117 protein-coding genes (2 of these 117 only partly in view) are annotated in these 108,499 nt (G+C 63.6%); 46 read left to right on the plus strand and 71 right to left on the minus strand.

From position 1 onward, the window contains the following. Positions 1-74: the final stretch of a GlxA family transcriptional regulator gene (locus AC07UC_RS11960; protein ID WP_494905856.1), read on the plus strand. The gene continues 946 nt to the left of window position 1, outside the view; only the last 74 of its 1,020 coding nucleotides appear in the window; the start codon falls outside the window, past its left edge; the stop codon is at positions 72-74. Between the two features lie 37 nt (positions 75-111). Here the strand turns inward: AC07UC_RS11960 and AC07UC_RS11965 are convergent, their stop codons facing one another. Next, positions 112-1,488 carry an FAD-containing oxidoreductase gene (locus AC07UC_RS11965; protein WP_494905857.1) on the minus strand — a complete coding sequence of 459 codons (1,377 nt, stop codon included), beginning with the start codon at positions 1,486-1,488 and terminating at the stop codon, positions 112-114. Further along, complete coding sequence (locus AC07UC_RS11970; protein WP_140771520.1) at positions 1,485-1,946, minus strand: DUF4126 domain-containing protein; 462 nt, start codon at positions 1,944-1,946, stop codon at positions 1,485-1,487. The genes AC07UC_RS11965 and AC07UC_RS11970 overlap by 4 nt, the downstream gene beginning before the upstream one ends. Before the next feature lie 140 nt (positions 1,947-2,086). On the opposite strand from AC07UC_RS11970, the gene AC07UC_RS11975 reads away from it, so the two are divergent. After that, positions 2,087-2,644: a sugar O-acetyltransferase gene (locus tag AC07UC_RS11975; RefSeq protein ID WP_494905859.1), complete on the plus strand. Its 558-nt coding sequence runs from the start codon at positions 2,087-2,089 to the stop codon at positions 2,642-2,644. Positions 2,645-2,646: 2 nt separating this feature from the next. On the opposite strand, the gene AC07UC_RS11980 is transcribed toward AC07UC_RS11975, so the two are convergent. Then, the gene (locus AC07UC_RS11980) at positions 2,647-3,978 is read right to left on the minus strand and encodes an ATP-binding protein (protein ID WP_494905861.1); all 1,332 of its coding nucleotides are present in this window, start codon (positions 3,976-3,978) and stop codon (positions 2,647-2,649) included. After that, positions 3,975-4,634: a response regulator gene (locus tag AC07UC_RS11985; RefSeq protein ID WP_494905863.1), complete on the minus strand. Its 660-nt coding sequence runs from the start codon at positions 4,632-4,634 to the stop codon at positions 3,975-3,977. The genes AC07UC_RS11980 and AC07UC_RS11985 overlap by 4 nt, the downstream gene beginning before the upstream one ends. Before the next feature lie 168 nt (positions 4,635-4,802). Here AC07UC_RS11985 and AC07UC_RS11990 point away from each other — a divergent pair, with 168 nt between their 5' ends. Together AC07UC_RS11990 and AC07UC_RS11995 are read left to right on the plus strand one after the other, a co-directional pair. Beyond that, a complete protein-coding gene (locus AC07UC_RS11990) occupies positions 4,803-5,069 on the plus strand; it encodes a PepSY domain-containing protein (RefSeq protein ID WP_140771512.1) in 267 nt (88 codons plus the stop codon). A 5-nt stretch (positions 5,070-5,074) separates the two neighbouring features. After that, the gene (locus AC07UC_RS11995) at positions 5,075-5,635 is read left to right on the plus strand and encodes a cytochrome b/b6 domain-containing protein (protein ID WP_140771510.1); all 561 of its coding nucleotides are present in this window, start codon (positions 5,075-5,077) and stop codon (positions 5,633-5,635) included. Positions 5,636-5,687: 52 nt separating this feature from the next. On the opposite strand, the gene AC07UC_RS12000 is transcribed toward AC07UC_RS11995, so the two are convergent. Then, positions 5,688-6,683, minus strand: a complete 996-nt coding sequence (locus AC07UC_RS12000) for a GlxA family transcriptional regulator (RefSeq protein ID WP_140771508.1) — start codon at positions 6,681-6,683, stop codon at positions 5,688-5,690. Between the two features lie 125 nt (positions 6,684-6,808). Between AC07UC_RS12000 and AC07UC_RS12005 the strand changes: the two genes are divergently transcribed. Continuing rightward, positions 6,809-7,453, plus strand: coding sequence for a cysteine hydrolase family protein (locus AC07UC_RS12005; protein WP_202326101.1), 645 nt, complete (start codon positions 6,809-6,811; stop codon positions 7,451-7,453). 67 nt (positions 7,454-7,520) lie between these two features. Here the strand turns inward: AC07UC_RS12005 and AC07UC_RS12010 are convergent, their stop codons facing one another. The 8 genes from AC07UC_RS12010 to AC07UC_RS12045 all read right to left on the minus strand — a co-directional run bounded on the left by AC07UC_RS12010 (position 7,521) and on the right by AC07UC_RS12045 (position 18,021). Beyond that, positions 7,521-9,200 carry a formate--tetrahydrofolate ligase gene (locus tag AC07UC_RS12010; protein ID WP_140771504.1) on the minus strand — a complete coding sequence of 560 codons (1,680 nt, stop codon included), beginning with the start codon at positions 9,198-9,200 and terminating at the stop codon, positions 7,521-7,523. Positions 9,201-9,593: 393 nt separating this feature from the next. Beyond that, a complete protein-coding gene (locus AC07UC_RS12015; protein WP_140771502.1) occupies positions 9,594-10,718 on the minus strand; it encodes a DUF2333 family protein in 1,125 nt (374 codons plus the stop codon). Between the two features lie 103 nt (positions 10,719-10,821). Beyond that, the gene (locus AC07UC_RS12020; protein WP_494905867.1) at positions 10,822-12,126 is read right to left on the minus strand and encodes a DUF6638 family protein; all 1,305 of its coding nucleotides are present in this window, start codon (positions 12,124-12,126) and stop codon (positions 10,822-10,824) included. A 9-nt stretch (positions 12,127-12,135) separates the two neighbouring features. Further along, positions 12,136-14,046, minus strand: a complete 1,911-nt coding sequence (locus tag AC07UC_RS12025) for an AAA family ATPase (RefSeq protein WP_494905869.1) — start codon at positions 14,044-14,046, stop codon at positions 12,136-12,138. A 24-nt stretch (positions 14,047-14,070) separates the two neighbouring features. After that, positions 14,071-15,216 carry a hypothetical protein gene (locus tag AC07UC_RS12030; protein ID WP_172348911.1) on the minus strand — a complete coding sequence of 382 codons (1,146 nt, stop codon included), beginning with the start codon at positions 15,214-15,216 and terminating at the stop codon, positions 14,071-14,073. Between the two features lie 40 nt (positions 15,217-15,256). Then, positions 15,257-16,345, minus strand: coding sequence for a hypothetical protein (locus AC07UC_RS12035; protein WP_494905871.1), 1,089 nt, complete (start codon positions 16,343-16,345; stop codon positions 15,257-15,259). Between the two features lie 310 nt (positions 16,346-16,655). Next, a complete protein-coding gene (locus AC07UC_RS12040) occupies positions 16,656-17,045 on the minus strand; it encodes a c-type cytochrome (protein ID WP_140771493.1) in 390 nt (129 codons plus the stop codon). A gap of 118 nt (positions 17,046-17,163) precedes the next feature. Beyond that, the gene (locus AC07UC_RS12045; RefSeq protein WP_494905874.1) at positions 17,164-18,021 is read right to left on the minus strand and encodes a LysR substrate-binding domain-containing protein; all 858 of its coding nucleotides are present in this window, start codon (positions 18,019-18,021) and stop codon (positions 17,164-17,166) included. 99 nt (positions 18,022-18,120) lie between these two features. Between AC07UC_RS12045 and AC07UC_RS12050 the strand changes: the two genes are divergently transcribed. After that, positions 18,121-19,017, plus strand: coding sequence for a DMT family transporter (locus tag AC07UC_RS12050; protein ID WP_494905876.1), 897 nt, complete (start codon positions 18,121-18,123; stop codon positions 19,015-19,017). 22 nt (positions 19,018-19,039) lie between these two features. Here AC07UC_RS12050 and AC07UC_RS12055 read toward each other — a convergent pair whose 3' ends face one another. Next, on the minus strand, positions 19,040-19,651 hold the full coding sequence (locus AC07UC_RS12055) for a thymidine kinase (protein WP_140771487.1): 612 nt from the start codon (positions 19,649-19,651) through the stop codon (positions 19,040-19,042). 421 nt (positions 19,652-20,072) lie between these two features. On the opposite strand from AC07UC_RS12055, the gene AC07UC_RS12060 reads away from it, so the two are divergent. The 3 genes from AC07UC_RS12060 (at position 20,073) to choV (ending at position 23,177) form a co-directional block, all read left to right on the plus strand. Beyond that, entirely contained in the window at positions 20,073-21,008 is a 936-nt protein-coding gene (locus AC07UC_RS12060) for a choline ABC transporter substrate-binding protein (protein ID WP_140771485.1), read from the plus strand. Positions 21,009-21,144: 136 nt separating this feature from the next. After that, positions 21,145-21,999 (plus strand): choline ABC transporter permease subunit, encoded by an 855-nt coding sequence (gene choW / locus AC07UC_RS12065; RefSeq protein WP_494905878.1) that lies wholly within the window; start codon positions 21,145-21,147, stop codon positions 21,997-21,999. Next, positions 21,996-23,177 carry a choline ABC transporter ATP-binding protein gene (gene choV / locus AC07UC_RS12070; RefSeq protein WP_140771481.1) on the plus strand — a complete coding sequence of 394 codons (1,182 nt, stop codon included), beginning with the start codon at positions 21,996-21,998 and terminating at the stop codon, positions 23,175-23,177. Before choW ends, choV begins: the two co-directional genes overlap by 4 nt. Before the next feature lie 36 nt (positions 23,178-23,213). Here choV and AC07UC_RS12075 read toward each other — a convergent pair whose 3' ends face one another. Further along, positions 23,214-24,623: an ATP-binding protein gene (locus AC07UC_RS12075; protein WP_140771479.1), complete on the minus strand. Its 1,410-nt coding sequence runs from the start codon at positions 24,621-24,623 to the stop codon at positions 23,214-23,216. Continuing rightward, entirely contained in the window at positions 24,620-25,336 is a 717-nt protein-coding gene (locus AC07UC_RS12080) for a response regulator (protein ID WP_202326109.1), read from the minus strand. The genes AC07UC_RS12075 and AC07UC_RS12080 overlap by 4 nt, the downstream gene beginning before the upstream one ends. Positions 25,337-25,606: 270 nt before the next feature. Here AC07UC_RS12080 and AC07UC_RS12085 point away from each other — a divergent pair, with 270 nt between their 5' ends. The 4 genes from AC07UC_RS12085 to clpS all read left to right on the plus strand — a co-directional run bounded on the left by AC07UC_RS12085 (position 25,607) and on the right by clpS (position 27,119). Continuing rightward, positions 25,607-25,906, plus strand: coding sequence for a hypothetical protein (locus AC07UC_RS12085; protein ID WP_115142115.1), 300 nt, complete (start codon positions 25,607-25,609; stop codon positions 25,904-25,906). Positions 25,907-25,943: 37 nt separating this feature from the next. Next, the gene (locus tag AC07UC_RS12090) at positions 25,944-26,195 is read left to right on the plus strand and encodes a hypothetical protein (protein WP_140771475.1); all 252 of its coding nucleotides are present in this window, start codon (positions 25,944-25,946) and stop codon (positions 26,193-26,195) included. Positions 26,196-26,358: 163 nt separating this feature from the next. Further along, positions 26,359-26,673, plus strand: coding sequence for a hypothetical protein (locus tag AC07UC_RS12095; protein ID WP_056578033.1), 315 nt, complete (start codon positions 26,359-26,361; stop codon positions 26,671-26,673). A 140-nt stretch (positions 26,674-26,813) separates the two neighbouring features. Further along, positions 26,814-27,119 carry an ATP-dependent Clp protease adapter ClpS gene (gene clpS, locus AC07UC_RS12100; protein WP_140772751.1) on the plus strand — a complete coding sequence of 102 codons (306 nt, stop codon included), beginning with the start codon at positions 26,814-26,816 and terminating at the stop codon, positions 27,117-27,119. A 251-nt stretch (positions 27,120-27,370) separates the two neighbouring features. Here clpS and AC07UC_RS12105 read toward each other — a convergent pair whose 3' ends face one another. Genes AC07UC_RS12105 through AC07UC_RS12120 form a run of 4 tightly spaced genes read right to left on the minus strand, consistent with a single transcriptional unit; the run spans position 27,371 to position 34,217 of the window. Then, positions 27,371-29,449, minus strand: a complete 2,079-nt coding sequence (locus AC07UC_RS12105; protein ID WP_494905882.1) for a hypothetical protein — start codon at positions 29,447-29,449, stop codon at positions 27,371-27,373. Between the two features lie 3 nt (positions 29,450-29,452). Then, entirely contained in the window at positions 29,453-32,275 is a 2,823-nt protein-coding gene (locus AC07UC_RS12110) for a DUF4159 domain-containing protein (protein ID WP_494905884.1), read from the minus strand. Continuing rightward, a complete protein-coding gene (locus AC07UC_RS12115; protein WP_140771469.1) occupies positions 32,272-33,213 on the minus strand; it encodes a DUF58 domain-containing protein in 942 nt (313 codons plus the stop codon). The genes AC07UC_RS12110 and AC07UC_RS12115 overlap by 4 nt, the downstream gene beginning before the upstream one ends. After that, positions 33,213-34,217, minus strand: a complete 1,005-nt coding sequence (locus AC07UC_RS12120; RefSeq protein WP_056578023.1) for an AAA family ATPase — start codon at positions 34,215-34,217, stop codon at positions 33,213-33,215. The genes AC07UC_RS12115 and AC07UC_RS12120 overlap by 1 nt, the downstream gene beginning before the upstream one ends. Positions 34,218-34,359: 142 nt before the next feature. On the opposite strand from AC07UC_RS12120, the gene AC07UC_RS12125 reads away from it, so the two are divergent. Genes AC07UC_RS12125 through AC07UC_RS12135 form a run of 3 tightly spaced genes read left to right on the plus strand, consistent with a single transcriptional unit; the run spans position 34,360 to position 36,883 of the window. After that, positions 34,360-34,989: a DUF1285 domain-containing protein gene (locus tag AC07UC_RS12125; RefSeq protein WP_056578021.1), complete on the plus strand. Its 630-nt coding sequence runs from the start codon at positions 34,360-34,362 to the stop codon at positions 34,987-34,989. Continuing rightward, on the plus strand, positions 34,989-35,621 hold the full coding sequence (locus tag AC07UC_RS12130; RefSeq protein WP_140771467.1) for a CoA pyrophosphatase: 633 nt from the start codon (positions 34,989-34,991) through the stop codon (positions 35,619-35,621). The genes AC07UC_RS12125 and AC07UC_RS12130 overlap by 1 nt, the downstream gene beginning before the upstream one ends. Then, entirely contained in the window at positions 35,618-36,883 is a 1,266-nt protein-coding gene (locus AC07UC_RS12135) for a CCA tRNA nucleotidyltransferase (RefSeq protein WP_494905887.1), read from the plus strand. Before AC07UC_RS12130 ends, AC07UC_RS12135 begins: the two co-directional genes overlap by 4 nt. A 161-nt stretch (positions 36,884-37,044) precedes the next feature. Here AC07UC_RS12135 and AC07UC_RS12140 read toward each other — a convergent pair whose 3' ends face one another. Together AC07UC_RS12140 and hemF are read right to left on the minus strand one after the other, a co-directional pair. After that, positions 37,045-37,230 (minus strand): DUF1059 domain-containing protein, encoded by a 186-nt coding sequence (locus AC07UC_RS12140; RefSeq protein WP_056578017.1) that lies wholly within the window; start codon positions 37,228-37,230, stop codon positions 37,045-37,047. Between the two features lie 165 nt (positions 37,231-37,395). Further along, positions 37,396-38,310 carry an oxygen-dependent coproporphyrinogen oxidase gene (hemF, locus tag AC07UC_RS12145; RefSeq protein ID WP_202326114.1) on the minus strand — a complete coding sequence of 305 codons (915 nt, stop codon included), beginning with the start codon at positions 38,308-38,310 and terminating at the stop codon, positions 37,396-37,398. Between the two features lie 209 nt (positions 38,311-38,519). On the opposite strand from hemF, the gene AC07UC_RS12150 reads away from it, so the two are divergent. Then, positions 38,520-38,777, plus strand: a complete 258-nt coding sequence (locus tag AC07UC_RS12150) for a hypothetical protein (RefSeq protein WP_023770299.1) — start codon at positions 38,520-38,522, stop codon at positions 38,775-38,777. A gap of 6 nt (positions 38,778-38,783) precedes the next feature. On the opposite strand, the gene AC07UC_RS12155 is transcribed toward AC07UC_RS12150, so the two are convergent. From AC07UC_RS12155 to AC07UC_RS12165, 3 genes are all read right to left on the minus strand, one after another. Next, entirely contained in the window at positions 38,784-38,984 is a 201-nt protein-coding gene (locus AC07UC_RS12155) for a hypothetical protein (RefSeq protein WP_494905890.1), read from the minus strand. Between the two features lie 32 nt (positions 38,985-39,016). Further along, positions 39,017-39,460 (minus strand): redox-sensitive transcriptional activator SoxR, encoded by a 444-nt coding sequence (gene soxR, locus AC07UC_RS12160; RefSeq protein WP_140771459.1) that lies wholly within the window; start codon positions 39,458-39,460, stop codon positions 39,017-39,019. A gap of 159 nt (positions 39,461-39,619) precedes the next feature. Then, positions 39,620-40,078 (minus strand): tRNA (cytidine(34)-2'-O)-methyltransferase, encoded by a 459-nt coding sequence (locus tag AC07UC_RS12165; RefSeq protein WP_494905892.1) that lies wholly within the window; start codon positions 40,076-40,078, stop codon positions 39,620-39,622. 446 nt (positions 40,079-40,524) lie between these two features. Between AC07UC_RS12165 and AC07UC_RS12170 the strand changes: the two genes are divergently transcribed. Genes AC07UC_RS12170 through AC07UC_RS12190 form a run of 5 tightly spaced genes read left to right on the plus strand, consistent with a single transcriptional unit; the run spans position 40,525 to position 45,528 of the window. Beyond that, positions 40,525-40,920 carry a hypothetical protein gene (locus AC07UC_RS12170; protein ID WP_140772747.1) on the plus strand — a complete coding sequence of 132 codons (396 nt, stop codon included), beginning with the start codon at positions 40,525-40,527 and terminating at the stop codon, positions 40,918-40,920. Positions 40,921-40,949: 29 nt separating this feature from the next. Then, on the plus strand, positions 40,950-42,836 hold the full coding sequence (locus AC07UC_RS12175; protein ID WP_494905894.1) for an ABC transporter ATP-binding protein: 1,887 nt from the start codon (positions 40,950-40,952) through the stop codon (positions 42,834-42,836). Next, a complete protein-coding gene (locus AC07UC_RS12180) occupies positions 42,833-44,716 on the plus strand; it encodes an ABC transporter ATP-binding protein (RefSeq protein ID WP_140771453.1) in 1,884 nt (627 codons plus the stop codon). Before AC07UC_RS12175 ends, AC07UC_RS12180 begins: the two co-directional genes overlap by 4 nt. Positions 44,717-44,720: 4 nt before the next feature. Then, on the plus strand, positions 44,721-45,215 hold the full coding sequence (locus AC07UC_RS12185; RefSeq protein WP_494905896.1) for a GNAT family N-acetyltransferase: 495 nt from the start codon (positions 44,721-44,723) through the stop codon (positions 45,213-45,215). A gap of 1 nt (position 45,216) precedes the next feature. Then, complete coding sequence (locus tag AC07UC_RS12190) at positions 45,217-45,528, plus strand: DUF6665 family protein (protein WP_494905897.1); 312 nt, start codon at positions 45,217-45,219, stop codon at positions 45,526-45,528. Between the two features lie 3 nt (positions 45,529-45,531). Here the strand turns inward: AC07UC_RS12190 and AC07UC_RS12195 are convergent, their stop codons facing one another. Then, positions 45,532-45,876 carry a cupin domain-containing protein gene (locus AC07UC_RS12195; protein WP_140771447.1) on the minus strand — a complete coding sequence of 115 codons (345 nt, stop codon included), beginning with the start codon at positions 45,874-45,876 and terminating at the stop codon, positions 45,532-45,534. Positions 45,877-46,191: 315 nt separating this feature from the next. Here AC07UC_RS12195 and petA point away from each other — a divergent pair, with 315 nt between their 5' ends. From petA to AC07UC_RS12215, 4 genes are all read left to right on the plus strand, one after another. Further along, complete coding sequence (gene petA, locus AC07UC_RS12200; RefSeq protein WP_140771445.1) at positions 46,192-46,752, plus strand: ubiquinol-cytochrome c reductase iron-sulfur subunit; 561 nt, start codon at positions 46,192-46,194, stop codon at positions 46,750-46,752. A gap of 16 nt (positions 46,753-46,768) precedes the next feature. After that, the gene (locus tag AC07UC_RS12205; protein WP_140771444.1) at positions 46,769-48,070 is read left to right on the plus strand and encodes a cytochrome b; all 1,302 of its coding nucleotides are present in this window, start codon (positions 46,769-46,771) and stop codon (positions 48,068-48,070) included. Between the two features lie 27 nt (positions 48,071-48,097). After that, positions 48,098-48,970: a cytochrome c1 gene (locus tag AC07UC_RS12210; protein ID WP_140771442.1), complete on the plus strand. Its 873-nt coding sequence runs from the start codon at positions 48,098-48,100 to the stop codon at positions 48,968-48,970. A gap of 96 nt (positions 48,971-49,066) precedes the next feature. Beyond that, complete coding sequence (locus AC07UC_RS12215; protein WP_140771441.1) at positions 49,067-49,612, plus strand: adenine phosphoribosyltransferase; 546 nt, start codon at positions 49,067-49,069, stop codon at positions 49,610-49,612. 176 nt (positions 49,613-49,788) lie between these two features. On the opposite strand, the gene AC07UC_RS12220 is transcribed toward AC07UC_RS12215, so the two are convergent. The 5 genes from AC07UC_RS12220 to AC07UC_RS12240 form a co-directional block, all read right to left on the minus strand. Beyond that, positions 49,789-50,250, minus strand: a complete 462-nt coding sequence (locus AC07UC_RS12220; protein WP_494905899.1) for a MaoC family dehydratase — start codon at positions 50,248-50,250, stop codon at positions 49,789-49,791. Then, complete coding sequence (locus AC07UC_RS12225; RefSeq protein WP_140771438.1) at positions 50,247-50,717, minus strand: MaoC family dehydratase; 471 nt, start codon at positions 50,715-50,717, stop codon at positions 50,247-50,249. Before AC07UC_RS12225 ends, AC07UC_RS12220 begins: the two co-directional genes overlap by 4 nt. A 124-nt stretch (positions 50,718-50,841) precedes the next feature. Continuing rightward, positions 50,842-51,816, minus strand: coding sequence for a magnesium/cobalt transporter CorA (gene corA / locus AC07UC_RS12230; protein WP_202326121.1), 975 nt, complete (start codon positions 51,814-51,816; stop codon positions 50,842-50,844). A 153-nt stretch (positions 51,817-51,969) separates the two neighbouring features. Beyond that, positions 51,970-52,758 (minus strand): APH(3')-II family aminoglycoside O-phosphotransferase, encoded by a 789-nt coding sequence (locus tag AC07UC_RS12235; RefSeq protein WP_494905900.1) that lies wholly within the window; start codon positions 52,756-52,758, stop codon positions 51,970-51,972. A 65-nt stretch (positions 52,759-52,823) separates the two neighbouring features. Next, the gene (locus tag AC07UC_RS12240) at positions 52,824-54,158 is read right to left on the minus strand and encodes a uracil-xanthine permease family protein (RefSeq protein WP_494905901.1); all 1,335 of its coding nucleotides are present in this window, start codon (positions 54,156-54,158) and stop codon (positions 52,824-52,826) included. Between the two features lie 135 nt (positions 54,159-54,293). Here AC07UC_RS12240 and guaD point away from each other — a divergent pair, with 135 nt between their 5' ends. Then, the gene (gene guaD, locus AC07UC_RS12245) at positions 54,294-55,658 is read left to right on the plus strand and encodes a guanine deaminase (protein WP_494905903.1); all 1,365 of its coding nucleotides are present in this window, start codon (positions 54,294-54,296) and stop codon (positions 55,656-55,658) included. Positions 55,659-55,687: 29 nt separating this feature from the next. Here the strand turns inward: guaD and yddG are convergent, their stop codons facing one another. The 7 genes from yddG to AC07UC_RS12280 all read right to left on the minus strand — a co-directional run bounded on the left by yddG (position 55,688) and on the right by AC07UC_RS12280 (position 62,319). Next, positions 55,688-56,593 (minus strand): aromatic amino acid exporter YddG, encoded by a 906-nt coding sequence (gene yddG / locus AC07UC_RS12250; RefSeq protein ID WP_494905905.1) that lies wholly within the window; start codon positions 56,591-56,593, stop codon positions 55,688-55,690. A 94-nt stretch (positions 56,594-56,687) separates the two neighbouring features. Next, a complete protein-coding gene (gene ychF / locus AC07UC_RS12255) occupies positions 56,688-57,791 on the minus strand; it encodes a redox-regulated ATPase YchF (protein WP_172348948.1) in 1,104 nt (367 codons plus the stop codon). 94 nt (positions 57,792-57,885) lie between these two features. Then, entirely contained in the window at positions 57,886-58,608 is a 723-nt protein-coding gene (gene pth / locus AC07UC_RS12260) for an aminoacyl-tRNA hydrolase (protein ID WP_140777318.1), read from the minus strand. A gap of 23 nt (positions 58,609-58,631) precedes the next feature. Next, the gene (locus tag AC07UC_RS12265) at positions 58,632-59,270 is read right to left on the minus strand and encodes a 50S ribosomal protein L25/general stress protein Ctc (RefSeq protein ID WP_140777316.1); all 639 of its coding nucleotides are present in this window, start codon (positions 59,268-59,270) and stop codon (positions 58,632-58,634) included. Positions 59,271-59,614: 344 nt separating this feature from the next. Continuing rightward, entirely contained in the window at positions 59,615-60,559 is a 945-nt protein-coding gene (locus tag AC07UC_RS12270; protein ID WP_494905908.1) for a hypothetical protein, read from the minus strand. Continuing rightward, positions 60,556-61,587: a glycosyltransferase gene (locus AC07UC_RS12275; protein ID WP_494905910.1), complete on the minus strand. Its 1,032-nt coding sequence runs from the start codon at positions 61,585-61,587 to the stop codon at positions 60,556-60,558. The genes AC07UC_RS12270 and AC07UC_RS12275 overlap by 4 nt, the downstream gene beginning before the upstream one ends. A gap of 291 nt (positions 61,588-61,878) precedes the next feature. Then, the gene (locus AC07UC_RS12280) at positions 61,879-62,319 is read right to left on the minus strand and encodes a MarR family winged helix-turn-helix transcriptional regulator (protein ID WP_140777312.1); all 441 of its coding nucleotides are present in this window, start codon (positions 62,317-62,319) and stop codon (positions 61,879-61,881) included. Positions 62,320-62,468: 149 nt separating this feature from the next. On the opposite strand from AC07UC_RS12280, the gene AC07UC_RS12285 reads away from it, so the two are divergent. Further along, on the plus strand, positions 62,469-63,326 hold the full coding sequence (locus AC07UC_RS12285; protein ID WP_202326127.1) for an alpha/beta fold hydrolase: 858 nt from the start codon (positions 62,469-62,471) through the stop codon (positions 63,324-63,326). Positions 63,327-63,564: 238 nt separating this feature from the next. Continuing rightward, a complete protein-coding gene (locus AC07UC_RS12290; RefSeq protein ID WP_202326128.1) occupies positions 63,565-63,942 on the plus strand; it encodes a nuclear transport factor 2-like protein in 378 nt (125 codons plus the stop codon). A 199-nt stretch (positions 63,943-64,141) separates the two neighbouring features. Here the strand turns inward: AC07UC_RS12290 and AC07UC_RS12295 are convergent, their stop codons facing one another. After that, on the minus strand, positions 64,142-65,371 hold the full coding sequence (locus tag AC07UC_RS12295; RefSeq protein WP_181180172.1) for an MFS transporter: 1,230 nt from the start codon (positions 65,369-65,371) through the stop codon (positions 64,142-64,144). Positions 65,372-65,522: 151 nt separating this feature from the next. Here AC07UC_RS12295 and AC07UC_RS12300 point away from each other — a divergent pair, with 151 nt between their 5' ends. Next, positions 65,523-66,407 (plus strand): AraC family transcriptional regulator, encoded by an 885-nt coding sequence (locus AC07UC_RS12300; protein WP_494905913.1) that lies wholly within the window; start codon positions 65,523-65,525, stop codon positions 66,405-66,407. A gap of 248 nt (positions 66,408-66,655) precedes the next feature. Here the strand turns inward: AC07UC_RS12300 and AC07UC_RS12305 are convergent, their stop codons facing one another. The 7 genes from AC07UC_RS12305 to AC07UC_RS12335 form a co-directional block, all read right to left on the minus strand. Further along, positions 66,656-67,591 (minus strand): ribose-phosphate pyrophosphokinase, encoded by a 936-nt coding sequence (locus AC07UC_RS12305; RefSeq protein ID WP_097572321.1) that lies wholly within the window; start codon positions 67,589-67,591, stop codon positions 66,656-66,658. A gap of 168 nt (positions 67,592-67,759) precedes the next feature. Further along, positions 67,760-68,392, minus strand: coding sequence for a hypothetical protein (locus AC07UC_RS12310; protein WP_494905916.1), 633 nt, complete (start codon positions 68,390-68,392; stop codon positions 67,760-67,762). Between the two features lie 43 nt (positions 68,393-68,435). Then, on the minus strand, positions 68,436-69,587 hold the full coding sequence (locus AC07UC_RS12315) for a M24 family metallopeptidase (RefSeq protein WP_140777284.1): 1,152 nt from the start codon (positions 69,585-69,587) through the stop codon (positions 68,436-68,438). Continuing rightward, complete coding sequence (gene pgeF, locus AC07UC_RS12320; RefSeq protein ID WP_494905918.1) at positions 69,587-70,381, minus strand: peptidoglycan editing factor PgeF; 795 nt, start codon at positions 70,379-70,381, stop codon at positions 69,587-69,589. The genes AC07UC_RS12315 and pgeF overlap by 1 nt, the downstream gene beginning before the upstream one ends. A gap of 114 nt (positions 70,382-70,495) precedes the next feature. After that, positions 70,496-71,584, minus strand: a complete 1,089-nt coding sequence (locus tag AC07UC_RS12325) for a class I SAM-dependent methyltransferase (protein ID WP_494905920.1) — start codon at positions 71,582-71,584, stop codon at positions 70,496-70,498. Next, positions 71,581-72,441, minus strand: a complete 861-nt coding sequence (lgt, locus tag AC07UC_RS12330) for a prolipoprotein diacylglyceryl transferase (protein WP_202326133.1) — start codon at positions 72,439-72,441, stop codon at positions 71,581-71,583. The genes AC07UC_RS12325 and lgt overlap by 4 nt, the downstream gene beginning before the upstream one ends. A 134-nt stretch (positions 72,442-72,575) precedes the next feature. Next, positions 72,576-72,809: a BrnA antitoxin family protein gene (locus AC07UC_RS12335; protein ID WP_019860643.1), complete on the minus strand. Its 234-nt coding sequence runs from the start codon at positions 72,807-72,809 to the stop codon at positions 72,576-72,578. A 215-nt stretch (positions 72,810-73,024) separates the two neighbouring features. Here AC07UC_RS12335 and AC07UC_RS12340 point away from each other — a divergent pair, with 215 nt between their 5' ends. From AC07UC_RS12340 to AC07UC_RS12350, 3 genes are all read left to right on the plus strand, one after another. Beyond that, positions 73,025-73,327 (plus strand): accessory factor UbiK family protein, encoded by a 303-nt coding sequence (locus tag AC07UC_RS12340; protein ID WP_494908924.1) that lies wholly within the window; start codon positions 73,025-73,027, stop codon positions 73,325-73,327. A gap of 344 nt (positions 73,328-73,671) precedes the next feature. Next, positions 73,672-74,172 carry a type III secretion system chaperone family protein gene (locus tag AC07UC_RS12345; RefSeq protein ID WP_013893499.1) on the plus strand — a complete coding sequence of 167 codons (501 nt, stop codon included), beginning with the start codon at positions 73,672-73,674 and terminating at the stop codon, positions 74,170-74,172. A 17-nt stretch (positions 74,173-74,189) separates the two neighbouring features. Next, positions 74,190-74,549, plus strand: coding sequence for a tRNA-binding protein (locus tag AC07UC_RS12350; RefSeq protein ID WP_494905923.1), 360 nt, complete (start codon positions 74,190-74,192; stop codon positions 74,547-74,549). Between the two features lie 181 nt (positions 74,550-74,730). Here AC07UC_RS12350 and AC07UC_RS12355 read toward each other — a convergent pair whose 3' ends face one another. From AC07UC_RS12355 to AC07UC_RS12370, 4 genes are all read right to left on the minus strand, one after another. Next, the gene (locus tag AC07UC_RS12355; protein WP_202326137.1) at positions 74,731-75,753 is read right to left on the minus strand and encodes a glycosyltransferase family 4 protein; all 1,023 of its coding nucleotides are present in this window, start codon (positions 75,751-75,753) and stop codon (positions 74,731-74,733) included. Positions 75,754-75,974: 221 nt separating this feature from the next. Next, positions 75,975-77,390: an ATP-binding protein gene (locus AC07UC_RS12360; RefSeq protein ID WP_140777271.1), complete on the minus strand. Its 1,416-nt coding sequence runs from the start codon at positions 77,388-77,390 to the stop codon at positions 75,975-75,977. 147 nt (positions 77,391-77,537) lie between these two features. Further along, positions 77,538-78,257, minus strand: a complete 720-nt coding sequence (locus tag AC07UC_RS12365; protein ID WP_115142172.1) for a response regulator — start codon at positions 78,255-78,257, stop codon at positions 77,538-77,540. After that, a complete protein-coding gene (locus AC07UC_RS12370; RefSeq protein ID WP_494905925.1) occupies positions 78,244-78,777 on the minus strand; it encodes a MarR family winged helix-turn-helix transcriptional regulator in 534 nt (177 codons plus the stop codon). Before AC07UC_RS12370 ends, AC07UC_RS12365 begins: the two co-directional genes overlap by 14 nt. A gap of 260 nt (positions 78,778-79,037) precedes the next feature. On the opposite strand from AC07UC_RS12370, the gene AC07UC_RS12375 reads away from it, so the two are divergent. From AC07UC_RS12375 to AC07UC_RS12385, 3 genes are all read left to right on the plus strand, one after another. Beyond that, positions 79,038-79,931 carry a branched-chain amino acid aminotransferase gene (locus tag AC07UC_RS12375; RefSeq protein WP_140777267.1) on the plus strand — a complete coding sequence of 298 codons (894 nt, stop codon included), beginning with the start codon at positions 79,038-79,040 and terminating at the stop codon, positions 79,929-79,931. Positions 79,932-80,076: 145 nt separating this feature from the next. Continuing rightward, a complete protein-coding gene (locus AC07UC_RS12380) occupies positions 80,077-80,391 on the plus strand; it encodes a hypothetical protein (protein ID WP_140777265.1) in 315 nt (104 codons plus the stop codon). Between the two features lie 141 nt (positions 80,392-80,532). Then, positions 80,533-81,171: an MBL fold metallo-hydrolase gene (locus AC07UC_RS12385; RefSeq protein ID WP_494905927.1), complete on the plus strand. Its 639-nt coding sequence runs from the start codon at positions 80,533-80,535 to the stop codon at positions 81,169-81,171. A 149-nt stretch (positions 81,172-81,320) separates the two neighbouring features. On the opposite strand, the gene AC07UC_RS12390 is transcribed toward AC07UC_RS12385, so the two are convergent. The 3 genes from AC07UC_RS12390 to AC07UC_RS12400 all read right to left on the minus strand — a co-directional run bounded on the left by AC07UC_RS12390 (position 81,321) and on the right by AC07UC_RS12400 (position 82,686). Further along, positions 81,321-81,749, minus strand: a complete 429-nt coding sequence (locus tag AC07UC_RS12390) for a BA14K family protein (protein WP_140777261.1) — start codon at positions 81,747-81,749, stop codon at positions 81,321-81,323. 187 nt (positions 81,750-81,936) lie between these two features. After that, a complete protein-coding gene (locus AC07UC_RS12395) occupies positions 81,937-82,149 on the minus strand; it encodes a cold-shock protein (RefSeq protein ID WP_008877668.1) in 213 nt (70 codons plus the stop codon). Positions 82,150-82,473: 324 nt separating this feature from the next. Further along, positions 82,474-82,686, minus strand: a complete 213-nt coding sequence (locus AC07UC_RS12400) for a cold-shock protein (protein WP_006202520.1) — start codon at positions 82,684-82,686, stop codon at positions 82,474-82,476. Positions 82,687-83,190: 504 nt separating this feature from the next. Here AC07UC_RS12400 and AC07UC_RS12405 point away from each other — a divergent pair. Continuing rightward, complete coding sequence (locus AC07UC_RS12405) at positions 83,191-83,601, plus strand: Kazal-type serine protease inhibitor family protein (RefSeq protein WP_202326139.1); 411 nt, start codon at positions 83,191-83,193, stop codon at positions 83,599-83,601. Between the two features lie 16 nt (positions 83,602-83,617). On the opposite strand, the gene AC07UC_RS12410 is transcribed toward AC07UC_RS12405, so the two are convergent. The 6 genes from AC07UC_RS12410 to AC07UC_RS12435 form a co-directional block, all read right to left on the minus strand. After that, positions 83,618-84,235 carry a flavodoxin family protein gene (locus tag AC07UC_RS12410; RefSeq protein ID WP_494905928.1) on the minus strand — a complete coding sequence of 206 codons (618 nt, stop codon included), beginning with the start codon at positions 84,233-84,235 and terminating at the stop codon, positions 83,618-83,620. 174 nt (positions 84,236-84,409) lie between these two features. After that, entirely contained in the window at positions 84,410-84,628 is a 219-nt protein-coding gene (locus AC07UC_RS12415; RefSeq protein ID WP_494905930.1) for a hypothetical protein, read from the minus strand. Between the two features lie 92 nt (positions 84,629-84,720). Continuing rightward, positions 84,721-84,858, minus strand: a complete 138-nt coding sequence (locus AC07UC_RS12420) for a hypothetical protein (protein ID WP_171883285.1) — start codon at positions 84,856-84,858, stop codon at positions 84,721-84,723. Between the two features lie 41 nt (positions 84,859-84,899). After that, a complete protein-coding gene (locus AC07UC_RS12425; protein ID WP_494905932.1) occupies positions 84,900-85,166 on the minus strand; it encodes a hypothetical protein in 267 nt (88 codons plus the stop codon). Continuing rightward, complete coding sequence (locus tag AC07UC_RS12430) at positions 85,163-85,432, minus strand: hypothetical protein (RefSeq protein WP_494905934.1); 270 nt, start codon at positions 85,430-85,432, stop codon at positions 85,163-85,165. The genes AC07UC_RS12425 and AC07UC_RS12430 overlap by 4 nt, the downstream gene beginning before the upstream one ends. Positions 85,433-85,601: 169 nt before the next feature. Continuing rightward, a complete protein-coding gene (locus tag AC07UC_RS12435) occupies positions 85,602-85,808 on the minus strand; it encodes a cold-shock protein (protein WP_140777249.1) in 207 nt (68 codons plus the stop codon). A 327-nt stretch (positions 85,809-86,135) separates the two neighbouring features. Between AC07UC_RS12435 and AC07UC_RS12440 the strand changes: the two genes are divergently transcribed. Next, complete coding sequence (locus AC07UC_RS12440) at positions 86,136-86,360, plus strand: hypothetical protein (protein ID WP_140777247.1); 225 nt, start codon at positions 86,136-86,138, stop codon at positions 86,358-86,360. 187 nt (positions 86,361-86,547) lie between these two features. Further along, positions 86,548-88,182 carry a tetratricopeptide repeat-containing sulfotransferase family protein gene (locus tag AC07UC_RS12445; protein WP_494905937.1) on the plus strand — a complete coding sequence of 545 codons (1,635 nt, stop codon included), beginning with the start codon at positions 86,548-86,550 and terminating at the stop codon, positions 88,180-88,182. Between the two features lie 241 nt (positions 88,183-88,423). Here AC07UC_RS12445 and AC07UC_RS12450 read toward each other — a convergent pair whose 3' ends face one another. From AC07UC_RS12450 to AC07UC_RS12495, 10 genes are all read right to left on the minus strand, one after another. Beyond that, positions 88,424-88,777 carry a DUF1428 domain-containing protein gene (locus AC07UC_RS12450; RefSeq protein WP_494905939.1) on the minus strand — a complete coding sequence of 118 codons (354 nt, stop codon included), beginning with the start codon at positions 88,775-88,777 and terminating at the stop codon, positions 88,424-88,426. Positions 88,778-88,879: 102 nt separating this feature from the next. Further along, positions 88,880-89,296, minus strand: a complete 417-nt coding sequence (locus AC07UC_RS12455) for a VOC family protein (RefSeq protein ID WP_494905941.1) — start codon at positions 89,294-89,296, stop codon at positions 88,880-88,882. 160 nt (positions 89,297-89,456) lie between these two features. Then, positions 89,457-89,639 carry a hypothetical protein gene (locus AC07UC_RS12460; protein WP_494905943.1) on the minus strand — a complete coding sequence of 61 codons (183 nt, stop codon included), beginning with the start codon at positions 89,637-89,639 and terminating at the stop codon, positions 89,457-89,459. A 94-nt stretch (positions 89,640-89,733) separates the two neighbouring features. Beyond that, complete coding sequence (locus tag AC07UC_RS12465; protein ID WP_494905944.1) at positions 89,734-90,120, minus strand: nuclear transport factor 2 family protein; 387 nt, start codon at positions 90,118-90,120, stop codon at positions 89,734-89,736. Positions 90,121-90,197: 77 nt separating this feature from the next. After that, positions 90,198-90,497, minus strand: coding sequence for a HigA family addiction module antitoxin (locus AC07UC_RS12470; protein WP_494905946.1), 300 nt, complete (start codon positions 90,495-90,497; stop codon positions 90,198-90,200). A gap of 14 nt (positions 90,498-90,511) precedes the next feature. Then, entirely contained in the window at positions 90,512-90,793 is a 282-nt protein-coding gene (locus tag AC07UC_RS12475; RefSeq protein ID WP_494905947.1) for a type II toxin-antitoxin system RelE/ParE family toxin, read from the minus strand. A 118-nt stretch (positions 90,794-90,911) separates the two neighbouring features. Then, positions 90,912-92,438 carry an ABC-F family ATP-binding cassette domain-containing protein gene (locus AC07UC_RS12480; RefSeq protein WP_494905948.1) on the minus strand — a complete coding sequence of 509 codons (1,527 nt, stop codon included), beginning with the start codon at positions 92,436-92,438 and terminating at the stop codon, positions 90,912-90,914. 452 nt (positions 92,439-92,890) lie between these two features. Then, positions 92,891-96,061 carry an excinuclease ABC subunit UvrB gene (uvrB, locus tag AC07UC_RS12485; protein ID WP_494905949.1) on the minus strand — a complete coding sequence of 1,057 codons (3,171 nt, stop codon included), beginning with the start codon at positions 96,059-96,061 and terminating at the stop codon, positions 92,891-92,893. A 127-nt stretch (positions 96,062-96,188) separates the two neighbouring features. Next, complete coding sequence (locus tag AC07UC_RS12490; RefSeq protein WP_494905950.1) at positions 96,189-97,817, minus strand: DUF2778 domain-containing protein; 1,629 nt, start codon at positions 97,815-97,817, stop codon at positions 96,189-96,191. A 318-nt stretch (positions 97,818-98,135) separates the two neighbouring features. Then, the gene (locus tag AC07UC_RS12495) at positions 98,136-98,336 is read right to left on the minus strand and encodes a hypothetical protein (protein ID WP_494905951.1); all 201 of its coding nucleotides are present in this window, start codon (positions 98,334-98,336) and stop codon (positions 98,136-98,138) included. On the opposite strand from AC07UC_RS12495, the gene AC07UC_RS12500 reads away from it, so the two are divergent. Genes AC07UC_RS12500 through AC07UC_RS12515 form a run of 4 tightly spaced genes read left to right on the plus strand, consistent with a single transcriptional unit; the run spans position 98,335 to position 103,201 of the window. Further along, positions 98,335-99,204: a protein-L-isoaspartate O-methyltransferase family protein gene (locus AC07UC_RS12500; RefSeq protein WP_494905952.1), complete on the plus strand. Its 870-nt coding sequence runs from the start codon at positions 98,335-98,337 to the stop codon at positions 99,202-99,204. The two genes, AC07UC_RS12495 and AC07UC_RS12500, sit on opposite strands and share 2 nt — an antisense overlap. 54 nt (positions 99,205-99,258) lie before the next feature. Beyond that, positions 99,259-101,964, plus strand: coding sequence for a spermidine synthase family protein (locus AC07UC_RS12505; RefSeq protein WP_494905953.1), 2,706 nt, complete (start codon positions 99,259-99,261; stop codon positions 101,962-101,964). Beyond that, positions 101,964-102,899, plus strand: a complete 936-nt coding sequence (locus tag AC07UC_RS12510) for a hypothetical protein (RefSeq protein WP_494905954.1) — start codon at positions 101,964-101,966, stop codon at positions 102,897-102,899. The genes AC07UC_RS12505 and AC07UC_RS12510 overlap by 1 nt, the downstream gene beginning before the upstream one ends. Positions 102,900-102,922: 23 nt before the next feature. Beyond that, positions 102,923-103,201: a hypothetical protein gene (locus tag AC07UC_RS12515; RefSeq protein WP_494905956.1), complete on the plus strand. Its 279-nt coding sequence runs from the start codon at positions 102,923-102,925 to the stop codon at positions 103,199-103,201. 30 nt (positions 103,202-103,231) lie between these two features. Here AC07UC_RS12515 and AC07UC_RS12520 read toward each other — a convergent pair whose 3' ends face one another. Further along, positions 103,232-104,161 (minus strand): LysR family transcriptional regulator, encoded by a 930-nt coding sequence (locus AC07UC_RS12520; RefSeq protein WP_494905957.1) that lies wholly within the window; start codon positions 104,159-104,161, stop codon positions 103,232-103,234. A gap of 100 nt (positions 104,162-104,261) precedes the next feature. Between AC07UC_RS12520 and AC07UC_RS12525 the strand changes: the two genes are divergently transcribed. After that, a complete protein-coding gene (locus AC07UC_RS12525) occupies positions 104,262-105,461 on the plus strand; it encodes a clavaminate synthase family protein (protein ID WP_494905959.1) in 1,200 nt (399 codons plus the stop codon). Positions 105,462-105,638: 177 nt separating this feature from the next. On the opposite strand, the gene AC07UC_RS12530 is transcribed toward AC07UC_RS12525, so the two are convergent. After that, a complete protein-coding gene (locus AC07UC_RS12530) occupies positions 105,639-106,895 on the minus strand; it encodes a hypothetical protein (protein ID WP_494905961.1) in 1,257 nt (418 codons plus the stop codon). Positions 106,896-107,067: 172 nt separating this feature from the next. On the opposite strand from AC07UC_RS12530, the gene AC07UC_RS12535 reads away from it, so the two are divergent. Then, positions 107,068-108,123, plus strand: a complete 1,056-nt coding sequence (locus tag AC07UC_RS12535) for a CapA family protein (RefSeq protein WP_494905963.1) — start codon at positions 107,068-107,070, stop codon at positions 108,121-108,123. A gap of 210 nt (positions 108,124-108,333) precedes the next feature. Next, positions 108,334-108,499 carry the start of a hypothetical protein gene (locus AC07UC_RS12540; RefSeq protein WP_494905965.1) on the plus strand. 785 nt of this gene lie beyond the right edge of the window, so 166 of the gene's 951 nt are visible here — the first part of the coding sequence; it begins with the start codon at positions 108,334-108,336; the stop codon falls past the right edge of the window.

Consider the following 108,499-nt stretch of genomic DNA (forward strand, 5'->3'; position numbering starts at 1 on the left):
GCAATGTGCAAGCGGTTCCAGCCCGGAATTTCAGCAAACGCGTGAGCCTGCACAGGAGTCAGCCGAAAAGATGAGGGCATTCGGGATGCCGGCGCCAGCGGAGACGACTGTTCAGACCAGCGGCTTCAACTCCTGGGCAATCGTGGGCAGCAGCTCCGAGACGGTGGGGTGGATGTGCACCGCGCGCGCCAGAGTGTCGACGGGTGCCTTGGCGTACATCAGGTCGAGCACGCAATGCACCGCCTCGTCGCCGCCGGGGCCGAGCACCGAACAGCCGAGGATTTCGCGCGTGTCGGCATCGACAAGGATCTTCATGAACCCTTGCGTCTCGCCCTTTTCGACGGCGCGGCCGACACGCGTCATCGGTCGCTGGCCGACCAGCGCGCGGCGTCCGGAATTCTTTACGGCTGCCTCGGTCATGCCGCAGCGGCCGAGCGGCGGGTCGATGTAGAGCGCATAGGCCTCGATGCGGTCGCTGACCTTGCGCGGATCATTGTCGAGCAGATTGGCCGCGACGATCTCGTAGTCGTTGTAGGAGGTGTGGGTGAAGGCGCCCTTGCCGTTGCAGTCGCCCATCGCCCAGATACCGGGTACGCTGGTGCGCAGCTGATCGTCGACGATGACGAAGCCGCGCTTGTCGACCGCGACGCCGGCTTTGTCGAGGCCGAGATCGTCGGTGTTAGGGGTGCGTCCCAGCGCCAGCAGCACATGAGAACCGACGGCCGCCGGCTTGCTGGCCGAGAAGGTCACCGCGATGTCGTCGCCTCGCTTGGCGAAGCCGATGTCGTCGGCGCCGACATGGACCGCGATGCCTTCATTCTCGAGGATGGAGAGGATGGTGGCCGAGACATCCTCGTCCTCGCGGCCGGTCAGGCGCGGGCTCTTCTCGATCACGGTGACGTCCGAGCCGAAGCGGCGGAACATCTGCGCGAATTCGAGCGAGATGTAGCTGCCGCCGACCACGATGAGGTGGCGTGGCAGCACGTCGAGATCCATCATCGAGGAATTGGTCAGGTAGTCGATGTCGTGGATGCCGGGCAAATCGGGCACCGAGGCGCGGCCGCCCGTGTTGAGGAAGATCTTTTCGGCGCTCAAAAGGTCGTCGCCGACACGCACCGTGTTGGCGGATTCGAAGCGCGCATGGCCGCGGTAGAGGGTACAGTCCTTCATGCCGGCGATCCATGTCTCCAGATTGCCGCGGGCATCGTTGGTGACCTTGTCCTTGCGCGCCTTGATCCGTTGATAATCCACACCGACCGGGCCGCCGAGCGTGACGCCATAATCGGCGGCGCGCCGCGCCAGATGCGCGGCATAGGCGCTGGCAACCATGGTCTTGGTCGGCATGCAGCCCGTGTTGACGCAGGTGCCGCCGACCAGCTTGCGCTCGATCAGCGCCACGCTCATGCCAGCGGCGGACAGCCGCCCCGCCAATGGCGACCCCGCCTGGCCGGCGCCGATGATGATGGCGTCGAAGGTTTTTGCCGTCATACGACCGCCGCAACGATCAGCAGGCCACCGATGATCGCCACCGCGTCCTCGATGAAGGCGGCGGGCGGATCCTTGCCGAAGGCGGCCGCCAGCCGGCCGCGCGCTTCGGCGCCGCCCAACGTGCCGATGACCGCGCCGATGGCGCCGGCGATCAGGCCGCCTATGGTGGAACCGCCGGTCGCACCGATCACCGCGCCGCTGAAAGCACCAAGCAGGATGCGGGCGCCGAATTGCTGTGGCACCTTGCGGCTTGGCGTCGACGGTAGCTGGTCGGTGACGAGTTCGACGATGGCCAGGATGGTGAAGATGCCGACAGCGGCCCAATGGCTCATGAAGCTGGCCCAGGTGCCGGCAACCGGCAGCCAGCCCAGATAGGCGCCCCAGGCGACCGCGGCCGGCGCTGTCATGGCGCGCAGGCCGGCAATGACACCGATCAGAAGTGCAAGAAGCAAGAGCATGTTGATCCCCCTCGATCACTGGCCAGGACGGCCTTGAGACTACAGGCTACCATAGGTCCGATATTTGACCAGTACTGGGATTGGCGCTTTCCTGCTGGCCGCACTCGTGCTTTTCAAAGACGTCAATGGGAGACCACGCCATGGCTGGAAGCGAGCGCGCGAAGATGGCGGCCGGCGAATGGTACACTTGCCTCGATGACGAGCTGGAGGCGCTGCGCGTCGCGGCGCGCGAAGCCGTGTTCGAGCACAATTGCCTGCCGCCGCGGCAGCGTGGCAATCTCGGGCCGGGCCTGAAGGCATTGCTTGGTAGCGTGGGGGAAGGCGCGCGCATCGAGGCGCCGTTCCACTGCGCCTACGGCTTCAACATCGTTCTCGGCGACGGCGTCTTCCTCAATGCCGGCTGCACCATCCTCGACACGGCAAGCGTGCGCATCGGCAAGGGAACGCTGCTTGGCCCCAATGTGCAGATCTATTGCGCCGAGCACCACAAGGAAGCTGCGGGGCGACAGGCGGGGCTTGAGATCGCCAGGCCGGTCGAGATCGGCGCCCATGCGTGGATCGGCGGCAGCGCCATCATCCTTGGCGGCGTCAGCATCGGCGAGGGCGCCATCGTCGGCGCCGGCGCCGTGGTGACGCGTGATGTGCCCGCGAACGAGACGGTGGTCGGCAATCCGGCGCGACCGGTCAAACGCCGTTGACGTTACACCTTGGGAAACCGGATCGTTGCCTCAAAACCATCCTGCCGGCCGGATGCTGGCGAGTTCAGGACCAGCGTCGCATCGATCTGTTGCAGGATCTTGTTGACGATCGCCAATCCGAGACCTGACCCCTCGGCACGAGTCGCGCCGCGTTCGAACCGTTTGATCAAGCTCTCCGGGGCCGGAACCACCAGACCTTGGTTGATCACACTGAGCCGGGCGTCCTCGTCGATGCGCACGACAACTTCGCCGCCTTCGGCGCCATGCCGCAAGGCATTCTCGATGAGGTTGCGCAGGACGATGGCCAGCGCATCGGTGTCGATCGCGGCGTATGCCTTGGCCTTCGGCGTTTCAAGGCGAAGGCGGCCCTTGTTCTGGCCGCGCTGCTCGAAGTCTTCGACCACCAGTGCCGCGACCTCGGCAAGATCGGCTGGCTTGCCGGCGACCGCCACTCCGGCATCGGCGCGCGCCAGTTGCATCAGCTTTTCCGACAGGTCGGCGAGGTCGGACAGGGCCCGCTTGATCTGGCGTGGGCGTTTTCGCGAGGCCTCGTCGGGAGCTTCGGCAATCAGGCGCTCCGTCTGGGCCAGCGCGCCGGCGATCGGCGTGCGCAATTCATGCGCGGCATTGGCGGTGAATTCTTTTTCGGCGTCGAGTGCCATGTCGAGGCGCCGCATCAGGCTGTTGACCGACTTGGCAATGGCGGCAAGTTCGGAGGGCAGCTCCTCGGCGTGGATGGGCGCCAGATTGTCGCCGTGGCGGGCGCTGATCTCCCCGCGCAGTGTGGCGATTGGCCTGAGCGAGCGCGCCACGGTCAGCCAAGCGACGATTGCACTCAACGGGATGAGGATGATCATCGGCACCAGGAACCCGGTCGCGGCTTCGAATGTTTCCTCGTTGCGCCGCGTGTCGAGTTCGGCGACCTGAACAAAGACCGTGCCGCTGACCGCGGGCTCGGTGTAGATGCGCCAGCCGGCTTCTTCCGAGAACCCTTGCGCCAACCGGGCGGTCAGCGGCTGGGTTGGCGCACCATAGGAATGCATCAGGATGCGGCCGGCGCCATCGCGGACCTGGTAGACCATGCGGCCGCCGTCATCATCCGGAACGGCCTCTGCCAGCCCGCGCGGTGATTGCGACGTGTCGCGCCCGAAGAGATCGTCGATGACGAGCGGCAGCAGGCGGCGGGCTGCTTCCTGCATCGAGCTGTCCATGGCTTCGTTGATCTCCCGATGCAGGGTGATGCTTCCGGTGGCCGCGGCAATCAGGCCAAGGGCCACCGTAACCAGGATCAGCGAGGCAACGACGCGACCGGCAAGGCTGTTGAGGACCCTCATGGCGATGCCAGGCGGTAGCCCAGCCCCCTTACGGTCGTGATCGTCTGGCGCCCGATCTTCTTGCGCAGGCGGCTGACATAGACTTCGACGGTGTTGCTTTCGATCTCCGCGCCGAAGGCATAGAGCGCGTCCTCGATCTGGTTCTTGCCGACCGTCATGCCGGGCCGGCGCAGGAACTGCTCCAGCACCGCCCATTCGCGGGACGTCAGCATGGCCTCCACGCCGTCGACGACAACGCGGCGTGAAGCCTGATCGATCTCGACCGGCCCGAGCCGGAGCAAAGGGTTCGGGTTTCCCGCGTAGCGGCGCGCAACCGCTGCCAGGCGTGCGGATAGCTCGCCCAGATCGAACGGCTTGACCAGATAGTCGTCCGCCCCGGAATTCAGCCCCTCTATGCGGTCCGAGAGCTGGTCGCGCGCGGTCAGGATGATGACCGGCGTATCGGTGCCCCCGCGGCGCAGTGTCTTCAGGAATTCGAGGCCTTTGCCGTCGGGGAGATGGAGGTCGAGCAGGATGAGTTCATAGGAGACGACATGCAGGTGCTCGTTGGCCTCGCCCAGCGTGATGCTCCAGTCCACGGCATGGCCATCGGCGGCAACGTGATCGCGCACCGCCTCGCCCAGCACGGGGTCGTCTTCGATCAGCAGGACGCGCACCTTACCTCCGTGTTCACGGCAACACGCCGCCTTCATGCTGCACAAGGCTGACAGGAAGCTGAACGAAAGCCAATCGCCGCTTTTGCACGAGGCGAGGGGCGTTCAGGTGGCTGTCAGGTTCCACAGCCAAGTTCCGCGACATCGGAATTGGCCGATGGAGAAAACAAGATGAAGACCTTGATCCTGACCGCGCTGGTGATGGCTGTTGCCGGGCCAGCCTTCGCCGCGGACAAATGCGATGTGCCGACCGATCAGTGGCAGCCGCGCGAGGCGCTGCAGAAGAAGCTTGAAAGCGAGGGTTGGAAGGTTCGCAGCATCAAGACGGAGAATGGCTGCTATGAAGCCAAGGCGCTCGACGCCAACGGCAAGAAGCTGGAAGGCGTGTTCAATCCCAAGACGCTCGAGTCGGTCGGCGCCGATTCCGACGACGGTTGATCGCCATGAACGCCACCGTTTCGACACGAGAACAATTGGTCAAGGTCTGGAGCCCTTACGTCCGCCTCTTTCACTGGTCGCTGGTCCTGTGCGTCGCGGTGGCGTGGCTGTCCTCCGGCGAGATCATGAAGGTGCATGAGCTGGCGGGCTACAGCGCGGGCGTTCTGATAGCCTCGCGCTTGATCGCCGGGTTGGCGGGATCGGGATACACGCGCTTCCGTCAGTTCGTTCGCGGGCCGCGCGCGGTGAGCGCTTATCTCGCCGACGTGGCGCAGGGTGATGAGAGGCGCTATCTAGGCCACAATCCTGCCGGCGGCGCCATGGTGCTGGCCCTTCTGGCTTGCGTGGCAGGGATCGCGCTGACCGGCTGGATGCAGACCACCGATGCCTGGTGGGGCGTGGCCTGGGTCGAGGGCACGCACAAGATCCTGGGCAATGGCATCCTGGTGCTGATCGGGCTTCATGTCGGCGGCGTGCTGCTGGCCAGCCTGCGTCACCACGAGAATCTGGTTCGCGCCATGGTCACTGGCCGCAAGCGTGCGCCATCGCCGGAAGACGTTGCCTGATCGCGGCGGTTGGAAATGCAAAGGCGCCGTATCGATACGGCGCCTTCGCCGTTCAGGATGAAAGGACGTGCGCCACGCGCGTGTCCTGATCGGCCCGCCTGGAAAACTCCCGCCGGTATTGAGCCGGCGATGTCCTCAGCCTTGCAGCGAAATGCTGGCGCAGCGATGTGGCGCTGCCGAAGCCGGCCTCGAAGGCCACGATATCCATCGATTTCTCCGTGGCTTCCAGCAACCGTTGCGCCAGTTCGATACGCTGGCTGGTCAGCCAATCGCCAAAACTGGTGCCGATCGATTTCTGGAAGCGGCGGGTGAAGGTGCGCCGGGTGAGGCCGGCCAATTCGGCGACGCTGTCGAGGCTGTGTGTTTCGCCGAGCGTCGTGCGCACCGCGTCAAGCGCCTGGGTGAAGCGGTCGGCATTCGCGCTTCTTGCCACGGGGCGTTCGATGAACTGTGCCTGCCCGCCCTGACGGTGCGGTGAGAGCACGACGTGCCGGGCGAGCCGCAGTGCCGCCTCGGCGCCATAGCGGGCGCGCACGATATGCAGGCAGCAGTCCAGCCCGGCCGCGACCCCGGCGGAGGTGACGATGTCCCCGTCATCGACATAGAGCACATCGGCATCGACTGAAATGTCGGGGTGCAGGGCCTGCAACTGGTCCGTATAGGCCCAATGCGTGGTCGCCTTGCGGCCCGACAGCAGGCCGGCCGCGGCGATGGCAAAGGTGCCGAGGCACAGGCCGACGATCAGCGCCCCGCGCCGGTGCGCGCGGCCGAGTGCTTCGTTGATCGGCCTGGCCAGCGGGGCTTCGAGATCCTTCCAGCTCGGAATGATGACGATGTCGGCGTCATCGAGCGCGGAGAGCCCATGCGGGACAAGGATGCTCAGCCCGGCATCCGTCTCGATCATGCCTGCCTCGGCCCCGCAGACGCGGAAGTCGAAACGCGGCAGGCCGAGCCTCGTGCGGTCGGCGCCGAACACCAGGCAAGGCACGGAGAGATGGAACGGGCTGATGCCGTCGAAGGCAAGCACTGCAATGATCGGGGCGGTCATGGGCGTTTCCAGTATGGAAGTTGAATTGTCCCAATTCTTTCGAATGATGTCAATCGGGCCACTTTTGGCTGCTCGTCGACCGGTCTATTTTCGGCCCATCGCATTCAAGCCCGAAGGAAAACACCATGTCTGACAGAGCCAACACCACACCGCGCCGCGCACTCGTCGTCGTGGATGTCCAGAACGATTACGATGGCGGCAACCTGGCCATCCAGCATCCGCCGTTCCGCGACAGCGTTGTCAATGTGGCGCGCGCCATGGACGCCGCGGCCGCCGCCGGCATCAAGGTGGTTGTTATCAAGCAGATGGCGCCCGAGACGTCACCGATCTTCGCCAAGGGCAGCCATGGCGGCGAACTGCATCCGGAGATCGCCAGGCGCGGCCGCGACCACTATGTCGAGAAGATGCTGCCCTCGGCCTTCACCGGTACCGACCTCGAGGACTGGCTGCGCGCCAATGCCATCGATACGATCACGGTCGTTGGCTACATGACGCATAATTGCGACCTGTCGACCATTATCCATGCCGTGCATATGGGGTTTGCCGTCGAGTTCCTGTCCGACGCGACCGGCTCGGTTCCCTATGCCAACAGCGCCGGCTACGCCTCGGCGGAGGAGATCCACCGCGTGGTCACGATCATCCTGCAGTCTCGCTTCGCCGCGGTGCTGAAGACCGCCGAATGGGCCGAGTGCCTGAAGACCGGTGCCCTCCCGGAACGCGATACGATCTACGCCTCCAATCAGCGGGCGCTGGCGCGCAACGCCGCGTAGGAATATCCGCAAACACAAAGGGCGCCGCATCGCTGCGGCGCCCTTTGCCATTTGGAATTGAAGGATTTTAGAACAGGCCTTCGATCTGGCCGGCCTCGTTGAGGAATATCTTTTCCGAGGACGGCGCCTTGGGCAGGCCGGGCATGGTCATGACCTCGCCGCAGATGATGACGACGAAGCCCGCACCCGCCGAAAGCCTGACCTCGCGGACCGGCACGGTGTGGCCGGTCGGCGCGCCGCGCAGGTTCGGGTCGGTCGAGAACGAGTACTGGGTCTTGGCCATGCAGACCGGCAGATTGCCGTAGCCGGCCTGCTCCCAGGCGTGCAACTGGTCGCGCACCGACTTGTCGGCGATCGCCTCCGAGCCGCGATAGATGCGCTGGACGATGGTGTTGATTTTCTCGAACAGCGGCATGGCGTCGGGATAGAGCGGCGCGAACTGCGAGGCGCCGGATTCGGCCAGCGCCACCACCTTGTTGGCGAGGTCCTCGATGCCGGCCGAGCCGTGGGCCCAATGCTTGCACAGGATGGCTTCCTCGCCCATCGAGGCGACATAGTCCTTCATCGCCTGGATTTCGGCGTCGGTGTCGGAATAGAAGTGGTTGATGGCAACCACCGCCGGCACGCCGAACTGCCTGATATTCTCGATGTGGCGGCCAAGATTGGCGCAGCCCTTCTTCACCGCCTCGATGTTTTCCTTGCCGAGGTCTTCCTTCTTGACGCCGCCATTCATCTTCATGGCGCGCACGGTGGCGACGATGACGGCGGCCGCCGGCTTGAGGCCCGCCTTGCGGCACTTGATGTCGAAGAATTTCTCAGCACCGAGGTCGGCGCCGAAACCGGCTTCTGTGACGACATAGTCGGCGAGCTTCAGCGCCGTCGTGGTGGCGACGACCGAGTTGCAGCCATGGGCGATGTTGGCGAACGGGCCGCCATGGACGAACGCCGGGTTGTTCTCCAGCGTCTGCACCAGATTGGGCTGCATGGCGTCCTTGAGAAGCACGGCCATGGCGCCGTCGGCCTTGAGGTCGCGGGCATAGACCGGTGACTTGTCGCGGCGATAGGCGACGATGATGTCGCCGAGACGCTTTTCCAGATCCTTCAGGTCGGTGGCGAGGCACAGGATCGCCATGACTTCGGAAGCGACGGTGATGTCGAAGCCGGCCTCGCGCGGGAAACCGTTGGCAACGCCGCCGAGCGAGCAGATGATTTCGCGCAGCGCCCGGTCGTTCATGTCCATGACGCGGCGCCACACCACGCGGCGGGTGTCGATGCCGAGCTCATTGCCCCAGTAGATGTGGTTGTCGATCAGCGCCGAAAGCAGATTGTGCGCCGTTGTGATGGCATGGAAGTCGCCGGTGAAATGGAGGTTCATGTCCTCCATCGGCACGACCTGTGCGTAGCCGCCGCCGGCGGCACCGCCCTTGACGCCGAAATTCGGGCCAAGCGAGGCCTCGCGAATGCAGACGATCGCCTTCTTGCCGATGCGGTTGAGGCCGTCGCCGAGGCCGACCGTGGTGGTGGTCTTGCCTTCGCCGGCCGGGGTCGGGTTGATGGCGGTGACCAGGATCAGCTTGCCGTCCTTGTTGCCCTTCACCGACTTTATGAACTCGGCCGATATCTTGGCCTTGTCATGGCCATAGGGCAGCAGATGCTCGGTCGGGATGCCGATCTTCTGGCCGATCTCCTGGATCTGCTTTTTCTTGGCGGCGCGCGCGATCTCGATGTCGGACTTCACTTCGGCCATGACGGCTTTCCTCTGGATTGGACGGTGGAGGGGACGGGGTTGATCTCTATCGCACGCAGGTTGGAACCGGGAGCGCGGGCATGTTCTAACCCTGTCGCTGCCGTGGCGTCAACTTTCATGCAACTATGTTTCCTATAGAGAAAATTCCTCTGCGGTCGGCCGACCTGCTCTCGGTTCTTTCTGGCTCCGCTTGCCGCGCCGTATAGAAGCCAGAGCAGGGGCGCTTCCGCCGTCTCAAAACAGCCGCACAATGCACGGAATGCGACAGAAGCGACGGCGCAAATTCGCCATCGCCAGACTAAAGCGCTGCGCGCTTCAGCCTTTTGTCTTGCGCATGCCGTTCTCCCAAAACCGGGACCACTTTTGGGCGACATGCATTGCGGCTGGCGAACGCTACTGCGTCAGCACGTTGCTGATTTCGACCATGTTGGAGCGCACGCGCAGGATGTAGAAGCCCATCGTCGTCAGATGCGTCGGCAGCAGCCAGCCATCCTCGCGGCCATTGGCGATGATGAAGGGCTGGATGCGCAGGGCCGAGACGAATTGCGCGTCCATCGTGTCCCACAGGCTCTGCAGGTGCTTTTCCTTGAGGACGTCCTCGAAATCGGCCTGGGCGCCCTTCATCAGCCCGTAATAGGCATAGAGCTGGCCGTAGGCGAACCAGTAGCGGTCGTCGGCGCGGGTGTCGAACCAGCCATTGTTGTGGTTCTCGGCGCGCTCCTTCAGGATGGCGGAAGTCGAGCCGATATCCGATGCGATGCGGTCGATATACTGCTTCAGATTGTCGGCGCGGGCATCGAAAGTGGCCTGGCAAGTGGCCAGCCGAGCGTTGAACGAGCGCAGCTTGCGCACGGCGTCACGATAATAGCTCGGCGTCGGCGTCTTCGGACCGAACGGGCTCACGCCGAAATACCAGGTGTATTCGTCGAACTGCAGATTGCCGCGCGCGTCCTGCAGGTCGGCATCGATCTGCGAGGTCGTGCGCACGCGGCCGAGATTGTCGGCAAGCTCGGTCGCCGTGCGCCGCACCGCCTGATTGATGCCACGCTGGAACGAGGCCTTGTTGTCCATCCAGGGCGTGTTGTCCCAGTCGATGCCGAACAGGCCAAGCTTGTAGAGGATCATCGACGAGATCCAGGCATTCTGGTTGACGTTGAAGTCGGTCAGGTCCGCGGCCACCTGGGCAATGCCCGAATTTCCGCAAGTCTTGGCCGTGTCGGTGCCGGTGCCCGCGGTCACCTGCTCACCGGCGGAAACGTTGCGCTTCTCGAAAGTGTAGGTGTCCGGATAGTTGGGGTTGAAATTGTTCCACCACTGGGTGGCGTAGAAGAAGTTGGCGTAGAGGCCGATCAAGACCAGCAGCGCCAGGCCGACCACCGCCTTGAGGATCCAGCCGCGTTGCGTATACCAGCGTCCGGCCCACATGAAAGGCCACAGGATGACGCCGATCAAAAGGCCGATGCCGCGGCCGATCCATTGGAAAATCCGGGTGAAGAAATTGACGATCGGATCGAGCATGGCTGTGTCACCCCCCAGCATGATGCCAAAAAGTTGCAGACTTTTTGGATAACATCATGCGCCAAAACAATAAGTCAGAACGAAATGACGGGTTCATCTCGGTCTAGTCAGTCAGGCCGTAGAGGCGTGTGCGAAACGCCACCTTGTCCTTCAAATATGTGGTTTTCAGAACGTCCACAACATGCGATCGCCAGGCGTCGCTGAAGCCGTCATAGTCCTTGTAGAAGCCCTGCTTGTTGAAAATGTAGCGCGAGACGAAGTCGGTCGGCACGAAATCCGAGATCAGCCGGTTGGTCAGCCAGGCGTCGGGATGATCCGGCTTGGCGCGGATCACCAGGAAGCGCTGCTGCGGGAACACATCCTCGATCTTGAGATGGCCAAGCTGGGCGATTTCGCGCTTGGCGGCGTTTAGGAAGGGAAAGTTGCCGTCCCTGGTGATCAGATCGGCGTGGCTCTGGATCCAGGTCTGCAGCCAGACCTTGTCGACATCGGTCAAATTGCGGTTCGGCTCGGCGTCGCGGATCAGTGCACGCACCACCATCTCTGCCCGATGCTCGAGATAGCCCGACGCCTCGATCCAGGAGGCGCGCGGCAGTTCGATGCGGCCGGTGCTGGCCAGGAACTTGAACACCTTGTCGGCGTCCTTGATCGAGAGATAGCTCACCTGCCACGGCCGCGAGCGGCGGAAGCCGGGGGCGGCAGGATCGCTGATCACCGTCGTCATGTCGGGATCGACGAACACATAGAGCCCGCCGAAATGGCTGGTCCAGTAGGCATTGTGGCGGAAGATCACCTGGTCGGGCACCAGCGCGTTCTCGCGGATATCGCCGCAAACCTTCGCCAGGTCCACCATGCGCGTCAGCATGGCATTGTCGCGCCAGGCGTCCGGCTCCTGCTTCAGCCGGTCGACCAGCTTGCCGAGTTCGGCGGCCTTGCCCAGCACATCCTCCGCCGACAGCACCTTGAACTCGACCTGGTTGATAGACAGCAAGTCCTCGATGTCGTTGACCTTGGGAACGGAGTCCTCGATCTCGCCGTAGATGACGTCCTTGATGGTCAGCGCGTCGATGGCGCGCTGGTTCTTGGACATGAACTCGAACATCAGCTGCGAGGTGTTGGAGAAGGCGGTGTGCACCACCGGCAGTTCGATCTGCGACGGCGTCAGGATGATGAAGCGGCGATTGACCTCGTTGGGGTCGAGATAATCGTAGTCGCCGCATTCCTCGGCCACTTCGGGCGAGAACCCGGTGCGGTCGATCTGGAAACTCTTGAGCTTGGTCGGCTTGAGGCCGAAGGCGGCAAGCGCCTTGTTGTAGCGCTGGATGAGATGCGGCTCGTCGACGGTGAGCAGCCGGCCGTAGATCAGCTCGTTGTCGCGAAGGAGGTCGGGTTTTTTGGCGGGGGTCATTGCGTACCTTTAGGCATTCCAACTGCCCTTCTTCTTCATCTCCTCCATCTCGCGTGCCGCCCTCTCGCGCAGGCGGGCGTCGCGCAGCAGCTTCTCCACGGCTGCGTCGTCGGACTTGTCGGAATAGCGGAACTCCGAGTCGGCGTAGCGGTTGATCTCCTGCATGACCATGTCCATCGAGAACGGACCGCGCAGTTCCTCGATCATCGCCTTCTTCTCGTCGTAGCCCTTGTGCATGAAGGCTTCAGGCTTTTCGAACCAGTCGTCGGGTAGCTCGATGTCCATGGCGCGCATCTTGATGGCGTCGGTGACGTTCTTGATGGCGCGGCCGGTGAAACGGGGCTCGGCATCCTTGATCAGGTGCAGGTAGGTGCCGATGTCTGCCATCGTCTTGGGCGCGCCATTTTCCTCCATATAGCGCTCATAGACCTTCATCAGCCCGTCTTCCTGCGGCTTCTCGTGCTCCTCATAAGCCTCGGTAACGGCGCGCTGGATCTCCTGCGCGGCGTAGAGTTCGTGGTCGCCGAGCGGTATCTTGTGGTTCTTGCCGGCGAGCAGCACGAAGATGTCGATATAGTCGTCGCGGGTCTGGGGTCCGTCGACCAGCCAGCGGGCGCCGGCGCGCTGGCGCAGCGCATCATCGACGTTTTCGGGATAGTTGGAGAACATGCCGAACGAGCAGTTGCCGCGCACAACTGTAGCCGCGCCGGCGAAGGCGTCCATCAGGACGCCGGTGATCTCCTGCTGGCCGGCCGAGGCGCGGTCGTCGGAGCGGCGCGCCGCCACCTGGTCGATGTCGTCGATGGTGCCGAAGCCGATGACGCGCGGGTTCAAGACATTGTTGATGAACTGCCGGCAGTTCTGGCCTGACTTGCCCTGGTAGGACGAAATCTGGTCGACGCCGAAATTCTCATAGGCGAAGGGATAGCCGGCGACCTGGCAGTAGCCGTTGACGAGGCCGGCGATCATCTGGATCAGCGTCGTCTTGCCGGTGCCGGGCGCGCCGTCGCCGATGAAGGTGAAGAGGAAGCCGCCGAGCTCGACGAACGGGTTCAGCTCGCGCTCGAAATCATAGGCCATCAGCATCTTGGCGAGCTTGACCGACTGGTATTTGGCGATGTGGTTGCCGACGACCTCTTCGGGCTTCTTGAAGGTCATGACCAGCGGCTTGGAGCGCTTGCCGGGCGCGACGTCGAAACCGTCGAGGGTGAAGTCGTCGGCGTCGATGCGGATATGGGCGTTCTCGAACGGGCCGATGCCGTCGAAGCGGCTTTTGCGCGCCAGCAACCTATCGATGGCGACGCGGGCGAAGGCGCGTGTCCGCGTCACCAGGTCGGCATCGTCCTTCGAGCCCGCTATCGCCTTGTCGAGGCCGGCCAGGATCGACTTCACCGCATCCTGCGGCGTGTCGAAGAGAAAATCCGGCTCGGGGATGTCGTTGGGCGCCTCGCCGTCGCTATCGATAAGCTGGAACAGATAGGAGGCGAGGCTGAAGGCCGAGATGTAGGCCGAGGCCGAAAGGAGTTTCTTGAAGGCCGACGCCTCGTCGCCCTCGAGCGGGGCGCGGGTGTTTTTCGCCTGCAGGCTTTCGAGGTCCGAGCCTTCGGCGAAAACATCCGATACGGCGAGCGCGATCGCCGTGCCGCGCCGGGCGCGAAACAGAAGCGTGTGCTGCGGGATGGTCAGCAACTGGTCGTCGGGATGGACGGCGCCGACGGTCTTCGACAGTTCGACCTCGCGCGTGCGGCGCACCGAGCCGACCGAGACGGTGGAGACGAAGCGCCGATTGGTGCCGGCCAATGCCGTGCCGAATTCGCGCGAGGGATCCTCCAGCACGACGATGCGGGTGATGAAGCTCTGCGCGGTGGCGCGGTGCTTCTCGATCGCCGCTTCCGGGATGGTGGTCAGGCCGGTGTCCATGAAGGATGCTCCGTGGTGTTACGGTCAGACGTCTGAGATGACCTGTCCGTTGGACAGGATGTGGACCTTGTAGCCGCCGAAGATCTTCTGTGCCTCGCCGGCGGCGTAGAGCGCCTGGTAGGCCTCGTGCGGGATCAGCGCATGGTTCTCGTAACTCGACACGCCCTGGCGCGCGGCTTCCAGGTCGTCGGTGTTGATGAAGAATTCCTGCGTCGTCTTCTCGCTGGAAAACAGCCCTTTGCGGCCGGGCTTCTCACCCTTGGAATAGACCTCCTGGATGGTCCAGGTCAGCAGCCAGGCGTTTTCCGGCTTGCGCACCTTGGCCAGCACTTCCGTCACCGTCGAATTGTTGTCGGTAATCCCCGCGGAATAGAAGGGGCCGAGCACGACACGGCGCAACTGCTTGGGGTGCAGGGGCTCGAAATCCTTGTCGAGATTGACCGCGATCGTCGCCGGCGACAGCGTGTAGGCGGAATTCTTCTCGGTGAAATCGTCGAAACGGTGCGCAAGCTCGGGATTGAGCAGGCCGTCGACCGGCAACGGGATGTCGACCTTTTCGTTGAGCTTGCCGTCCCGGTCGACGAGCTGGCGGATCATGCTTTCAGAAGAATCCTCCACCGTCACCATGTAGACCAGCGGCAGGTTGGCGCTGCCGTCGAAGGTGGCCCAATGGACGAGATAATAGGGCCGTGCCGTCTTCGGATTGACCGAGACCTTGGCGGTCTGCGCCAGCGTGAAGGGACCGAAGGTCTGTTCGCTCTTGACGTCCTCGAGGTAGAGCCGCTCGGCCATCGACTTCTGCAACGCTTCGGGGAATTCCTTGTGGCGCAGGATGAAGTCGGCCATTTCCTCGCGCAGCTCGCCGGCCAGCGGGATGTTGGCAAGGCGTGCATCAGCCTGCCGGCGGTCGTTCTCCAGTTCGAGCAGGTTCTGGAACACCGGGAAACCGCTTTCGGCGCGCGAAATGCGGAACGTGTCCATGAAGCCCAGCCGGTTGCGCCAGCAGGAGAAGGATTTGTCGAGCCGGGCGATATATTCGGCGACGATCTTGGCGACGATGCCGTGCCGGTAGAGCGGCGAGCGGTCGTCGCGCATGAACACTTCAAGGCCGCTGAGCGCGGCCGTTATTGCCGAGAAATACCGCGCCGCCGCGTCGTTTTCGGGGGTCATGCTGTCAGCCCTGGGATTGTCGCACCGGTGCGCGCGGCAATTATGACTGCACGTAATTGGCCGAATTGTGCTTCTTCAGCACTTCATCGAAGCGGCGGGCAAAGGCGTCGTCGGCCAGCTTCTTGCGGCGCTGGATATCGGCGCTGGCGACCATGTTCTTCTCATGCATCTCGAGCAGGTCGCCAATGTGCTTCTGCGAGGCGGCACCGATGCCGGCCATGGTTTCTTCCGCCGTGTTGTCGACCTGGCTGCCCAGCGTGTTGATCTTGTGGGCGACGTCCTGCTGGGCCGCCGTCTTCAGCGAATCTTCCAGCGCCTTGTAGAGCACGATGCGCTGCTCGGTATCGATGGTCAGCTTGTTGATCAGCGTCGACTGCGCGGCGATCTGGTTGTTGAGCGAATCGACGAAGGTCTGGAACATCGAGGTGTAGCGCTCCAGCGTCTGGCTCTCCGCCAGCAGTTCCTGCTCCTTGGCCTGCTTCTCGTTGTATTCGGTGGCGAGCACCGAGCGCTCGCCCTCGAGCTGCGTGCGGTCCTTCTGATTGGTCGAGGCGGAGATCTTGTTTTCGATGTCGAGCAGCATCGGGTTGAGCTCCTCGATGCGCTTCTGCACGGCTTCGAGGTTGGACATGGTGGTCTTGCGGCGCTCGATGACCTGCGCCAGGCTGGCCTCGGAGGTTTTGTAGCGCTGGTCGAGGACCTCTTTCTGCGCCTTCAGGATACCGACGATGGTGTCGGACTTGGCCAGCAATTCCTGCAGATTGCCGGCCAGCGACATGTTGCGGACGCGGTCGGTGCGCAGGCGCTGCTTGCGCTGCGCGGAAAAGATGCCGACGAAATTTTCCCAACCGGAATAGTTCTTCATGCTCTCGAACTCGGCGCCGAAGACGTTGGTGGCATCCTCGAGGCCGATGATCAGGTCGGCGATGTTGCCTTCCATCACCTTCTGCTGCTTCAGCACGTCCTCGATGCGGGCGTTCTCGATGTCGAAATTGGCATCGCCGATCTTCTTGTCGGCGGTGGCGAGTGTATCGAGCACGGTGCCGGACTGCTCGATCTTGGTTCGCATATCCTGGACGACCTGCTTGGTCTTGGCAATTTCGGCGTCGAAATTCTGCAATGTCGCCATAGGGGTCTCCCGCTTCGGCTTCCGGTCGCTGGTTGCGAACAGCGGCGAATATATGTGGGGCTTCCGGGGATTGAAAGACGTGAAGACAAGGGTCGCATGAAAACAAAAGAATCCGCCAAGGCCTTGAAAGACAATGCAGGTGGGGTCATGGCGTGATTAGCCGGTCTGCCGGGGCTGGTTCAACTGTCATTGAACTTTCATGCGGGCAAAACAGTCAGCCCCCGCCGGCGCGGAAATGCTGAATTCGACAGGGAATTTAACCGGTTGCAGGCAAACAGATTGACGCGGCCGCAGCCGCACCGGCGCGCATTCAGGGCTTCGGATCGGCCTTCAGATAGGCAATGACATTGGCGATGTCGTCGTCGTTGGTCAGGCCGCCAAAAGCCATTTTGTTGCCGGGAACCTTGAGCTTGGGAGCCTTGAGATATTCGGCAAGATTTGCCTCGTCCCAGACGAGACCGGCAGCGCCCGCGCTCTTCATCGCTTCGGAATAATGGCCAAGGAAGCTCTCGGCTGTACCGGCGGTGCGGCCGACCACACCCATGAGATGCGGGCCGACCTTGTCGCGGTCGCTGGCCGCTTCATGGCAGGCGATGCACCGGTTGAAGACGTGCTTGCCCTGCGCGGGGTCGCCGCCGGCGTGGGCGGCAATGGAGCTGGCAAGCAGAAGAAGACTGGCTGTGGAAACGGCTCGAAGCATGGCTGACCCCGAAGAGCTTGGCTGACGGCCTTATAGGACCGAGGCCTTAACAAACGCTGCATCGTGGCGGGTTGGCAAGGCGGACCTCTGGCCGATCTCCTGCAACCGAACGATGACCTCAGGCCTGCTGCGCCAGATCGCGGCGCAGGAAATCGTGCAGCCGATCGACCGCCGGCGTCGTCGACAGCGGGTTGCGCAGGATGCCGATTTCGAGATCCGGCAGTACTGGAAGCCCTTCATTGCCGCCGATGATGCGCAGCGACGGCGGCACGCTGCGCTGCGCCAAACCGGCGACCGCCAGGCCGGCCTGCACGACCGCGACCAGGCCCAGCAGCGAGGCGCTGGAATAGGTGCAACGATAGGCGCGATCGGCGTCGCCAAGCGCCTGCAGGACACTCATCCTGGCGGCGCAGCCCGGCTCGAACAAAGCGACGGGCAAGGGATCGGTCTGCCAGGCGACGTGGTTGGGCGAGGCGACCCAGACGAAGCGTTCCAGCCGGATCACGTCAAGCGGCTGCTCCGGCAGCCGGGTGACGATCGCCAGATCGAGCCGCCCTTCCGCCAGGGTTTTCACCAGTGCGGTCGACTGTTCGCAGATCAGTTCCACCGTCACCAGCGGATGATCCTCGGCGAAGCGTGACAGGACGGGTGGCAGCAGGAACGCGGCATAGTCGTCCGGCACGCCAAGGCGCACGCTGCCTGTCTCCCTTGGCCGGGTGACGCTCGCCCATGCCTCATCCGACAATTTCAGCAGCCGGCGCGCATAGATCACGAAATCCTCGCCGATCGCGTTGGGCGTGACGGTTCGGGGACCGCGCACCAGAAGCTGGTTGCCGACCATCTCCTCCAGCCGCTGCATCTGCATGCTGACGGCTGACTGGCTGCGGCCAACCCGCGGTGCCGCGTTGGACAGGCTGCCGCTCTCGACGACAGCGACAAAGGTTTTCAACAGGTTGAGGTCAAGCGGAGCGGCCATGGTGCTATCAGCATATCGAATAGGTTGCTCCAAATCTATTCGCTTGTTTGAAAGCTGTATTGCTGGCCAGATGGGGCTCGCGCGCTTGAGGAAACGTCGATGAAGGACCTGTCAGCTTCTCGTTTTCCGGCCGCGAGCCTCGCCTTTGCGATGACGATCGCCGGCACGGTCGGTGCCTTCGTCACAGAATCGGGATTGCATCCCGTCACCGTCGTCTTCTGGCGCTGCGTGTTCGGCGCCGCGTTCCTCGGCGCTTGGTGCCTTCTGCGTGGCTATCTGCCGGACCGCACCCTGTCCCTGTCCCGCCTTGCGCTGGCAGCGCTTGCCGGGGCCTGCATGGTGCTGAGCTGGACGGCCTTCTTCGCCGGCTTCGCCATGACGTCGATCGCCACGACGACGATCGTCTATCACGTCCAACCCTTCTTCGTGGTCATCATCGGGGTGGTCTTCCTGAAGGAGCGTATCTCGCTCGACCAGATGCTGTGGATGCTCGGCGCGTTCCTTGGCGTGGTGCTGGCCAGCGGGCTGGTGGTTTCCCATGCGCAAGCCAGCACGTCATGGGCGCTGGGCATCGCACTGACACTGGTCGCCGCGCTGCTCTATGCGGTGGCGACGATCCTGGCCAAGGGTCTGGGCCAGCAGCGCGCAGAGGTCACCGTGCTTTGCCAGACGATCGTCGGAATTGTCATGCTCGCGCCCTTCGCCGGGATCGGCCAGCATGTTCCCGCGCATTCATGGGGCTGGCTGGTCAGCATTGGCGTGCTGCACACCGGTATAGCCTATGTGCTGATGAACTCAGCCTTTCCGCGCCTGACGACGCCGGTGATAGGCATCATCACCTTTATCTATCCGGTCGTTGCCATCATCATCGACTGGGCGATCTACGGGCATCCGCTTGGGCCGGCACAGGCCGCCGGCATGGTACTGATCGCAGTGGCGACGCTCGGTGTCCGGTTGGGCTGGCGGTTTCCGCGACGGCGTGTCTCGCCAGCCTGACGCGGATCACAGGGAAGCGTGTTCAGGGTTCCATGAAGCCGATGAAATCGTCGGGCGCGGCGCGTCCCATTTCTTCCTCCCAGTGGCGGCGGCAGAGCGAGACATAGACGTCCTTGCCGATCGCCACCTGGTCGCCCTGGCGCGCAACCTTGCCGTCGGCGCCGAGACGCACGACCATCGTCGCCTTGCGGCCGCAGCGGCAGATGGTGCGCACCTCGCGCAGGTCGTCGGCGATCGCCAGCAGCGCACGCGAGCCGGAAAACAGCTTGCCCTGGAAATCGGTGCGCAGGCCGTAGCACATCACCGGAATGTTCAGCCGGTCGGCTATGCGGGCCAATTGCCAGACCTGCTCCTCCTCGAGGAACTGCGCCTCGTCGACGAAAACGCAATGCACCGTCGTGTGGTCGTGATGCTCGGCGACGCGGGCGAACAGGTCGTCGCCATCGCGAAACATCTCGGCTTCCGTCTCCAGCCCGATGCGCGACGAGATCAGGCCACTGTCGCCCTTGCGGTAGTGGCCGGCGACGAACAGCATCGTGGTCATGCCGCGCTCGCGATAATTGTACGATGCCTGCAGCAACATCGTCGTCTTGCCCGCATTCATCGTTGCGTAGTTGAAGTAGAGTTTGGCCATGCCGCCCTTTAAGGTCTGTTTAGATTCAGGTGATGCCGGCCTGCAAATGGCGGCTCCCTGCGCTTCCGGTGCTCACATACCCAAACGTATGCTCCGCTCCGGTTCTCGGGCACCACCATTTTCGTCTCGGCCTGACCTGAATCTAAACAGACCTTAAGCCGAGTTGCCTCGGTGCGGGGAGGGGCCGCCGCGGCATTCCCCTGAAAAAGCCGGCTCGCTTCCGAAAAAGATGCCAAGCCTCTCAAAAAAACACTTGGCACGATAAAAGCGTCAACCGTGTCGCTGATTGGCCAGTCCGCGCCGTTGATCGTGATTGCCTTGACGCTTGAATCCAAAACAGAATGGTGTTTGGCTGACGAAACAAGGCGGGCAGAGAAACCGTAACTACGCTTCGCCAAAGAATCACAATGGGAGACTGTCTATGTCGCGTATGAATTCCTTCGTCGCCGGCCTCGGGCTGGCGGCTCTGTTGTCCACGAGCGCCGCCTTCGCCGGTGACGCCGAAAGCTGCAAGACCGTGCGTCTTTCCGATGTCGGCTGGACCGACATCCAGGCCACCACCGGGGTTGCCTCGGTGCTGCTCACCGCGCTCGGCTACGAGCCGAAGGTGATCCAGCTGTCGGTGCCGGTGACCATGGCTTCGCTCAAGAACAAGGACCTCGACGTCTTCCTCGGCAACTGGATGCCGTCGATGACCAACGACATCAAGGACTACACCGCCGATGGTTCGGTCGAGACCATCAGCACGAACCTGACCGGTGCCGGCTACGGCATCGTCGTGCCGACCTATGTCGCGGACGCCGGCGTCAAGTCGCTGACCGACCTTGGCAAGTTCAAGGACAAGTTCAACGGCAAGATCTACGGCATCGAGGCCGGCAATGACGGCAACCGCATCATCCTCGACATGATCAAGAACCCGAAGGACAATCTCGACGGCTTCGAGCTGGTCGAGTCCTCGGAGGCCGGCATGCTGACCCAGGCCGAGCAGTCGATGAAGAACAATGAGTGGATCGCCTTCCTCGGCTGGACGCCGCATCCGGTGATGGGCGCCATGAAGATCACCTATCTGGACGGCATGGGCGACAGCGGCTTCGGCGCCGCCACCGTATTCACCAATGTGCGCAAGGGCTACACCACCGAATGCCCGAATGCCGGCAAGTTCATCGCCAACCTCAAGTTCAATCTGGACATGGAAGGCCAGATGATGGACGCGATCCTCAAGGGCGGCGACGCCCAGACGGTCGCCACCGACTGGCTGAAGAAGAATCCCGACGCGATTGCGCCCTGGATCGCCGGCGTGACCACCTTCGACGGCGGCGATGCGGCAGCGGCGATCAAGACCGCCCTCGGAAGCTGAGCCGACTTTGCATCCGGCATGACCGGATGAAGATGGGCAGCCGTTTAACAAAGGGCTGCCCTTTTTCACATCCTGTGACAAGATGACGTTGCGACAGCACGGGGCCGAAAGCAGAGCTCCGGTGGAGAGGGGTGAGATGGATCCGATTTCCAAATTCATGGTCGATCACAAGATCCCGATCGGGGCCTGGGGAAAGTCCTTTTTCGGTTTCCTGACCGACAATTTCGACACCATCTTCAGAGCCTTTTCCAACGGCCTGAATTTCATCCTCGACGGGCTGGTCGACATCCTGCTGATGGTGCCGCCGGTGCTGCTGGCGCTGGTCATCGCTGTCATCGCCTGGCTGCTGCAGCGCTCGCGGCCGCTCGCCATCGGCGTCTTCCTTGGCCTGATCTTCATCATCAACCAGAACCTGTGGAAGCAGACGGTGCAGACGCTGGTGCTGGTCGTCGCCGCCGCCGCCATGGCCATGGCCATCGGCGTGCCGCTCGGCATCTGGGCGGCGCACAAGCCAAAGGTCTACCGCGTCATGCTGCCGGTGCTCGATCTGATGCAGACGCTGCCGACCTTCGTCTACCTGATCCCGGTGTTGACCCTGTTCGGTCTCGGTAACGCGCCCGGCCTCATCGTCACCATCATCTTCGTCATCCCGACCGCGGTCCGGCTCACGCATCTGGGCGTCGTCTCGGTGCCGAAGTCGATCATCGAGGCCGGCGAGGCGTTCGGCGCGACCAAAAGGCAGCTTCTGTGGAAGGTGGAACTGCCCTCGGCGCTGCCCACCATCATGGCGGGATTGACGCAGTCGATCATGCTGTCGCTGTCGATGGTGGTGTTCGCGGCCCTGATCGGCGCCGGCGGCCTGGGCACCGAAATCAACCGCGCGCTCGGCTCGCGTCGCATCGACCTCGGGCTTGAAGCGGGCCTGGCGATCGTCGTGCTCGCCATCGTGCTCGACCGAATGACCCGCATTGGCGTTGGAGGCAAGAAATGACCGTCGCCGTCGATTTCAAGAACGTCGATATCGTCTTCGGCGCCGACCAGGCCGGTTCGCTGGCGATGATCGACAAGGGCGCCACGCGCGCCGAAATCCTCGAAAAGACCGGCAATGTGCTGGGCTGCGCCGACGCCAGCTTGACGGTGCATGAGGGCGAAATCTCGGTGCTGATGGGCCTGTCGGGCTCCGGCAAGTCGACGCTGCTCAGGGCCGTCAACCGGCTCAACGTGGTGTCGCGCGGCCAGGTTCTGGTCAAGGACGGCGACAAGATTGTCGACGTGGTCACCTGCGACGAGCCGACCTTGCGGCGCCTACGCCAGAAGCAGGTGGCGATGGTCTTCCAGCAGTTCGGCCTGCTGCCATGGCGCACGGTCGAGGAAAATGTCGGGCTTGGCCTCGAACTTGCCGGCGTGCCGGAAGCCGAGCGCAAGGAACGCGTGCACAAGCAGCTCAAGCTGGTCAATCTCGACCAGTGGTCGAAGAAATACGCGCATGAACTGTCGGGCGGCATGCAGCAGCGCGTCGGTCTCGCCCGCGCCTTCGCCACCGAGGCGCCGATCCTGCTGATGGACGAGCCGTTCTCGGCGCTCGACCCGCTGATCCGCACCAAGCTGCAGGACGAATTGCTGCAGCTGCAGGCCGAGTTGAAGAAGACCATCATCTTCGTCAGCCATGACCTCGAGGAGGCGCTGAAGATCGGCAGCCACATCACCATCATGGAGGGCGGGCGTATCGTCCAGACAGGCGCGCCGGAGGACATCGTGCTGCGGCCCGCCAACGACTATGTCCGCGACTTCATCGCCAATGTGAACCCGCTCTCGGTGCTTACCGCCTGGAACGTGATGCGCGACCGCCGCGACCTCGAAGAAGGCAAGGACGGCTGGGTGTGGCTCGACCGGCGCAAGACGACGCGCTTCAAGATCGACGAGCACGGGCTGGTGGCGGCGGCCGAGCGCGACGGCAAGCCGGCGGTGTGGGTATCTTGCGCCGATGTCGAGACCCAGTCGGAGGAAGCGGCGCAAGTCTTCTGGGCCACCCCCGGCACGTCGCTGAAAACCGTGATGCTGGCCATGCACCGCTCGCAGACCGCACCGGTAGCGCTGTTCGACGACCAGTCCCGCTTCGTCGGCGCCATTGGTATCAGGGATGTGCTGAGCGCGGTGTTGCGCCGGTAGACGCCCCGCAATCTCCTGTTTGACGCAATTCCCGCGTCAGGCCGCCAGCGGCAGGCGCAGCTCCGTCAGCAATCCACCGTCCGGATGGTTGGACAGGCGGATCTCGCCGCCGGCGGCGCGCGCGATGTTGCGGGCGATGGTGAGGCCCAGCCCAAGGCCGCCGGTCTGGCGGTTGCGGGACTGTTCGAGGCGAACGAAAGAGCCGAACACGGCATCGATCTGGGCCTGCGGTATACCAGGTCCTTCGTCGCGGATGGTCAGCGTGATCGTGCCGTCCGAGCGGTGCAAGCTGAGATGCGCCTTCTTGCCGTAGGTGACGGCGTTCTGCACCAGATTGGTTACACAGCGCCTGAGCGCGACAGGGCGCGCGATGCAGATCAGGCCGCGCGAACGGGTGTCGTCATTGTCGAACGAGACCTCCGGGTAGGGGTCGGCGATCGATTCCACGAGCGACCAGAAGTCGATGCGCTCGGTCTTTTCCTCGTTCACCTCGAAGGTGGCGAAGTCGATCACCGAACTGGCGATGCTCTCGACATCGGCAAGATCATGCGCCAGCGCCTCGCGAACCGCCGATTTGCGCAACAATTCTAGCCGCAGCCGCATGCGCGTCATCGGCGTGCGCAGGTCGTGCGCCAGTGCGGCGGCAAGATGCTCGCGGTCCTCGACATATTCGCGCAGCCTGGCCTGCATGGCGTTGATTGCTCTCGCGGCAGCCTGAACCTCGCGGCTGCCGCTTTCGGCGATCGGCGGGCTCTTCAGGTCCTTGCCGATCCTGTTCACGGCGGTTTCCATCATCCGGTAGGGCGCGGTCAGCCGGCGCAGCGACCAGATCGACATGATCACCACCAGCCCGGCGATAAGCGCATAGAGCGGCAGGCTGTCGAAGCTCAGGATCGGGCCAATCGGCGTGATCGGCTCGGTGAAGTTCAGCCACTGGCCGTCGGCGAAGCGCAAGGAGGCCGTCAGCTTGTCGCTCTGGGCGAAATCGGCGGCGAGCACCAGAAGGTCGCGCTCCACCTGGCCGATATCGGGGCCGGATGCGGTGCCGCTGGCGTCGTCGGCCTCGCGCGTCGCCGGATCGCGTCGCACGCGCGCGTCGGTGACGCCGAACTTCGACAGCCGGCCGACGAGAATGTCCTCGAGTTCGGCCAGCTCGTCGTCGCCGGCGATCGAGGAGGTGACGGCGGGCGTGTCAGAGACGGTAAGGGCGTAAGTCGAGTTGAACAGGCCTGCCGCGGTTGCCTTGCGCTCCTCGGGCGTGGCGCCGCTCATCAGCTGCACCAGCGAGAAGGCGCGGTCGTTGAGGCGGTAGAGGTCGACCACGTCGTTGGCGGCGGCGCGGTCGCGCGACACGATATAGAGGGTCGCAACCTGACTGATCAGAAGGCCGGCAATGACAATAAGCAGCACCCAGGCAGGCAAGGTCCGCGGCAGGAGACGTCTCATTCGGAGGTCGTCTCGGGCAGGAACTGGTAGCCGCCGCTGCGCACCGTCAGGATCAGCTTGGGCGTTTTGGGGTCATCTTCCATCTTGCGCCGCAGCCGGCTGACGAGGATGTCGATGCTGCGGTCGAAGGAATAGTCGCTGTCGCCACCGGACAGCTCGATGAGCTGGTCGCGGGTCAGCACGCGCTGGGCGCTCTTGACGAAGGTCTGCAGCAGGTTGAATTCGGCCATGGTCAGCTCGACCCTGACATCGTCGGGCGCGGTCAGCCGTCGCCGCGAACAGTCCATCGTCCAGCCGGCGAAACGGTAGATCTGCTTGGTCGCGGCGCGTTTCGGCTCGGCGGCGCCATTGCGCCGCAGCACGGCACGGATCCGGGCCAGGAGTTCGCGCGGATCGAAGGGCTTGGGCACATAGTCGTCGGCGCCCATCTCCAGGCCGACCACGCGGTCGGTGGTCTCGGTCACGGCGGTCAGCATGATGATCGGCGTCGTGTACTGAGCGCGCAGGTCGCGGCACAATTCCAGCCCGCTCTTGCCGGGCAGCATCACGTCGAGCACGATGAGGTCCACCTGCGAGCGGCGCAGGATGGTCTCCATCTCGGTGCCGTCGGCGGCAACCGAAGTGTGCAGGCCCCGCTTCTGGAAGAACTCCTGAAGCAGGTCGCGGATGCCCTTGTCGTCGTCGACGATCAGTATGTGTGCGTCGGATTTCACGAGGTACCCTGTCCCGGTTGCCGGCCAAGCCATTCCTGGCAGGTGAGCCACACGATAGAATTCGGGCCATATGTTGGCCAGTGCCTTGGATTTCAAGGGAGAACGAATTCCGCCTTCTCCACATGGAAAGCGGTGGGGTCCCGGCAGACACAATCCAGAAACAAAATTCTACAATCGGGAAAAACTCCTGAAAAGGTAAGGCGGCATAACGGTGCCGTGGCGGTCAGGTTATCGGCTGCGACGCTAATCTCCGGGTTTACGGAAAAACCGATGCCAAGGTTGTCGATCAGTTTGTTGGGTGCGTTGCTGGGTCTTGGCCTGGTCACTGCCGCTGTTGGACAATCGGACGCAAAGGCGCCGCTCACCCGGAGCGAACGGTGCGCCAATCTCAGCCACCAATTTGATGAAGCCCTCGAAACCCACGCCACGGCAACGCAGGTCACCGCGGCAAAGGCACTTCAGAGAAAGGGCAACCGGTACTGCGCCGCCAAGAAACAGGCACAGGGCATCCGGATGCTCGCCAATGCTCTGAAGCTGCTTGGAGTGGCACCGAACGACCCGGTCCAGTGACACTCAGAATCGACCCGCATAAAAAGGAAATGAAGCCATGAAAAAGTCCATCCTGTCCGCCACCGGTCTCGCCGTTGCCCTGGCTTTCGCGATGCCCGCTCTCGGCAACGCCGCTGCCACCACGACCGCTGCTCCGGCTGCCTCGACCACGACGACCACCACCGCTCCGGCTGCTGACGCCACCGCCAAGCCCCCGGTGAAGAAGGTCGTCAAGAAGGTCAAGCACAAGAAGGCTCCTGCCAAGAAGACCGTGAAGAAGGCCAAGGACAAGGCTGCTCCGAAGGCCTGATCCGGGTCCGACGACACTTTCCTATCAAGGCCGCTCCAGCCGCACTGGCTGGGGCGGCCTTCTGTCAGGCACCCGATCGAGCGGCTGAGCACCGGCGGCCCACAGCCAGCAATCTCGATCTGACTTAACCCGTTTTCAACGCCGGCCGTGTAGGACAATCCGCATGAAGAAGCGGCTTTCGTCCATTTTGCGTTCAATGGTGATTGGCGGCCTGGTTGCCACCGGTGTCGCCAGGGCGCTGATTCTGCTCACCGCGAGCCCCGTGCCCGATCCTGCCAGTGGCCGCACCGAGCCCTCGCTGTTCGCGCCGATAATCTCCAGCAACTGGGACTACATCACACCTGTCCAGGCGTGGCTGCTGATCGTGCTTCTTGCCGTGACGCTGGTCTGCGTTGCCGGATGGCCGATCGCGGCCTGGATGGAACGCCGGGCGGACGCTGGCGCAAACCGCCGCGTCTTCGGCCGCCAGGGCCGTTGAACCGCGGTCGACGATCTCCCACATGATTGTGAATGACCGGGCCCGCCCGCCGGCGGTCCCGCACGCCAATCAAAATGGACGATCGCTGCCGCCCGTGGCAAAATACGCGGCGAAGCCAGATCGCGAGACTGTCGGTTCCGATGCCAGAGATCACCACAAAACCGCGCGTCCAGGTCAAGCCGCAAACCGAACGGCCAAAGCTCTACAAGGTCATCCTCATCAATGACGATTTCACACCGCGCGAATTCGTGGTGACGGTGCTGAAGGGCGAATTCAAGCTCAGCGAAGACCAGGCGCACCGAATCATGATCACCGCGCACCGGCGCGGTGTCTGCGTGGTCGCGGTGTTTACCAAGGATGTCGCCGAGACCAAGGCGACGCGGGCCACCGATGCAGGCAAGGCCAAGGGCTATCCCCTGATGTTCACGACGGAGCCGGAGGAGTAGAGGAGGGTTCTTCCCTTCTCCCCTTGTGGGGTGAGAAGCGGTCCGCGCAGCGGACGAAAAGCCAATTGCTTGGCTTTTCGAGTTTCGAACGCCCTGAGCCTGCGAAGGGCCAGGTGGTGGCCGATCCACCTGCCGGGTCCCCGCTGCTTCGCAGCGTCCCGGCGTTCGCCGGGCTTTCATCGTGCCACTGGCACGATGAATTCGCTTCGCGAACCGGCTGCTCACCCCACAAGGGGAGAAGGCAAGAGGCTCTACCGTCCCTCGCGGTACCACATCGAGCCCATCGCCAGGAGCAGCAGGCCGAGGCCGAGGAAGCCGCCGAACAGGGGCACGCGCGAGACGGCCTTCAGGACGCTATCGTCGGTGGTGCGCAGGCCGATCCAGTCGCTGCCGGAGGCATCGCCGGCCGAGCGCACCGGCACGATGGAAGGTAGGGTCACGCCGTCGCCGGGGGCCGTGGACGAGGCCAGCCGGCGCACGCTGCCGCCAGTGGCTTCAGCCGGCGCCTTCAGCCGGTCCTCGGTGGAGATGACGTCAGCGAATTCCGGGGCGTTGACCGGTCCGACATGGGCAAGCGCGGTGAGATCGCCATTGGCGACCTGGAACAGGCCGATCTCATTGGTCTGAACGCTGCCCAGGAAGACACCGGGCTCGGATTTGTCGAGCTTGACGGTCACGGTCTTGCCGGAGGGCGTGATGATCTGCGCGGGGCCGGGATCGTCGGCCATCGTCTGGCGGCGGATCTCCAGCACCATGCCGCGTCCCTCGGCGGTCAGCCGCTCTTCCTCGAGCTCCGGTTCCTTCATCAGCCAGTGGGCGATGCGCCGGTAGAGCTGGACATGCGGGCCGCCGCCCTCGAAGCCGCGCGCCCACAGCCAGCCCTGGTCGGACAACAGCATGCCGACGCGGCCTTCGCCCTTGCGGTCGAGCAGGAGCAGGGGCCGGTTGTCGGCGCCCTTCATCACCACTTCGCCTTGCGGATTCTGTACGCCGATGGTGCGGAACCAGCGGCTCCAATGCGGCGGCTCGGTGGCCGAACCGTCGAGGCCGCGCGTCACCGGATGACGCTGGCCAAGGTCGGTCAGGCGCGGATAGAACGCTTTTTCGACCACCTCGCCGGTCGGCATGGCGGGCAGGGCCGACATCAGCGGGGTGCGCGCGATCGAAGCCTCGCCGGCATATTCGGGGCCGGCGGCGATCAACAGGGCGCCGCCCTTTTCGACATATTCGGAGATGTAGTCGTAATAGAGGATCGGCAGCACGTCGCGGTGCTGGTAGCGGTCGAAGATGATGAGGTCGAAATCCTTGATCTTCTCGACAAACAGCTCGCGGGTCGGGAAGGCGATTAGCGACAATTCGTTGATCGGCGTACCGTCCTGCTTCTCCGGCGGCCGCAGAATGGTGAAGTGGACGAGATCGACAGAGGCGTCGGATTTCAACAGGTTGCGCCAGGTGCGCTCGCCGGCATGCGGCTCGCCGGAAACCAGCAGCACGCGCAAATTCTCGCGGATGCCGTCGACCAGCGCGATGGCGCGGTTGTTGGTGTCGGTGAGTTCGCCCGGTTCGCGGTCGATGGCGAGTTCGATGATGTTGCGGCCGGCGCCCGGAATGGTCACCTGGAGCGGCATGGTCTGGCCGACAGTGGCATGCTCGACGGCGACCTGCTCGCCATTGACGGAAACGCGCACATCGACCGGGCCGGCCTCGTTTTCCGTCGAGATGACGCGGTAGGTCATGTCGAGCGGCTTGCCGACAAGGCCGAAGCGCGGCGCGTTCTCGAAGCGGATGCGGCGGTCCTTTTCGTGGTCGTTGCCGGTGATCAGCGCGTGCAGCGGGGCGTTGAAGTCGGGCGCGCCCGAAGGCGCGTCATGCACCTCGCCATCGGTGATCATGATGGCGCCGCCGATGCGCGAGGGCGGCACGTCGCGGAAGGCGCCTTCCAGCGCACCGAACAGCCGGGTTTCGGTGCGCTCCTCGGCGGCATCGGACTTGCCGGCCTCGACGACGCGGACGTCGAACTGCTTGAAGCGGCCAAGACGTTGCTGCAGCCCGGCCAGCGCCTCATCGGTCTGCCTGGTGCGGTCGCCGATGTCCTGGCTCTGGCTGCGGTCGACGATCAGCGCAACGACGCTCTTCAGCGGCTCGCGCTCCTCATTGAGGAAAACCGGGTTGAACAAAGCGGCAGCCAGCGCCATCAGGGCGACGAAGCGCAGGACGCCGCCGCGCTGGCGAAACCACAGGCCGACGAGCGCAAGCAGTGCCAGAGGCACCAGCACCAAGGCGAGCAGCGGCCAGGAGATCAGCGGTTCGAGGGAGATGGACCAGTTCATCCGCTATTGCCCCAATCGTTCGAGCAATATGGGCACATGCACCTGGTCGGATTTGTAGTTGCCGGTCAGCATGTACATCATGATGTTGACGCCGGCGCGCAGCGCGTAGATGCGCTGCATCGGATCGGCCGGCACGGTCGGCAGCAGAGGGTCGCCGTTCTCGTCGACCGCCCAGGCGCCGGCGAAATCATTGGCGGTGATCATGATCGGCGAGACGCCGTCGCCGGTGCGCACCGGCCGGTTATCGGCGTTGCTGGCGTCGAGCGATGCCTCGACCCAGAGCGGGCTGCCGGCGAAACGGCCGGGAAATTCGGGCAGGATGAAGAAGGACTTGGTCAGCACGTGGTCCGACGGCACCGGCTCCAGCGGCGGCACGTTGAGGTTGCCGAGGATGTCGCGCAGCCGCTCGGTCGCCGGGCTGGTGGAATCGGCGCCGATGCCGTTGGCGAACTGGTCGCGCGTGTCGAACAGCACCGTGCCACCTTGCTGCATATAGGCATCGATGCGGGCGATCGCGGCCTGGCTCGGCATTGGTGCCGCCGGATCGATCGGCCAGTAGATCAGCGGATAGAAGGATAGCTCGTCCTTCGAAATATCGACGCCGGCCGGCGCGCCCGGTTCGAGCGCGGTCTTCTCGATCAGGAAGCGCGTCAGGCCCTCAAGCCCGGCGCGGCTGATCGAATCGACGCCCGGCACGCCAGTCAGCACATAGGCGATGCGGGTCTTGGAGATCGCCGCGATCGCTGCCTCGTCGCCCGGCTTGGCATCGTCGGCGCGGGCGTAGTCGGCATGGCCGAACAGCGTGCCAAGGGCAATCAGGACTGCCGTGGTGGTGGCCACGGCGCCGGCACGGCGCGGCCGGCGTGAAAACAGGCCGCCCATCCAGAATACCGCCAGCGTGTCGAGCAGCATCAGCACCAGTGCGGCTGCGACCAGCGCGCCTTTCAGGTTGCGGGATTCGTCGAAAGCATACTGGATCGTGGTGACCGGAACGGCGACTTGCGGGCGCGCCAATGGCTCGAACGTGGTTGCGGCATCAAGCAGATTGTGGGCGAAGACGCCGGTCTCGGAACCATAGAGGCCAGGCGGGTTCTCGAAGGTGACCGGCAGCGGGCCGGCTCCCGGCACCAGCGGCCGGGCATCCGGCGTCGGCGGCACCAGTGAGCCGTCGGCCGCGATCATGCGGTAGGGGGCCAGCGAGGTGGCGGCGGCTTCGGCATTGGCGATCGCCGCGCCCTGGTTGCGCGACAGCTGGACGATGCGGCGCAGCATCTCGACGAAGCTGCCCGAGATCGGCAGGTTCGACCATGTCGCCTCGGGCGTGACGTGGAACAGCACCAGCGTGCCCTTGCCTTTCTTCAGCCCGGTGACCAGCGGCGTGCCATCGGCGAGCGCCGCCCAGGTGCGCTCGACGATGTCGGGTGTCGGCTCGGCCAGCACCTGCCTGCTCACGGTGACCTCGGTGGGCGGCGCCAGATCGGCGAAGGGGCCGGCCTTGGGGAATTCGGTGACCGGCTGCGGCGACGTCCATGACAGCGCGCCGCCGAGCGAACGCTCGCCGATGCGCAGGCGAACCGGCAGCAAATCGTCGTCATTGCCGGCGGCCGCCAGCCGCGAGCCGGCGAAACGCACGAGCGTACCGCCATTGTCGACCCAGTCGACCAGCCTTTGCCGGACCTGTGCGGGAATGGTGCCGATGTCGGCCATGATGATCATCGCCGGCTTCTGGTCGAGGATCTGCGGAATGGCGTCGGCGAGATCGGCACTGGAGGGTTCGACCAGGTCGGCGAAAGGCTGCAGCGCGCGCCTGATGTAGTAGAGCGGCGACAGAAGCGGCTGCGCCTGGTCTGCCTCGGCCTGCGACAGCAGCCCGACACGGCGGCGCTTGGAGCTTTCGTCGAGCACGCGCACCGCGCCCGCCTGGCGCTCGCCGTCGAGCGCGATCGAGGCGAAGTCATTGCGCAGCTCGAACGGCACCGCCATGGTGCCGGTGGCGGTGGCTTCGCCGGGCGCGAAGGTCAGCGTCGCATCGGCGATGCGGCGGCCCTTGTCGTCGAAGGCGCCGGCGGTGACCTGCGCGGGGGCCGGGTCGCCCGGGGCGCGGATGGCGGTGAGGGCAAAGCCGTCGACCTGGTTGTCGGCGGCGGTCAGGCCGGTCAGCGAAAGCCGGTCGGCGGTTGCCCAGACGATGCGGGCGGCATTTTTCGACAACAGCGTGTTGAAGGCGGCCTCGTCGCCCTTGGCCGCCAGGCCGTCGGCGAGCACGGCGACGCTGGCGCCGGGCAGGCCCTCCAGAACGCCGGCGACGCGGGCATAGACGGCGGGCCGATCGGTCGGGATTGGCCGCGGCTTGGCGGCGCGCAGGCGGTCGAGTGCGGCGGCGGCATCGAAGGGGCCGATCTCCGCATTGGCCTTTTCGGCGGTGAAGGCGATGATGACCGGCACGCCGTTCGAGCCGGCGTCGGCGATCAGCCGTTCGGCGGTGGCGACGCGCTTGTTCCAGTCGGCGGCACTGGCCCAGTCATTGTCGATGACCAGCGCAAGGGCTGCACCCTCGGCCGGCAACTTCTCGCGCGGGTTGAAGACCGGTTCGGCCAATGCCGCGACGATGAGCGCGGCCATCAGCAGCCTGAGCAACGTCAGCCACCATGGGCTCTGCTGCGGCGTCTCCTCGCGCTTCAGCACCCGCGCCAGGATCTTCAGCGGCGGGAAGATCTCGCTCTGCGGCTTGGGCGGCGTCAGCCTGAGCAGCCACCATATCACCGGCAATGCTAGCAGGCCCCACAGCACCATCGGAGCGCCAAAGGAGAGCGGCAGCCAACTCATGCGACAGCCTTCCCCGGCTGACCACTGCCTGCGTTCAGCCCGGTAAAGGAGCCATCGGCGGTCATCGCCATGTGCAGGCGCACCAGTGCGTCGGACGCCAGCCGATCGGTGTGGTTGACGGTGAAACTCCAGCCGAGCCGCTTGCACCAGCCGGCCAATTCCGCGCGGCGGGCGGTGTAGAGCAGGCGATACTCGTCGCCGAGCATTTCGGCACGCCCGGCGGTCAGTTTTTCGCCGGTCTCGGGATCGGTGAACTCGGTGCGGCCGGCATAGGGGAAGGTTTCCTCGGCCGGGTCGGCGACCTCGATCAGATGCGCGCGCACGCCGTGGCGGGCAAGCACGTCGAGCCATTCCATCGTCTCTTCGACCGGATCGAGGAAGTCGCTGGCGATGACGATGTCGCAGAACCGCCTGATGTCCGACAGATCAGGCTTGGCCGGCAGGTCGCCGGCATGCATCAACTGGGCGGCTATGCGCTCGGCGCCGTTGCGGGCCGTGAATGGATCGGTCAGTCCCGGCCAGGCGATGCGCTCGCCGCTGCGCGACAACAACTCGGCCATGGCCAGCGCCAGCACCAACGCGCGCGACTGCTTGGAAACGCTGGCACCGGTCGACTTGTAGAGCATGGACGGCGAGGGATCTGCCCACAGCCACACCGTATGGGCGGCTTCCCATTCGCGGTCGCGCACATAGGTGTGGTCGTCGCGCGCCGAGCGGCGCCAGTCGATGCGCGAGGAATCGCCCTCGACATAGGGCCGGAACTGCCAGAAATTCTCGCCGATGCCGCGCTTGCGGCGGCCATGCCAGCCGGCGATCACGGTGTTGACGATGCGGCGCGCCTCGACCAGCAGGTCGGGCACAAGCGAAGCCCGCAACCGGCCACGGGCGAGCGCGTCGCGCGTCGCTGCCGGAGCCTGGACCTCGCCGATACGCGTCATCAAATCCCTTTCACAAGCTTCGCCACGACATCGCGCACGCTGGTGCCCTCGGCGCGGGCGGCGAAGGTCAGTGCCATACGATGCTGCAGCACCGGCTCGGCCAGGGCTCGCACATCGTCGATCGAAGGCGCCAGCCGCCCATCGTAGAGCGCGCGGGCGCGCGTGCACAACATCAGTGCCTGGCTGGCGCGCGGGCCGGGGCCCCAGGCGACATGCTTGTCGGTCTCGGCATTGCCCTGGCCCGGACGCGCCGAGCGCACCAGGGTCAGGATCGCCTCGACGACGCTTTCGGGCACCGGCATGCGGCGGATCAGCGTCTGGATCTCCTTCAGCCGTGCCGGCTGCAGCACGTTCTGGGCCTTCGCGTCCTCGATGCCGGTGGTTTCCAGGAGGATGCGGCGTTCAGCCTCGATTTCGGGATAGAGGATGTCGACCTGCATCAGGAAGCGGTCGAGCTGGGCTTCGGGCAGCGGATAGGTGCCTTCCTGCTCCAGCGGATTCTGCGTCGCCAGCACGTGAAAGGGCGCGGGCAGATCGTAGCGGGCGCCGGCGATGGTGACGTGATATTCCTGCATGGCCTGCAGCAGCGCCGACTGCGTGCGTGGCGAGGCGCGGTTGATCTCGTCGGCCATCAGCAACTGGGCGAAGATCGGCCCTGAGATGAAGCGGAAGGAGCGCTTGCCGGTCTCGTCCTGCTCCATCACCTCGGAGCCGAGAATGTCCGATGGCATCAGGTCGGGCGTGAACTGGATGCGGCGCGAATCGAGGCCGAGCACGACGCCCAGCGTCTCGACCAGCTTGGTCTTGGCAAGGCCCGGCACGCCGACCAGCAGCGCGTGGCCGCCGGCCAGCAGCGCCACCAGAGTGCGCTCGACGACGTTCTCCTGGCCGAAGATCACCCGGCCGACCCCGTCGCGGATCCTGGAAATGTCAGCCAGCGCCTTCTCGGCCTCAGCGATCATGTCCGTTTCGCTGATCGGGCTTTCCTTGACCATCACGCTCATGTCGTATCGATCCCTTTGGTTGGAAATACCGGCCCGCACCATATCATAGGTTGCCGCGATTCGGCCTCGCGTAGCGCCTATGGTCGAACTTAAATCGCAGACTTAGGCTGACAAGCGGAACAACAGTGACTATTTCGTGACGATGACGGAACACGACGAACATCGCCAACAAAGCCTTACGCAGGCAACCGAGGCACGCGGCCTGGAGGCGCTGATCTCGCGCGCGGCGCGGGCCGGCAAGGGCGCGGCCCCCGTCGAACGCTGGAATCCCGACTTTTGCGGCGATCTCGACATGGAGATCAAGGCCGACGGCACCTGGTTTTACCTGGGAACGCCGATCGGCCGCATGCCGCTGGTGCAGCTTTTCTCCTCGGTGCTGCGCAAGGACGCGGACGGCAGGACCTATCTGGTGACGCCGGTGGAGAAAGTCGGCATCCGGGTGGCCGACGCGCCGTTCATCGCCGTCGAACTGGATGTTTCGGGCAGCGGCGAGGAACAGATCATCACCTTCCGCACCAATGTCGGCGACGTGGTCGAGGCCGGACCGGAGCGGCCGCTGCGCTTCGTCGACGAGAACGAGACCGGCGGCCTGAAGCCCTATGTGCTGGTACGCGGCCGGCTGGAAGCGCTGGTGGCACGGCCTGTCATGTACGAACTGGTCGGGCATGGCGAGGAGATCGAGGTCGGCGGCGAGACCATGTTCGCGGTCCGCTCGAAGGGTGCCGTGTTTCCAATCATGCCGGCTGGCCAGCTGAAGCGGCTGAGCGCATGATGGACCAGGTGTCACCGGCGCCGTTTTCATCGGCGGATTTCCGCGCGCGCTTTGCAGCGCAGCCGCAAGCGCATGCCGGTGACGACTATGGCGACCATCGCTTCAATCCTGGCCATCCGCGCCTCAGCCAGGGCAAGGCGCTGCGCAATGCGGCGGTGCTGATCCCGGTGGTCGATCATGATGGTGAGGCCACGGTTCTCCTGACCAAACGGGCCGAAAAGCTGCGCAGCCATTCGGGACAGGTGGCCTTTCCCGGCGGCACCATCGACCCGACCGACGCAAGCCCGGAAGCGGCGGCGCTGCGCGAGACCTTCGAGGAGATCGGGCTTGGCCGGGACCGCATCGAGATCATCGGCCGCATGCCGGACTATGTCGCCGGCAGCGGCTACAGGATCGCGCCGGTGCTCGGCATCGTCCGGCCCGGTTTCCAGCTGACCTTGAACGCCGACGAGGTCGATGCCGCCTTCGAAGTGCCGTTGCACTTCCTGATGGACCCGTTGAACCACAAGCGCGACAGCCGCATGTGGAACGATCTCGAATGGTTCTTCTATGACATGCCCTATGGCGACCGGCGCATCTGGGGCGTCACCGCCGGCATCATCCGTACGCTCTATGAAAGGCTTTATGCGTGAGTGTTTCGATCGCGGGCAGGGCCGACTGGCTCACCGACAAGCATTTGCAGCGCCTGCTTGCCGCCCTGGCTGAAGGGGGCGAAGAGGCGCGCGTCGCGGGCGGCGCCGTGCGCAACACGCTGATGGGCCAACCGGTCGCCGACGTCGATATCGCCACCACCTGTTTGCCCGAGGAAACCATCCGCCGGGCTGGGGCGGAAGGTTTCAAGCCGGTGCCAACCGGCATCGAGCACGGTACGATCACCGTCGTCGCCGGCGGCAAGCCCTATGAAGTCACCACCTTGCGCGCCGATGTAGAGACCGACGGCCGCCGCGCCAAGGTGTCGTTCGGACGCGACTGGAAGCTGGACGCAGAGCGGCGCGACTTCACCATAAACGCGCTCTATGCCGATGCCGATGGCTCGGTCGTCGACCTGGTCGGCGGCATCGCCGACATCGAGGCGCGCCTTCTTCGCTTCATCGGTGATCCGGAGGCGCGCATCCGTGAGGATTATCTGCGCATCCTGCGTTTCTTCCGCTTTTTCGCCTGGTATGGCGAGGGCCGGCCGGACGCCGAAGGGCTGAAGGCCTGCGCCCGGCTGAAGGAGGGTTTGGTCCAGCTTTCGGCGGAGCGCGTCTGGTCCGAGCTGAAGAAGCTCTTGTCGGCACCTGACCCGTCGCGGGCGCTGCTGTGGATGCGGCAGGCAAGTGTGCTGACCACCGCGCTGCCGGAAAGCGAGAAATGGGGCATCGATGCCATCCATGGGCTGACCAAGGCCGAAAAGGATCTCGGCTGGGCGGCGGATCCGCTGCTGCGGCTGGAGGCGATCGTGCCGCCGGATGCCGCGCGCATGCAAACGCTTGCCGAGCGGCTCCGGTTTTCGACTGATGAAGCACACCGCCTGCGCCATTGGGCACTCACGACCGCCGTCGAGCCGAAGATCACCGAGGGCGAACTGGCCAAGCGGCTCTATCGCGGCGACCGGAAAGGGTTTGTCGATCGCCTGCGGCTGTCGCTTGCGGCGGCGCGGGTGCGCGCTGTCGAGAACAATGACGCGCTGCTGGAGGCCGGCGGCTTTTCGCGCCTGCTGGCCTTCGCGCTCAAATGGGAAAAGCCGGTGTTTCCGCTGAAAGGGGCCGATCTGACGGCGCTCGGCGCGACCCCAGGGCCGAAGCTGGGCGAAATCCTCAAGAACCTCGAGGCGGAATGGATCGACGCCGGATTTGCGCCGGACCGCGGCGCGCTGCTCGAACGCGCCGCGCAAGCCCTGAACGCCGGATAGGGTATTAGAGCATTTCACCGTTTCACGCAAACGGCGAACCGCTCTAACCCCTTGTTTTGACGCAATTCCCAAGGGCAAGCGCTACGCGCTTGTCCCGGGAAAACCGCTCACACTTTTCCTGGAATTGCCTCTAGCAGCGATTCCTCGGGGAATGCTTCAAGTCAGGCTGCGTCGCGGACTTTTTCGATGCGCGAGCGGATCGCCTCGATCATCGTTTCGCGGATAACAGTCTCGCCATGCGTCTCGCGCATATGCTCGACGGCACGGCGCATCACTTCGGCTTCCTCGTCGGCACGGGTGTGCCAGTCACAGCCGGGAACGAGCGACCCGCAGTGGAATTGCTTCATCGGATTTCTCCTTTTCCTCCGTGGAGCCGGTCAAGGCTCCGCCACTCTTTGGCCCACGGTCGATTACAAGTGAGGCCTTTGGACCGTGAGCGGAGCAAAGACGATAACACGTAAGCGGCGGTCTGGTTGCATCAAAGCTCCGTGCGCCTTGCGCTTACCTGACATTTACGGCCAGCGGACTTCCGGCGGCAGGCTGGACAGGATCGAGGCGACATTGCCGCCGGTTTTCAGGCCGAAGATGGTGCCGCGATCGTAAAGCAGGTTGAATTCGACGTAGCGGCCACGGCGGATGAGCTGTTCGTCGCGGTCGCCGTCGGTCCAGTTCTCGTTGAAGTTGGCGCGCACGAGGTGGCCGTAGACGACAAGAAAGGAGCGCCCGACATCCTGGACGAAGTTGAAGTCGGCATTCCAGCCGCCTTTCTCCTCGCCCGAATGCAGCCAGTCGAAGAAGATGCCGCCGGTGCCGCGCGGCTCGTTGCGGTGGGCTAAGAAGAAGTACTCGTCGCACCAGGTCTTGAATTTCGGATGGTCGGCGACGCCGGCGTTCTTCTCGCACGCGAACTGCATGGCGCGGTGGAAGGCGACAGTGTCGGGATCGTCCTGGGTGCGGCGACGGTCGAGCACCGGGGTCAGGTCGGCGCCGCCGCCGAACCATTGGCGCGAGGTCACCACCATGCGCGTGTTCATGTGCACGGCCGGCACGTTGGGATTCCAGGGGTGCGCGATCAGCGAAATGCCGGATGCCCAGAAGCGCGGGTCTTCCTCGGCGCCGGGCATCTGCTTCCTGAATTCAGGCGAGAACTCGCCATAAACGGTCGAGGTGTGGACGCCGACCTTCTCGAAGACGCGGCCATGCATCATCGACATGGTGCCGCCGCCGCCCTTGCCCTGGTCACGCTCCCAGGGCGTCTTCTCGAAACGGCCCGGGGACCATGAGGCCAGTGGACCCTGGAGATCCTGCTCGATCTGCTCGAAGGCGCCGCAGATGCGTTCGCGCAGCGCCTCGAACCACAAGCGGGCCTTCATCTTCTTCTCTTCGATGTCGGCGGGCAGGCCGGCAGGTATTTCGGGTCGTTCCAAGTGCCGTCTCCGATTGCGGGGCGGTGAGTCGACAAAAGACTCGTCTTTTCCGGGCGCGATCCCTAATCTCTTGAGGAACAGGGTCAAGTCCCGCCGCGGCGCCGCGCGTCTATTGGACGCGCAGGGAACGCTGCTGGACTTTGGTTTTGCGCGTGATCCTTCCCGAAACCCGGTTTCGGATCATGCGCTGCGGTGCAAGGAGTTTTTTCGTGCGCACCCCGGCAAGACCGCCGCTGGATGGCTTGAAGAAAAGGCTCGATCAAAGCCGGGCCGAGCGCGCACGCATGCCGCGCGACGGTTTCCTGCGCGAAACCTTCGTCCTGCCGCGCTCCGATGCGCGGCTCAAGGCCAAGGAATGGTTCGAGCGCTTTCCCAAGCAAGCCTACTGGACCGAGATCGAAAGCTGGTTCGAGCGCCCGGGCGACCTGATCGAGTTCACCATCAGGCGGTTGCCGGCGGCGGATTGATTGCTGTCACAACGAGAACAGGTCGCGCAATCCTGGAGAATCCAAGATCAGGTTCTCGCCAAGTAGCCGGCCGAATTTCTCGAACCCCATGTTCCGCGCCTCCTCGAAACTCACTGAGGTGTACAGGGTTGGCATGCCGCCGGAGTCGACCCGGTAGATCGTGATCAGCTGCGTCCCTTCCTCTGCTTGAATCAGATGTCCCAGCACTCACCTGCCTCCTTTGTCGCGCCGCATTCCACTCAGCGTGCCACCAGCCGTCTCGCGCCGGTGCCTTCCCTTGCCAGCCGGTCGCCCTTGTTCCTCAACGGGCATTTGTCGATAGACATGCAGCCGCAGCCGATACAGTCGGTCAGCCCGTCGCGCAGTTTCTTCAACTGAGCGATCTTGTGGTCGAGCCCATCGCGCCAGGCTGTTGAAAGCAGGCTCCAGTCGTCGCGCGTCGGCGTGCGGCCTTCCGGCAGTGATGCCAGTGCCTCGCCGATCTCGGCAAGCGAGATGCCGACCTCCTGGGCGATCCGGATGATCGCCACCCGCCGAAGCACATCGCGGCCGTAGCGCCGCTGGTTGCCCGACGTGCGATGGCTGCGGATCAGCCCGCGCGCTTCATAGAAATGCAGCGCCGATACCGCGACGCCGCTGCGCATGGCCACCTGGCCGACCGTCAATTCCGTTACTGGAGCCATTTCCGACTTTTCCGCTTGACCTCAAGTTAAGTTGAGCTTGTAGCGAAGAAATGCTGATCGGGCAAATGACAGGAGAAGGCGATGTGCGCCTGGGTGAGAATGACCGGAGAAACCACTGTCGTCGGCAACGGCAAGGGCGCTGTCGACGGGCCGCCGATCCTATCCGAGCTGCCGGATGGCTTCGCCCGCCACCATGGCGACGGACAACGCGACGTTTATGCTGCGCGCGGTGCCCTGCATGGGGATGGTCAGCCGCGCATCCGCCGCCTGATGGACAGGATCCGGCACGCCTGCGGATTCGCGGCCAAACAAGAGGATGTCGCCGTCGGCGAAGGTAAAGCCGGTATAGGCGGCCGTGGCTTTAGTCGACAGCAGCACCAGCCGGTGCGCGCCGGCCTTGCGCCAATCCTCGAAGGCCTGCCAGTCGACATGGCGGGTCAGGGCCGCCATTTCGAGATAGTCCATGCCGGCGCGCTTGAGCGCCTTGTCGGAGAGCGGAAAGCCGGCCGGCTCGATGATGTCGACGCCGAGCCCGAGGCAAGCGGCGAAGCGCAGGATTGTCCCGGTATTGCCGGCAATGTCAGGCTGGTAGAGCGCGATGCGGAGACGATTGTTCATTTCCGCGTCCTTCTAATAAGTGGCAGATCGGCCACAGGGGCCTCTCGGTTTTGGAAATTCCTGGACCTGCGGGTGGCCATATTTTGCGAAGTCGGGTATACGGCCAGCATTGTCAACCCGAACCGATGGAGGGGTAATTCATGATGACCATGCACATCCAGCGCCCCTCTCGTGGGCTTGTACGCCTGCCGGCGGTTTCGGTACGACGATTCTCCTGACTCTCTAAGACTTGATCGCACCGATTCCCGCCGAAACACCTTTTCGGCTCTCGAAGGAATCCTGCGATGTTTTTCAAAAAGTCAAAAGGGCTGAACGCCCAATCTGAACATGTCCAGACCGATGCCTGGCGTCGTGTCCGGACCGACGCAACCCACGCCTCCGGCCGAATGCCGGCGGAGGATGTTGCTTCGCCTTTTTATCTCTATTTTCACACGGAGGACGGACCGATGTTCGATCCCTACAGAATACCGGGCTCCAGGAGCCTGCATATCCACCGGCTGCCGACCTGGGCGCTGCTGATAGGCGACACCTACTCGTCGGCGGTCCATGCCGAAGTCCGCCGCCGCCCGCATCGCGGCATGCTGCCGGATGTCGATTTCTCGCGCGCGGTTCCCGATCCGAGCCGGCCGTCGCTGGTGCGCCGGATCATCCGGCTGATCCGACCGGGCGCGAAAATCCGGCTTGTCGATACCGCGCCGTCAGGATCGGCAAACGAGCCTGTCGGCGAAAAGCCCGCGAACCCCTATATAGCGCGAAGCAGGGCCGACGGTCCGGGTGATTCCGGACCGTCGGCCCTCGGCGCCATGCGGGCCGGGGACTTCGTACGTCGCCAAGCCGCGTGAGCGGAAAACAGATTTTACAGGCATGACTTATGTTGTTGTTTAGCTGGTTTGAAAGAAGGCTCGATCCGTTCCCCGCAGCGGAACCGGTCGAGCCGCCCAAGACCCTGGTTGCCTTCTGCCTGCATTATACGCGCGGGGCATGGCCCTATATCCTCATCGATGCGGTGCTGGTGACGGCGATCGCCATCGCGGAAGTGTGGATGTTCGGCTTCCTTGGCCGCATCGTCGACTGGCTGTCGGGGCAGAATCGCGAAACCTTCCTGCAGACGGAGGGCTGGAAGCTCGCCGGCATGGCCTTCATCGTGCTGTTCGCGCTGCCGGGCACGGTGTGGCTGCATTCGCTGCTCAACCAGCAGACGCTGATGGGCAACTATCCCATGCGCATCCGCTGGCAGGTGCACCGCTACCTGCTCAAGCAGTCGATGAGCTTTTACCAGGACGAGTTCGCCGGCCGCATCGCCACCAAGCTGATGCAGACGGCGCTCGCCGTGCGCGAATGCGTCATCAAGGTGATCGACGTCCTGAACTACGTCATCGTCTACTTCCTCGGCATGCTGTTCATCGTCGGTTCGGCGGACTGGCGGCTGGCCGCGCCGCTGGGCGTCTGGCTGGTCGGCTACATACTGCTGCTGCGCTTCTTCATTCCCCGGCTGGGCAAGGTCGGCGAGGAGCAGGCCAATGCGCGCTCGATCATGACCGGCCGCGTTGTCGACAGCTACTCCAACATCCAGACGGTCAAGCTGTTTTCCCATGCGCGCCGTGAGGCCACTTTCGCCAGGGAAGGCATGATGGGCTTCCTCGACACGGTCTACCGGTCGATGCGGCTGGTGACGGTGCTTTTCGGCACACTCTACATACTGAACGCGCTGCTCCTGTTCTCGGTCACCGTCATCTCGTTGTGGCTGTGGATGGGGCAAGTGGTGACGATCGGCGCGGTCGCCGTGGTCATCGGCCTGGTGCTCAGGATGTGGGGCATGTCGCAATGGATCATGTGGGAAATGTCGGGCCTGTTCGAGAACATAGGCACGGTGCATGACGGCATCGCCTCGATCTCGCTGCCGCGCCTTGTCGAGGACAGGCCGGATGCGAAGGAGATCGCCGTTTCCAAGGGTGAGATCCGTTTCGAGGATATCCGCTTCCACTACGGCAAGCAGAAAGGCGTCATCGAAAACCTGTCGCTGGCGGTGAAGTCCGGCGAGAAGGTCGGCATTGTCGGCCGCTCGGGCGCCGGCAAGTCGACGCTGGTCAATCTCTTGCTGCGCTTCTACGACCTGGAGGGCGGCCGGATCCTGATCGACGGCCAGGAGATCGCCGGCGTGAAACAGGATTCGCTGCGGGCCCAGATCGGCATGGTCACGCAGGACACCTCGCTTTTGCATCGTTCGGTGCGCGAGAACATCCTCTATGGCCGCCCCGACGCCACCGACGAGATGCTCGTCGAGGCGGCGCGGCGGGCAGAGGCTCTGGACTTCATCGGCGGACTTTCGGACCACAACGGCCGCAAGGGGTTTGACGCCTATGTCGGCGACCGTGGTGTCAAATTGTCCGGCGGCCAGCGGCAACGCATCGCCATCGCTCGCGTTATGTTGAAGGATGCACCGATACTTATCCTTGACGAGGCGACGTCGGCGCTGGATTCCGAGGCCGAAGCGGCCATCCAGGAGAATCTCTACAAGCTCATGCAGGGCAAGACCGTCATCGCGATCGCGCACCGGCTGTCGACCATCGCGGCGATGGACAGGCTTGTGGTGATGGATCAGGGTCGTGTCATCGAGGAAGGTTCGCACGACGAACTGGTCGCCAAAGGCGGGCTTTACGCGCAGCTCTGGCAACGCCAGTCGGGCGGGTTCCTGCTCGAGGATATACCGGCCGAAGTCGCCAACGACGCAATTGCAAAGGGCCGAGCTGCCGAATGATGACAGCCGTCTATCGCTGGTTCGAGAACTGGGTCTATCCGTTCAGGGAGCCGGCGAATCTTCGGCCACCGGCGAGCGTCGGCGGTTTCCTCTGGCATTATGTCGGCCAGGCGAAATTCGCCTTCTTCGCCATGCTGGTCATCGGCGGCATCGCGCCGCTGGTCGAAGCCGGCCTGTTCTACTTCGTCGGGCGGCTGGTCGATATTCTCGACCAGCTTCCCGGCGAGCGCAGCTGGCATGCGCTGTGGACCGCCGCCGGCCCGGAGCTTGTCTTCATGGTCGTGGTGGTGCTGGTCATCCGCACCATCGTCGTCGGCCTGTCGGCGCTGGTCGACGAGCAGACCATCACGCCCGGTTTCTACAATCTGGTGCGCTGGCAGGCGCATCGCCACGTCTCGCGCCAGTCCTACGCATTCTTCCAGAACGATTTCGCCGGCCGCATCGCCACCAAGGTCTGGCAGGCGGGCCAGGCCACCGGCGACCTGATGGAGAGCTTCATCGAGGTCGTCTGGTTCATGCTCGTCTATACGGTCACGACGCTGGCGCTGGTCGCGGGGCTCGATCTCAGGCTGGCGGCGCTGGTGGTGATCTGGATCGTGGCCTTTGGCTGGCTGGCCAGGCTCTATTTGCCGGCGATCCGCAAGCACGCCGAGGCGACCGCCGAGGCGGGCTCGATGATCAATGGCCGCATCGTCGATTCCTATTCCAACGTGCAGACGCTGAAGCTGTTCGCGGCCGATGGCGACGACCGCTACATCAGGAACGGCTTCGACATCTATCTCGACGCGCTGCGTCCTTTCACCCGCAGGCTGACCGGCGTGCGCATGGCGCTGACGACCTTGTCGGGCATCATGATCACGGCGATCGGCTGTTTTGCCGTCTATCTCTGGGTCGAGGGCTCGATCACAGTCGGCGCGGTCGCCTTCACGCTGTCGCTGGTGCTCAGGCTCAACATGCTGCTCGGGCGGCTGATGATGCAGCTCAACAGCATTCTGCGGAATCTCGGCGTGCTGGAGAATTCCAAGGCGCTGATCTCGCAGCCGCTCGGGCTCACCGACGCACCCGATGCGAAGGAGCTCGTCGTCGCCGGCGGGCGCATCGACGTGAAGAATGTCGAGTTCCACTACGGCAAGGGGTTCGGGGTGCTGAACGGCATCGACCTTGTCGTGCGGCCGGGCGAGAAGGTCGGGCTGGTCGGGCCGTCGGGTGCGGGCAAGACGACGCTCGCCAATCTGATCCTGCGGCTCTACGACCTGGAAAGCGGCTCCATAACCATCGATGGCCAGAATGTTTCCCAGGTGACGCAGAACTCGTTGCGCGCCAATATCGGCGTCGTCAGCCAGGACACCGCCCTGTTCCACCGCTCGCTGCGCGACAACATCAAGCTCGGCATGCCCGACGCGACCGATGCCGAGGTGATCGCGGCGGCCAGGAAGGCCGAGGCGCATGATTTCATCCTGGGTCTGCGGGACAACCGGGACCGTGCCGGCTACGAGGCCTTTGTCGGTGAGCGCGGCGTGAAACTGTCGGGCGGCCAGCGCCAGCGGGTGGCGATCGCGCGTGTCTTCCTCAAGGACGCGCCGATCCTGATCCTCGACGAGGCGACCTCGGCGCTCGATTCCGACATTGAGGCGGCGATCCAGGAGAACCTCACCCGGCTGATGGAGAACAAGACGGTCATCGCCATCGCCCACCGGCTGTCGACGATCGCCGCGCTCGACCGCCTGGTGGTGCTGGATGGCGGCCGGATCGTCGAACAAGGCACGCATGACGAACTGGTGGCGCTCGACGGGCTCTATGCGCGGCTGTGGAAGCGGCAGTCCGGCGGCTTCCTCTATCACGAGGAAAGCGTGCTCGAAGAGACGCGGCCGGCGGAGTAGGCGCATGGGTGGAACGCTCAGGGCCAGCCCAGGGATCGGTTATGAGATCAAGCGGCTGCAGCCGACCACGCCGGCCTTCGACAAGCTGAAGGACGAGAGCCGGCTGGAAGGCTATTGGATGCTGGTGCGGCTGGCGGATGGCTGGACACGGGGGAATAGCTCTGGCGGCCGCAACAAGTTCCTGAAGCGAGGCGAGGCGCTGTTCGGGGCATGGCATGGCGCCGAACTCGCCGGTGTGTGCGGGCTGAACATTGATCCTTATGTCGAGGGCAGGGAGCATGGCCGGGTCCGGCACCTGTTCGTCGGCGCGCCCCACCGTCGCGCCGGCCTTGGCCGCATGCTGGTCGAGACCGTCATCGATCGGGCACGCCGCTATTTCACCGTGTTGAACACCCGCGCGCCGCCGGAAGCCTTCATTTTCTATGAACGGCTTGGCTTTCAGCGCGTGGAAGGCGAAGAATTCGTCACCCACCGCATGGTGTTCGGAAAGGGGAACTGAAATGTCCTTGCGTCCGCCATCTCATCTTGCCGGCACCTCGGCCGCTGAAGCGGCCTTCGACGCGCTTGGCCATGAGGTCCTGGCCGAGAAGGCGGCCGCGCTCGGCCGTGCCGGACGGCGCGTGGAAGAAACCCTGGCCAGACTGCGCGACAATGGCGACGAACAGTTGCGCCCCCTTCTGCTCAAGGAGGCGGCCGCCGCGGTGCATGGCTATTTCATCCAGCGAGAACTGTGCGGCCTGCGAAAGCACGACGCCGTGATCCGCGAATACGACATCCCCAAAGCCGTCCTGGTCAGGCTCGGCGCCATGTAGGGATCACTCCAGCCATTTCGTGATGAAGCTGCCGTTCTCGTGGATGTCGGTGGTCTCCAGCGGCCCCGGACCGAGATTGGTGAATTTGTGCGGCGTGTGAGGTGGCACGATGACAATCTGGCCGGCGGAGGCCTCGATTTCCTTATCGCCGATGGTGAACAGGCCGGTGCCCTGGCGGATGATGAAAATCTCCGCATAGGGATGGGAGTGCAGCCGCGGGCCGCCGCCGACATCGGGCAGGTAGTTGAAGATCAGGCAGGAGTTGGAGCCGTAGGCACCGCATTGCAGCTCGCCCTTCCAGCGGTCGGAACGAACGGCCCATTCCTCGCGGTCGATGACGTGCGCCATGCCAGGGAAGATAGATCACACCGGTGTCCTGTGTCGAGGTAAACAAGGACGCCGGATTTTGCTGATATTTCCCGGTTGTTTAGCCTCCTTTCGCGGCCGTTGCCCGCCTTGCCGCGCAATAGGGGATTTTGTCCCCGCGACAATCTGCCCTTGTGCCTTGACCCGTCTGGACAAAAACGGGCTTCACGCATAAACCGAAGTCCAAATGCCGGAGGAATTCGCTAGCCTGTTCGCCATGCGCTGTCGGGTTGGCGTGATTGAGCGGGGAACAAGGCTCGGCCACCGGCGCGGAAGAGGCGAAAGGATCAGGCACCCGTGAGCGCAACCGACATCCACGATCCCAATCGTCGAGATTTTCTTTACGTCGCCACCGGCATGGCGGCCGTGGTCGGAGCCGGTGCCGTCGCCTGGCCGTTCATCGACCAGATGCGCCCCGATGCCTCGACGCTGGCGCTCGCCTCGGTTGAAGTCGACGTCGCCTCGCTGACGCCGGGCATGTCCTTGATCGTCAAGTGGCGCGGCAAGCCGGTGGTGGTGCGCAACCGCACCGAAAAGGAAATGAAGGACGGCGAGGCCGTCAACCTTTCCGATCTCAAGGATCCGATCGCCCGCAACGCCAATCTGCCCGCGGACGCGCCGGCGACCGACGCCAACCGCACCACGCCCGGCAAGGAAGCCTGGATGGTGATGGTTCAGGTCTGCACGCATCTGGGTTGCATCCCGCTCGGCCAGGAAGGCGATTTCGGCGGCTGGTTCTGCCCATGCCATGGTTCGCAATACGATACCGCCGGCCGCATCCGGAGAGGCCCGGCGCCAGAGAACATGGCTGTGCCGGTATTCAAGTTCATTTCCGATACCAAGATCCTTATCGGTTGAGGCAGGGGATATTTCGATGAGCGAGGGACACTCGACCTATACGCCCAAAACCGGTCTCGGACGCTGGTTCGACGCCCGCATGCCGCTGCCGCGGCTGGTTTATGACAGCTTTGTCGCCTATCCGGTGCCGCGCAACCTCAACTATGCGTGGACCTTCGGCGGCATCCTGTCGATCATGCTGGTGGCTCAGATCCTGACCGGCATCGTGCTGGCCATGCACTACTCGAACGACACCACGCTCGCCTTCGATTCGGTCGAGAAGATCATGCGCGACGTGAATTCCGGCTGGCTGTTGCGCTACATGCATGCCAACGGCGCCTCGTTCTTCTTCGTCGCCGTCTATATCCACATTTTCCGAGGCCTCTATTACGGCTCCTACAAGACACCGCGCGAACTGCTGTGGATCCTGGGCTGCATCATCTACCTCCTGATGATGGCGACCGGCTTCATGGGCTACGTGCTGCCATGGGGGCAGATGAGCTTCTGGGGCGCCACCGTCATCACCGGCTTCTTCAGCGCCATACCGCTGGTCGGCGAGTGGATCCAGCAATTGCTGCTTGGTGGCTTCGCCGTCGACAATCCGACGCTCGGCCGCTTCTTCGCGCTGCACTATCTGCTGCCGTTCATGATCGCAGGCGTTGTCGTGCTGCACGTCTGGGCGCTGCATGTCGTGGGCCAGTCGAACCCGACCGGCATCGAGGTCAAGTCGAAGACCGACACCGTCGCCTTCACGCCTTACGCGACTATCAAGGACGCGTTCGGCATGATCGTGTTCCTGTTCTTCTTCGCCTATTTCGTCTTCTACCTGCCGAACTATCTCGGCCATCCGGACAACTACACGGTCGCCAACCCGCTGAAGACCCCAGCCCACATCGTCCCTGAATGGTACTTCCTGCCGTTCTACGCGATCCTGCGCGCCATCACCTTCAACATCGGGCCGATCAACTCCAAGCTCGGCGGCGTGCTGTGCATGTTCGGCGCCATCGCCATGCTGTTCCTGGTGCCGTGGCTCGACACTTCCAAGGTGCGCTCGGCCGTCTACCGGCCCTGGTACAAGCTGTTCTTCTGGCTGTTCGTGGCCGATGCCATCCTGCTTGGCTGGCTGGGCTCGCAGCCGGCGGAAGGCAGCTATGTGTTCATGGCGCAGATGGCAACGCTGTTCTACTTCGCCTTCTTCCTGATCATCATGCCGGTTCTCGGCCTGATCGAGACGCCGCGCAGGCTGCCGAACTCGATTACCGAGGCGGTGCTGGAGAAGAACAAGGGTGGCAGCGGGCATCCGGCGGGCGCCACGGCCGCACCACAGACCAAGGGCTGAGCGGTAGAGAATCTAAGGGGATTTGGCATGAAAAAGATTCTCACCTCGCTTGCGCTGGTCGGCCTTGTGGCCGCCGGCACTGTGGCTGCAGGTACTTGGGCGTTCGCGGCCGAGGAGGCGCACAATGCGGCGGCTCCGACGCATTTCCCGATCAACGAGCCTAAGGAAATGGACTGGAGCTTCACCGGTCCGTTCGGCACCTATGACAAGGCGCAGCTGCAGCGCGGCCTGAAGGTCTACAAGGAAGTCTGCTCGGCCTGCCATTCGATGAACCTGGTGGCGTTCCGCACGCTGTCGGACCTCGGCTACAACGACGCGCAGATCAAGACGCTGGCGGCCGAATACACCATCCATGACGGCCCCAACGATGCCGGCGACATGTTCGACCGTCCCGGCAAGCCGTCGGACCATTTCCCGGCGCCGTTCGCCAATGAGCAAGCCGCTGCCGCCTCCAATGGCGGCGCTGCCCCGCCAGACATGTCGCTGCTGGCCAAGGCGCGCGGCGTCGAGCGCGGCTTTCCGCAGTTCGTCTTCGACATCTTCACACAGTATGACGCCGGCGGTCCCGACTACATCCATTCGCTGCTGACCGGCTACGACCAGACGCCGCCGGCCGGCATGGTCATCCCGGAAGGCACGCACTACAACCCGTACTTCATGTCGGGCGTGTCGCTGAAGATGCCCAAGCCGCTCTCCGACGGCCAGGTGACCTATGATGACGGCTCGCCGCAGACCGTCGACCAGTATTCCCGCGACGTGGCGGCCTTCCTGACATGGGCAGCCGAGCCGCATATGGAGGCCCGCAAGAAGATGGGCTTCCGTGTGCTGGTGTTCCTGCTTCTGTTCGGCGCGCTCGTCTACATGACCAAGCGCAAGGTGTGGGAAGGCGTGGCGCACTAAGCAGCGCCGGCACCTGAAAATGCAAGGGCGCCGAAAGGCGCCCTTTTCTTTTCGGCCGCTTACCGGCAAAACTGTAAGGCAACGGAACAATTGCCCATGAAATCCTCCCTAGAAGAGACGCTGCTCTCGGCCATCCGCACCATTCCGGATTACCCCAAGCCAGGCATCCTGTTTCGCGACATCACCACGCTGCTCGGCAATGCGCGCGCTTTTCGCCGCGCCATCGACGAGCTGGTGCATCCCTATGCCGGGCAGAAGATCGACAAGATCGCCGGCATCGAGGCCCGCGGCTTCATCCTGGGGGGCGCCGTCGCCCATCAGCTCTCGGCCGGCTTCGTGCCGATCCGCAAGAAGGGCAAGCTGCCCTATGAGACGGTGCGCGTCGCCTACAGCCTGGAATACGGGCTGGACGAGATGGAGATGCACAAGGACGGCGTTTCACCGGGCGAAAAGGTGATCCTGGTCGACGATCTGATCGCCACCGGAGGCACGGCGGAAGCGGCGGTCAGGCTTCTGCGCCAGATCGGCGCCGATATACTGGCGGCATGCTTCGTCATCGACCTGCCGGATCTGGGCGGGCGCGCCAAGCTCGAGGCGCTGGGTGTTCCGGTAAGGACGCTGATCGGGTTCGAGGGACATTAAGGGAGCGGTTCTTCCTTCTCCCCTTGTGGGAGAAGGTGGCCTCGCGAAGCGAGGTCGGATGAGGGGTGTTCCAGAGAACATCAACGTCTCACTCCGCTGGAACACCCCTCATCCGTCTCGGCGCTAACGCGCCGATCCACCTTCTCCCACAGGGGGAGAAGGAAGAAGCGTTGCCACTACTCCACCTTCACCAGCACGGCGCTCTCGAACTCCAGCACCTTGTCGCCGGTCGAATCGAAAGCCTCCGAACGCAGCGACAAAAGCCGCCAGCCTGGACGCGACGAGACCGGACGGTGGGACAGCGCGGTGCGGGTGAAGGTGACGGTCTCGCCGGCGAAGACCGGTTTCAGCCATTTCAGATTCTTGAAGCCGGGCGAAGGGCCGAATTCGGGCGCCGGGCCCGGACCGGTCCACTCGGCGCCCATCCGGCTTTCGAGGTTGAGCTTCATCCAGGTGGCGGCGGTGTGCCAGCCGGAGGCGCAAAGCCCGCCGAGCAGGCTTTTCCTGGCCGCCTCCTCGTCGATGTGGAAGATCTGAGGGTCGTATTTGCGGGCAAACGTCTTGATCGCCTCGGCTTCGAACTTGTGTGAGCCGAGCGTGACGGTGGTGCCGATGCGGAAGAATTCGTCCAGGGTCATGCCATATTCCCCGCCGCGTCACGCGTCAGGAACATGACGGAGTTCTCAAGCTCGAAGACGCTTTCGCCACGCTGGTTGACCAGCTCGCTGCGCAAGGTGATGAAACCGAGATGCGGCTTCGACTTCGACAGGCGCTTGGCAAGCACGACCATGGTGCCGACCAGCCTGTCGCCGGCCAGGACCGGCTTCTTCCACCTGACCTGGTCGACGCCGGGCGCACCCTGGCAGGTGGAGTCCAAAAGGAATGTGTCGCACCACATGCGCATGAACATGGCGCAGGTGTGCCAGCCGGAGGCCGAGAGGCCGCCCAGGATGCTGGCCTTGCCGGCTTCCTCGTCGAGATGCATGGGCTGGGCATCGAATTCGCTGGCGAATTCGATGATCTCGGCGGCGGTTACCTGTTTGGTGCCGAGGTCGAACGAGGCACCCTCGACGAAATCCTCATAGGCCCATGTCTTTCCGGTCATGGTCTGCAATCCCTGCGGAACGCGCGACCCGCATGGATCGGCAAACCCGGATGCAGGCCACGGGCAATTTGGTCAAGTCCTTTCTGGTAAGCCAGCGCCGGGGAAAGGCTGCCGGCGGCAGCGGTCAGAGCCAGCCGCGGCGGCGGAAATACCAGAAGGGCAGGATCGCCGACAGGATCATCAGGCCGATGGCGAAGGGATAGCCAAGCTGCCATTTCAGTTCGGGAATGATATCGAAATTCATGCCGTAGATCGAGGCGACCAGCGTCGGCGGCAGGAAGATGACGGCTGCGACCGAGAAGATCTTGATGATGGCGTTCTGCTCGATCGAGATCATGCCGAGCGTGGCGTCGAGCAGGAAGGAGATCTTCTGCGACAGGAAGGTGGCGTGGTCGGCGAGCGACAGCACGTCGCGCGACAAGGTCTTGATGCGGGCGCGCACGTCCTTGCTCATCTTGGTCTGGGTGGCGACATGGGCGAGGAAGCCGGCAAGGCGCTGCAGCGAGATCAGGCTGTCGCGCACGGAAGAGGCGATATCCTCCTTGCGGCCGATGGCTTTGAGCAATTCCTGAAAGTCGCGGTTGCGCTTCGACACCTTGGTCGAGCGTGCCTGGAATATGTCGCGCGAAACCCCCTCGATGTCGCGGCCGGCGCGCTCGAGGATGTCGGCGAGACGGTCGACGATCGCCTCCAGCAGGCCAATCAGGATGGTGTCGCCGCTGGTGCAGCCGGTTGCCACCTTCTCGGCGCGCTGCGGGAAGGTCTTGAACGCCTTGGGTTCATGATAGCGAATGGTGATCAGCCTGTTGCCGGCGAGCGCGAAGGTGACCGGCGACATCAGGGGATCGTCGACCTCGGTCTGCGCGGGCAAGGTGGCGGTCATGAAGTAGGCGCCGTCCTCGATGTAGAGGCGGCTGGAAATCTCGATCTCCTCCATCTCCTCGCGGCTCGGGATGGCGACGCCGAGCCAGCTTTCGATGGTGGCCTCTTCCTCCTTGGTCGGATTGACCAGATCGGCCCAGACGACCCTGTCACCATCCGCCAGCAGGTCGTCGACGACGCGCAGGCGGTCATTGTCCACGACAAATGCCTTGATCATCGCCAGATCTCCCCTGCGAAGGTGCGTTCGGATTGCGCGTCGTGTCGGATTGCACGGCTCTTCGTCGTGTGCGCGACCGTGTGCCAGCCGCTTAGACCCGTGACATGACAAAATCAAGACAAGCCCCACCAGGGACAGGCTGGTATCGGCCGCTCAGAAAAACTCGTCGAGGAGCCGATACCAGGAGAGCTTCGCCGGCTCCGTTTGCGGCGGTCCGTAGCGTTCGAGAAAAGGCTCTATCCAGGTCTCGCCGATGTTATAGCGGATGCTCGAGCAGGCGAGCGCCAGATCCTGGTGGCGATCGGCGACGCCCAGCCGGCCGCAATCGATGAAACCGCTGAAACGGCCCCGGGCAGCCATGACATTCGGCAGGCAGGCATCGCCATGGGTGACGACGAGATCCTCGGTTGTTGGCCTCAACGCCTCAAGCTCGGCGAAGGCTTTTGCGGCGGTCCAGCCCTGCCTCTCATCGTCGAAATCGCTTTCGTCGACCTCGCCGACCTCCATGCGGGATCGCGCGGCCGCGATCCGCCTGAAGAGGCGATGGTCGAAGGGACAGGAGCCGATATCCACCGCGTGCAGATCGCGAAGCGCGCTGGCCATGATCTCGATGACATCAGCCGGATCGATCGGCGCCGACGCCAAATCCTCGCCGGCGACGGCCGACATCAGCAGCCAGTCGTGACCGGCATGGCTTTCCAGGGCGATCACATCGGGGCAAGCGATGCCCTGCGCGGCAAGCCAGCGCAACCGCGCGGCTTCATCGGCGAGTTCGGCAAAGGGACCGTTCCGCTCGCATTTCAGGAACAAGGCCGGCTTGCCGCCGGCTATCAGTCGGAACACGCCGGCCTGTGATCTGCCGATGGTTTGCCGGTGCCAGCGATAGCCGGAGAGCCTGTTCTTCAGTTCCTGCGGCAGTTCATTTTCGGGGGCGAAGTTCATCGACAAGGATCGGGAGGCCGGGGATTGGGGAGGCCGGGCCTGTGGTGCCCGGCCTCCCGGTCTCTCTATCGGGCGTTCGGCAGGATCTGGTGGAGCACGATGGCCCAGACGGCGCCGAAGGCGATGGATGAACCCAGAATGTACTGCACGATATCCGGAAGCGTCTTGACGAAATCCGGTGGCGCCAGCGTGGCAAACAGTGCCATCAGGATCGGCAGGCCGATGACCAGCATGTTCCTCTCGGTCAGCGGCGTGCCGCGCACCACGCGAAAACCGTTCATGGCGATGACGACGCAGAGAACGCCGAAGACGCCGCCGATGACCGGCCCCGGGATCGAGGCGATGACCGCCGAGAGCTTGCCGATCAGCCCGAACAGCACCAGGAAGATGCCGGCAGCGGCAAAGGCGGCGCGGCTGGCGATGCCGGTGATGGCGATGATGCCGGCATTGGACGAGTAACCGGTGACCGGCGTGCTGCACAGCAGGGCGCTGATCAGGCAGCCGAGGCCTTCGCCGGTGGCGCCCCTGTCGAGCTGGTCATCCGACAGCGGCTTGTCGATGACGGCGCCGACCGCGAACCAGGTGCCGGTGGTCTCGGCAAGGACGACGATGTAGACGATCAGCATCGTCAGCGTCGCCGACAGCGAGAAGGTCACGTCGAGGTTGAGGAATGCAATGCGCGGCATGGAAAACCAGGTCGCGGCGGAAACGCCCGTCATGTCCAGCTGGCCCGTGAAGGCGGCTGCGACGCTGCCGGCCACAAGCGCGATGATGACGGAAAGCAGGCGCAGCCACGCGCCCTTCGCGCCGAGTGCCATGCCGGTCAGCATGCAGCCGACAAGCACCGCCGCGGCGATGAAGGCGAGGATGATGTTGCCGCCGACGGTGGCGGGGCCGTGGACGGCGAAGACGCTTTCCTTGAGTGCCACCGGCATCAAGGCGACGCCGACCACGATGATGATGGCGCCGCCGACGATGGGCGGCACGAAACGGTTGACGAGGCTATGGAAGATCCTTGTCGGCGATCCGAGCAGCATGACCAGTATGGCGCCGGGAATGAGCGCGCCGATCACCGCCGACAGCCCGCCAATGCCGCCGCCGGCGCCGAAAGCGATCGCCAGCACCGCCCCGATCGGGACGAAGGAGGGTCCTTGCACCACAGGCAGCCGCATCAGGAGTTGCGACTGGATCAGCGTCGCGATGCCCGCCGCCACGAAGGCCGACTGGATGAAGGCGCCGGCATCGCCGACGCTGAAGGCGAGCACCGATGCGATGATGAACGGCACGATGTAGACGTCCATCGCCAGCACATGCTGGAGGCCGAGCAGGGCGGCCTTGCCCAGGGGCAACGGATCGTCCGGCTGGGCGATCAAAGTGATTTCTGGCGCAACGCGTTCCATGATGTCCCCTCTGGAAATCTCTACACGATCATGTGATCAGTCGCCGGCAAAGGACAGCGGCACAAAGGTTTGCCAACTGCTTTTTAGTGGGCCACGCAGTGACGGTCTCACGCGCCAGCGCAACCGGAGCGACAGATGACAAGAGAACCTTTCACGCTGCTCGGCACTGCCTTACACACGCCGGAGCGCGGCAGGCTGGAGGTGCTGGAAGATCATCTCTTCAGCATCGATGCGCAGGGGCGGATCGCCGAGATCCTGGCGCCCGGCCATCCGGACCATGCGGCGCGGGAAAGCGATGCCCGCCTGTCCGGTACGCTGGTGCGGCTTGCTGCCGGCCAGTTCCTGCTGCCCGGCCTGGTCGACCTGCACATCCATGCGCCGCAATGGCCGCAGATGGGCAAGGCGCTGGACGTGCCGCTCGAAGTCTGGCTGCAGAAATATACATTTCCGCTCGAGGCCCGCTACGCTGACGTCGACTATGCCCGCGAGGTCTATGCCGATCTGGTGGACAATCTCCTGGCCAACGGCACCACCACCGCGCTCTATTTCGCCACCATCCATGTCGAGGCGAGCCTGGCGCTTGCCGGGATTTGCATGGAAAAGGGCCAGCGCGCCCTGGTTGGCAAGGTGGCGATGGACGATGCCCGGCAGTGCCCGCCCTTCTACCGCGACGCCGATGCGGCGAGTGCCGTTTCGGACACCAGGCGTTTCATCGTGGCGGTCCAGTCACTGGATCCTGGCGAGAGGCCGCTGGTCCAGCCGGTGATCACGCCGCGCTTCATCCCGAGCTGCACGGATGCGGCCTTGCAGGGGCTGGGTGAACTCGCGATCGAATTCGGCTGCCATGTGCAGACGCATTGTTCGGAGAGTGACTGGGCAAAGCAATTCGTGGAGGAGCGCTTCGGTCAGACCGATGCGGCCAGCCTGGACGGTTTCGGCCTGCTCACCCGGCACACCATCCTGGCGCATTCGAATTTCATCGACGGGCAGGACATGGACCTTATCAAGGAGAAGGGTGCCGGCGTCGCCCATTGCCCGCTCTCCAATGTCTACTTCGCCAATGCGGCGTTTCCGCTGCGCGCGGCGCTCGACCGGCAGATGCATGTCGGGTTGGGAACGGATATTTCGGGAGGCTACAGCCCGTCCCTGTTGGACGGCTGCCGGCATGCTCTGTCGGCGTCGAGGACGCTGCAAAGCGGTGTGCATGCCGGCCTGCCGCCGGAGCAGCGCGGCGCGCCCGGCGAGCCGATCACGCATCAGGAGGCGTTCTGGCTGGCAACCGCGGGCGGTGCCGAAGCGCTCGACCTGCCGACAGGCAGTTTTCGCGTCGGGCACGAATTCGACGCGCTGTTGATCGATACCGGGGCGCGCGCCTCGAACATCCACATCAACGCCGCCGACGACACGCTTGACGATGTTTTCCAGAAGATCGTGCTCAACGCGACGCGGGCGAATATCGCCTCGGTCTGGGTGAGCGGCCGGATGGTGGCGGGGCAATAGAAGCGTGGCGTCGCTCGAATCGACCTGGACTAGGCGCGCGCTGCTGTCTCCGCTGCGGCCGCTCTTTTCGGCTTGAGCAACATGTCCTTGGCGGCAATCAGCGCGCCAACGGTGATCAGCGCGCAAGCGAGCGCCACGGACCAGTGGAAGACGCCGAAGCCCGCCAGCAGCAGCACGATCACCGAGAACAGGGGGGCGGCATACGAGATCGCGCCCAGGATCATGATGTCTCCGTGCTTGCAGCCATAGTCCCATGCGTAAAAGCCGGCGCCGAGAGGGATCACGCCCAGAACGGCGATGGCGCTCCATTGCGTCGGTGTTTGCGGCCAGACCGTGGTCTCAAGCGTGAGATGCAGCGTGAGGGCGACCGCCGCGGTGATGAGGCAGTAAACCGCGACCACATCGGTCGGGACCTGGCCAAAGCGGCGCGACAGGACGGAATAACCGGACCAGACGAAGGCACAGAACAGCGCGATGACGTGGCCCGGCTTCACACCGTCGGCAAGCCCGACGCTGCCGCCCTTCGTGATGACGACGATGGCGCCTGCCAGGCCGAGGACCACACCGGCAATGTGGTGAGGTTTAAGCCGTTCTCCCGGCAGGAAGGCAGCGAAGACAACGATCAGCAACGGCCAGAGATAGGCGATCAGGCTCACTTCGACGGGCGGGGCCGACTGGATCGCGAAAAAGTAGGCGCAATGGTAGATGCACAGCCCTGCCGTGCCGATTGCCCAGACCTGCCATGGCTGCCGCAGCGACTTGATCGCCGAGGGCCGAACGATCCAGCTGGCCGCTCCGATGGAGCCGCCGAGCAGAAATGTCATGGCGGCGAGTTGAAAGGGCGGAATCGGTCCGGCCGCGGTCGAAAGCAGCGCGAGGAAGGACCAGGTCAGAATGGCCGAGAAACCGACCAGGGTTGGGATCGTCCTGTTCATGTTCGCCCTTCCGCTTCATTGATTGGATAGCGGAAAGGACCGGCTGATGGCAGCCGCGTACGGACTCACCCTGTCGGGAATGCGACGCGGCTGTTCAGGTGTTGAACTTGAACAGCATGATGTCGCCGTCCTGGACGACATATTCCTTGCCTTCGTCGCGTGCCTTGCCGGCTTCCTTGGCCGCCACTTCGCCGCCCAGCGTGACGAAGTCGTTGTAGGCGATGGTCTGGGCGCGGATGAAGCCGCGTTCGAAGTCGGTGTGGATGACGCCGGCGGCCTGCGGGGCCTTGTCGCCCTTGTGGATGGTCCAGGCGCGCGTCTCCTTCGGCCCGACGGTGAAATAGGTGATGAGATGCAAAAGCTCATAGCCGGCGCGGATCACCTTGTTGAGGCCCGGCTCGTCGAGGCCGAGGGAGGACAGGAATTCCATCTCTTCCTCATCGGAGAGCTGCGCGACTTCGGCCTCGATCGCGGCCGAGATCACCACCGTGCCGGCACCCTGCGCGGCGGCCATCTTCTCCACGGCCCTGGTGTGCTCGTTGCCGGTGGCGGCATCGGCCTCGGCGACGTTGCAGACATAGAGCACGGGGTGCGACGTCAGGAGGTTCAAGCCCTGCAGGATGCGCAAGTCTTCGGCCGAGATGCCTTTGAGCAGCACGCGGGTCGGTTTGCCCGCCTGCAGCAGTTCGAGCGCGGCCTCCATCATCGGCAGCACGGTCACCGCTTCCTTGTCCTTGCTGCCGGCGCGCTTGCGGATCTGGACGATGCGGCGCTCCAGGCTGTCGAGGTCGGCGAGCATCAGCTCGGTCTCGACCGTCTCGGCGTCGGCGACAGGGTCGATGCGGCCCTCGACATGGGTGATGTCGTCATCCTCGAAGCAGCGCAGGACGTGCACGATGGCGTCGACCTCGCGGATGTTGGCGAGGAACTGGTTGCCCAGCCCTTCGCCCTTGGAGGCGCCGCGCACCAGGCCGGCAATGTCGACGAAGGAGATGCGGGTCGGAATGATCTCCTTCGACTTGCCGATGGCCGCGATCTTCTGCAGGCGCGGATCGGGCACCGCCACCTCGCCGGTGTTCGGTTCGATGGTGCAGAACGGATAGTTGGCGGCCTGCGCCGCCGCCGTCCTGGTCAACGCGTTGAAGAGCGTCGACTTGCCGACGTTGGGCAAGCCAACGATGCCGCATTTGAAACCCATTGTGTCCGGTCCTATCGGGAAAACGAAATTTGATGAGGGCTATGGGCGATAGGGGTGATCAACGTCAAGCCCTGTAAGGCTGCATGCGTGGCGCTCAGTCCTTGTTGCCGAAGAGTTTCTTCAGCATGGCGGCCATCGGGCCGGATTCCGGCAATTTGACCGCCGGCTGCTGCGGACGCGCCTGGCGGACGTGACTTTGCTGCTTGGGTTCCTGCTTCCGCGCCGGCTTTTCCGGTTCGGGCGCGGCCTTGCCCTGGACGGCGAGGGCGGCCTTGTTCATGAAGCCGGATTCGTCGCCCTTGACGATCATGGCGGCGTTGTCTGCGATCGCGTCGAGCAAGGGATCGAGCCATTCGCGGTCGGCCTTGGCGAAGTCGCCGAGCACATGGTGCTGGACCATTTCCTTGACACCGGGGTGGCCGACGCCGATGCGCACGCGGCGATAGGCGTTGCCAACATGGCCATCGATCGAGCGGATACCATTATGGCCGCCGGCGCCGCCGCCGGTCTTGATGCGAAGCTTGCCTTCGGCAAGGTCGATCTCGTCATAGAAGACGGTGAGCGCGGAAACGTCGAGCTTGTAGAAGCGCAGTGCTTCGCCGACCGACTGGCCGGACAGGTTCATGAAGGTCTGCGGCTTGATCAGGATGATCTTTTCGCCACCGAGCGTGCCCTCGGCGATCAGCCCCTGGAATTTCTTCGACCAGGGCGAAAAGGAATGGCGGCGGGCGATAGCGTCCGCCGCCATGAAGCCGACATTGTGCCGGTTATCAGCGTATTTCGCGCCCGGATTGCCGAGGCCTGCAAAGACAAGCATCGTCTGCTCCGGGCGGGAAAGAGTTACTTCTCTTCGGCGGCGGGAGCCGCCTCAGGTGCGGCCTCGGCCGTCTCTTCCGTCTCCGGCTTCATCGCCGACGAACCGGCAATGGTCGCGATGGTGAAATCGCGATCGGAGATCACCGGCTTGACGCCGGCCGGCAGCTTGACCGCCGAGATGTGGATCGAGTCGCCGATATTGGTGCCGGTGAGATCGACGGTGATGAATTCCGGGATCGCATTGGCCGGGCAGTGGAACTCGACTTCGTGACGCACGATGTTGAGCACGCCGCCGCGCTTGATGCCGGGCGACTTGTCCTCATTGATGAAGTGGACAGGCACGTCAACATTGACCTCGGTGTCCTTGCCGATGCGCAGGAAGTCGACATGGACAGGGAAATCCTTGACCGGGTCGAGCTGGAAGTCCTTCGGCAGGACCTGGATCTTCTTGCCGTCGACATCGATCGTGGCGACCGTGGTCAGGAACCCGCCGCCATGGATCTTGTAGTAGATGTCCTTGTAGGTGAGAGCGATCGCCAGGGGAGGCTGCTTGTCACCATAGATTACTGCAGGCACTTTACCGTTGCGGCGAACTGCACGGGCGGACCCCTTACCGACCTGTTCGCGCGCTTCGGCCTTGAGCTCGTAAGTATCGTGGCTCATGGCTTTTCCTTTCGCGTGTTATGGAGCGTTCGCGGTGGGCAATGTGCCCTAGCCGTAAACGTCGAAAGCCGCCGGTCCTGGATTTCCGAATGAAGGCTACCGCTTTGAGACGGACCTTTGTTCGGGATCACAAGGGAAGGCAGCCTTCCGCCGCGTTGCCTCCAAGGGTGTCTACGCGGGTGGCGGCTCTATAGCGGAAGGCAGCGAGAGGCGCAAGCGGTTGGGCTGTAAGGCTTGAAAGGCAGTTCCAGGATCGACGATATACCCGGATAGTCTCATCATCCGACAGTCCGCCAAGGAGTCGCCAAGCCTGCGTTGGGAGAGGCAACGACCGATGGCAGGCATCATTGCCGCGACATAGGTTTTGACAACCAGCGGCGAAGCTTTTGGGTCAAAGTGCGTTTGGATCGTGCCCGGAAGGTAATTTGCACGCGCCAATCAGGAATATCATTCGCGGATTCCGTGCTTGCCGTCCGAGCCTTCCGCGCCAGCCATGGCACGTCGACAAGCGCGCATCCATTGGCCCGCAGCCGGTTGGTGAGCATCTGCTCATTGAGAATAGCCCGGGCCTTGCTTTCGAAAAACGGTAGCGTTTCCGCCGTAAGATCGAACCTTGAATGCCAGACTACCTCTTTGCCGGCTCTGTCGCCGGTGAGCCAACGCAGCAAAAACTGCTGATATTCTTGCGAGATCGGTGCGTCATCACGAAAGGGTTGCCGAGGGTTGCCGCTGAAAATCGGTGCGTTCCTCCCGACGCTTACCAAGGATCCCAGGCTGCTGAGTTGCCGCGGATGCATCAGGATGAACGAGCTGCGGAGCCAGGTCTGCGAAGCGATTCCGAAAATCGAGATGGCCTCGCCGTGAAAATCAATGCAGCCCAGCGCCCCTTGCAAGCTAAGTAACGCCCGCAACGAGCCACCATCAATCAACTTGAGATGGTCGGATGTCGATGCTGCGAAAGCCGAAGTGGCCAAGTGAATGAGATCGTAGTGATGAAGTTCGGCGCCGATACGGTTGATGCCGAAGTCCCACGCGGAGAACTCCCAATCTTCGTTCGACGCGCCGATCAGTTCGACCCCGCAATCGAGATCAGAGCCATGACCGACTGGCAGCGAATTGTCGATCACGAGCATGCGATGCGCCACGTCCGGCATCTGGTGGGCGAACATGGCTCGCAAGTCCCGCCATGCGGTCGGATACTTCTCGGTTCCGTGACGCACCAGAAGGGTCAAAACACGAAGCGGCTGGGTGTGCATGGCGAATCCGGACGCGCCGGTTTCCGGCGTCAACGCGTTCTTCCCGTCAAGCGCGAGCGGATTTTTCTCAGGGTCTTCTTGAGACGGGATGGCCGCTTCGGTCGAACTGCCGGTCCGGCGGCCTGGGCGGACGTTTGACGGCGGTCGGACCTCAACGGGTTATGAAATGCTTCCATCTCCTTGCGGACGGCGGCGAATATTGCCTCTCCCTCAGGCCCGCCGCGGGTCTCCCAAAGCTTCGCTCGGTCGGCAATATCGTAGGTTGCCTCCAATTCCGCGCAGACGGCGGCGAATGCAGCGTCGCCATCAAGGCCATCCTGCGCTTCCCATAGCTTTACCCGGTCCACTATGTCGTAGACCGCCCGCAGCAGCGCGGTGGCGACAACGTAGTCCGACCGCGACCTGGATTGAGCCAGCCAGTACGCTATGCGTTCTTGTCCGAAAGTCTCCAAGGGGGTGCTGGCGTCGAAGAACGAGACCCTGTCTCGCTCGCTCGTATAACGATTGGTTTTTTCAATCCATTGATGCGCATCCCGATGCGACAGATTGTGGATGCACACGCCTCCATCATGCGGGACATCGTAGACTTCGCCCGTTATTCGCCCAACCTCTTCATGCAGCGTCGAGACGAATTCCGCCGCGCCGCGGCGAAAGGCGCGCACATTGTAGGACGGCCAGTAATATGCATCATCGTCGTGGCGTCCCATAATGTATTCGCGCTTGGGCATGCGAAACACGCCAGCCGGATGGGAGCCGGCATTTTCCCTTACCCAGCGAATAGCCTCGACGCTGAGGCATTCGTCGTGATCCAGATAGAGTATGAAGTCGTGTGAACATGCATCGTAGGCGACAAACCGCGTCTCGGTGGGCAATGGCGACCAGGGCACGGAGATGACTTTGTCGGCAAAGCCGGCCGCGACGGCAGCCGTGCCGTCAGTGGATGATTTGTCGACAACAATGAGCTCATCGACAAAGCGCAAGGAGCGCAAGCAAGTCTTGAGAATTTCTCCACTGTTATAGGTTATGACGAAGCCACTTATCTTGGGGCTGTTGACACCCATTACCGCACCTTTGCCGCAGAATTTCTCGGGCTATACCCTACAGGAATAGAGGGCCCATAGGTCAATTCCGCGCGAATCATAGCTCCAGTTTCGTTCGCGCGGGTCTGAACACAAGAGGGCGAACGAAGTAAGTATTTCGGTTCCGTTTGATTGCAAGTCCGTGCAACGAGCGCTGCGATTGGCTGGCCCGCACTCATCAAGCCAATCGACGTTGCCATGACGCAAACGCAATCCGCTTTCGCGCCGCATCCGCCGCGAGCGCAGTTCAAGCTGCGCCGAGGCACTCAAGCTTCAGCTGGTGGCGGCCAGATTGCCGCTCAACGCGTCGCGCAGCGCCTGGACCTGGCGGTTCAGGGTATCGAGCTCGGCGAGCGTCATGCCCGAACGCTCGATCAGCGTCTCGTTCAGGCAGTTGCACTGGACGAGCAGCGCGCGCCCGGCCGGTGTCAGGTCGACCTGGACCTGGCGCTCGTCGGTCTGGCTGCGCTGGCGGGTGACAAGGCCAGCCTGTTCCATGCGCTTGACCAGCGGCGTGACGGTGCTTGATTCCAAGGCCAGCCGGTGGGCGATGCCGCCGACCGACATGCCATCGGCCTCGCCCAGTGCGTTCAGCACGAGATACTGCGGATAGGTGATCCCCATCTCGTCCAGCATCGGCTTGTAGGTGCGGTTGATCGCCATGCTGGTGGCATAGAGTGTGAAGCAGAGCTGGTTGTCCAACGGGAGAGGCACGACGCGTTCCTTGTTTGCCGACGTAGGAAATTCGCTACCACGAAAAATGATATCGCGATACATATTTTTGTAGACAGGGGTTCAAGGCTGCGCTAGCCATATAGATATCGCGATATTGTTTATCGCGAAAACAATCAAAGGAGATTGAGATGGCTTCGCAGACAAAATCTGGTTCCGGCAGCGGCACGATCACCACCAAGGACGGCACGCAGATTTTCTACAAGGATTGGGGAACCGGCCAGCCCATCGTCTTCCATCATGGCTGGCCGCTGAGCAGCGATGACTGGGACGCCCAGATGCTGTTCTTTCTGGCACAAGGCTACCGCGTCATCGCCCATGACCGGCGCGGCCATGGCCGCTCGACGCAGACGGATATCGGCAACGAGATGGACACCTACGCCGCCGATGTCGCTGAACTCGCGGCGCATCTCGACCTCAAGAACGCCATCCATGTCGGCCATTCGACCGGCGGCGGCGAAGTGGCACGCTATGTGGCACGGTATGGTTCGGGCGGCCGCGTCGCCAAGGCGGTGCTGATCGGCGCGGTGCCGCCGATCATGCTCAAGACCGCGGCCAACCCCGGCGGCCTGCCGATAGAAGTCTTCGACGGGTTCCGCACTGCCCAGGCGGCCAATCGCGCCCAGTTCTTCCGCGACGTTCCGGCCGGTCCGTTCTATGGCTTCAACCGTCCGGGTGCCGAGGTTTCGCAGGGCGTCGTCGACAATTGGTGGCGTCAGGGCATGATGGGCGGCACCAAGGCGCATTATGATTGCATCAAGGCGTTCTCGGAAACCGACTTCACCGAGGATCTGAAGGCAATCGACGTGCCGGTGCTGGTCATGCATGGCGATGACGACCAGATCGTCCCCATCGCCGACTCGGCGCTGCTGTCGATCAAGCTGCTCAAGAAGGGCGAGCTCAAGGTCTACAAGGGTTTCCCGCACGGCATGGCGACCACCCACGCCGATGTCATCAACGCCGACCTGTTGGCCTTCTTCAAGGCATAGGCCGCACCCGGTATAAAGCGGCACCCGCCATTGCGGCGGGTGCTTCGGTCGGCTTCAGACGGTGCTCATGCCGAATGCGCGCCTGGCAGCGCTGGCGACCTGTCGCAGTTGGACGTCAGCCGGGCGTTGCATTGCGCGCGGCCGTGAACGATAGTTTCTTGACCGGACAGGCGAGAGACATTGGATCGAGCCTTGTGCCGTCCGCCGGCTCCGGCATTCGTGATCCGGAGGATGGAAGATGAACGCGGAATCGATCGACTACAACGGCCTGATGCAGGCTAACCTTACGCGGGTATTCGGCGAACGCGACGCCGACCGGCGCCTTGTGGCGATCCGCGAACTCTATGCCGGCGATGCCGTGCTTTACGAGCCGGATGCTTCGGCAACGGGCCATGCCGCCATTAATCATTCGGTGAGTAAGCTGCTGTCGAGCCTGCCGCCGACCTTTGCCTTCACGGCGACGGGCCCTGCCGTCGGCCATCATGGCGTCGGGCGGTTGCGCTGGCAATCCGGGCCGCTCAACGGCCCCGTCGCCGTCACCGGAATCGATGTCGCGCATTTCCACGGCAACCTCATCCAGTCGCTTTTTGTTTTTCTCGACCCCGCCGGCGGCTGACGCGCCCGTTTACTGAACGAGTTGCCATGCCCAAAACCTGGCTGGAAGCCTTGCTTCGCCGTGTGAAAGGGCGGGCAACGCGGCGTCTCATCTTATCGACGCCTACGTCCCTAGAGCTCTTTGTTTTGACGCAATTCCCAAGGGCAAGCGCTACGCGCTTGTCCCGGGAAAACCGTTTCACACTTTTCCTGGAATTGCTCTAGGCTTTTCTCGCTTCCTTCATGTTCGGCAGGAACACCGTCAGCAGGCCCAGGAACGGCAAATACGAGCAGATCTGGAAGACGAAATCGATGCCTTTCATGTCGGCGACGACGCCGAGCACGGCGGCCGCGATGCCGCCCATGCCGAAGGCGAAGCCGAAGAAGATGCCGGCGATCATGCCGACGCGGCCCGGCACCAGTTCCTGTGCGAAGACGACGATGTTGGAGAAGGCCGACGACAGGATCAGTCCGATCAGCACGGTCAGCACCATCGTCCATTCCAGATTGGCGTAGGGGAGCGCCAGCGTGAAGGGCAGGACACCGACGATCGAGAACCAGATCATCGCCTTCTGTCCGTAGCGGTCGCCGAATGGGCCGCCGAGCAGGATGCCGAGCGCCGAGGCGCCGAGGAACAGGAACAGCATCACCTGGCTCATCTGCACCGACACCCCGAACTTATGGATGGAGTAGAAGGTATAGTAGCTGGCGAGGCTGGCGATATAGGCGTTCTTGCTGAGCACCAGCAGGGTCAGCACGATCAATGCCGACATCACCTTGCGGCGCGGGAAGGGGGAGACGAAGCTTGCCGCCTTGCGGTTGCCTTGCGCGGCGCGCAGACGGCTGTACCAGCCGCCGACCTGCCACAGGATGACGATGCCGATCAGCGAGCCGACGGCGAACCAGGCGATGCTGGTCTGGCCGAACGGCACGACGATGAAGGCGGCCAGCAAGGGGCCCATGGACTGGCCGAAATTGCCGCCGACCTGGAACAGCGACTGTGCCAGGCCAAACCGGCCGCCGGACGCGAAGCGGGCGATGCGCGAGGATTCGGGGTGGAAGATCGCCGAGCCGATGCCGATCAGCGAGGCGCCGATGAGGAGCAGGTAGTAGTGCCCCGCATAGGCCAGTACAACCAGCCCGATCAGCGACGCCGCCATGCCGTAAGGCAGGGAATAGGGCATCGGCCGCTTGTCGGTGATCATGCCGATGATCGGCTGCAGCAGGGATGCCGTGACCTGGAAGGTGAAGGTCAAAAGGCCGATCTGCCAGAAGTCGAGGCCGTAATTGTCTTTCAGAAGCGGGTAGATGGCCGATAGCAGCGACTGCATGATGTCGTTGATGCAGTGGCACAGGCTCACCGCCAGGATGACGGTGAAGGCCGTCGCCTGGGCTGAAGCGTGACTGGCGCTCGTTGATGGCGCGACGCTGGTGGCTGTCGTATCGGTCAAGGGTGGCTCCGTGGTCTTTTTGGCGGGCACGCCCGCAGGTAATCTGGCGGCCGCTCCTGCGGCAGCCTTAGGGACGGTTGCCTTATAAGCTGCTTGCAGGGCGACTTCTTTCGTGGTTTGGTCCAATAGTTTCGCGAGTGGGCCATAGCCGATGCCACATGGCAGAGAAATCTTCCACGCCGGCAACGCCGATCTCGGCAAGTTGCACGAGAGCCGCTGGCAGTGGCTGGAACAAGTGGCCGGGCCGGCGGTGGCCTTGCCGACCGAATATCCTGACGGCTACCACGTGCCGCAACATCGACACAGCCGCAGCCAGCTGCTGCACGCTTTGGTCGGCGTCGTGCTGGTAAAGACGCGGCACGGGCGCTGGATGGTGCCGCCCGACCATGCAATGTGGATTCCGGCCGGCATCGAACATTCCGTCGAGATGCTGGGCGACGTCTCGATGCGCTCGGTCTATGTCATGCCGGGTGCGATCCCCGGGCTACCGGAAGGCTTGCGCGTCGTCGGCGTCACCGAACTGATGCACAGCCTGATCGTGGAGTCGGAGAAATTGCCGCAAGGCGGCGAGTTGGAAGGACGCGGCGGGTTGATCATGAACCTGCTGCTGCATGAGATCCCGACCTTGCCGGAACGGCCGCTCGGGCTTCCATTCCCGTCCGATCCGAGGCTGGCGGCGCTGTGCCGTCGCTTCGTCGCGGCGCCTTCGCCGCATGCAACGATCGACGAATGGGCCGATGCCGTCGGCATGAGCCGGCGCTCCTTCACGCGCGCCTTCCAGCGCCAGACCGGCCTGTCCTTGTCGACATGGCGCCAACAGGCGTGCCTGTTCGCGGCGCTGCCGAGGCTCGCCGATGGCGAGCCCATCACCAGGGTGGCGCTCGACTTGGGCTATGACAGCGTGCCGGCCTTCATCACCATGTTCAAGCGCATGCTGGGCTCCTCGCCGCGCGGCTATATGCGCGGCGCGCGCGACAATGGCGAAAGTGTTCGTCGGCCAAACGTGCCGGCGCGGCTGGAAGGTCCTGCAGCCTAGAGCAATTCCAGGAAAAGTGTGGGCGGTTTTCCCGGGACAAGCGCGTAGCGCTTGCCCTTGGGAATTGCGTAAAAACAAATAGTTAGAGCGGTTCTGCGATTCCGTGAAACGCTCTAGTCTAGAGCAATTCCAGGAAAAGTGTGGGCGGTTTTCCCGGGACAAGCGCGTAGCGCTTGCCCTTGGGAATTGCGTCAGAACGAAGAGTTGGAGCGGTTCGCCGTTTCCATGAAATGGTGAAACGCTCCAGACTAGTCAAACAGGCTCGACACCGATTCCTCGGTCGCCGTGCGCGAGATCGCCTCGCCCATCAGGTCGGCGATCGAGATGACGCGGATGTTGGGGGCGTCGAGCACGCCTTGCGTCGGCTGGATGGAATCGGTGATCACCAGTTCCTGCAGCTTCGAGCCGCTGATACGGGCGACAGCGCCACCCGACAGCACGCCATGGGTGATATAGGCGGTGACGCTGGTGGCGCCGTTGGCCAGGAGCGCATCGGCGGCGTTGCACAGCGTACCGCCGGAATCGACGATATCGTCGATCAGCAGGCAATCCTTGCCGGCCACCGCGCCGATGATGTTCATCACTTCCGATTCGCCCGGGCGCTCACGGCGCTTGTCGACGATGGCCAGTTGCGCGTCGAAGCGCTTGGCCAATGCGCGGGCCCTGACCACGCCGCCAATGTCGGGCGACACCACCACGACGTTGCCGAGCTGCTTGTATTTCGCCTTCACGTCGCGGGCCATCACCGGCACCGAGAACAGATTGTCGGTCGGGATGTCGAAGAAGCCCTGGATCTGGCCGGCATGCAGGTCGAGCGTCAGAACGCGGTCGACACCGGCGCGGGTGATCATGTTGGCGACCAGCTTGGCCGAGATCGGCGTGCGGCCCGAGGCACGGCGATCCTGCCTGGCATAGCCGAAGTAAGGAATCACCGCCGTGATGCGCCGGGCCGAGGAGCGCATGAAGGCATCGATCATGATGAGCAGTTCCATCAGATGATCGTTGGTCGGGAACGAGGTCGACTGCAGGATGAAGACATCCTCGCCGCGCACGTTTTCCTGGATTTCGACGAAGATTTCCTGGTCGGCGAAGCGCCTGACGCTGGCCTTGCCCAGCGGGATGTTGAGATAGCGGGCGACCGCTTCGGCCAGCACCCTGTTGGAATTGCCCGCGAAGAGTTTCATGCACCGTTCCTGGTGGGGGATGGGAAGGCCTGACAGACTCTCCCGCACCTTTTAATCGGGCTTTTAGCGGCCCGCGCTGGTATTGCAAGCGCCGAGATCGGGAATCCGCCGGCTAAGCTGAAGAAAGGTTCGTGCCATCGCCGAGAGGCAACACTCGAGCATGCCTTGTCAGCCTGCCTTGCCGCCCAGAAATGCCGCGAACTGGTCGATGGTCTGGTCGGCGATCGCCTGCATGGTGGCCGGCGAGACGCCCTTCCAGCTGTCGGCGCCAGCGCCGGCGCCGGAATTGACCGAAGGCGCCTTCATCTGGCCGTTGATGCGGTGCAGGCGGTTGCCGGCCGGGTCGTAGACGTCCCAGACATAGATGACGGTGGTGTCCTTGCCCTCCGAAATGGCCGAGAAGTAACCTTTCAGCACATGAGTCGCGGTCTGGTCGGCGCTGCCGGCAAGCGTGATGCCGCGCTGCCTGGCGCGCGTCTGCAGTTCCGCCGTCAGCGGGGTCGCGGCCTCCACCGAAGCGCCGACGATCGGCGCGATCTGCAGCCGGGTCTTCGACAGGATGGCGGCACTTTGGGCTGAGGTAAGCGGCGTGGTGGTGGTCGCGGACGCCCCCGCCGTGGTGGTCGCAGGCGCAGCTGCCGATGGGGCGGGAATGGTGGCCGCCGTGCTGCCCGGCGCCGCCGTCGTCGAGGTCGCCGGCGGGGTGATGGCGGAAGGTTCGAGAACGTCCTTTGCGTTGGTGCAGGCGGCAAGAGCCAATGCCACAAGCAATGACACGGTCGTCACATGCGATCGTCTCATTTGCCTTCTAACTCCTTGGCGAAGAACGCCTCCCATTATGGATTCACTGTACGATCAAGTCGAGATCATGGCGGGACAGCGGCTTCGGCTGGGATTCGGTGGTCAGGTAGGTGCGGCCAAGCGTCATTGCCGTCTCGGTCTCGGAATCCATGATGATCATGTGGGCGAACAGCGTCATGTGCGGCGCGATCGGCTCGGGGTTGCCCTGGTAGAACATCGGCATGTCCATCCAGGACGGCGTGAAGCGGGCGCCGACGGAGTAGCCGCAGGCGTTCAGCCGGTGCTTGGTCAGGCCGTGTGCCTCCATGGTGCGGGCATGCGCGTCGAAGACGTCGCCGAAGCTGTTGCCCGGCGTCATCGCCTTTTCGACGGCGAGAAGAGCCGCGCGCGCTGCGTCGAACAGTTCCTGGTGGCGCTTCGAAACCTTGCCGGTCAGCACCGTACGCATCATCGGCGCATGGTAATGATGGAACACGCCGGCCCATTCGAGCGTCAGCTGGTCGTTCTTGGTCAGCTTGCGCCGGCCCGCCTTGTAGCGGCAGAGCAGCGCATCGACACCGGAGCCGATGATGAATTCATTGGCCGGATAGTCGCCGCCGCCGGCAAAGACCGCGCCCTGCATGGCAGCCAGGATCAGGGCCTCGTCGCCGCCCTGCTTGATCAGGGGCAGCGCCGCGTCCAGCGCATCGTCGGAGAGGTTGGCGGCCTTCTCGGCCTTGGCGATTTCGGCCGGGCTCTTGAACAGGCGCAGCCGCCCGACGATGCCGGACGCGTCGGCGATCTGGCCAAAGGTCTGCAACTGCTCGTCCAGCCGGCGGCCATTGTACGCGGTCAGCCCGTGGGTGTCGTATTCGACGCCGATGCGGGCGCCAAGCAAATTGAGATCGTTGAGCAAATTGCGCAGGTCGACCGCCGGGTTGGCGCCATTACGGTCGGTCCACAGCACGATGTTGTCAATGATGGAGGTGTGGCGCGCCTGGCGCAGGTCGGCCGAGCGGGTCAAGAGCACCATCGAGCCGTCGGCCTTCACCACCAGGCACTGGAAGAAACAGAAGCCGAACGTGTCGTAGCCGGTTAGCCAGTACATGCTTTCCTGCGCGAACAGCAGGATGGCGTCGAGTTTCTTCTCGGCCATCTCGATCATCAGCCGGTCGCGCCGCGCGTCAAATTCCGACCGTTCAAAATGCAGCGCCATTATTCATTCTCCAAAACGATGGCCGAAACCTGCCGGCCGTAATCGGGCTCCTTGCGGTGCGTGGTGCGCCGGTAGGAGTAGAACAGATCTTCCTCGGCATAGGTGCAGCGGCCAAGACCCTCGGCGGTCACGCCGGCCCTTGCCAGCCGGTCGACCGTATAGCTGGCGAGATCGAACATGGCGTGGCCTGATGTGGTGGAGGGCGCGAAGTAGCCGATGTTTTCGGCGTCGGCCTCGACGAAGCGGGCAATGAATTCCGGCCCGACCTCGTAATTGTCAGGGCCGATCGAGGGGCCGAGCACGGCGACGATGTTTTCGCGCCGGGCACCCAGGCCTTCCATGGCTGCGATGGTGTTTTCCAGCACGCCGGTGAAGGCGCCTTTCCAGCCGGCATGCGCCGCGCCGATGATGCGGGCCCCGGCATCCGCGAACAGCACCGGGCCGCAGTCGGCGGTCGAGGCGCCGATGGCGATGCCAGGACGGTCGGTGACGATGGCATCGGCCTTGGGCCGTTGTCCGGCAAAGGGTTCCCTGGCGATGACGACGTCGGGGGAATGGATCTGCCAGGCGGTCAACAGATGGTTCGTCGGCACGCCCATCCAGGCGGCGACACGGGCGCGGTTCTCGGCCACCAGCGTCTGATCGTCATCCGATCCGGTGCCGATGTTGAGGCCCTGGTAGATGCCGGTCGAGACGCCGCCTGCGCGGGTGAAATAGCCGTGGCGGATGCCTTGTGCCTGCGCCTTGTCCAGCAGCGGGGACCGAACGGGATCCGGTTTGGTCTGATTCAGCATGCGGGCGTTGTTGTCCGTATGGGCGGTTTCGTCAAGAAAAAGCAGAAGCGAGGCGGCCGGCGGTTCGGCCGCTCTTTTGCCGAACGGGAGATTGGAAGGGGCAGCGGCGAAAAGTCAATCCGCTGTCGCGAAGGGCCGAACGGCGGCGCCGCGCGGCACGACGGCAAGCACCTTGAACAGTTCGCCCATAGCCTGCGGCCCGGCGAGGCGCTCGACATCCTCGGTGATCTTGTCGCGAGCGGCCTGGCCGGCATCGGCGCCAAGCCGGCCGGCGCGCTCGAGTATGCCCATGCCGAGCAGGAAACCGCCCTGTGTCGACAGATGGGCGTCGAGACCATGCGCGCGCACGATCGCGGCAAGGGCGGAGAAATCGACATGCGAGGTGAGGTCGGCCTCGCCTGGATTGGCCAGCACATCTTCGTGATTGTGTCTACGCAAGGCCTGCAGCGTGTCGCCGACACCCGGCAGCAGGTGGCCATAGTCGAGGAACAGCCCGGCGCCGCCGTTTAGGGCCATGCGTTCGGCAATGGCCGCCATCAGGGCGGTGCGGGCGGGCGCCACCTCGACGATCGCCCCTTGCGGCGCTTCAGCCGCGTCGACGGGCAGCAGCGTCGGGTCGACCGAGCCGGCGCCGGCGAAGAAACAAAGGGTGTTCTCGTCATCCAGGCTCACCATGCGCTCGCGCCAGCCGGTGCCGGCGCGGACGAACTGGCGGATCGGTATGGCGTCGAACAGTTCGTTGCCGACGATAAGCAGCGGCTGATGAGGCAAGGTGTCGATGGTCTCGTGCCAGCGAACCGCAAAAGGTGTGGCGCCGAGCGTCTGTTTCTGGACTTCGGTCAGGCGTGGACTGGTCTCGATCATGGCGAAGGCGGCGCCATTGGCCAGGGTCGGATCAAGCCGCGACAGCGTGCGCAGCATGTCCTTCATCAGCGTGCCGCGACCGGGGCCGATCTCGGCGATGGTGACCGGCATCGGCCGGCCGATCGCTGTCCAAGCCTGGTAAAGCCACACGGCGACGAGTTCGCCGAACATCTGGCTGATCTCCGGCGCGGTGATGAAGTCGCCGGCGGCGCCGAACGGTTCGCGCGTCGTGTAGTAGCCGTCAGCGGGGTCGAACAGGCACAGCGCCATGTATTCGTTGACGGGAAGGGGGCCCAGCGCCTCGATCAGGTCGACGATACGGGTCTTCAGCCGCGTCATGTCGCCTGCGGCTGCGCTTGCGTCACCGGCTTGGCTGTTACCATCGCCCAGATGCCGATCAGCACCATCGGGGTCGACAGGATCATGCCCATGGTCAGCCAGTTGGTGCCAAGGAGGTAGCCGAGCTGCTGGTCGGGTTCGCGGAAGAATTCGACAAAGACGCGCGACAGACCGTAGCCGCAGATGAAGGCGCCGCCGACGAAGCGCGGCGTCTTCAGCTTGAGGCGCGAATGGGTCAGGATGCGCAGGACCAGGAACAACACCAGGCCTTCGAGCAGGGCCTCGTAGAGCTGGCTCGGATGGCGGGTGAACGGCCCGCCATTGGGGAATTCTATCGCCCAGGGCACGTCGGTCGGACGGCCCCAGAGCTCGGAATTGATGAAGTTTGCGACGCGCACCAGGCCGAGCCCGACCGGCACGCCGGCGGCCACGACATCGAACAGCGACCAGGTGCGGATGCCGCGCTTGATGGAAAACAGCGTCATGGCGAGGATGACGCCGAGCAGGCCGCCATGGAAGGACATGCCGCCCTGCCAGACCGCGAAGATGTCGAGCGGATGCTGGATATAGCGCGCCAGGTCGTAGAACAGGACATAGCCGGTGCGGCCTCCGAGCACGACGCCGATCGCCGCCCAGACGATGAAATCATCGAGGTCCTCGGGCTTCATCGGCAGCACGCCGTCGGGCCACAGTTTCGGGTTGGCCGCAAGCCGCTTGGCGTACCACCAGGCAAACAGGATGCCGACAATGTAGCCGACGCCGTACCAGTGCACCGCCAGCGGCCCGATCTGGATGAGGATCGGGTTGATGTTGGGGAAAGGCAACGAGGCCAGCGGCAGCAGGAAATATTCGTTCAACGGGGAGCTCTCGGTTGCGTTCGCATTCGGGCGCGGACCATGCGGCAGGGTTTTGGCAGGGTCAAGGCAAGCCGGTCGCCGTCAAGTGTCGCGACGGATCACCATTGCGAGCCGTCGCGCCGTGCGTGGTCAACTCACCCCTTGGCGGCCACCCATTGCCGCAATGCGTCGTTGATCCTGTCCTGCCAGCCGGGCCCGTCTTCCTGGAAATGGTCGAGCACCGCCCGGTCGATTCGGATCGAGACAAGCTCGCGGACATTCGGGGCGGTCGAGGGTTCGCGAACTGGCGCTGCCGGCTTCTTGACCGGCTTGAAGGCCGCTTCGGCGGCTGCGAACGGATTCGTCGGTCGGCGCGGGGGCGTTGCCATTGGGTGACCCTGATTGGAGCGTTCTGATGCAATAGGAGACGACAACACCATAGGCGATTTGGCGTTCTCAAGTATAGCTTGGGTCGGTTCGAGAGCTTCCCGCCGGCATGGCAGCGCCCATGCGCCATAGCAACGCAGAGGCCGCACCAGCCCTCAACGTTCTTGCATTCCTCGCCCCGCGCCACTACGTCATTTCGAGCAAGCGAGGATTTGCCATGTCGACCGGACCGAACCGCATTCTCGATGAATTCGCCAAGCTGATGACCGACGCAGCCGGGGCCGCGCAAGGCGTTCGGCGCGAGGTGGAGACCGCCTTCAAGGGCCAGGCGGAGCGTATCCTCAATTCGATGGACGTGGTGCAGCGCGAGGAATTCGAGGCCGCGCGCGAGATGGCCGCCAAGGCCCGGGACGAGAATGCCCGCCTTGCCGCCCGCATCGAGGCGCTCGAAGCGAGGCTCGCCGAACTGGCCGGCGATGCCGCACCAGCGGCGGCGGCGAAGCCCCGCGCAAAAAAATAATCGTTAAACTTTTCCACATAGTCCGAGCTTGAAAAGCGCTTTGCCGTGAATCGCTTAACGGCATTGCATGAATCTTTGTGACAGCGCCTTTCCACATGCGAATGACGCAGTGCGAAAAATTGGGCTGTTCACGCGACTCCCGATCAATAGACTGAATTTGTTGCATGATTCGGAGCAGGGTCATGCGGCCGGGCGGTGGGGTCCGGTCTGGGGTCTTTGCGTCGAGAAGTAGTCTTTAGCGCGAAGAAAGTCCTGGCCGTCCGAGTTCTAGATCAGATTGTTCGTTGTGTGTGCCCTCCCGCGGAGCGTGTGGCGGCGCTCCTCAGAACGACAGGAAGCATTCCATGGAACTTCTCGAACTCGAATTCTCCCGCGAAATCCATCCGGTGGATGTTATCGAGCAGGTGGCCCACAACAATGACTGGTCCTTCGAACGGGCCGGCGATGATGAAATTTCGATCTCGGTCGCGGGAAGCTGGACCGACTATCATGTCTCATTCTCCTGGATGGAGGATTTCGAAGCGCTGCATCTGGCCTGCGCCTTCGACATCAAGGTGCCGGAGACCCGCGCGCTGGAAGTGATGCGGCTGTTGTCGCTGATCAACGAACAGATGCTGTTCGGCCATTTCGACCTCTGGGAGCAGGAGGGCGCGATCATGTTCCGCCAGTCGCTGCTGCTGGCCGGCGGGGTCGAACCCTCAAGCCAGCAGGTCGAGGTGCTTTTGTCCTCGGCGCTGGAAGCCTGCGAATGCTATTTCCAGGCTTTCCAGTTCGTCGTCTGGTCGGGAACCTCGGCCAAGGATGCGCTGGCGGGTGTGCTGTTCGAGACCTACGGCAACGCCTGAACCTTGGTAGTATCGAAATGAGTTCAAGCCGCGAGCGTAAGCCCGAGATCAGTTTTGCCGATTTCGATCGTATCGACATCCGCGCCGGCACGATCGTCGAGGCCGAACCGTTTCCGGAAGCGCGCAAACCGGCTATCAAGCTGAAGATCGATTTCGGACCCGACATCGGGGTGAAGAAATCCTCGGCGCAGATCACCAAATATTATGCGCCGGATACGCTGGTCGGCCGACAGGTGTTCGCGGTGGTCAATTTCCCGCCACGCCAGATCGGACCGTTCATGTCGGAAGTGCTGACGCTCGGTTTTCCCGACGAGGAGGGCGCCGTGGTGCTGGGCGCCATCGAGCGCAAGGTGCCGGACGGCGGGCGCCTGTTCTAGGATGTATCGATATTCAGGTGAGGCGGGCTTGCGAGCGGCGGTCTCCTGCGCTTCCCCAGTTCTACTGCGTCGCAGTAGAACTGAGCTTACGTACCCAAAAGTACGCTCCGCTCCGGTTCTCGGAGCCCACCATTCTCGGCTCGGCCTGACCTGAATCTCAATACATCCTGTGCGCCAGGCTTCAGGCCGCCAGCTTGCGCGTTGTACCCAGCGCTTCCTCGACCGTATCCATGAACATCTCCGCGCAGGCTTTCCAACTGTAGCGCATGGCGCGTTCGCGGGCCTGGTCGCGGCTGACGTTGAGCGCTGCAAGCGAGGCTTCGCGCAAATCGTTGGAGACCGCGCCGCCAAAGCCGTCGCCGACAATGTCGATCGGGCCGGTCACCGGATAGGCGGCGACCGGCGTGCCGCTGGCCAGCGCCTCGATGATGACGTTGCCGAACGTGTCGGTGCGGCTGGGGAAGACGAAGACATCGGCCGAGGCGTAGATCTCCGCCAGTTCGTCATTGGGGCGGTGGCCAAGGAAATGCGCGTTGGGGTAGCGCGCCTTGAGCTTGGCAAGCTCCGGCCCCTCGCCGACCACCACCTTGCTGCCGGGCAGGTCGAGGTCGAGGAAGGCAGGCAGGTTCTTTTCGATGGCGACGCGGCCGACGCAGAGAAACACCGGACCGGGGAAGCCGAGATCCTTCCTCTTGTCGGGACGGAAGTGGTCGGTGTCGACGCCGCGCGTCCATGGCCTCAGCTTGTTGAAGCCGCGCGCCGAAAGGTCGTCGGCGAGCGACTGGGTGGCCACCAGCGTGCCCTGGCCGGAATTGTGGAAATCGCGCAGCCAGCGATAGGCCCAGCTCTCCGGCACCGGCAGGCGGGCGCTCAGATACTCGGGGAAGCGGGTGTGATAGCTGGTGGTGAATGGCCGGCCGGCATTGCGGCAATAGCGGCGTGCCATGATGCCGAGCGGCCCCTCGGTGACGATGTGGACGTGGTCGGCCTTGTAGCCGTCGATCAGCTTCGCGACATGGCCGGGCGTGGTCAGCGCTAGGCGGATGTCGGGATAGGTCGGCAGGGGCAGCGTGCGAAAGATGTTGGGCGTCAGGAAATCCACCGCGACGTCGAAGGATTTGAGCGTTTCGGTGAGCCGCTCGAGCGTGTGGACGACGCCGTTGACTTGCGGGCGCCAGGCGTCGGTGACCATCAATATGCGCATGGCGGCCCTTTGCTGGAAAGGTCGACGATTGCCTTGAGACGATGCCGGAACGGCGACCAGCCTGCCGCCCTCGCTTCGCTCCAGCGCACCCGGGTGGGCACGGGGTCGAAGTGAGGCGGTTGGCCCGAATCAAGTGTGGTCGCGCGCTTCATGCGCGCTCTTCACCATGATTTCATGACGGGCGGATGAAGCCTGATGCTTCGCCTGGTACTTGGGCTCGCCTAGGCCGGGACCTTGATGACCGCGCGCAGGCCGCCGAGCGGACTGTCGTCGAGGGTGATGTCGCCGCCATGGCTGCGGGCGATGTCGCGGGCGATCGACAGGCCGAGCCCGGTGCCGCTGGCATCGAGGTTGCGAGCCTCGTCCAGTCGCACGAAGGGCTTGAACACGTGCTCGCGCCTGTCGACTGGAATGCCGGGACCATCGTCGTCGACGGTGACCACAAGCGAGCCACGGCCGTGGTTGGCATTGACCTCCACCGTCTTGGCATAGCGGAATGCGTTCCCGATGACATTGGACAGCAGCCGCGCGAAGGCGTTTGGCCGTACATGCACCGTCGGGTCGCCGGAAAGCGTCGTCGACAGCTTGCATTTGCGCAAGGCGGCTTCCTCGCCGAGCTTCTGGAAATAAGCCTCGAGATCGAAACGTCCCGGGTCCTCGGAGGCTTCGCCGCGGGCAAAGGCGAGATAGCCTTCCAGCATCGACTGCATGTCATCGATGTCCTGGTTGAGCGCCGCCTTGGTCTCGGTCTTGCCGCCTGCCAGTGCCAGCTGCAGCTTGAAGCGGGTGAGGATGGTCCTGAGATCATGGCTGACGCCGGTCAGCATGGCGGTGCGCTGTTCTATCTGGCGCTCGATGCGCTCGCGCATCTGGATGAAGGCAAAGCCGGCACGGCGGACTTCCTCGGCGCCGCGCGGGCGAAAATCGCGCGGCATCGGCCGGCCCTTGCCGAAGCTTTCGGCGGCCTCGGCGAGCGTGAGGATCGGCCGGATCTGGTTGCGCAGGAAGGGGATGGCGATCATCAACAGCACCAGCGAGGTGCCGACCATCCAGATCAGGAAGATATGGGTGTTGGAGGCATAGGCCTGGCTACGGCGCACGAAGACGCGCAGCACCTTGCCTTCGAGCTGGACGCGCACCTCGACGATGTTGGAATTGCCGACCGTGTCGATCCAGAACGGCCGGTTGATCTGGCGGGTGATCTCGGCCGAGAGAACGTCGTCGAGGATCGAGAAGAACGGTTTCGGGCCGGGCGGCGGCAAGGGATCCGGCGGCAGCAAATCGACCTTCAACTGCATGCGGTCCTGCGCGATGCGGATGATGTTGGCGTAATCGGCGTCGTGCGGGTAGGTCTCGATCAGGTCGATGATGGCGGCTATGTCACGCACGGTGGCCTGCGACAGGCGCTGCGTCACCGTTGCCCAGTGGCGTTCCATGAAAACGAAGGCGACCACCGATTGCAAAAGGATCATCGGCGCGATGACGATGATCAGCGAGCGCGCATAGAGGCGCTTGGGCATGTAAAGCGAGACGAGGCGCCAGAACCGGTTCCAGATGCGCGGCACCGCCTTGAGCGCTCGCGTGGCGCGTGCGCTCAAGCCGTCAGGCCCCGGCTCTTCCAGTTCCGTCGTCGCCATTGGCTCTTTTCATTTCGTCCACGGCACTAGATCAGAAGGACGTCTGGTTCAATCGCCTTACTGATCCAACTCTTTGTTGAAGCATGATCTTTTCCGAAAACCGGTTCCCACTTTTCGGGATCATGCTCCAGAGCCGCAGCCGCCATTCTATTCCACGCTGAGCCGATACCCAATACCGCGCACGGTCTGCAGCCAGACGGGGTTGGACGGATCGCGCTCGATCTTGCGGCGCAGCCTGTTGATCTGCACGTCGATGGTGCGCTCGCCGACTTCCGAATCGTCGCCGACCAGTTCGTGGCGCGGGATGGTCTCGCCGGCCCGCGCCGCGAAGATCGCCAGGATCTCCTGCTCGCGGTCGGTCAGCTTCAGCGCCTCGCCGCCTCGCTTCAGTTCGCGCCTGGCGATCTGGAAGGTGTAGGGACCGAAGACCAGCTGTTCGACCTTCGGCGTCGTCGCCGGGCCGCCACGGCGCAGGATGTTGTTGATGCGCAGGATCAGCTCGCGCGGGTCGAAGGGCTTGGGCAGGTAATCGTCGGCGCCGGCCTCCAGTCCGGAGATGCGGCTGTCGGTCTCCGAAAGTGCGGTCAGCATCAGGATCGGCACGTTCTTTTCGGCGCGCAGCGATTTAGTGAGATCGACGCCGCTTTCGCCGGGCATCATGACATCGAGTACAAGCAGGTCGAAATCGAGGCCGGCGAGCTTGCGCCTGGCTTCGCCGGCATTGCCGGCGACGGTCACGCGAAAGCCGTTTTCGGTCAGATACTGCTTGAGAAGATTGCGGATGCGTGTGTCATCGTCGACCACAAGCAGATGCGGCGCGTCGTCGTCCGGTGCGGCCGCCTGATCGACCCTCTCAGTGCTCTCCATGGCTTTTCCCTGACATTTTTGCGGACCCAACGTCGATCTGAGCTCTCAGTTCCGGATTGACCATCGCTTCGAGGAAGCGTTCCACCAAGGTCCGTTCGGCGGCGCCGGAATCTTCCAATGCAGCACGGATGCGGCGCGACTGTGGCCGCGCCAGCGCCAGTGCCAGCGCCCGGCCCTTGGCTGTCGGGTAGAGCTCGCGCTGGCGGCGGTCGCGCGGGCCTTGCAATTGCACGACATGGTCGGTGTCGATCAGTTGCTTGAGCACCCGCGCCAGGCTCTGCTTGGTGATCTTCAGCACCTCGAGCAGTTCGGCGACCGTCAGGCCCGGCCTGCGGTTGACGAAATGCAGCACCCGGTGGTGGGCACGGCCGAAGCCATAGTCGGCCAGGATCTGGTCGGGATCGGAGGTGAAGTCGCGATAGGCGAAGAAAAACAGTTCGATGATGGCGAAGTCGATGCCGTCCTCGACTGACATCGCGGTCCTGATCGGTTTTCCGGCAGAAGGGCTTCGATCCGTCATCATTTCTCCATGGGAACGGGAGATTATGTCAGTACTATTGACGTAATTTCCCTGCAATGATAATTTTTGACAAGCTTTTGGGCGGATTGCGAACGAAAAGGCAAGTCAGGCCGGTTTTTCCGGAATTTCCTGAGTTTGCCAGAGCGCGATTATCCGCCTACGCTTCGAGACACCGGCCGGCGCCTCAAATCGCATGGCGCGGCCAAAAAGAACACGCAACGACACTGAGATATGCGGGCCGTGGCCCGCGGGAGGTTACCATGGCATCCGTTCCCTTCGACCAACTGGACGGCTTCATCTGGATGAATGGCGAGTTCGTCCAATGGGGCGACGCCAAGATCCACGTGCTGACCCACGGCCTGCACTACGCCAGCGCGGTCTTCGAGGGCGAGCGCGCCTATGGCGGCGAGATCTTCAAGCTCAACGAGCACACCGAGCGCCTGCATGAATCGGCGCGACTGCTCGGCTTCAAGATTCCCTATTCGGTCGCCGAGCTCAACGATGCCTCGGCCACGCTGTTGAAGAAGCAGGGCTTCCAGGACGCCTATGTCCGGCCGATCGCCTGGCGCGGCAGCGAGCAGATGGGCGTTTCGGCGCAGAACAACCGCATCAACGTCGCCATCGCCATCTGGCAGTGGCCGAGCTATTTCGATCCGGCGCAGAAGCTGAAGGGCATTCGCCTCGACGTGGCGGAGTGGCGCCGGCCTGACCCGCGCACAGCGCCGTCGCGGTCGAAGGCCGCCGGCCTTTACATGATCTGCACCATGTCCAAGCATGCAGCCGAAGCAAAGGGCTATGCCGACGCCATGATGCTCGACTGGCGCGGGCAAGTGGCGGAGGCAACGGGCGCAAACATCTTCTTCGTCAAGGACGGCAAGATCCATACGCCCAAGCCCGACTGCTTCCTCGACGGCATCACCCGCCGCACGGTCATTGGCCTGGCCAAGGATCGCGGCCTGGAAGTGATCGAACGCGCCATCATGCCGGAAGAACTCGAAGGCTTCGAGCAATGCTTCCTGACTGGAACGGCGGCGGAAGTAACGCCGGTTTCGGAGATCGGCCCCTACCGATTCGAGGTCGGCGAAATCGCCAAGAACCTTATGAACGACTATTCTGCCGCGGTTCAGCCCAAGCACGCGATCGCCGCAGAATAACGATAGTCACAGCTTTTCATGCAAGCAGGGGCGGTTTTCGAGCCGCCCCTTTTATTTCAGCGTTTCTGCATTTGACTTTCATCCAATTCGGCGTCTCATGATGGTGTCGGCCCGGGAGGCTGGCAGCTATGGAGGGACTAATCATATGGACATGAACACGCTTCTTCCGATCATCATCCAGATCATTACGGGCATCATCGGTGGTCAGGCGGTCGGCGCGGCAATCAAGACGGCGGCGCTGGGGCAGCTTCCCAAAATCCTGGGTGGAGCCGTTGGCGGCGTCGGCGGCGCGGCGATCCTGGGCAGCCTGCTCGGCCACGGGATTGATCCCGCTGCGGCCGCGGCGGCGACGAGCGGGCTGGGCAGCTCGCTTAACCTGCAGAACATCGTCGGTGGCGCCGGCGGCGGCGCGATCCTGACCGGCATCATCGGCGCGGTCATGGGAGCCATGAAGAAGTAAGCCTGACGGTCTCAGGTTTGTTCAAATGGGCGGCTTCGGCCGCCCATTTCTGTTTTTCAGACGACTGACTGTTCGTCTTTCGAGGGGTGGACGCGTTTCGCCGGCACCTCTACATCACGCCAGGGATACGAAAGGACGATCATGGGTCAGCTCAATGCCGGCATCGTGCCGGTCACTCAGTTTCAGCAGAACTGCACCATCCTGTTCGACATGGACGAGAAGCGTGGTGTCGTCGTCGATCCGGGTGGCGACATCGACAAGGTGCTGGCGGTGCTGAAGGACAATGCGATCAGGGCCGAGGCAATCTGGATCACGCATGGCCATATCGACCATGCCGGCGGTGCCATGGAATTGAAGGAGGCGCTCGGCATCGACATCATCGGTCCGCACGAAGCCGACAAGCCCTTGCTCGACAATCTGGAGAACCAGGGCAAGCGCTATGGCATTGTCGGCTCACGCGACTGTGTGCCCGACCGGTTCCTCACCGAGGGCGAGACCGTGTCGTTCGGCGGCCACGTCTTCGAGGTGCTGCATTGTCCCGGCCACGCGCCGGGCCACGTCGTCTACTACAACCGCGCGGCCAAGTTCGCCCATGTCGGCGACGTGCTGTTCCGGGGCTCGGTCGGCCGCACCGACCTGCCGGGCGGCGACCATGCGACGCTCATCGCCTCGATCAAGGACAAGCTGTTGCCGCTGGGCGACGATATCGGCTTCATCTGCGGCCACGGTCCCGGTGGCCGCTTTGGCGAGGAGCGCAGGACCAATCCATTCCTGACCTGAATTTCAACACATCCGGGCGCCCAACAAAAAAGCGCTGGCCTTGCGGTCAGCGCTTTTTTTCTGGGGCAGGGAAGCCCTAAGCGCTTTCGCGCTTTGTTTGGTGCAAGTCGTTGTCCCAAAACCGCTGCGCACTTTTGGGCGACATGCACTTAGTTGGCAGTGCAGAAATGCTGCTCGCCGTCATTGCCGGTGAAGGTGCCGGTGCGGGAGTTGAAGGTGCGGTAGCGGTCCGAGCAGTACTCGTACCAGTCACGCGTCCACGGTTCGGCATAGCGATCGGCATAGACCACCCGCGGCTCCGCATAGTAGCGGCGGATCGGAGCCGGGCGGATCCGCACGTCACGATCGTAATAACCGTCATCGTAGTAGCGGTCAGCGTAAGGCGGTGGCTGGTCATTGGCCAGCGCGCCACCGATCAGGGCGCCGGCTGCGAGGCCAAGCACGCCGGCGGCAATGGCGTCGCCGTTTCCGTGGTGGCGGTGATGGCGCCACTCATCGGCATTGGCCGCGGGCAGGGCCACGAGCATGGTCGCGGCCATGGCGGCGGACAGCACGGCTGTCTTGAAAATTCTGTTCATCTTGGTCTCCTTCGTACCGGGCCGTGCAGTTTTTCAGGGGATGCGGTCCGGCTTTACCCAAGACTAATATGCGACCGTGGCTGAACGGAGGCTGAACGGATTTCGCCCCGCCTGTCCGAGAGGGCGTCAAGAACCACGCTCGAAATGAGCTGGGCCGCCCTGCCGGAGCCGACAGCGTGAAGTCGGCTCAGCCCACCGACAGGTTGACGGCCTTGGGCCCCTTGCCGCGCTTGTCCGGCTCGGTGTCGAATGTTACTTTCTGCCCATCTTCGAGACCGGGAAGACCCGACGCCTGCACGGCCGAAATATGGACGAAGACATCCTTCGCGCCATCGTCAGGCGTGATGAAGCCGAAGCCTTTGGCATGGTTGAAGAATTTGACGGTGCCGGTCTGCGGCATGGGAAGCTCCTTTGATCCCATAAACTCCAGTCTCGGGCCGGCAAATGCCCGAGAGGAAATTTGTCCTTTATTTTAGCGTCATCGGCAAGAGAAAGTTTTTTAGGCACTTAAAGCGCGTCACGCTTTAAGCCCTTGTTATGATGCATGTCGTCGATCCAAACCCGGATCCACTTTGGGGCGACATGCATTCATGCTGCATCGCGGGCATGAAAAAGGCGCGACGAAAACCGCCGCGCCTTTCAAAATCTGTCTGCGTGCCCAGAGGCTGGGCAAGCTCTGGAACCTCGTTCGCTCGCCCTCAAGGACGCGCGGCGTGCCGATGGTTCAGGCAGCGCGGAGGTTGACCGCCTTCGGGCCCTTGCCCATGCGATCCGGCTCGACGTCGAAGGTGACCTTCTGGCCGTCGACGAGCGTGCGCAGGCCCGATGCCTCGATCGCGGAAATATGGACGAACACGTCCTTGGCGCCGCCGTCGGGCGTGATGAAACCGAAGCCTTTGGTCGCGTTGAAGAATTTAACGGTGCCGGTCTGGGCCATTGGGGAAACTCCTTCACCCGTTCAGTCTTTGGTGGTCCTGCCCGCCACCTGGCGTCGAGGGCAGTTCCCGGTGGTTGCTTCGGCAGTCATGCATTGGCGCATGGTCAAACCCCCCGCCGAAAACGGGGCCGTCAGAGATTCACAGTATCGGGGAAAGGTCGTCCAAAACGTTCCGCTCTCCGGGTCGCAAATGCCCGAACACGGAATTTATCGCACGGAAACGTGAAGGTTGCAAGATAGCGCCGCGGGCCGCCACACTGGGCGCATCCCGACGCAAGAATCGACCGATCTGAGCGTCGACCGGCCGCAGATAGGCCTGCTTGCCCGGGCGGTCATCGGCCCACGGACGGGGTCACGCATGGGCCAGGGTGGCCAGCGGTGCGATCGAATGCCCGCCATGGCCCAACCGCGCCGATTGCCGTGTGGATAGCCGCGAACGGGGTTGCATTTGAAAAGCGAATGGCGAGGATCGCTATCGGGGATGGGATCGAGGGAGAGATCAGCATGAAATTCCTGGCGTCAGTCTTTTCGCGGCAAGGGTTTGCCGTCCTGTTCCTGTCGGCGCTGCTGGCCGCCTGTACCGTCGTCGTCGATGACGGGCCGGGGCCTCGTCCACGCCCGCCGCGTCCCGAACCGCAATTCTGCACCAGGCAATACGAACCGGTCTGTGCCCGGCGCGGCGGCGATCGCCAGACCTTCGCCAATGCCTGCCTTGCCGACCGCGCCGGTTACCGCATCGTGCGCGACGGTCCTTGCCGCGACGGAGGTGGTGGCGGCGGCGGGGGAGAGCAGACGTTCTGCACCCGCGAATACGCTCCGGTCTGCGCCCGCCGTCACGGCGAGACGCGCAGCTTCCCCAATGCCTGCGAAGCCCGCGCCGCGGACTACCGCATTGTCGGCGATGGGCCATGCTGAGGAGGCGGGAACTCCGTTACTTGTCCACGCCGATATAGGCTTTGCCCTTCAGCAGGGCAGCCAGATGTGCCGCATTTGATGCCGCCATCTCGATCATTCCGGCGACCTTTTCGGGGGTCGCCGGCAGGTCGACATAGTTGACGTCGCCCATGGCTTCGCCCACCCAGTAGACGCCGCCATTGGCCGGTATGGTGAAGCCGACATCGTTGAGCGCCTGGAAGCATTCGGCATGGCAATGGTGCGCACCATCCTCGTTGCCGACGATCGCCACCAGCGCGACCTTGCCGGCGGCCGGCATGCGGCCCTTGTCGTCGGTTTCGGAGAGAAAAGCGTCCATGCGCTCCATGACGCGCTTGGCGACGCTGGAGGGTTGCCCCATCCAGATCGGCAGGCCGAGGATAAAGATATCGGCGGAGATGATTTTCTCGCGCAGGGCGGGCCAGTCGTCGCCCTTGCCCATATCGGAGAGCACACCGGCCTTGATGTCGTGATCGAGGGCGCGCACGACCTCGCCCTTCACCCCATGCGGCTTGAGCGCCGAAAGCAGATCGGCGACGATCTTGTCGGTGGAGGATTTTTCCTTGTCGCCCGAGGCTTTCAGGGAACAGTTGATGGCAAAGGCGGTGAGGGACATTGGCGGCTCCTGCGTGTCGATGTGCAGGGTCAACGTCGCGGGCCGGTTGCGGTTGCGCGGCAATGATGCAGGTGTGGCTGCCTGGAGCAATTCCAGGAAAAGTGTGAACGGTCTTCCGTCCGGAGTTGCGTCGAAACAAAGAGTTGGAGCGGCTCGCCGTTTCGGTGAAATGCGCTAGACCGGATACGCTCCGTCGGCCGGACCGGCATAAAGCTCGCTGCCATGCTCATCCGAAATGCGCAGGCGGTCGGGGATTTGCGGCATGGGCAGGCTATGGAACAGAGCGGCCGCGCCCTGCAGGGCGGCGCGTAGCGTCGGTGCTTCCAGCGAAACCCTGTCGAGCGTCGCTTCCTCGGCGTCGCGCGACCGGTAGAACTCGATGACGAAGTTCAAGCAAGCCTCCGTGGCAGGACTTGGCAAGGCCTTTTGTGTCAGTTCGTCGCCTGCTTCGGAGCAGGGATGGGGCGCGCGAAGCACCCAGGCTGTCAGCCCTTCGATTTCGGCTTCAGGCCGCTCTCGGCCTGCTTGACCGACGAGCCGAAAGGAGAGGCGGGCTTGGCCACCACCTTGTCCTTCTTGGGTTTGCGTGTTTCGCGGTTGCTGCGCTGTTGGCCCTTGGCCATATTGTCTCTCCTCGTGCGGGTTGTCTGACGTTGCTGAGGTCTCAGGCCGCCGGATTGTTGCCAGCCACCGGATTGCCGGCCGGTTCGAGATTGTCTTCCGTGGTGACCCGTTCGTGGGTCTCCTGGTCACTGCGGATACGGTATTGCGGCGAGCCGTCCTTGACCGGCAGCCTGCTCTTGATCTCGAACAGTTCGGCCGTCTTGAGGAGGAGGCCGCCACGGCCTTTCATGCGCACGGTCTGGCCGATGGCGAAGAGATGAGAGGGTGTGTCTGTGCGCGGGCGCGCATTCTGCTGGAAACGGATCATGCTGCATTCTCCCGGTCGCGCTTCAGCGCGTTTTCGAGTTCGAGGTGGTCGATGGCGACAAGCTGGCTGGTGTTCGGGTTCTTCACCGCCCTTGCCGGCAGGTGAATGAAGGTGGCGACGCGGCGCCAGGCAATGCGCGACACGCCCTCGATCAGTTCTTCGTCCTGATCGATGTCGTAGTCGCCGGCCGGCAACGGCCCTTCCAGTCCGCCAAGCATGAAGGGGGCAGCGAAATGCGCGATGGAATGGGTGGTTCGGTCCGACATTGTCCTGGCCTTGATGTGCCCACGCGTTGGGCGTCAGGTAAAACCGCTGCCTGAATGCAAAAAAAGCGGGGACAAGCCCCGCTTTCCTATTTCCGGCAATCGCTGGAAATAAGCCTGTTTCGAGAGCTGCCAGTACATCCGTGGTCAGCGTTCATCGAATTCGGCCTGATCAGATCAGTTGCAGATTGGCGGCCGACTCGCGGCCCTTGCCGTCACGCTCCAGTTCGAACTGAAGCTTCTGGCCTTCCGCAAGACCCGGGAAACCGGCGCGCTCCAGCGCGCTGACATGGACGAAAACGTCCTTGCCGCCATCGGCCGGCTGAATGAAGCCGAAGCCCTTCTGGCCATTGTAGAACTTCACGGTTCCGGTGTTCATATCCAGTCTTTCGCGTATTGAGAGATCGTCGCGCGGCGAAGGTGCGGCGCGTCCGGTAGCAACGATTTGGAATGAGATTTGGCGGGTCGAGAACCTCTGACGCCGCGAGATGCCAATTCTGGCCAAAACGATCTCTGTTATATATAGCGGTATGGCTGTCTATTCAAGTAGATTTCCGAAATTTTCCGACTTGGATCGAAAAACAGATCGCTATGAATATTCGCACAATTCTGCTATCGTTCAGATTATTTCCAAAAAATATTGAAAATTCGCAACGGTATTTCGCTTGCGCGTCATTTTAGTTACTCCGAAATGAGGACAAAAACCATGAATTCCACAAGAGGCTCAAGAGGGAAGACCGTCGCGATCAACCCTATCGCCAAGCCGGGCACCATACACGCCATTGCCGTTGGCCCGACCGGCCAGCCGATGATCGTCAAGTCGGCACGGCTGACCATCAGAAGCGATGAGGCGGCAAGGCGAACGATCGCCGATACCGTTGGCACCATAAGGCGGGCCAGACAGGTCGCCGAGACCAACCGCCTGATCTGATCGCATTCATGGCGATGGAAAGGCCGCGGAACCACACGGAGACTTGAACCTGCCGCGCCAATGGCCTAGATCGCGGGAGGCGGACAAACACGGCAGGTTTCCCATTAACAGAGATCAGAGACGAGCGGCGGGTGCGGGAGCCAGGTCTGGCGCGGGCGGACAGCCGCCGCTGGGCCTCGACCAGTATGTGCAGCAGGCGCTGCAACTGCACCAGGCAGGGCGCCGGCAAGAGGCTGAGTCAATCTACCGGCAGGTGTTGGCGCGTCAGCCCAGACACGCCGCCGCGGCACATTTCCTGGGGCTGCTGCTGCATCAGACCGGACGCAGTGAGGAAGGACTGGATCTCCTCGAACAGTCCGTGAGCCTGCAGCCCACGAATCCCGATTTCCTCAACAATTTCGGCACGGTGATGCGCGACCTCGGCCGCATTGCCGCGGCCATCGATTTCTTCCGTGGCGCGGTCGATCTGCGGCCGGACCAGCTCGCGGCGCGCGACAATCTCGGCTCGTCGCTGAATCAGCTCGGCCAGTTCGAGGAGGCCGAAGAGATCTATCGCGGCACGGTCGCGCGCAATCCATTCCATGTGCGCGCCCGCATCGGGCTCGCCGAAACCCTGCAGGAAGCCGGGCGGCTGGATGAGGCGCTGGCGGCTTTTCGCGAGTCGCTGACCATTCGCCCCAAGGATGCCGACCTGCTGCACGGGCTCGGCGTCGGGCTTATGGAAAAGGGCAAGCTCGACGAAGCGGCCGATCTGTTCCGGCAGGCGCTGGCGATCAATCCCGGCATGGCCACGGCCTGGCTGATGCTGACGCAGGTCAAGCGCCAGAAGGAGCGCGATGCTGAATTGGCCGGCATGGAAGCCCAGCACGCCAAGGCGCCGCAGGACAGCCTGGCACGCATGCAGCTGTCCTTCGGCCTCGGCAAGGCCAATGACGATTTGAAGGACTATGACAGGGCGTTCGATTATTTCGCCGAAGGCAATGCTATTCGCCGCAAGGTTATCAACTACGATCCCGTCAGGACGCGTGCGGATTTCGAGGCGATGAAGACGGTGTTCGATGCCGGCTTCTTCCAAAGGCACAGACCGAGCCCAATCACCGATGACGCGCCGATCTTCGTCGTCGGCATGCCGCGTTCGGGCACGACGCTGGTCGAACAGATCATCGCCAGCCATCCGAAGGTCTATGGTGCGGGCGAGCTCAGCATCCTGAAGAAGGTGGTCGGGAATCAGTTCCCGTCGACCATGCCGGGTGGCTTCCCCTGGGGTGTATCGGACGTGGACGATTCGGATTTTGCCGAGGCAGGCCAAGCCTATCTCGACATGCTGCATGCCCGCTATCCGCATATCAGCCACGTCACCGACAAGATGCCGGGCAACTTCCTGCTTATCGGCTTCATCCACATGATGATGCCGAAGGCCAGGATCATCCACTGCGCCCGCGATGCGGCGGCAACCTGCCTGTCGATCTACAAGGTGCATTTCCGGGGCGACAGCCACCGCTACGGCTACGATTTGGGCGAACTCGCCGACTTCCACAATCTCTACACCGACATCATGGCGCATTGGCACAGCGTTCTGCCCGGCGTCGTGCATGATGTGCGCTACGAGGATTTCGTCGCCGATCAGGAAGGGCAGAGCCGGGCCCTCATCGACTATCTCGGCCTGCCATGGGACGATGCCGTGCTGTCCTTCCACGATACCGACCGGCCGGTGCGCACGGCTTCCGCCGCGCAGGTGCGCCAGCCGATGTATCAAGGCTCGGTCGATCTGTGGAAACGCTATGGGGATCGGCTGAAGCCGCTGCTGGATAGGCTGGATTAGCGCATCGTTCGCCGATGGGCCGGAGCCCTCACCGCTTCGTCATCCTATGGCGGAGCAAGGAGCAAAGCGACGCGGCGCAGACCATAGGATCCATGCCGCGACGTTAAAGCCTTGAAAACGGTACAGAATTCTGCTCAGCTGCGTCCTTCTATCGAGGTCGCGGCATGGATCCTCGGGTCTTCGCGACGCCGCTTCGCGGCTGCTCCGCCCGTGGATGACGAAGCTGAGAGGGCTCAGCTGCTCAAAGCTCGATGAACGGCTGGAAGCCGCCGAAGATCATGCGCTTCATATCGAAGGGCATGGGGCCCCAGTCGGGTGTCAAACGCGGGTCGGCCATCACCTTGGCCATCACCGCATCGCGGCTTTGCCTGGATTCATAAACCGCCCAGGCAAAGACGACGATCTCGTCGTCCGTTGCCTGGACGGCACGCGGAAACGAAGTCACCTCGCCATAGGGCACGTCGTCGCCGATGCATTCGACATAGGCCAGCGCGCCGTGTTCCATCCATATGTGGCCCGCGAGGTTGGCGAGCTTCTTATAATCGTCGAGTTTGGCTTTTGGCACGGCAAGCACGAAACCATCGACATAGGACATGATAAACTCCTCTGTTGAAAAATGAGCGCCGGGTCGGCGGGGGTACGACCCGGCGCGGTGAGCGCGTCGGCCCTGTCGGGCGACGCCTGCTCGCCAGGGAACCTATTTCACCGGCGCGTTCATCGCCCAGGCGACGCCGAAGGGATCCTTCACCTGGCCCCAGCGGTCGCCCCAGAACATCACCTGCAGCGGCGTCACGATTTCGCAGCCGGCATCGACGGCGCGTTGCCACCAGCCGTCGATATCGTGGTTGCCGAGATGGAGCTGCAGCGTGTAGCCCTGCGCATCCTTATGCGGGTGGCCGTGTTCGGGATAAGCGTCGCCCAGCATCAGCGTCGAGCCGTTGATGTGGAGGTGGATGTGCATGGTGCGGCCTTTTTCGTCGGCCGGATAGGCAAAGACTTCCTCGGCTCCAAATGCCTTCTTGTAGAATTCGGCGGCCTTGATGGCGCCGTCGACCTGCAGATAGGGGGTCAGTCCGCCAAGCACTTCGGCTCGTGGTGGGGTCTGGTCGGTCATGTCTTGCTCCTCTTTGCGTTTGGCTTGGCCTTGCAAAGCCTAGGACGCACGAGGTGACGGCAATTCTACACGGCCGCGAAAATTTTTTAGCGGGCCGGGCCCGGACACACCGGGCAACCGGAGGTTTTGAGCGACAATCGCATGGACAGGCTGGCCGCGGTCATATGACCTTGGTCGTGAAGGTGGTTGCACGACGGCTGTTCTGCGCGTCGAAGAGTTCCGGAAAGCCGATGTCCTTGCGCAGTTCGGCTGGCAGCGAGAGCAGGATGCGTTCGCTGCGATGGCGGGCACGTGCCGCCGCATATTGGGTTGCGATGCGACCGATGGATGAAAGGACGGACATGACAAGGATCTCCCTGGGTTGATGCCGGCATCATCGTGTAGGCATCCCAAGGACGAGGCAGGTTCAGGCGATCCGACAGGTCGTCGATATTATTTCAGATGACCGAGGCGGCCAGTGCCGTGTCGTAATACTCCACCATCTCGATGACCTTGCCGTCGCGCAGGGTCCAGAAGTTGGCGGCGCGCATGACGAATTCCTTGCCGGTGGTTTTTCGCGTCAAATGGATTTCGACCTGCGCCGCGACCTTGTCGCCACCGTCGATAATCTCCACCGGGACGAAGTTCCGGTATTCGAAATCACCGTCGAGCGCCATGAGGCGGGCAAGGAATTCATGCTTGCCGTTGCCCGTCCCGATATAAGGCGCCTGCGGTTCGGCGACCCAGCGGAAGACGACATCGTCGGAGCAGTGGGCCAGCGCGCCCACGATGTCGCGTTTCGCATAGGCATCATAAAGGGTTTTGACGACGTCCACCGCGCGCATGACCGGTCTCCTCCCTCGGCTTGCGGAACCTTCAGGATGCGCCTTTTTCGGCTGGCGGGAAAGTGCGGCGGACTACGTCAAGCAGCAGCCTCCATGCGCTCGATCGTTTCAAGGTCGGCTTTCTTGGCCTCACCCTCCACGGCAAGGTCGTAGCTCGCTTGCATGTTCATCCAGAACTGCGGCGTGGTTCCGAAGAATTTCGCAAGGCGCAGCGCGGTGTCAGGCGTTACCGGTGTCGCCTCGCTCGCCAGGCGCTCGATACGCGTGCGCGGCACATGCAGCTTTTTGGCAAGCGTATAAGGCTTCAGGCCAAGCGGTGTGAGATACTCCTCGCGGAGGATTTCTCCGGGATGGATAGGCGGATTGATGTTCAGCATTTGACACCTGTCCTTCAGTGGTAGTCGGTTATTTCGACATTCTCGGCTTGTCCGTCCACCCAGCGAAAGCAGATACGAAACTGATCGTTGATGCGGATCGAATGCTGACCGGCACGGTTGCCTTTCAGGGGCTCAAGCCTGTTGCCTGGAGGCGTCTTCAGGTCCGACAGCTCGGTCGCGTTGTCGATCATGAACAGTTTCCGTTGGGCCGCTCGGACAAGGTCCGAGGGAAATCCCTTCGGAGCCTTGCCGTTCGAAACGGCCTCACTGGTCTTGTCCTTGAACGAGCGTATCATCTGCCGAATCCAATGGACGTACCATGACATGATACGTTTCGGAAGTCAACGGAGACGTCTCATGAAATGATACGAAACTCCAACCTGCCGACGGCAAGCTGGAATTCTGTTTCGTCGCCTAACTGGTGCCTTCAGCCACTTCGCGGAAAAAGTCCTCGGGGTCTTCGACCTCGGTCAGGCGCCGCTTCTCGATCAGCCAGAAGCGGTTGCCGATGGCGCGGATGAAGGAGCGGTCGTGCGAGGCGAGGACGCAGCTGGCCTGGTGCTTGAGCAATTCTTCCTCCAGCGCTTCCTGGCCATCGATATCGAGATGGTTGGTCGGTTCGTCGAGCAGGTAGAAGTTGGGGTTGGCGAGCCTCAGCGCCAGCATCATCAGCCGTGCCTTCTGGCCGCCGGACAGAACGCCGATCTTTTTCTCCTGCATCTCGATGACCACGCCGGCGCCGGCGAGCAGCGCGCGGGCGCGCTGCTCGCCGACATCGTAACGGCGCGAGACCATTGCCAGCGGCGTGTCGTCGCCGCTGATGCCCGACAGCGCCTGGTCGCTGTAGCCGAGCACCGTCGAGGGCGTCACCTTCACATTCGCGACCTTGTCGGGCTCGACGATGGCGTTGCGGATCAGGCTGACGAAGCGCGACTTGCCGACGCCATTGCGGCCGAGCAGCACGATGCGGTCGCCCTGGCAGATGTGGCGCTTGCCTGTCCTGAACAGCAGCGTACCGTCCGGCGTTTCCACCGCCGCGTCGTCGAGCGTGATCAGCACCTTGGCGTGGGTGCCGCGATTGGCCAGTTTTATTGCGCCGGCCGATTTCTCGCGATGCGCTGATACCGCCGCCTCTTCCAGCTTTTCCGCCCGTTCCTTGAGTTGCCTGGTTTTCACCGTCAAAAGGTCGCTGCCGGAATTGATGCCGATGTTGTTGAGCTTGGCGGCTTGCTTTCGCAACTGCTGGACGACCTTCATGTCACGCTCGAACTTGCGTGCCATCGAGGCGTCGACTTCGTCGAGCGCCTGTCTGGCGCGGGAGTAGGGCAGCGAGAACACCGGCGACTGCTCCGGCCGCAGGAACAGCGTCCGGTTGGTGGTGGCGTCGAGGAAGGCGCGGTCGTGGCTGGCGATGACAACAGGCACTTCGCGCGGCAGGGCGTTCAGCCAGCCTTCCAGCTGGCTGATGCGGGCAAGGTCGAGATGGTTGGTCGGCTCGTCGAGCAGCAGCACGTCGGGATCGGTGACCCAGACGCGGGCAATCAGCGCCAGCCTCTGCCAGCCGCCGCTCAGCGCCCGCATTTCCCGTTCGCGCATCGGTTCGGGCACGTCGAGCGAATCCAGCACCACGTCGACGCGCCACATCTCGCTGTCGGCCTGCTCGGGCGGCAAGGCGTCGGCCACCACCTGATGGAAGGTGCGGCCGAGCAGGGCAGGGGCAACGGCCTGCTCGACATGGCCGACGCGCAGGCCGCGCGTGCGGGTGATGTCGCCGGAGGTCGGTTGCATCTCGCCGGTCAGGCATTTCAGCAAGGTCGACTTGCCACGGCCATTGGCGGCGACTATGCCGAGCCGGTCGCCAATGCCGATGGTGAGGTCGAGGTGAGCGAAAAGCGGCGCACTCATGGTGACGCCGAGGGTTTTGAGGCTGATCAGGGCCATTTTGGATTTCTCTGGTCTTGCCGGAGACATCTCCGGATGCACTTTGACGGTGCACGTGCTGGCCATCAGGCTCGGCGTTGCGCACCACGAAGGGCAGACCAAAAAATCGAAGCGGGAAAAACCCCGGACCGTCCCTGGTCAGCCCTGCAAGCTAGCTCGCAGGGCAGAAATCGGGCCACGCTGACGATGGTGACGAAAAAACGTAAACACGTGAGCCCTCCTTTCAAGACAAGACGATTGAGTGTGGGTAGCGATTACACCAAAGGCGGGGGTGGAGGCAAGTGGAGCGCTTTTCCTTCTCCCCTTGTGGGAGAAGGTGGCCGAGCAAAACTCGGTCGGATGAGGGTGTTCCAGGGAACACCAACGCCTCGCTCCGCTGGAACACCCCTCAACCGTCTCGGCGCTACGCGCCGATCCACCTTCTCCCACAAGAGGGAGAAGGAAGAGGCGCTCTACTTCCCCGGCCTGCCTGTCTTGCCCGGCCGGCGCTTTTCGCGGCGGGCGTCGCCTGGGTCCTCGTAGGAGCCGATGCCCGCGCGCTGGCGAACGATTGGTTTGGCGTCGCCATCCTTCGCGCCCCCCTCTGCCCTGCCGGGCATCTCCCCCACAAGGGGGGAGATCGGCTGGGGCTTCGTCGGTACTTTTCCTTCGACCGGCTTTTCAGTCCGCCGCACCGTCATCTCGTCGAGCGAGTTTTTCTTGAACAGCGGTTTGACCGGCTCGCCAGGAATGCCGAAATCGGAGCCGTGTGCTTCCTGCGCCGACTGTTTCTTGAACAGCGAGCGCGATACGGCACCCGCAGGCGTCGGCATGTCGGTGCCCGGACCCATGTCGTCAATCGATGGTTTGGCGAAGAGCGGCTTCTTCACCGGCACGGCGCCATCGGCGCCCATCTCGTCAAGCGCCGGCTTGCGGAAGAGGTTGGGCCGGGCCGCCTTGGCTACCTCTTCGGCGGCACGTGCTTCGTCGAGTTTGCGGAAACGCTCCTGTTCCTCCGCCGTGCGGTGCTTGGCCACGCCCTTGTTGTGCTTGCCTTTTTCGCGGCCCGAGACCGGGCTTTCCATGTCGGCGTATTTGGCAAGCGGGTCTTCGGAGATCGAGAGTTCCATCTCGCGCAGACGCTTGATCTCGTCGCGTATGCGGGCGGCCTTCTCGAAGTCGAGATTGGCGGCGGCGTCGCGCATCTGCTTCTCCATGGCGTCCAGATGGGCCTTGAGGTTGTTGCCCATCATGGCGCCGGCGCTGTCGGTGAACTGCGAGATGTCGGCGCGGACGTGGTCCTTTTCGTAGACCGAGTCGAGAATGTCCGAGATGCGCGACTTGACCGATTCCGGCGTGATGCCGTTGGCGGCGTTCCATTCCATCTGCTTTTCGCGGCGGCGGTTGGTCTCGGCCATCGCGCGCTCCATCGAGCCGGTGACCTGGTCCGCATAGAGGATGACCTTGCCGTCGACGTTGCGGGCGGCGCGGCCGATGGTCTGGATCAGCGAGGTCTCCGAACGCAGGAATCCTTCCTTGTCGGCGTCGAGAATGGCGACGAAGCCGCATTCGGGGATGTCGAGGCCCTCGCGCAGAAGGTTGATGCCGACCAGCACGTCGAAGGCGCCGAGGCGCAAATCGCGCAGGATCTCGATGCGCTCGAGCGTGTCGATGTCGGAGTGCATGTAGCGCACGCGCACGCCCTGCTCGTGCAGGTACTCCGTCAAATCCTCGGCCATGCGCTTGGTCAGCACCGTGACCAGCGTGCGGTAGCCGGCGGCGGTGGTCTCGCGGATCTCACCGACGACATCGTCGACCTGGCTTTTCGCCGGGCGCACCTCGACCGGCGGGTCGATCAGGCCGGTCGGGCGGATGACCTGCTCGGCGAAGACGCCGCCGGCCTGCTCCATTTCCCAGCCGCCGGGTGTCGCCGAGACGGCGACGGAAAGCGGGCGCATGGCGTCCCATTCCTCGAAACGCAGCGGCCGGTTGTCCATGCAGGAGGGCAGGCGGAAGCCATATTCGGCCAGCGTCGCCTTGCGCCTGAAGTCGCCGCGATACATGCCGCCGATCTGCGGCACGGTGACGTGGCTTTCGTCGATGAAGACCAGCGCATTGTCGGGAATGTATTCGAACAGGGTCGGCGGCGGATCGCCCGGCTGGCGGCCGGTGAGGTAGCGCGAATAGTTCTCGATGCCGGCGCAGGAGCCGGTGGCTTCCAGCATTTCGAGGTCGAAACGGGTGCGCTGCTCCAGCCGCTGCGCTTCGAGCAGGCGGCCGGCCCGCTCCAGTTCCACCAGCCGGTGCTTGAGTTCTTCCTTGATCGACTTGATCGCCTGGTTCAGCGTCGGGCGCGGCGTCACATAGTGCGAGTTGGCGTAGATCTTGACGCTTTTCAGCTCGCCGGTCTTCTGGCCGGTCAGCGGATCGAACTCGGTGATCTGCTCGATCTCGTCGCCGAACATCGAGATGCGCCAGGCGCGGTCTTCCAAGTGGGCCGGAAAGATCTCGATCGTGTCGCCGCGCACGCGAAACGAGCCGCGCACGAAATTGATGTCCTGGCGCTTGTATTGCTGGGCGACGAGATCGGCGAGCAAAGCGCGCTGGTCGAGCCGGTCGCCGATCTGCATCTGGAAGGTCATCGCCGTATAGGTCTCGACCGAGCCGATACCGTAGATGCAGGACACCGAGGCGACGATGATTACGTCATCGCGCTCGAGCAGAGACCGTGTCGCCGAATGGCGCATCCGGTCGATCTGCTCGTTGATCGAGGATTCCTTCTCGATGAAGGTGTCGGTGCGCGGGACGTAGGCTTCCGGCTGGTAGTAGTCGTAATAGGAGACGAAATACTCCACCGCGTTGTCGGGAAAGAATTTCTTGAACTCGGAATAGAGCTGCGCGGCCAGCGTCTTGTTGGGCGCCAGGATCAGTGCGGGGCGCTGCGTCTCCTCGATCACCTTGGCCATGGTGAAGGTCTTGCCGGAACCGGTGACGCCAAGCAGCACCTGGGTGCGGTCGCTGTTGTCGACGCCTTCGACAAGATCCTTGATCGCGGTCGGCTGGTCGCCGGCCGGTTCGAAATCCGACACCATCTTGATGGCGATGCCGCCTTCGGACTTTTCCGGCCGGGCGGGGCGGTGCGGAGTCCACAGGACGCCGTCCTTGTGCAGCGGGTTGCCGGATTCGATCAGTGCCGACAGAGCGGCGACCGTAGCGGTGACGCCGCTCGACGTCATCGTCTCGGCTTCTTCCAGCGAAACATCGAGGCCGGCGACCGGATTGAGGCCCGCCGCCGCGCGTTCGCGGGCGGTGGCCGCGCCGCCCATCGAGGTGCCGCGTGCCGTGCGTCCGGGCGCGGCGGAGCGTTCGGGGATCTTCTTCGACGGCTTTGGCGATTTGCCGCCGTCGCCCTTGCCGACCTGGCGCCCTTCGCGTTCTGCCTCCTGCTCGATCTGTTCGGCCCAATCGGCGATCGAACCGGTCAGCGGCGTGCCCGAGAGTTCAGGCTGCGGCATCTCGGCGAAGCCGCCCCTGTGCAGCGGTTCCGAGGCGTCGAGGAAATCGGTCAGCGGGCTGCGCCGCTTCGTCGCGGCGCGGTCGTCATTCGCCGTCGGCGGCGTTCTTTTATCGGGGGATTTGGCCATGACCCGAATATGGGAGGTCTTGGCGAAAATGGAAAGAGCGCGATGAGGCAAGCCACATGCCCGGATGCAGCTCCTGACAGAAGGCTGTCAGGAGGAGGCAGTGCCAAGGATTGCCTGCCTGTCGCGGTCAGGCGCCGCGTGCGTTGTCCGTCGCCACGCGGGTCGCCGATCCGTTCAGGCGCGGCACCACGACGAGCCGCGTGACCTTGCCCTTCTTGAAGGCGGCGAGGAAGCGGGCATAGTCCCGGAAGACGACACAGCCATTGGACTCGGCGCGGCCGCCGCGCAGCATGTAGGTGTGGGCGAGCAGGCCGTTGCGGTTGTACTTGTTGCCGCCATTCACCGGCGTCAGGCGTATGGCCTCGACACCATGGAAGCGGGATTCGCGCAGCGACAGATTGTAGGTGTTGGGCGGCGTCGGGCCGCGATCCTTGACGTCGACATAGCGCGGCTGATCGACCATGGCGCCGAGGCCCGAATGTGCCTCGAGCCGCTGGCCGTCGGGCATGTAGACGGTCTTGGCGCTGATGTCATAGACGGCGACGCCGTGGCCGGCCCCGCTTCCGGCGGTCGGCCCGTTGAACAGGTTCCTGAATGCCTGGCCAAGGCCGCCAGAGGGCGTGTCCGGCTTGGCGTAGGCCAGCACGTCGCCGCCTTCGCCAGACCGGCCGGCCCGGGCCGGCCTTGCAGGCTGGGCTTGCTGGACCGGCTTTGCCTGCGGCGCCGGCTTCTGCTGGGCGAGCTTGGGCTGGGCAATCCTGGGCTGCGGAGCCGGCTCATCCTGCTCCACGGCCTTGGGTTGCGGCGCGTCATATTGCGGGCGACGGGTCGGCAGCGGCACGTCGTCGGTCAGCGCATCCGGCAAGGAGGCGGCGTCGCCGGGCTGTTCCTGCTGGGTCTCGACAGGCGCAACCGCGACATCGGCTGAGGATTCGGTCATCGGCAGCGGCGAGGCGAATGCTTCGTCCTCGACGGGCATCGACTGCACGAGGGCCAGCGCCAGTTGCGCGTTGTCAGGCGTCTCCGACTGGGCAAGGCCCATCGGCGCGGGCGCGGTCTGCACGACAACGGAACCGGTGTCGGCACGAGCGAAACGTTCCGCTGCCGGAGCCGGCATGTCATCAGACAGGCTGGCCATGACCTGAACGGAGGGCACCAGCGATGCCTCGGTAATATGCGGCGCGGCCTTGGAAATCACCGGGCGGGCGTCGGCCGTGGCAACAGGCTTGCCGGCACCGGCAAAGACGGCGGCAAGCTTGGTCGGCGACAGCGACGCTTCCACGCGTTCGAAACGCTCCTGCGCCTTCGACTTCAAAATTGGCTGTTCCGGCTTTGCCTGCGCCACGAGGCGCGCGGATTTCTCCGCCAGCGGGCTCACGCGGGCCAGCTTGAAGCAACTGGCGCCGCATTGCACTGCGTGGTCATGCAGGGCCTGCGCGCCGCCATGGGCATTGGCGAGCACGAAGGGCGCCGAGGATCTGAGGAAATGCTGCTTCAGCGGATCGGCCAGCGCCAGCGAGCCAGGCATGGACAGCGTCTGCGGCAGGCCGCCCGATGTCGCCGAAAGCGAGGCGCCGACGGAACTGAGGCCGGCCATTGTGCCGATCAGCCAGAGGCCGACGGCAGCGCTGACACCGGGCACCGCGACCCAGCGGACGATCCGTTGCGGGTTGAAGGAAGGGGTGCGCGGCGCATCGACGAACTCGCCGCCCTCGCGCTGGTCCCAGATTATTTTTCGTTTACTCGACAACGCCATGCAACCAATCTTGCTCCAATCGGTTTTCCCCGTACGTGGCCTTGTCAGCCGCGACGACCATTCTGTGAGTGATCCCAGGTGGTCCCCGACGCGTTTGCCGCGCCTGTCGTTGGTTGCCGATTGCTTCAAAATATGGACAAAGTTGGTTAACCAATCCCTCTCAAAACCAACCAAGAGACGTGGACTTTGTGCCAAAAAAGGCTCGTCCACGATCATGCACGCGGTATTGCAGCCCTTCCGAAGCAAGTTTGCTGCCTGTTTTTGGCGGCCGAGTCAAGCAAAACGGCCTGCGCCAAATCAGCAAAAAGCCACCCGGGATCACGCCGGGTGATGGTGCTTGCCGATCGCTTCGGCTGAAAAAGGCCCCGTCGACCGGCCAAACTGTTGCCCTACTGCCACAAAATCCCAGGCCGGGCGGCTGCCTTCCGACGGCCATTGACTCGTTTTGGGAGGCGGTGCAATCGGATTAAAGTGCTTGGTTTTGGGGTGGCAAAGGCCACTTTTGGAGGCTTTTTCCATGAAGCGTCGGGACTTCTTGGCGCTGTCGGCGGGTGCTGCGGCGTTTTCCATTCTTCCGGCCTCGGTCAGGGCCAATGTGCCGGTCCCCTACGACCGCAACGCCGAACTCCCATTCAACGACAAAAAATCGTTCATCGACTGGATGGTGGCCAATCGAGGCGAGGATCCGAAGTTCCTGGCCGAGCGATTCGATCGCTTCCAGATCATGGTCTACAACAAGGACGTGCTGGACGACCGCAACAAGCGCGCTTTCCTCGCCACGCCGCGCGAGGAATTCGTGCTGCCGCAGAATCTGGCGCGCGCCTATGATCATGCCTTCCTCGACATCGGCTACGGCGTGACCATTTCCGGCCCGCACCTCGTCGGGCGCATGACGACGGCTATCGACGTGCAGTTTGGCGAAGCCGTGCTCGAGGTCGGCACCGGCTCCGGCTACCAGTCGGCCTATCTGGCCAATCTCACCGACAAGGTACACACGATCGAGATCATCAATCCGCTGGCCCAGCGCACCCGCCGCACCTATGACGCGCTGATCGATCGCGGCTACAGCGTGTTCGGCTCCGTCACCAGCCGCAGTGCCGACGGCTATTATGGCTGGGAGAGCGTCGGCCCGTTCGACAAGATCATCGTCACCTGCGGCATCGACCACATCCCGCCGTCGCTGCTGCAGCAACTCAAGCCCAATGGCGTCATGGTCATTCCGGTCGGTCCGCCGGGTGCCCAGCATGTGCTCAAGGTGATCAAGCAGCAGCTTGCCGACGGCACGTTCAACATCGTCCGCTCGGACATCTACAATGGCAAGGTGGTGCCGTTCGTGCCGTTCACCAAGCTGGAAGGCGACCAGATCGTCGGCACGCACAACGGATGAGTTGCCGCGCCGGTCCAAGCCTGTTGAGCTGAACCGCCGCATCAAGGGGCTTGAATGACGGCTGTCGTATCGACCTCTCGGCCAAGCATCGCCTCGCTGGAGGCGCCGCGGCTCGCGCACTATCTGGCGGTCGGGCTGATCGCCGGCGCGATCATCGCGCTGCAGATCGCGGTGATGCGGGTCTTCGCTGTCGGCAGCTGGTCGCATTTCGGCTCGCTGGTGGTCAGCCTCGCCATGCTCGGCTTCTCGCTGTCCAGCGTCGTGATCTTCGCCGGCAAGGGTTGGTTCGACCGCCATTGGCAAGGTGCCGCCACCGTGGCCCTGCTGCTGATCGGCCCGCTCGCGGTCGGCTCCAACCTCATTGCCCAGACAGTGCCGTTCAACGCCATTTTCCTGGTTTCCGACCCGGCGCAGAAATGGCGGCTGCTCGCCAATTTCCTGCTCTATCTCCTGCCGTTCCTGGCCGGCGCCTTCTTTCTCGGCATCGTCTTCCTGAAAAGCCGCACCGCGTTCGGCCGGGTCTATTTCGCCGACCTTACCGGCTCGGGGCTGGCCGGCCTCGTGGTTCTGGTGTCGCTTTATCTGTTCGCGCCGGAAACCATCATCGTCGTGCCTCTGCTTTTGTGGGCGGCCGGGTCGCTGCTGTGGTTCTTCGCCTTCGGCGCCTGGAAGAGTGTCGTCGCCGGCGTGGTCGTCGCGGCGCTGTCGATATCAGGCTATCTCGTGCTGCCCGGCCTGCTTGGCATACCCGACATCGCCGTGTCGCAGTACAAGGGTGTCGCCTATGCCCGCAACTTTCCCGACGGCAAGCGCATCTACCGCAGCGTCTCGCCATTCGGCGACCTGCAAGTCTATGCCAGTTCCTACATGCATTTCGCGCCGGGCCTGAGCGACAATGCCGCTTTCGGCATGCCCGAAGTGCCAGCCAACACCTATGTCGGCATGTACCGCGACGGCGACGGGCCGGAAGGCATCATGCGCAATCTGGCGCCGGCCGAGCAGGTCTATTTCCGCTACCTGCCGATGCACTATCCCTATGTGATCAAGGACAAGCCCAAGACATTCGTCGTGCAGTTCGGCGGCGGTATCTCGACGCAGGCCGCACTCAATGCCGGATCGACCTCGGTGACCGTCGCTGAGAGCAACCCGATGACGTTGCGGGCGTTCCGCGATCCGGTGCTGAAGGACGTGACCGGCGACATCCTGGCCGAGCCGCGGCTCAAGGTGATCGACTATGACGGGCGACTGTTCCTCGCCAACACGACAGAGCGCTACGACGTCATCGACCTCAGCCTCGCCGACAGCGTCGGCCTGTCCAACCCCGGCGGCTTCGCCATTTCGGAAAAATACGCCTACACGCATGAGGCGATGCTGAGCTACATGCACGCGCTGGCCGATGGCGGCGTGCTGTCGGTGACCTTGTGGAACAAGGAAGAGCCACCGAAATCGGTGCTGAAGCTTTATTCGACCATCGCCGAGGCGGCCAGGACGTTCGACAGCCAAGGCGCGGCCAACGACATCTTCGCCGTGTCGAGCTACCTGTCGACAACAACGGTGCTGTTCAAGCGCGGCGGCTTCACCGAGGCCGAAATCAAGACGCTGCGCGACTACACCAGGTCGATGTCCTGGGAGGAAGTCTATTATCCGGGAATGATTTATGACGGTTCGGGCGCGCAAAAGGTGCTCGACGATTACCGCGCCTCGATCTTCGGCAGCGGACAGGACGCGACGCTGACGCAGCCCGCCGCCGATGCGACGGCGCCAGCCGACGCTACCGCGCCCGCAAACCCCGACTGCGATCCGACGGCGCCTGCCGATCCGACGCTCGATGCCTGTGCGGGCGCCGGCGGTGAGGTCGGCCCGCAGGTGTTGCCGGCGACGGAACTGCAGCGCATGAGCTGGCATGCGCTCTTGACCGGTGGCTGGCAGAAGCTTGCCAACGATTATGTCTTCGACGCACGCGCGCTGAGCAACGACCAGCCCTATTTCGCGGCCTATGTGAAGGTCGCCGACCTGCCGCGCACGCTGGACCGGCTCGACCTGTTCCAGGACGATTGGGGCTACCTGCTGATCTGGGCGACGCTCGGGATCGCCTGCATCACGGCCGCATCGCTGGTGCTGCTGCCGGTCATTTTCGGCTGGCGCATCGTGTTCTCGCGCTCGCGCGGCAAGCTCGGCACCATCCTCTATTTCGCCTGTCTCGGCCTCGGTTACATCATGGTCGAGGTCGGGCTGATCAGCCGCTTCACCGTGGCGCTCGCCAATCCGACCGTGTCGGCCTCGGTGCTGATCTCCTCGATGCTGGTGTTTTCCGGGCTCGGCAGCCTGTTCGCCGAGCGCATCTTCGACCGCGCCAGGACGCTGCTGCCCGTCGTGCTGCTGGCGGTCTGCGTGCTGCTGTTCGCCTATGGCTTCTATCTGTCGCCGGTGCTCGACCGGATCGGCGCCTACCCCTATGCGGTGCGACTGCTGCTCTGCTTCCTGCTGGTGTCGCCGCCGGCCTTCCTGATGGGCATGCCGATGGCCACCGCCATGACCTGGCTGGCGCGGCTCGGCAAGGAGCATCTGTTCGTCTGGGCCTGGGGCATCAATGGCTGTTTCTCGGTCATCGGCTCCGCTGCCGTGCCGATCATCGCCACCAGCTTCGGGCTGAGCGCCGTGCTGCAATGGTCGGCGATCGCCTATCTCATCGCCATCCCGGCCTTCTTCGCCGTGCTGTTGCCGTCGAAGGCGCCTGGTGTGCGGCTGGTGGCGGCCTGATGCCGGACCGGCGCGCCATCGTTGCCGGACTGCTGGCCACGGCGGCGTTTCCGGCGGCAAGCCAGGGCGCGCGCTTGCACAAGACCATCTCGACCATCGTGCCGTTCAAGGCGTCACCCTTTCCTTACCGGGGCAAGCTGCCCGATGGCTCCGCGCCTTTTCTCGACGTGACGGCGGCGGACGGGAGGCGTGGCCACACCTCGCCGCGCGGCGGCATCTATTGGGAAGACGAGACCTATTCCGACCGCTCGACGCTGCTGGCCGTGCCAAAAGGGTTCGATCCGGCAAAGCCGGCGGTCATCGTCGTGTTCTTCCATGGCAACGGCGCGACCTTGCAGCGCGATGTCGTCGGGCGCCAGCGGGTCGTCGCGCAGGTCGAAGCGTCCGGCCTCAACGCTGTGCTGGTGGCGCCGCAATTCGCCAGCAATGCACAGGATTCCAGCGCCGGCAATTTCTGGACACCGGGCTATTTTGCCAGATTCATGGCCGAGGCAGCGCAAGGCCTGGCCAAGTTGAGCGGCGCCACGGCGGCAAGGTTCGACGCCATGCCTGTGGTGCTGGTCGCCTATAGCGGCGGCTACAACCCGACGGCTTTCGTACTCAGGAATGGCGACATCAGCGGCCGCCTGCTCGGCGTCCTCCTGCTCGACGCCGTCTTCGACGAGGCCGACATCTTCGCCAACTGGATCGTGCAGCACCGGAAGCGTTTCTTCGTCAGCGCTTATGGCAAATCCTCGGCCTCCGGCAATGCAGAGATCAGGCAGTTGCTGGCGGGCCAGGGCATTAACGCCAGTTCCGATCCGCCACGCCGCCTCGAAGCCGGGACGGTTGCCTTGCTTGCCTCCGATGCCGCGCACGACACGTTCGTCACCCGCGCCTTCGTCGGCAACCCGCTGCAGTGGTTGCTTGCCCGGCTGCCTGGGTTCCAGCGCTAGATTTGGAGGTTCAGTTCCCGGCCATGCTTCTGACCGCCATCGTCATTGCCCAGATATTGGACCCGCTCAGGATACTGCTTGTCGGGATCGCCTATTTCCTCAGCCGGGTGGCCAAGCGGCCAAGCGTTGGCTGGCTTGGGTTGCTCGTGGCGATTGTCGTCATCGCCGCCGGATTTCCGTTCATGGTCCTTGGCCAGTCCGGCGACATCGCCTGGACGACCGCGGCGATCGGCGTGATCTCGAACGCGCTCATTGCCGGCGCCCTGGCCGGGCTTCTACGGCTACAGCGGCTGTTTTTCTAAAGCGCGCTTCGGGCCGCATCCATCAGGGTTTTATCGCGGCAGGGCGCCATCGATGCCGGTGCCGGCCGCCGCCAGAAGCGCCGCCGCCACCGTCGCGGCGCGGCGCGCCTTCGGGCCGTGTTCGGGCCAGACGATGCGGCGCCTGATGGTCAGTGCCGGTACTTCGCGCGCGATCTCGATGAGATGGCCAGCGTCGAGATGGCGGCGCAGCACCAGTTCGCTGGCCAGCAGCGCGCCCATGCCGGCGATCGCCGCTTGCGCGGCGACGATGGTCAATCCGAAGCGCGGACCCTGGTCAATGTCCTTCCTTTGCCGCGCCGCCGCAACGAACCAGTCCCGCCATGTGGGATAGACATCATCGCCCATCATCGGGTCGATATGCAGCAGCGGCATCCTGTCCAGCACGTCGGCCCTGTCCGGCCCGGCATGATCCTGGACCTGCGCCGGTGCGCAGGCGGGGATGACCCGCTCGGTGAAGAGGTCGAGTGAGGCGATGTCGGATGCCGATCCCTTGCGATAGCTGATGGCAAGGTCGACGCCTTCCTCGGCCATTACATCGAGCGCAACGGACGCGACGATGCGAACCTCGAGCCGCCCCAGGGCCGGCCTCACCATGGCCAGGCGCGGCGCCAGCCAGAGCGAGGCGAAAGATGGATCGGCCGAGATGGTGAAGGTTTCGGTCTGGCGTTCGAAGCGCAGCCGGCGCATGCCGGAGGCCAGCGCATCGAAACCGCGATCGATATCGGGCAAGGCGGCCTCGGCGGCGCGGGTGAGCACGATGCCGTTGCCCTCGCGCCGCACCAGCTTGACGCCGAGCCGCTCTTCCAACTGCCGGATCTGATGGCCGATAGCGCCGGGCGTGACGCCCAACTCCTCGGCCGCGCGCGTCAGGCTGCCGGCCCTGGCGGCGGCCACCAGCGCCCGTAATCCGGAAAGCGGCAGATCCCTCAGCGTCATCATGTTTTGAATTTACCTCAATACTTGGAGAAGGGAAATCGTTTGAGTGCTGGATTTTCCTTGCCTAGGTTGGTCGAAGAAATTCAACCGCAGGGGACACCAGATGCTCGACACGCCAAAGCAACAGCGAAGACATGCCGTCGCGCCAATCCGCGCCATGCGCGCGGAAGGCGCACGCATTGCCGTCGAGCTGGCGGACGGCCGATCGGCGAAACTCTCGACGCGCTGGCTGCGGCTGGCCTGCGAATGCGAGCAATGCGGCGACACCGCATCGGGCAAGAGGTGGCTGACGCCGGCCGATGTCGACAAGGCAATCCATGCGGAAAGTTTCGATGTCTCCGTGCCGGGGCAGGTCACGGCCATCTGGCAGGACGGGCATGTGTCGCATTACGATCCGACCTTCCTGGCAGGGCATGTCGGCGGCTCGGGTCCGGTCCGTTTCCGGCCGCAACTTTGGAACAACGATCTCACCGCACGGCTCGGCCGCTTCGCTTTCGACGCGGTGGTGGCGGATGACGAAGCGCTGTTCCAGTCGCTCCGGGCGCTAAGGGATCACGGCATCGCTATGCTGACCGGCGTTCCGGCCGAGACGGAAGCAACGGCGCGGGTCGCGGGCCGCTATGGGCCGATCCGCGAGACCAGTTACGGCAAGGTGTTCGACCTGATCTCGCGGCCGGATGCGCGGGTGGCGGGCGAGACGGCGCGGGCGCAGATCCCGCACACGGACGAGCCGTTCCGCTACGCGCCGCCGGGCTTCATCTTCTTCCATGCCATCCGCACGGGCGCCGGCGCCGGCGGTACGTCGCTGATGGTCGACGGCTTTCATGTCGCCGAACGGATGCGGACGCGCACGCCCGACCTGTTCGATCTCTTGACGCGGCACGGCGTTACCTTCCACCGCGAACATGAAGGCGAGGTGTTCTTCAGCGCCGAGGCGCATGTCATCAGCCTCGATGTGGCGGGCGCCGTCACCGGCATCCGCTACAATGATCGCTGCCTGGCGCCGCAATGGGCGCCCCTGGACCGGATCGATGGGTTGATCGAAGCGCTGGCCGAACTGACGCGGCTGATCTGCGATCCCCAGAACCAGTTCCAGCACCAGTTGCAGCCCGGCGAAGTGCTGGTCTTCGACAACCAGCGCGTCCTGCATGGCCGAAGCGCCTTTGATCCAACGCTTGCAGTGCGGCATCTCAGAAGCTGCAACATCGACCGCGACGGCGTGCATAGCGCGTTTCGGTCGCTGGCCAGACGGTTCGCGCCCGAGGAGGCCGAGGCGGTGCTGTATCAGGGGGCGATTTTCTAAGGCGCATTGATATTCAGGTGATGCCGGTCTGCAAACGATTGTTTCCTGCGCTTCCGGTGCTCACGTACCCAAAAGTACGCTTCGCTCCGGTTCTCGGAACCCACCGTTTTCGACTCGGCCTGACCTGAATCTCAACACGCCTTGCAGCGCGCTCCTCTCGACTTGAGATGACTTTTCTTAGTTAAACCACAGCGCGAACGTCAAAAACCCGCCGCCGCCGAACTCTCGTTGGATCTGGTCGAAATCCTCGCTGGTCAGGATCCTGCCGGTCTCGAGATAGGGCGCGATTCCGGGGCCGGTGATCGACAGCACCAGGTCGAAAGGCTTCGGCTCGTCGAAGAAGCGCTTCATGTTGATGCCCTTGCCGGTGATGCGGAAATGCGGCAGCAGCGCCCGGCCTTCGAGCAGGTCCTCGGCCATGGTCAAGGTGGCGAGCCAGGCTTGTACCTGCTCCTCGCCGACTTCGAGGCCGGTGAGCGGGTTCGCGCCCTTCTGTTGTGGGCCGGGCAGCCATTCGCGGTCATTGTCCGTCTCGGCGCGGATCGCCTTCCAGTCCTCGCGCGACAGCCGGATCATTTCGAGCAATTCCTGGCGCGCCGCCTTGCGGCGTTCCGGCTCGACCACCGGCCAGTTGATCATGTGCACCATCGAGATGAAATCGGCGATGCGCCATTCAGAGGAGAAGATGTTCGAGCCCATCTCGCTCGGCGGCGGCACGAGAATGTCCTGCAACGGCAGCCTGGCGCGCGGGAACAGCATGTGGAACGAGCCATCGAAAGTGTTTTTGAAATCATGCGCCAGCCAGAAATCGGCCTGTGCCATCAGGAACTCGGCATAGCCCTGCAGCCAATAGCCATCGGCGCGGTCGAAGCGGAAGGTGAGCGCGGGTGCGCTATCGCCTTGCGAGATACTGCTACGCGACAGCGCGGCCATGATCGCCGCCATGCTCTCATCCGGGGCGATGGTGCCGTCCTCGTTGAGGTCGATGCCGACATGGGTAAGGTCGATGACCATGCCGATATCGGCATCGGCCGGCACCGAGCCCAGCGTGGTGGCGGATTTTTCCAGCCGGTCGCGGAAGGCAACCAGTATGGCGCGGAACTCTTCGTAGGTCAGCGGCTCGGGGTCGGGATTGGGCGGCACGGGCAACTGCATCAGCGGCAGCATGAAGGATTGCGGGCTTTCGAAGCCGTGCCGGTGCAGGCCGCTGGCGAGCAACTCAAGTGCCGTGAAGAATTCGCCGGCGCCGGCGGCATAGGCCGATGCCGGATCTTTCGCCGCGGCGGCCTCCAGCGTCGACAGGGCGCTGTCGCGCGCGGCCACGGTCTTCGCCTCGAACAGCGCGGTTGCCGCGTCGGGCATGGCGGCGCCGGCGGAAGACAAGGGCAAAAGCACAATGAAGGCGGATGTCAGCAGGCTCGAAATTCGGTTCATCTTTCCCCCAAAACATATGTGTCGCGCCGAGCAAATATACACCATTTGTGGCGTCGCGCCCGTCGGTGTCGGTGTGGCCCAGCGGGTCATCGTCGAAGATGTGCGATTGTCGACGGACACGCTTCAACCTGTCCGGCATACCGTCTACACAAGGCAAACGATTGGGCGTCGCGTGTCGAACTATCCGCTTTCCTACAAATTGTCCTGGCTGCCGCGTTTCCTGAAACCGTCACTTGGCGGTGGCGCTGATGGGTTTGCACCGGCGTCGGGAACGCTCATGGAGCCGCTACCCAGACAGACCGTGCGGCTGGCCTTCGTCGGCGACATTTCGGCGGTGGCCAACCGCCGTGCGCCGGACTGCGACCCGGTGATCAAGGCGTTGCTTGGCGGCGCCGACCTTGTGATCGGCAATTGCGAAAGCCCTGTCGTGGACAGGCCGAGCGCGGTGCTGGGCACGAGGCTCGGCACGCACCACGCGATGAACGAGCGGTTTCTGGCCGAGGCGCTCGCCGCGACCGGTCTTGCGCGCGAAAAGCTCGTGCTTTCGCTGGCCAACAATCATGTGCTCGACCAGGGTGTCGCGGGTTTCGACGAGACGGTGGCGGCACTGAAGCGGCTCGGCATCCGCACCATCGGCCTGGCCGCCAATGGCCCGGTGCAGACGGTCAAGGTGGGGCCGCTGGAGGTCGGCCTGGCGGCTTTCACGCTGTGGCGCAATGCAGATGAGAGCCTGTTTGCCGGGCGTGTGTCGATGGGCAGCGATCTGGCCGGCTGGCCGCGCGTCGATCTTCTCTGCGCGGTGCCGCATTGGGACTGGGAGTTCCGGCATTTTCCGCGCGCCGGGACGCGGGCATTGGCCAGGCGCCTGGCCGGGCAGGGCGTCGGGCTGATCGCCGGCCATCATGCGCATGTGGTGCAGCCGGTGGAACGGATCGGCGATGCGATCGTCGCTTACGGGCTCGGCGATTTCCTTGGCACCGCGCTTGCCCGGCAGCCGTGGCCGGGGCGCATTGGCGGGATTTTCGTCGTCGATGTCAGCGCGGAGGAGGGGACGCGTGGTGCTGTAGCGGCTTACCGGATGCATCCGTTCGTGCGGCTGCGGGACCGTGATCACGAGTGGCTGGTGCCGGTGGAGGGGTTGGACGGTGCGATGAGGAGGAAGGTCGAGGGGCGGTTGCGCGCGGTTTTCCCTTCTCCCCTTGTGGGAGAAGGTGGATCGGCGCGATAGCGCCGAGACGGATGAGGGGTGTTCCAGCGGAGTGAGACGTTGGTGTTCCCTGGAACACCCCTCATCCGACCTCACTTCGTGAGGCCACCTTCTCCCACAAGGGGAGAAGGGAAGGTCGCGCTCGTTGCCTACGGCTGGCGACTTTCCCGGAAATGCAGCTATCATGCGATAGTATTGGCAGCGGGGGTGGCGGTGGAAACAGCGGATTTCATGCCTGATGACACTGTCATCGCCGGCATCCGGAAGAACATCGAGGCCTATGAGGCGGCGCGGGCCTCGGCGGTGCGGCAGGTGCGCTGGCGGGTGCCGCTGTTCGTCGGCCTGACATTGGTGGCGGTGGTGGTGATCGCCTGGCTGTTCAACAAGGTCGCCGACC

Source organism: Mesorhizobium sp. GW821-FHT04C10 (genome assembly GCF_059420305.1).

Bases quoted from the DNA above. Each gene is read 5' to 3' on its own strand.
- AC07UC_RS11965 (WP_494905857.1), bottom strand. From the start codon at position 1,488: ATGACGGCAAAAACCTTCGACGCCATCATCATCGGCGCCGGCCAGGCG.
- AC07UC_RS11970 (WP_140771520.1), bottom strand. From the start codon at position 1,946: ATGCTCTTGCTTCTTGCACTTCTGATCGGTGTCATTGCCGGCCTGCGC.
- AC07UC_RS11975 (WP_494905859.1), top strand. From the start codon at position 2,087: ATGGCTGGAAGCGAGCGCGCGAAGATGGCGGCCGGCGAATGGTACACT.
- AC07UC_RS11980 (WP_494905861.1), bottom strand. From the start codon at position 3,978: ATGAGGGTCCTCAACAGCCTTGCCGGTCGCGTCGTTGCCTCGCTGATC.
- AC07UC_RS11990 (WP_140771512.1), top strand. From the start codon at position 4,803: ATGAAGACCTTGATCCTGACCGCGCTGGTGATGGCTGTTGCCGGGCCA.
- AC07UC_RS11995 (WP_140771510.1), top strand. From the start codon at position 5,075: ATGAACGCCACCGTTTCGACACGAGAACAATTGGTCAAGGTCTGGAGC.
- AC07UC_RS12000 (WP_140771508.1), bottom strand. From the start codon at position 6,683: ATGACCGCCCCGATCATTGCAGTGCTTGCCTTCGACGGCATCAGCCCG.
- AC07UC_RS12005 (WP_202326101.1), top strand. From the start codon at position 6,809: ATGTCTGACAGAGCCAACACCACACCGCGCCGCGCACTCGTCGTCGTG.
- AC07UC_RS12010 (WP_140771504.1), bottom strand. From the start codon at position 9,200: ATGGCCGAAGTGAAGTCCGACATCGAGATCGCGCGCGCCGCCAAGAAA.
- AC07UC_RS12015 (WP_140771502.1), bottom strand. From the start codon at position 10,718: ATGCTCGATCCGATCGTCAATTTCTTCACCCGGATTTTCCAATGGATC.
- AC07UC_RS12020 (WP_494905867.1), bottom strand. From the start codon at position 12,126: ATGACCCCCGCCAAAAAACCCGACCTCCTTCGCGACAACGAGCTGATC.
- AC07UC_RS12025 (WP_494905869.1), bottom strand. From the start codon at position 14,046: ATGGACACCGGCCTGACCACCATCCCGGAAGCGGCGATCGAGAAGCAC.
- AC07UC_RS12030 (WP_172348911.1), bottom strand. From the start codon at position 15,216: ATGACCCCCGAAAACGACGCGGCGGCGCGGTATTTCTCGGCAATAACG.
- AC07UC_RS12035 (WP_494905871.1), bottom strand. From the start codon at position 16,345: ATGGCGACATTGCAGAATTTCGACGCCGAAATTGCCAAGACCAAGCAG.
- AC07UC_RS12040 (WP_140771493.1), bottom strand. From the start codon at position 17,045: ATGCTTCGAGCCGTTTCCACAGCCAGTCTTCTTCTGCTTGCCAGCTCC.
- AC07UC_RS12045 (WP_494905874.1), bottom strand. From the start codon at position 18,021: ATGGCCGCTCCGCTTGACCTCAACCTGTTGAAAACCTTTGTCGCTGTC.
- AC07UC_RS12050 (WP_494905876.1), top strand. From the start codon at position 18,121: ATGAAGGACCTGTCAGCTTCTCGTTTTCCGGCCGCGAGCCTCGCCTTT.
- AC07UC_RS12055 (WP_140771487.1), bottom strand. From the start codon at position 19,651: ATGGCCAAACTCTACTTCAACTACGCAACGATGAATGCGGGCAAGACG.
- AC07UC_RS12060 (WP_140771485.1), top strand. From the start codon at position 20,073: ATGTCGCGTATGAATTCCTTCGTCGCCGGCCTCGGGCTGGCGGCTCTG.
- choW (WP_494905878.1), top strand. From the start codon at position 21,145: ATGGATCCGATTTCCAAATTCATGGTCGATCACAAGATCCCGATCGGG.
- choV (WP_140771481.1), top strand. From the start codon at position 21,996: ATGACCGTCGCCGTCGATTTCAAGAACGTCGATATCGTCTTCGGCGCC.
- AC07UC_RS12075 (WP_140771479.1), bottom strand. From the start codon at position 24,623: ATGAGACGTCTCCTGCCGCGGACCTTGCCTGCCTGGGTGCTGCTTATT.
- AC07UC_RS12085 (WP_115142115.1), top strand. From the start codon at position 25,607: ATGCCAAGGTTGTCGATCAGTTTGTTGGGTGCGTTGCTGGGTCTTGGC.
- AC07UC_RS12090 (WP_140771475.1), top strand. From the start codon at position 25,944: ATGAAAAAGTCCATCCTGTCCGCCACCGGTCTCGCCGTTGCCCTGGCT.
- AC07UC_RS12095 (WP_056578033.1), top strand. From the start codon at position 26,359: ATGAAGAAGCGGCTTTCGTCCATTTTGCGTTCAATGGTGATTGGCGGC.
- clpS (WP_140772751.1), top strand. From the start codon at position 26,814: ATGCCAGAGATCACCACAAAACCGCGCGTCCAGGTCAAGCCGCAAACC.
- AC07UC_RS12105 (WP_494905882.1), bottom strand. From the start codon at position 29,449: ATGAACTGGTCCATCTCCCTCGAACCGCTGATCTCCTGGCCGCTGCTC.
- AC07UC_RS12110 (WP_494905884.1), bottom strand. From the start codon at position 32,275: ATGAGTTGGCTGCCGCTCTCCTTTGGCGCTCCGATGGTGCTGTGGGGC.
- AC07UC_RS12115 (WP_140771469.1), bottom strand. From the start codon at position 33,213: ATGACGCGTATCGGCGAGGTCCAGGCTCCGGCAGCGACGCGCGACGCG.
- AC07UC_RS12120 (WP_056578023.1), bottom strand. From the start codon at position 34,217: ATGAGCGTGATGGTCAAGGAAAGCCCGATCAGCGAAACGGACATGATC.
- AC07UC_RS12125 (WP_056578021.1), top strand. From the start codon at position 34,360: ATGACGGAACACGACGAACATCGCCAACAAAGCCTTACGCAGGCAACC.
- AC07UC_RS12130 (WP_140771467.1), top strand. From the start codon at position 34,989: ATGGACCAGGTGTCACCGGCGCCGTTTTCATCGGCGGATTTCCGCGCG.
- AC07UC_RS12140 (WP_056578017.1), bottom strand. From the start codon at position 37,230: ATGAAGCAATTCCACTGCGGGTCGCTCGTTCCCGGCTGTGACTGGCAC.
- soxR (WP_140771459.1), bottom strand. From the start codon at position 39,460: ATGGCTCCAGTAACGGAATTGACGGTCGGCCAGGTGGCCATGCGCAGC.
- AC07UC_RS12165 (WP_494905892.1), bottom strand. From the start codon at position 40,078: ATGAACAATCGTCTCCGCATCGCGCTCTACCAGCCTGACATTGCCGGC.
- AC07UC_RS12170 (WP_140772747.1), top strand. From the start codon at position 40,525: ATGTTCGATCCCTACAGAATACCGGGCTCCAGGAGCCTGCATATCCAC.
- AC07UC_RS12175 (WP_494905894.1), top strand. From the start codon at position 40,950: ATGTTGTTGTTTAGCTGGTTTGAAAGAAGGCTCGATCCGTTCCCCGCA.
- AC07UC_RS12180 (WP_140771453.1), top strand. From the start codon at position 42,833: ATGATGACAGCCGTCTATCGCTGGTTCGAGAACTGGGTCTATCCGTTC.
- AC07UC_RS12185 (WP_494905896.1), top strand. From the start codon at position 44,721: ATGGGTGGAACGCTCAGGGCCAGCCCAGGGATCGGTTATGAGATCAAG.
- AC07UC_RS12190 (WP_494905897.1), top strand. From the start codon at position 45,217: ATGTCCTTGCGTCCGCCATCTCATCTTGCCGGCACCTCGGCCGCTGAA.
- AC07UC_RS12195 (WP_140771447.1), bottom strand. From the start codon at position 45,876: ATGGCGCACGTCATCGACCGCGAGGAATGGGCCGTTCGTTCCGACCGC.
- AC07UC_RS12205 (WP_140771444.1), top strand. From the start codon at position 46,769: ATGAGCGAGGGACACTCGACCTATACGCCCAAAACCGGTCTCGGACGC.
- AC07UC_RS12210 (WP_140771442.1), top strand. From the start codon at position 48,098: ATGAAAAAGATTCTCACCTCGCTTGCGCTGGTCGGCCTTGTGGCCGCC.
- AC07UC_RS12215 (WP_140771441.1), top strand. From the start codon at position 49,067: ATGAAATCCTCCCTAGAAGAGACGCTGCTCTCGGCCATCCGCACCATT.
- AC07UC_RS12220 (WP_494905899.1), bottom strand. From the start codon at position 50,250: ATGACCCTGGACGAATTCTTCCGCATCGGCACCACCGTCACGCTCGGC.
- AC07UC_RS12225 (WP_140771438.1), bottom strand. From the start codon at position 50,717: ATGACCGGAAAGACATGGGCCTATGAGGATTTCGTCGAGGGTGCCTCG.
- corA (WP_202326121.1), bottom strand. From the start codon at position 51,816: ATGATCAAGGCATTTGTCGTGGACAATGACCGCCTGCGCGTCGTCGAC.
- AC07UC_RS12235 (WP_494905900.1), bottom strand. From the start codon at position 52,758: ATGAACTTCGCCCCCGAAAATGAACTGCCGCAGGAACTGAAGAACAGG.
- AC07UC_RS12240 (WP_494905901.1), bottom strand. From the start codon at position 54,158: ATGGAACGCGTTGCGCCAGAAATCACTTTGATCGCCCAGCCGGACGAT.
- guaD (WP_494905903.1), top strand. From the start codon at position 54,294: ATGACAAGAGAACCTTTCACGCTGCTCGGCACTGCCTTACACACGCCG.
- yddG (WP_494905905.1), bottom strand. From the start codon at position 56,593: ATGAACAGGACGATCCCAACCCTGGTCGGTTTCTCGGCCATTCTGACC.
- ychF (WP_172348948.1), bottom strand. From the start codon at position 57,791: ATGGGTTTCAAATGCGGCATCGTTGGCTTGCCCAACGTCGGCAAGTCG.
- pth (WP_140777318.1), bottom strand. From the start codon at position 58,608: ATGCTTGTCTTTGCAGGCCTCGGCAATCCGGGCGCGAAATACGCTGAT.
- AC07UC_RS12265 (WP_140777316.1), bottom strand. From the start codon at position 59,270: ATGAGCCACGATACTTACGAGCTCAAGGCCGAAGCGCGCGAACAGGTC.
- AC07UC_RS12275 (WP_494905910.1), bottom strand. From the start codon at position 61,587: ATGGGTGTCAACAGCCCCAAGATAAGTGGCTTCGTCATAACCTATAAC.
- AC07UC_RS12285 (WP_202326127.1), top strand. From the start codon at position 62,469: ATGGCTTCGCAGACAAAATCTGGTTCCGGCAGCGGCACGATCACCACC.
- AC07UC_RS12290 (WP_202326128.1), top strand. From the start codon at position 63,565: ATGAACGCGGAATCGATCGACTACAACGGCCTGATGCAGGCTAACCTT.
- AC07UC_RS12300 (WP_494905913.1), top strand. From the start codon at position 65,523: ATGCCACATGGCAGAGAAATCTTCCACGCCGGCAACGCCGATCTCGGC.
- AC07UC_RS12305 (WP_097572321.1), bottom strand. From the start codon at position 67,591: ATGAAACTCTTCGCGGGCAATTCCAACAGGGTGCTGGCCGAAGCGGTC.
- AC07UC_RS12310 (WP_494905916.1), bottom strand. From the start codon at position 68,392: ATGAGACGATCGCATGTGACGACCGTGTCATTGCTTGTGGCATTGGCT.
- AC07UC_RS12315 (WP_140777284.1), bottom strand. From the start codon at position 69,587: ATGGCGCTGCATTTTGAACGGTCGGAATTTGACGCGCGGCGCGACCGG.
- pgeF (WP_494905918.1), bottom strand. From the start codon at position 70,381: ATGCTGAATCAGACCAAACCGGATCCCGTTCGGTCCCCGCTGCTGGAC.
- AC07UC_RS12325 (WP_494905920.1), bottom strand. From the start codon at position 71,584: ATGACGCGGCTGAAGACCCGTATCGTCGACCTGATCGAGGCGCTGGGC.
- AC07UC_RS12335 (WP_019860643.1), bottom strand. From the start codon at position 72,809: ATGGCAACGCCCCCGCGCCGACCGACGAATCCGTTCGCAGCCGCCGAA.
- AC07UC_RS12340 (WP_494908924.1), top strand. From the start codon at position 73,025: ATGTCGACCGGACCGAACCGCATTCTCGATGAATTCGCCAAGCTGATG.
- AC07UC_RS12345 (WP_013893499.1), top strand. From the start codon at position 73,672: ATGGAACTTCTCGAACTCGAATTCTCCCGCGAAATCCATCCGGTGGAT.
- AC07UC_RS12350 (WP_494905923.1), top strand. From the start codon at position 74,190: ATGAGTTCAAGCCGCGAGCGTAAGCCCGAGATCAGTTTTGCCGATTTC.
- AC07UC_RS12355 (WP_202326137.1), bottom strand. From the start codon at position 75,753: ATGCGCATATTGATGGTCACCGACGCCTGGCGCCCGCAAGTCAACGGC.
- AC07UC_RS12360 (WP_140777271.1), bottom strand. From the start codon at position 77,390: ATGGCGACGACGGAACTGGAAGAGCCGGGGCCTGACGGCTTGAGCGCA.
- AC07UC_RS12365 (WP_115142172.1), bottom strand. From the start codon at position 78,257: ATGGAGAGCACTGAGAGGGTCGATCAGGCGGCCGCACCGGACGACGAC.
- AC07UC_RS12370 (WP_494905925.1), bottom strand. From the start codon at position 78,777: ATGACGGATCGAAGCCCTTCTGCCGGAAAACCGATCAGGACCGCGATG.
- AC07UC_RS12375 (WP_140777267.1), top strand. From the start codon at position 79,038: ATGGCATCCGTTCCCTTCGACCAACTGGACGGCTTCATCTGGATGAAT.
- AC07UC_RS12380 (WP_140777265.1), top strand. From the start codon at position 80,077: ATGGACATGAACACGCTTCTTCCGATCATCATCCAGATCATTACGGGC.
- AC07UC_RS12385 (WP_494905927.1), top strand. From the start codon at position 80,533: ATGGGTCAGCTCAATGCCGGCATCGTGCCGGTCACTCAGTTTCAGCAG.
- AC07UC_RS12390 (WP_140777261.1), bottom strand. From the start codon at position 81,749: ATGAACAGAATTTTCAAGACAGCCGTGCTGTCCGCCGCCATGGCCGCG.
- AC07UC_RS12395 (WP_008877668.1), bottom strand. From the start codon at position 82,149: ATGCCGCAGACCGGCACCGTCAAATTCTTCAACCATGCCAAAGGCTTC.
- AC07UC_RS12400 (WP_006202520.1), bottom strand. From the start codon at position 82,686: ATGGCCCAGACCGGCACCGTTAAATTCTTCAACGCGACCAAAGGCTTC.
- AC07UC_RS12405 (WP_202326139.1), top strand. From the start codon at position 83,191: ATGAAATTCCTGGCGTCAGTCTTTTCGCGGCAAGGGTTTGCCGTCCTG.
- AC07UC_RS12410 (WP_494905928.1), bottom strand. From the start codon at position 84,235: ATGTCCCTCACCGCCTTTGCCATCAACTGTTCCCTGAAAGCCTCGGGC.
- AC07UC_RS12420 (WP_171883285.1), bottom strand. From the start codon at position 84,858: ATGGCCAAGGGCCAACAGCGCAGCAACCGCGAAACACGCAAACCCAAG.
- AC07UC_RS12425 (WP_494905932.1), bottom strand. From the start codon at position 85,166: ATGATCCGTTTCCAGCAGAATGCGCGCCCGCGCACAGACACACCCTCT.
- AC07UC_RS12430 (WP_494905934.1), bottom strand. From the start codon at position 85,432: ATGTCGGACCGAACCACCCATTCCATCGCGCATTTCGCTGCCCCCTTC.
- AC07UC_RS12435 (WP_140777249.1), bottom strand. From the start codon at position 85,808: ATGAACACCGGAACCGTGAAGTTCTACAATGGCCAGAAGGGCTTCGGC.
- AC07UC_RS12440 (WP_140777247.1), top strand. From the start codon at position 86,136: ATGAATTCCACAAGAGGCTCAAGAGGGAAGACCGTCGCGATCAACCCT.
- AC07UC_RS12450 (WP_494905939.1), bottom strand. From the start codon at position 88,777: ATGTCCTATGTCGATGGTTTCGTGCTTGCCGTGCCAAAAGCCAAACTC.
- AC07UC_RS12455 (WP_494905941.1), bottom strand. From the start codon at position 89,296: ATGACCGACCAGACCCCACCACGAGCCGAAGTGCTTGGCGGACTGACC.
- AC07UC_RS12460 (WP_494905943.1), bottom strand. From the start codon at position 89,639: ATGTCCGTCCTTTCATCCATCGGTCGCATCGCAACCCAATATGCGGCG.
- AC07UC_RS12465 (WP_494905944.1), bottom strand. From the start codon at position 90,120: ATGCGCGCGGTGGACGTCGTCAAAACCCTTTATGATGCCTATGCGAAA.
- AC07UC_RS12470 (WP_494905946.1), bottom strand. From the start codon at position 90,497: ATGCTGAACATCAATCCGCCTATCCATCCCGGAGAAATCCTCCGCGAG.
- AC07UC_RS12475 (WP_494905947.1), bottom strand. From the start codon at position 90,793: ATGATACGCTCGTTCAAGGACAAGACCAGTGAGGCCGTTTCGAACGGC.
- AC07UC_RS12480 (WP_494905948.1), bottom strand. From the start codon at position 92,438: ATGGCCCTGATCAGCCTCAAAACCCTCGGCGTCACCATGAGTGCGCCG.
- uvrB (WP_494905949.1), bottom strand. From the start codon at position 96,061: ATGGCCAAATCCCCCGATAAAAGAACGCCGCCGACGGCGAATGACGAC.
- AC07UC_RS12490 (WP_494905950.1), bottom strand. From the start codon at position 97,817: ATGGCGTTGTCGAGTAAACGAAAAATAATCTGGGACCAGCGCGAGGGC.
- AC07UC_RS12500 (WP_494905952.1), top strand. From the start codon at position 98,335: ATGAAGCGTCGGGACTTCTTGGCGCTGTCGGCGGGTGCTGCGGCGTTT.
- AC07UC_RS12495 (WP_494905951.1), bottom strand. From the start codon at position 98,336: ATGGAAAAAGCCTCCAAAAGTGGCCTTTGCCACCCCAAAACCAAGCAC.
- AC07UC_RS12505 (WP_494905953.1), top strand. From the start codon at position 99,259: ATGACGGCTGTCGTATCGACCTCTCGGCCAAGCATCGCCTCGCTGGAG.
- AC07UC_RS12510 (WP_494905954.1), top strand. From the start codon at position 101,964: ATGCCGGACCGGCGCGCCATCGTTGCCGGACTGCTGGCCACGGCGGCG.
- AC07UC_RS12515 (WP_494905956.1), top strand. From the start codon at position 102,923: ATGCTTCTGACCGCCATCGTCATTGCCCAGATATTGGACCCGCTCAGG.
- AC07UC_RS12520 (WP_494905957.1), bottom strand. From the start codon at position 104,161: ATGATGACGCTGAGGGATCTGCCGCTTTCCGGATTACGGGCGCTGGTG.
- AC07UC_RS12525 (WP_494905959.1), top strand. From the start codon at position 104,262: ATGCTCGACACGCCAAAGCAACAGCGAAGACATGCCGTCGCGCCAATC.
- AC07UC_RS12530 (WP_494905961.1), bottom strand. From the start codon at position 106,895: ATGAACCGAATTTCGAGCCTGCTGACATCCGCCTTCATTGTGCTTTTG.